Source organism: Zobellia uliginosa (assembly GCF_018860745.1).
Lineage (GTDB): Bacteria > Bacteroidota > Bacteroidia > Flavobacteriales > Flavobacteriaceae > Zobellia > Zobellia uliginosa_B.
Genome location: NZ_JAHKPY010000001.1, coordinates 1 through 115343 on the forward strand (window position 1 = coordinate 1; position 115343 = coordinate 115343).

General features: G+C 36.1%; 95 protein-coding genes, 3 tRNA genes and 1 pseudogene (1 of these 99 running past the window's edge). 52 read left to right on the forward strand and 47 right to left on the reverse strand.

Annotation, left to right across the window (positions count from 1 at the left end):
• The first annotated feature begins 641 nt into the window (after nucleotides 1-641).
• From thrS to rplT, 4 genes are all read left to right on the forward strand, one after another.
• Complete coding sequence (thrS, locus tag KO521_RS00005) at nucleotides 642-2582, forward strand: threonine--tRNA ligase (protein WP_215938002.1); 1941 nt, start codon at nucleotides 642-644, stop codon at nucleotides 2580-2582.
• Between the two features lie 36 nt (nucleotides 2583-2618).
• Nucleotides 2619-3167, forward strand: coding sequence for a translation initiation factor IF-3 (infC, locus tag KO521_RS00010; protein ID WP_317172083.1), 549 nt, complete (start codon nucleotides 2619-2621; stop codon nucleotides 3165-3167).
• Nucleotides 3168-3272: 105 nt separating this feature from the next.
• A complete protein-coding gene (gene rpmI / locus KO521_RS00015) occupies nucleotides 3273-3470 on the forward strand; it encodes a 50S ribosomal protein L35 (RefSeq protein ID WP_027064530.1) in 198 nt (65 codons plus the stop codon).
• Nucleotides 3471-3559: 89 nt separating this feature from the next.
• On the forward strand, nucleotides 3560-3904 hold the full coding sequence (rplT, locus tag KO521_RS00020) for a 50S ribosomal protein L20 (RefSeq protein WP_215937877.1): 345 nt from the start codon (nucleotides 3560-3562) through the stop codon (nucleotides 3902-3904).
• 53 nt (nucleotides 3905-3957) lie between these two features.
• Here the strand turns inward: rplT and KO521_RS00025 are convergent, their stop codons facing one another.
• Nucleotides 3958-4380, reverse strand: coding sequence for a secondary thiamine-phosphate synthase enzyme YjbQ (locus tag KO521_RS00025; RefSeq protein ID WP_215937878.1), 423 nt, complete (start codon nucleotides 4378-4380; stop codon nucleotides 3958-3960).
• 92 nt (nucleotides 4381-4472) lie between these two features.
• On the opposite strand from KO521_RS00025, the gene KO521_RS00030 reads away from it, so the two are divergent.
• A complete protein-coding gene (locus KO521_RS00030) occupies nucleotides 4473-5282 on the forward strand; it encodes an HAD family hydrolase (RefSeq protein WP_215937879.1) in 810 nt (269 codons plus the stop codon).
• On the opposite strand, the gene KO521_RS00035 is transcribed toward KO521_RS00030, so the two are convergent.
• A complete protein-coding gene (locus KO521_RS00035; protein WP_215937880.1) occupies nucleotides 5279-6259 on the reverse strand; it encodes a helix-turn-helix domain-containing protein in 981 nt (326 codons plus the stop codon). The genes KO521_RS00030 and KO521_RS00035 overlap by 4 nt on opposite strands.
• 124 nt (nucleotides 6260-6383) lie before the next feature.
• Here KO521_RS00035 and KO521_RS00040 point away from each other — a divergent pair, with 124 nt between their 5' ends.
• The 5 genes from KO521_RS00040 (at nucleotide 6384) to KO521_RS00060 (ending at nucleotide 14524) form a co-directional block, all read left to right on the forward strand.
• Nucleotides 6384-8798 carry a TonB-dependent receptor gene (locus tag KO521_RS00040; RefSeq protein ID WP_215937881.1) on the forward strand — a complete coding sequence of 805 codons (2415 nt, stop codon included), beginning with the start codon at nucleotides 6384-6386 and terminating at the stop codon, nucleotides 8796-8798.
• Between the two features lie 20 nt (nucleotides 8799-8818).
• Complete coding sequence (locus KO521_RS00045; RefSeq protein ID WP_215937882.1) at nucleotides 8819-10219, forward strand: hypothetical protein; 1401 nt, start codon at nucleotides 8819-8821, stop codon at nucleotides 10217-10219.
• 88 nt (nucleotides 10220-10307) lie between these two features.
• Nucleotides 10308-11819: an ankyrin repeat domain-containing protein gene (locus KO521_RS00050; RefSeq protein WP_215937883.1), complete on the forward strand. Its 1512-nt coding sequence runs from the start codon at nucleotides 10308-10310 to the stop codon at nucleotides 11817-11819.
• A 6-nt stretch (nucleotides 11820-11825) separates the two neighbouring features.
• On the forward strand, nucleotides 11826-12323 hold the full coding sequence (locus tag KO521_RS00055) for a DUF2271 domain-containing protein (protein WP_215937884.1): 498 nt from the start codon (nucleotides 11826-11828) through the stop codon (nucleotides 12321-12323).
• Nucleotides 12324-12328: 5 nt separating this feature from the next.
• On the forward strand, nucleotides 12329-14524 hold the full coding sequence (locus KO521_RS00060) for a PepSY domain-containing protein (RefSeq protein ID WP_215937885.1): 2196 nt from the start codon (nucleotides 12329-12331) through the stop codon (nucleotides 14522-14524).
• Nucleotides 14525-14542: 18 nt separating this feature from the next.
• On the opposite strand, the gene KO521_RS00065 is transcribed toward KO521_RS00060, so the two are convergent.
• The 6 genes from KO521_RS00065 to tgt form a co-directional block, all read right to left on the reverse strand.
• On the reverse strand, nucleotides 14543-15805 hold the full coding sequence (locus KO521_RS00065; RefSeq protein ID WP_436801481.1) for an asparagine synthetase B: 1263 nt from the start codon (nucleotides 15803-15805) through the stop codon (nucleotides 14543-14545).
• 112 nt (nucleotides 15806-15917) lie between these two features.
• On the reverse strand, nucleotides 15918-17465 hold the full coding sequence (dnaB, locus tag KO521_RS00070) for a replicative DNA helicase (RefSeq protein ID WP_215937887.1): 1548 nt from the start codon (nucleotides 17463-17465) through the stop codon (nucleotides 15918-15920).
• 156 nt (nucleotides 17466-17621) lie between these two features.
• Nucleotides 17622-18575: an acetyl-CoA carboxylase carboxyltransferase subunit alpha gene (locus KO521_RS00075; protein ID WP_215937888.1), complete on the reverse strand. Its 954-nt coding sequence runs from the start codon at nucleotides 18573-18575 to the stop codon at nucleotides 17622-17624.
• A 45-nt stretch (nucleotides 18576-18620) separates the two neighbouring features.
• The gene (locus tag KO521_RS00080) at nucleotides 18621-19514 is read right to left on the reverse strand and encodes a DMT family transporter (protein ID WP_215937889.1); all 894 of its coding nucleotides are present in this window, start codon (nucleotides 19512-19514) and stop codon (nucleotides 18621-18623) included.
• 25 nt (nucleotides 19515-19539) lie between these two features.
• Nucleotides 19540-20622, reverse strand: a complete 1083-nt coding sequence (locus tag KO521_RS00085; RefSeq protein WP_215937890.1) for an LptF/LptG family permease — start codon at nucleotides 20620-20622, stop codon at nucleotides 19540-19542.
• The gene (tgt, locus tag KO521_RS00090) at nucleotides 20622-21752 is read right to left on the reverse strand and encodes a tRNA guanosine(34) transglycosylase Tgt (RefSeq protein ID WP_215937891.1); all 1131 of its coding nucleotides are present in this window, start codon (nucleotides 21750-21752) and stop codon (nucleotides 20622-20624) included. Before tgt ends, KO521_RS00085 begins: the two co-directional genes overlap by 1 nt.
• Nucleotides 21753-22011: 259 nt before the next feature.
• Between tgt and KO521_RS00095 the strand changes: the two genes are divergently transcribed.
• The 3 genes from KO521_RS00095 to KO521_RS00105 all read left to right on the forward strand — a co-directional run bounded on the left by KO521_RS00095 (nucleotide 22012) and on the right by KO521_RS00105 (nucleotide 24545).
• A complete protein-coding gene (locus tag KO521_RS00095; protein WP_289846337.1) occupies nucleotides 22012-22887 on the forward strand; it encodes a transketolase in 876 nt (291 codons plus the stop codon).
• A 62-nt stretch (nucleotides 22888-22949) separates the two neighbouring features.
• The gene (locus KO521_RS00100; RefSeq protein ID WP_215937893.1) at nucleotides 22950-23903 is read left to right on the forward strand and encodes a transketolase family protein; all 954 of its coding nucleotides are present in this window, start codon (nucleotides 22950-22952) and stop codon (nucleotides 23901-23903) included.
• Between the two features lie 48 nt (nucleotides 23904-23951).
• On the forward strand, nucleotides 23952-24545 hold the full coding sequence (locus tag KO521_RS00105) for a porin family protein (protein ID WP_215937894.1): 594 nt from the start codon (nucleotides 23952-23954) through the stop codon (nucleotides 24543-24545).
• 76 nt (nucleotides 24546-24621) lie between these two features.
• Here KO521_RS00105 and KO521_RS00110 read toward each other — a convergent pair whose 3' ends face one another.
• Nucleotides 24622-25548, reverse strand: coding sequence for an FKBP-type peptidyl-prolyl cis-trans isomerase (locus KO521_RS00110; RefSeq protein WP_215937895.1), 927 nt, complete (start codon nucleotides 25546-25548; stop codon nucleotides 24622-24624).
• A 77-nt stretch (nucleotides 25549-25625) separates the two neighbouring features.
• Between KO521_RS00110 and KO521_RS00115 the strand changes: the two genes are divergently transcribed.
• Both KO521_RS00115 and KO521_RS00120 read left to right on the forward strand, forming a co-directional pair.
• Nucleotides 25626-26027: an RNA-binding S4 domain-containing protein gene (locus tag KO521_RS00115; protein WP_215937896.1), complete on the forward strand. Its 402-nt coding sequence runs from the start codon at nucleotides 25626-25628 to the stop codon at nucleotides 26025-26027.
• Nucleotides 26028-26079: 52 nt separating this feature from the next.
• Nucleotides 26080-26577, forward strand: coding sequence for a phosphoribosyltransferase family protein (locus KO521_RS00120; RefSeq protein WP_215937897.1), 498 nt, complete (start codon nucleotides 26080-26082; stop codon nucleotides 26575-26577).
• Here the strand turns inward: KO521_RS00120 and KO521_RS00125 are convergent.
• The gene (locus KO521_RS00125) at nucleotides 26569-27084 is read right to left on the reverse strand and encodes a shikimate kinase (RefSeq protein WP_215937898.1); all 516 of its coding nucleotides are present in this window, start codon (nucleotides 27082-27084) and stop codon (nucleotides 26569-26571) included. The two genes, KO521_RS00120 and KO521_RS00125, sit on opposite strands and share 9 nt — an antisense overlap.
• A 139-nt stretch (nucleotides 27085-27223) precedes the next feature.
• On the opposite strand from KO521_RS00125, the gene KO521_RS00130 reads away from it, so the two are divergent.
• Both KO521_RS00130 and KO521_RS00135 read left to right on the forward strand, forming a co-directional pair.
• Nucleotides 27224-27299, forward strand: a tRNA-Lys gene (locus KO521_RS00130).
• A gap of 94 nt (nucleotides 27300-27393) precedes the next feature.
• Nucleotides 27394-27466: transfer RNA gene (locus KO521_RS00135), tRNA-Lys, on the forward strand.
• A 369-nt stretch (nucleotides 27467-27835) separates the two neighbouring features.
• Here the strand turns inward: KO521_RS00135 and KO521_RS00140 are convergent.
• Both KO521_RS00140 and KO521_RS00145 read right to left on the reverse strand, forming a co-directional pair.
• Nucleotides 27836-29623 (reverse strand): ribonucleoside-diphosphate reductase subunit alpha, encoded by a 1788-nt coding sequence (locus tag KO521_RS00140; protein WP_215937899.1) that lies wholly within the window; start codon nucleotides 29621-29623, stop codon nucleotides 27836-27838.
• Nucleotides 29624-30898, reverse strand: a complete 1275-nt coding sequence (locus tag KO521_RS00145) for a ribonucleotide-diphosphate reductase subunit beta (protein WP_215937900.1) — start codon at nucleotides 30896-30898, stop codon at nucleotides 29624-29626.
• 644 nt (nucleotides 30899-31542) lie between these two features.
• Here KO521_RS00145 and KO521_RS00150 point away from each other — a divergent pair.
• On the forward strand, nucleotides 31543-32391 hold the full coding sequence (locus KO521_RS00150) for a universal stress protein (protein WP_215937901.1): 849 nt from the start codon (nucleotides 31543-31545) through the stop codon (nucleotides 32389-32391).
• Nucleotides 32392-32537: 146 nt separating this feature from the next.
• Nucleotides 32538-33791: a mechanosensitive ion channel domain-containing protein gene (locus KO521_RS00155; RefSeq protein ID WP_215937902.1), complete on the forward strand. Its 1254-nt coding sequence runs from the start codon at nucleotides 32538-32540 to the stop codon at nucleotides 33789-33791.
• Between the two features lie 581 nt (nucleotides 33792-34372).
• On the opposite strand, the gene KO521_RS00160 is transcribed toward KO521_RS00155, so the two are convergent.
• The 10 genes and pseudogenes from KO521_RS00160 to KO521_RS00205 all read right to left on the reverse strand — a co-directional run bounded on the left by KO521_RS00160 (nucleotide 34373) and on the right by KO521_RS00205 (nucleotide 47070).
• Entirely contained in the window at nucleotides 34373-38671 is a 4299-nt protein-coding gene (locus KO521_RS00160) for a PAS domain-containing sensor histidine kinase (protein WP_215937903.1), read from the reverse strand.
• A 442-nt stretch (nucleotides 38672-39113) separates the two neighbouring features.
• Nucleotides 39114-39679 (reverse strand): annotated as a pseudogene (locus KO521_RS00165) (SDR family NAD(P)-dependent oxidoreductase); the annotation flags it as partial.
• Nucleotides 39680-40441 (reverse strand): aspartate/glutamate racemase family protein, encoded by a 762-nt coding sequence (locus KO521_RS00170; RefSeq protein WP_252729800.1) that lies wholly within the window; start codon nucleotides 40439-40441, stop codon nucleotides 39680-39682.
• Between the two features lie 115 nt (nucleotides 40442-40556).
• Nucleotides 40557-41204, reverse strand: a complete 648-nt coding sequence (locus KO521_RS00175) for a DsbA family oxidoreductase (protein ID WP_215937904.1) — start codon at nucleotides 41202-41204, stop codon at nucleotides 40557-40559.
• 23 nt (nucleotides 41205-41227) lie between these two features.
• Nucleotides 41228-41536: an EthD family reductase gene (locus KO521_RS00180; RefSeq protein WP_215937905.1), complete on the reverse strand. Its 309-nt coding sequence runs from the start codon at nucleotides 41534-41536 to the stop codon at nucleotides 41228-41230.
• A gap of 452 nt (nucleotides 41537-41988) precedes the next feature.
• The gene (locus KO521_RS00185) at nucleotides 41989-42552 is read right to left on the reverse strand and encodes a carboxymuconolactone decarboxylase family protein (protein WP_215937906.1); all 564 of its coding nucleotides are present in this window, start codon (nucleotides 42550-42552) and stop codon (nucleotides 41989-41991) included.
• Between the two features lie 79 nt (nucleotides 42553-42631).
• On the reverse strand, nucleotides 42632-43195 hold the full coding sequence (locus KO521_RS00190; RefSeq protein WP_215937907.1) for a TetR/AcrR family transcriptional regulator: 564 nt from the start codon (nucleotides 43193-43195) through the stop codon (nucleotides 42632-42634).
• Nucleotides 43196-43353: 158 nt separating this feature from the next.
• Nucleotides 43354-44493 (reverse strand): response regulator, encoded by a 1140-nt coding sequence (locus KO521_RS00195; RefSeq protein ID WP_215937908.1) that lies wholly within the window; start codon nucleotides 44491-44493, stop codon nucleotides 43354-43356.
• Nucleotides 44494-44532: 39 nt separating this feature from the next.
• A complete protein-coding gene (locus KO521_RS00200) occupies nucleotides 44533-45771 on the reverse strand; it encodes a glycosyltransferase (protein ID WP_215937909.1) in 1239 nt (412 codons plus the stop codon).
• A gap of 54 nt (nucleotides 45772-45825) precedes the next feature.
• Nucleotides 45826-47070, reverse strand: coding sequence for an oligosaccharide flippase family protein (locus KO521_RS00205; RefSeq protein ID WP_215937910.1), 1245 nt, complete (start codon nucleotides 47068-47070; stop codon nucleotides 45826-45828).
• A 539-nt stretch (nucleotides 47071-47609) separates the two neighbouring features.
• On the opposite strand from KO521_RS00205, the gene KO521_RS00210 reads away from it, so the two are divergent.
• From KO521_RS00210 to KO521_RS00220, 3 genes are all read left to right on the forward strand, one after another.
• Nucleotides 47610-50696 carry a hypothetical protein gene (locus KO521_RS00210; RefSeq protein ID WP_215937911.1) on the forward strand — a complete coding sequence of 1029 codons (3087 nt, stop codon included), beginning with the start codon at nucleotides 47610-47612 and terminating at the stop codon, nucleotides 50694-50696.
• Nucleotides 50697-50764: 68 nt separating this feature from the next.
• On the forward strand, nucleotides 50765-51922 hold the full coding sequence (locus tag KO521_RS00215; RefSeq protein WP_215937912.1) for a hypothetical protein: 1158 nt from the start codon (nucleotides 50765-50767) through the stop codon (nucleotides 51920-51922).
• 2 nt (nucleotides 51923-51924) lie between these two features.
• The gene (locus KO521_RS00220) at nucleotides 51925-53442 is read left to right on the forward strand and encodes a cellulase family glycosylhydrolase (RefSeq protein ID WP_354668186.1); all 1518 of its coding nucleotides are present in this window, start codon (nucleotides 51925-51927) and stop codon (nucleotides 53440-53442) included.
• 38 nt (nucleotides 53443-53480) lie between these two features.
• Here the strand turns inward: KO521_RS00220 and KO521_RS00225 are convergent, their stop codons facing one another.
• The gene (locus tag KO521_RS00225; RefSeq protein ID WP_215937914.1) at nucleotides 53481-53783 is read right to left on the reverse strand and encodes an STAS domain-containing protein; all 303 of its coding nucleotides are present in this window, start codon (nucleotides 53781-53783) and stop codon (nucleotides 53481-53483) included.
• 220 nt (nucleotides 53784-54003) lie between these two features.
• Between KO521_RS00225 and KO521_RS00230 the strand changes: the two genes are divergently transcribed.
• On the forward strand, nucleotides 54004-56064 hold the full coding sequence (locus tag KO521_RS00230) for a tetratricopeptide repeat protein (RefSeq protein ID WP_215937915.1): 2061 nt from the start codon (nucleotides 54004-54006) through the stop codon (nucleotides 56062-56064).
• A gap of 448 nt (nucleotides 56065-56512) precedes the next feature.
• On the opposite strand, the gene KO521_RS00235 is transcribed toward KO521_RS00230, so the two are convergent.
• The 7 genes from KO521_RS00235 to KO521_RS00265 form a co-directional block, all read right to left on the reverse strand.
• Nucleotides 56513-57229: a LytR/AlgR family response regulator transcription factor gene (locus KO521_RS00235; RefSeq protein ID WP_215937916.1), complete on the reverse strand. Its 717-nt coding sequence runs from the start codon at nucleotides 57227-57229 to the stop codon at nucleotides 56513-56515.
• Between the two features lie 4 nt (nucleotides 57230-57233).
• Entirely contained in the window at nucleotides 57234-57551 is a 318-nt protein-coding gene (locus tag KO521_RS00240; RefSeq protein WP_215937917.1) for an Hpt domain-containing protein, read from the reverse strand.
• Nucleotides 57552-57555: 4 nt separating this feature from the next.
• Nucleotides 57556-58614, reverse strand: a complete 1059-nt coding sequence (locus KO521_RS00245) for a sensor histidine kinase (RefSeq protein ID WP_215937918.1) — start codon at nucleotides 58612-58614, stop codon at nucleotides 57556-57558.
• Nucleotides 58614-59747 carry an FIST signal transduction protein gene (locus KO521_RS00250; protein ID WP_215937919.1) on the reverse strand — a complete coding sequence of 378 codons (1134 nt, stop codon included), beginning with the start codon at nucleotides 59745-59747 and terminating at the stop codon, nucleotides 58614-58616. Before KO521_RS00250 ends, KO521_RS00245 begins: the two co-directional genes overlap by 1 nt.
• Nucleotides 59748-59749: 2 nt before the next feature.
• Complete coding sequence (locus KO521_RS00255; RefSeq protein ID WP_215937920.1) at nucleotides 59750-61738, reverse strand: PAS domain-containing sensor histidine kinase; 1989 nt, start codon at nucleotides 61736-61738, stop codon at nucleotides 59750-59752.
• On the reverse strand, nucleotides 61731-62273 hold the full coding sequence (locus tag KO521_RS00260; RefSeq protein ID WP_215937921.1) for a heme NO-binding domain-containing protein: 543 nt from the start codon (nucleotides 62271-62273) through the stop codon (nucleotides 61731-61733). Before KO521_RS00260 ends, KO521_RS00255 begins: the two co-directional genes overlap by 8 nt.
• 76 nt (nucleotides 62274-62349) lie before the next feature.
• Complete coding sequence (locus tag KO521_RS00265) at nucleotides 62350-62751, reverse strand: response regulator (RefSeq protein ID WP_215937922.1); 402 nt, start codon at nucleotides 62749-62751, stop codon at nucleotides 62350-62352.
• Nucleotides 62752-63125: 374 nt separating this feature from the next.
• Between KO521_RS00265 and KO521_RS00270 the strand changes: the two genes are divergently transcribed.
• The 5 genes from KO521_RS00270 to KO521_RS00290 all read left to right on the forward strand — a co-directional run bounded on the left by KO521_RS00270 (nucleotide 63126) and on the right by KO521_RS00290 (nucleotide 67050).
• Nucleotides 63126-63209 (forward strand) — tRNA-Leu (locus KO521_RS00270).
• A gap of 152 nt (nucleotides 63210-63361) precedes the next feature.
• A complete protein-coding gene (locus KO521_RS00275) occupies nucleotides 63362-64261 on the forward strand; it encodes a MerR family transcriptional regulator (protein ID WP_215937923.1) in 900 nt (299 codons plus the stop codon).
• Nucleotides 64262-64284: 23 nt separating this feature from the next.
• Nucleotides 64285-65742 carry a phytoene desaturase family protein gene (locus KO521_RS00280; protein ID WP_215937924.1) on the forward strand — a complete coding sequence of 486 codons (1458 nt, stop codon included), beginning with the start codon at nucleotides 64285-64287 and terminating at the stop codon, nucleotides 65740-65742.
• A gap of 11 nt (nucleotides 65743-65753) precedes the next feature.
• Nucleotides 65754-66593, forward strand: a complete 840-nt coding sequence (locus tag KO521_RS00285; RefSeq protein ID WP_215937925.1) for a phytoene/squalene synthase family protein — start codon at nucleotides 65754-65756, stop codon at nucleotides 66591-66593.
• Between the two features lies 1 nt (nucleotide 66594).
• Entirely contained in the window at nucleotides 66595-67050 is a 456-nt protein-coding gene (locus tag KO521_RS00290; RefSeq protein ID WP_215937926.1) for a sterol desaturase family protein, read from the forward strand.
• An 8-nt stretch (nucleotides 67051-67058) separates the two neighbouring features.
• Here the strand turns inward: KO521_RS00290 and KO521_RS00295 are convergent, their stop codons facing one another.
• The 7 genes from KO521_RS00295 to KO521_RS00325 all read right to left on the reverse strand — a co-directional run bounded on the left by KO521_RS00295 (nucleotide 67059) and on the right by KO521_RS00325 (nucleotide 77122).
• Nucleotides 67059-67619 (reverse strand): TlpA family protein disulfide reductase, encoded by a 561-nt coding sequence (locus KO521_RS00295; protein ID WP_215937927.1) that lies wholly within the window; start codon nucleotides 67617-67619, stop codon nucleotides 67059-67061.
• 2 nt (nucleotides 67620-67621) lie between these two features.
• Nucleotides 67622-68173 carry a TlpA family protein disulfide reductase gene (locus KO521_RS00300; RefSeq protein ID WP_215937928.1) on the reverse strand — a complete coding sequence of 184 codons (552 nt, stop codon included), beginning with the start codon at nucleotides 68171-68173 and terminating at the stop codon, nucleotides 67622-67624.
• A 76-nt stretch (nucleotides 68174-68249) separates the two neighbouring features.
• Nucleotides 68250-70523: an aconitate hydratase gene (locus KO521_RS00305; protein ID WP_215937929.1), complete on the reverse strand. Its 2274-nt coding sequence runs from the start codon at nucleotides 70521-70523 to the stop codon at nucleotides 68250-68252.
• Between the two features lie 158 nt (nucleotides 70524-70681).
• Nucleotides 70682-73456, reverse strand: coding sequence for a bifunctional aconitate hydratase 2/2-methylisocitrate dehydratase (locus tag KO521_RS00310; protein ID WP_215937930.1), 2775 nt, complete (start codon nucleotides 73454-73456; stop codon nucleotides 70682-70684).
• A 364-nt stretch (nucleotides 73457-73820) separates the two neighbouring features.
• A complete protein-coding gene (locus KO521_RS00315; RefSeq protein ID WP_215937931.1) occupies nucleotides 73821-74774 on the reverse strand; it encodes an AAA family ATPase in 954 nt (317 codons plus the stop codon).
• Nucleotides 74775-74778: 4 nt separating this feature from the next.
• Entirely contained in the window at nucleotides 74779-76248 is a 1470-nt protein-coding gene (locus KO521_RS00320) for a peptidylprolyl isomerase (protein WP_215937932.1), read from the reverse strand.
• A complete protein-coding gene (locus KO521_RS00325) occupies nucleotides 76232-77122 on the reverse strand; it encodes a peptidyl-prolyl cis-trans isomerase (protein WP_215937933.1) in 891 nt (296 codons plus the stop codon). The genes KO521_RS00320 and KO521_RS00325 overlap by 17 nt, the downstream gene beginning before the upstream one ends.
• 259 nt (nucleotides 77123-77381) lie before the next feature.
• On the opposite strand from KO521_RS00325, the gene KO521_RS00330 reads away from it, so the two are divergent.
• From KO521_RS00330 to KO521_RS00360, 7 genes are all read left to right on the forward strand, one after another.
• Nucleotides 77382-77633, forward strand: coding sequence for a hypothetical protein (locus tag KO521_RS00330; RefSeq protein WP_215937934.1), 252 nt, complete (start codon nucleotides 77382-77384; stop codon nucleotides 77631-77633).
• 37 nt (nucleotides 77634-77670) lie between these two features.
• A complete protein-coding gene (locus KO521_RS00335; RefSeq protein ID WP_215937935.1) occupies nucleotides 77671-78816 on the forward strand; it encodes a serine hydrolase in 1146 nt (381 codons plus the stop codon).
• Between the two features lie 185 nt (nucleotides 78817-79001).
• Nucleotides 79002-81374 (forward strand): DUF2339 domain-containing protein, encoded by a 2373-nt coding sequence (locus tag KO521_RS00340; protein ID WP_215937936.1) that lies wholly within the window; start codon nucleotides 79002-79004, stop codon nucleotides 81372-81374.
• Complete coding sequence (locus tag KO521_RS00345) at nucleotides 81358-82581, forward strand: DUF3999 family protein (protein ID WP_215937937.1); 1224 nt, start codon at nucleotides 81358-81360, stop codon at nucleotides 82579-82581. The genes KO521_RS00340 and KO521_RS00345 overlap by 17 nt, the downstream gene beginning before the upstream one ends.
• Before the next feature lie 102 nt (nucleotides 82582-82683).
• Nucleotides 82684-83415, forward strand: coding sequence for a 23S rRNA pseudouridine(2604) synthase RluF (gene rluF, locus KO521_RS00350; protein ID WP_215937938.1), 732 nt, complete (start codon nucleotides 82684-82686; stop codon nucleotides 83413-83415).
• Between the two features lie 204 nt (nucleotides 83416-83619).
• Nucleotides 83620-84951, forward strand: a complete 1332-nt coding sequence (locus tag KO521_RS00355; protein WP_252729801.1) for a carboxypeptidase-like regulatory domain-containing protein — start codon at nucleotides 83620-83622, stop codon at nucleotides 84949-84951.
• 88 nt (nucleotides 84952-85039) lie between these two features.
• Entirely contained in the window at nucleotides 85040-86092 is a 1053-nt protein-coding gene (locus KO521_RS00360) for a S66 peptidase family protein (RefSeq protein WP_215937940.1), read from the forward strand.
• Nucleotides 86093-86181: 89 nt separating this feature from the next.
• Here KO521_RS00360 and KO521_RS00365 read toward each other — a convergent pair whose 3' ends face one another.
• Nucleotides 86182-88392, reverse strand: a complete 2211-nt coding sequence (locus KO521_RS00365; protein WP_215937941.1) for a RecQ family ATP-dependent DNA helicase — start codon at nucleotides 88390-88392, stop codon at nucleotides 86182-86184.
• Nucleotides 88393-88648: 256 nt separating this feature from the next.
• On the opposite strand from KO521_RS00365, the gene KO521_RS00370 reads away from it, so the two are divergent.
• From KO521_RS00370 to lptB, 3 genes are all read left to right on the forward strand, one after another.
• Nucleotides 88649-89614 (forward strand): KpsF/GutQ family sugar-phosphate isomerase, encoded by a 966-nt coding sequence (locus tag KO521_RS00370; RefSeq protein WP_215937942.1) that lies wholly within the window; start codon nucleotides 88649-88651, stop codon nucleotides 89612-89614.
• Nucleotides 89614-90468 carry a twin-arginine translocase subunit TatC gene (gene tatC, locus KO521_RS00375; RefSeq protein WP_215937943.1) on the forward strand — a complete coding sequence of 285 codons (855 nt, stop codon included), beginning with the start codon at nucleotides 89614-89616 and terminating at the stop codon, nucleotides 90466-90468. Before KO521_RS00370 ends, tatC begins: the two co-directional genes overlap by 1 nt.
• A 91-nt stretch (nucleotides 90469-90559) precedes the next feature.
• Complete coding sequence (gene lptB / locus KO521_RS00380; RefSeq protein ID WP_215937944.1) at nucleotides 90560-91300, forward strand: LPS export ABC transporter ATP-binding protein; 741 nt, start codon at nucleotides 90560-90562, stop codon at nucleotides 91298-91300.
• Nucleotides 91301-91302: 2 nt separating this feature from the next.
• Here lptB and KO521_RS00385 read toward each other — a convergent pair whose 3' ends face one another.
• Nucleotides 91303-92046 (reverse strand): CDP-alcohol phosphatidyltransferase family protein, encoded by a 744-nt coding sequence (locus KO521_RS00385; RefSeq protein WP_215937945.1) that lies wholly within the window; start codon nucleotides 92044-92046, stop codon nucleotides 91303-91305.
• A gap of 102 nt (nucleotides 92047-92148) precedes the next feature.
• Between KO521_RS00385 and KO521_RS00390 the strand changes: the two genes are divergently transcribed.
• From KO521_RS00390 to KO521_RS00440, 11 genes are all read left to right on the forward strand, one after another.
• Nucleotides 92149-93327 carry an Lnb N-terminal periplasmic domain-containing protein gene (locus KO521_RS00390; protein WP_215937946.1) on the forward strand — a complete coding sequence of 393 codons (1179 nt, stop codon included), beginning with the start codon at nucleotides 92149-92151 and terminating at the stop codon, nucleotides 93325-93327.
• Nucleotides 93328-93331: 4 nt separating this feature from the next.
• Nucleotides 93332-95212, forward strand: a complete 1881-nt coding sequence (locus KO521_RS00395) for an ABC-F family ATP-binding cassette domain-containing protein (protein ID WP_215937947.1) — start codon at nucleotides 93332-93334, stop codon at nucleotides 95210-95212.
• A gap of 54 nt (nucleotides 95213-95266) precedes the next feature.
• Nucleotides 95267-95770: a hypothetical protein gene (locus KO521_RS00400; RefSeq protein ID WP_215937948.1), complete on the forward strand. Its 504-nt coding sequence runs from the start codon at nucleotides 95267-95269 to the stop codon at nucleotides 95768-95770.
• A gap of 27 nt (nucleotides 95771-95797) precedes the next feature.
• Complete coding sequence (locus tag KO521_RS00405) at nucleotides 95798-95956, forward strand: hypothetical protein (protein WP_215937949.1); 159 nt, start codon at nucleotides 95798-95800, stop codon at nucleotides 95954-95956.
• Nucleotides 95957-95999: 43 nt separating this feature from the next.
• On the forward strand, nucleotides 96000-96584 hold the full coding sequence (locus KO521_RS00410; RefSeq protein WP_215937950.1) for a cob(I)yrinic acid a,c-diamide adenosyltransferase: 585 nt from the start codon (nucleotides 96000-96002) through the stop codon (nucleotides 96582-96584).
• A gap of 172 nt (nucleotides 96585-96756) precedes the next feature.
• Nucleotides 96757-96981: a DUF2795 domain-containing protein gene (locus tag KO521_RS00415; protein ID WP_013994285.1), complete on the forward strand. Its 225-nt coding sequence runs from the start codon at nucleotides 96757-96759 to the stop codon at nucleotides 96979-96981.
• A 199-nt stretch (nucleotides 96982-97180) separates the two neighbouring features.
• Nucleotides 97181-100543: a preprotein translocase subunit SecA gene (secA, locus tag KO521_RS00420; RefSeq protein WP_215937951.1), complete on the forward strand. Its 3363-nt coding sequence runs from the start codon at nucleotides 97181-97183 to the stop codon at nucleotides 100541-100543.
• Between the two features lie 305 nt (nucleotides 100544-100848).
• Nucleotides 100849-102057, forward strand: coding sequence for a sensor histidine kinase (locus KO521_RS00425; protein WP_215937952.1), 1209 nt, complete (start codon nucleotides 100849-100851; stop codon nucleotides 102055-102057).
• 248 nt (nucleotides 102058-102305) lie between these two features.
• Complete coding sequence (locus KO521_RS00430; protein WP_215937953.1) at nucleotides 102306-103514, forward strand: sensor histidine kinase; 1209 nt, start codon at nucleotides 102306-102308, stop codon at nucleotides 103512-103514.
• 73 nt (nucleotides 103515-103587) lie between these two features.
• On the forward strand, nucleotides 103588-104979 hold the full coding sequence (locus KO521_RS00435; protein WP_215937954.1) for a Gfo/Idh/MocA family oxidoreductase: 1392 nt from the start codon (nucleotides 103588-103590) through the stop codon (nucleotides 104977-104979).
• 124 nt (nucleotides 104980-105103) lie between these two features.
• The gene (locus KO521_RS00440; protein WP_215937955.1) at nucleotides 105104-106318 is read left to right on the forward strand and encodes a sensor histidine kinase; all 1215 of its coding nucleotides are present in this window, start codon (nucleotides 105104-105106) and stop codon (nucleotides 106316-106318) included.
• A 150-nt stretch (nucleotides 106319-106468) separates the two neighbouring features.
• On the opposite strand, the gene KO521_RS00445 is transcribed toward KO521_RS00440, so the two are convergent.
• The 4 genes from KO521_RS00445 to KO521_RS00460 all read right to left on the reverse strand — a co-directional run bounded on the left by KO521_RS00445 (nucleotide 106469) and on the right by KO521_RS00460 (nucleotide 109034).
• The gene (locus KO521_RS00445; RefSeq protein WP_215937956.1) at nucleotides 106469-106723 is read right to left on the reverse strand and encodes a hypothetical protein; all 255 of its coding nucleotides are present in this window, start codon (nucleotides 106721-106723) and stop codon (nucleotides 106469-106471) included.
• Nucleotides 106724-107131: 408 nt separating this feature from the next.
• Complete coding sequence (locus KO521_RS00450; RefSeq protein WP_215937957.1) at nucleotides 107132-107371, reverse strand: hypothetical protein; 240 nt, start codon at nucleotides 107369-107371, stop codon at nucleotides 107132-107134.
• Between the two features lie 592 nt (nucleotides 107372-107963).
• Nucleotides 107964-108203, reverse strand: a complete 240-nt coding sequence (locus KO521_RS00455) for a hypothetical protein (RefSeq protein ID WP_215937957.1) — start codon at nucleotides 108201-108203, stop codon at nucleotides 107964-107966.
• 591 nt (nucleotides 108204-108794) lie between these two features.
• Entirely contained in the window at nucleotides 108795-109034 is a 240-nt protein-coding gene (locus tag KO521_RS00460) for a hypothetical protein (RefSeq protein ID WP_215937958.1), read from the reverse strand.
• 554 nt (nucleotides 109035-109588) lie between these two features.
• On the opposite strand from KO521_RS00460, the gene KO521_RS00465 reads away from it, so the two are divergent.
• Nucleotides 109589-110614 carry a malectin domain-containing carbohydrate-binding protein gene (locus KO521_RS00465; RefSeq protein WP_215937959.1) on the forward strand — a complete coding sequence of 342 codons (1026 nt, stop codon included), beginning with the start codon at nucleotides 109589-109591 and terminating at the stop codon, nucleotides 110612-110614.
• A 124-nt stretch (nucleotides 110615-110738) separates the two neighbouring features.
• A complete protein-coding gene (msrA, locus tag KO521_RS00470; protein ID WP_215937960.1) occupies nucleotides 110739-111416 on the forward strand; it encodes a peptide-methionine (S)-S-oxide reductase MsrA in 678 nt (225 codons plus the stop codon).
• Nucleotides 111417-111493: 77 nt separating this feature from the next.
• On the opposite strand, the gene KO521_RS00475 is transcribed toward msrA, so the two are convergent.
• From KO521_RS00475 to KO521_RS00485, 3 genes are read right to left on the reverse strand one after another with little or no spacing between them, the layout of a single operon-like run.
• On the reverse strand, nucleotides 111494-112912 hold the full coding sequence (locus tag KO521_RS00475; protein ID WP_215937961.1) for a hypothetical protein: 1419 nt from the start codon (nucleotides 112910-112912) through the stop codon (nucleotides 111494-111496).
• Nucleotides 112884-113468 (reverse strand): hypothetical protein, encoded by a 585-nt coding sequence (locus KO521_RS00480; RefSeq protein ID WP_215937962.1) that lies wholly within the window; start codon nucleotides 113466-113468, stop codon nucleotides 112884-112886. Before KO521_RS00480 ends, KO521_RS00475 begins: the two co-directional genes overlap by 29 nt.
• Nucleotides 113452-113994, reverse strand: a complete 543-nt coding sequence (locus tag KO521_RS00485; RefSeq protein WP_215937963.1) for an RNA polymerase sigma factor — start codon at nucleotides 113992-113994, stop codon at nucleotides 113452-113454. The genes KO521_RS00480 and KO521_RS00485 overlap by 17 nt, the downstream gene beginning before the upstream one ends.
• Nucleotides 113995-114101: 107 nt before the next feature.
• Between KO521_RS00485 and KO521_RS00490 the strand changes: the two genes are divergently transcribed.
• Nucleotides 114102-115007 (forward strand): aldose epimerase family protein, encoded by a 906-nt coding sequence (locus KO521_RS00490; RefSeq protein WP_215937964.1) that lies wholly within the window; start codon nucleotides 114102-114104, stop codon nucleotides 115005-115007.
• 58 nt (nucleotides 115008-115065) lie between these two features.
• Here KO521_RS00490 and KO521_RS00495 read toward each other — a convergent pair whose 3' ends face one another.
• Nucleotides 115066-115343, reverse strand: partial view of an organic hydroperoxide resistance protein gene (locus tag KO521_RS00495; protein WP_215937965.1) — the 3' portion only. The gene runs 148 nt beyond the window's last position; the window shows 278 of its 426 coding nt (coding positions 149-426); its start codon lies off the right edge, out of view — the gene reads right to left on this strand; it ends in the stop codon at nucleotides 115066-115068.

Sequence of the window (115343 nt, forward strand, 5' to 3'; positions counted from 1 at the left end):
AAGTTTCCCTTCCCGAACCTTATTTACGCTGTCTCCACAATATGTCAAATGAACTTCTATTATTCCTTCCCGGTCTCCCGGTAACGCCTATCGAACATCTTACTGTTTGCCTAAGCGGCTGCAAATATACAACTGTTTTTCTAACCGGCAACTTTCTTTCGAAAAAAAACCAAATCTTTTTTCCCGCCGTGAAAAACAATATCTTAAGGAACCTTTACTATTTCTTTACCCTGACCCAACAAACATATTCATGCCTGTTTTGCGGGCTGCAAATGTAAGACCCTTTTTCGTTCCAATCACAATTTTTTAAAGGAAAATTTGAAAAAATACTCAATCCCTTAGTTTTCAGTAAATTATATTCGAATTAAAAATAAAGGGGTTTAAAATTAGATTTTTTTATTCATTCTTACAAACTTCAATCTACTTTTTGCTCTTAATATTTTATTAATTTTTAATTAACCCTTACTTATCACCGTTGAATAACCAACTCTTATGGATTTAACTACCAAAAAAACTGTATCTACAGGTCTTGTACACAAACTTTATCATCGTACTTCATAAACTATAGATAAACTTAACCTTATATATTGTATGCCTAGTAACTCTATACTATCTTTGCACCCTTATAACAAAAAATGGGCTTGATGAAAATTACATTACCAGACGGAAGTATTAGGGAGTATCCCAAAGGAACTACCCCTATGGACATTGCAAAAAGCATAAGTGAAGGTTTTGCAAGAAACGTGATTTCTGCAAAATTTAACGATACAGTCATAGAAACCGTAACCCCCATTAATGAAGACGGAGCGCTTGTTCTTTACACTTGGCAAGACAAGGAAGGCAAAAAAGCATTTTGGCATTCATCTTCGCATATTGTTGCACAAGCACTTGAAGAACTTTACCCCGGCATAAAATTAACGATTGGACCTGCTATTGACAATGGCTTTTATTATGATGTTGATTTTGGCGAGCACACACTTTCTGAGAAAGATTTCCCTTTAATAGAAAAAAAGGCCTTAGAAATTGCGCGCGGCAAGCATGACTTTAAAATGCGACCTATCTCAAAAGCTGAAGCCCTATCTCTGTATAGGAGCCAAGGGAATGAATTTAAGGTAGAACTCATAGAGAATCTTGAAGACGGCACCATTACCTTTTGTGATCATGATACTTTTACCGATTTATGCCGTGGTGGCCACATCCCTAATACCGGCATTGTAAAAGCAGTTAAAATATTAAACGTTGCTGGTGCTTATTGGCGTGGTGACGAAAATAAACCTCAGTTAACACGTGTGTACGGTATTTCTTTTCCAAAACAGAAAGAGCTTACCGAATATCTTACTTTAATAGAAGAAGCTAAAAAACGTGATCATAGAAAACTTGGTAAAGAGCTAGAACTTTTCACATTTTCTCAGAAAGTTGGACAAGGATTGCCGTTGTGGCTCCCCAAAGGTGCTGCGCTAAGAGAAAGATTAGAAAATTTTTTAAAAAAAGCTCAAAAAAAAGCAGGCTATGAAATGGTGGTTACACCTCATATTGGCCAGAAAGAGCTTTATGTAACTTCTGGTCATTACGCTAAATACGGAGAAGATAGTTTTCAACCCATAAAAACCCCTAAAATGGATGAGGAGTTTTTATTAAAACCGATGAACTGTCCGCACCACTGTGAGGTTTTTAATTTTAAACCTCATTCTTACAAAGATCTACCAAAACGTTTTGCTGAATTTGGCACAGTTTATAGATACGAACAGAGTGGTGAACTACATGGTCTTACTAGAGTTCGTGGTTTTACTCAAGATGATGCTCACATTTTCTGTACGCCTGATCAGCTAGACGAAGAATTTAAAAATGTTATAGACCTATCTTTATATGTATTAGGTTCATTAGGGTTTGAAAACTTTACAGCACAAGTATCCGTAAGAGACCTTGATACTCCTGACAAATACATTGGTAGCGTAGAAAACTGGGAAAAAGCAGAAAACGCGATTATCAATGCTGCCAAAGAAAAAGGATTGGATTTCGTAATAGAAAAGGGCGAAGCTGCATTTTATGGTCCCAAACTAGATTTCATGGTAAAAGATGCCTTGGGAAGACAGTGGCAATTGGGTACCATTCAAGTAGATTACAACTTACCCGAACGTTTTGACCTTACTTACAAAGGCAGTGATAATGAGTTACATAGGCCAGTTATGATACATCGTGCTCCCTTTGGTAGTATGGAACGCTTCATTGCCCTCTTACTGGAACATACAGGAGGAAATTTCCCATTATGGCTCATCCCGGAACAAGCTATTGTATTGCCCGTTAGCGAGAAACATGAAAAATATGCGGAAAAAGTTTTAAAATCCTTAGAAAATGACGAAATTCGCGCCCTTGTTGATGATAGGAATGAGACAGTAGGCAAGAAAATACGTGAAGCTGAAATGAATAAAATTCCTTTTATGCTGATTGTTGGGGAAAACGAAGAAGCGTCAAACACTATTTCTGTTCGCAGACATGGCGGTGAAGATTTAGGCTCTATTTCCCTTGAACAGTTTTCAGACTTGGTAACTAAAGAAATAAATAGTACCTTAAAGTCGTTTTAAAAATTTAAGTTTAATTAAAAAGAATTAGTCATAGCAATACGAAAAAGATTTAGGCCCCAACCTAGGAGGGAAAATAAAAACCCTCACAAAATCAATGAAAAAATACTAGCACCTAAAGTAAGGTTGGTAGGTGACAACGTTGAAGTAGGTGTATACCCTATAAGGGTAGCTCTAGATAAATCGGAAGAAATGGGTTTGGACTTGGTAGAAATATCTCCAAACGCAGAACCTCCGGTATGTAAGATTATAGATTACAAGAAGTTTCTTTATGAACAAAAGAAGCGTGAAAAAATCATGAAGGCCAAGGCCACAAAGGTTATCGTAAAAGAGATCCGTTTTGGTCCTAACACGGACGATCATGATTATGATTTTAAGAAAAAACACGCGGAAAAGTTCCTGCAGGACGGTGCCAAATTAAAAGCATACGTTTTCTTTAAAGGACGTTCTATAGTTTATAAAGATAAAGGTGAAATTTTACTTTTAAAACTTGCCCAAGATTTGGAAGAGTTAGGTAAAGTAGAGCAATTGCCAAGATTAGAAGGTAAGCGAATGACCATGTTCATTGCCCCTAAAACCAAAAAATAAAAGCAGTTTAGTTTTATACTTAATTGTGATATAAAATACTGAAACCTGTTCGCTCTTAGCGGACAGGTTCAGCATAAATAAGTGAGATTCATATAAATAGGAAAAATGCCTAAACAAAAAACAAAATCTAGTGCCAAGAAGCGTTTTAAGCTTACCGGTACTGGTAAAATTAAAAGAAAGCACGCTTTTAAGAGTCACATCTTGACTAAAAAATCGAAAAAGCGTAAGCTTAAGTTAACGCATGATGGATTAGTTCATCAAGCAGATGTTAACAGTATTAAAGAACAATTACGTTTAAAGTAATATTCTTTACGGTAAAAAAGTATTAACCATGGAGTTAGGCTTAGAAAGTGTGTAAATTAAAGCACCGCCTACTACAAAAATTTAAAATTATGCCAAGATCAGTAAATGCAGTTGCTTCCAGAGCCAGAAGAAAAAAGGTGATGAAGCAAGCCAAAGGTTATTTTGGAAGACGTAAAAACGTTTGGACAGTAGCCAAAAATGCGGTAGAGAAAGCAATGTTATACGCTTACCGCGATAGAAGAAACAAAAAGAGAACTTTTCGTGCCTTGTGGATTACCCGTATTAATGCAGGTGCCCGTTTACACGGAATGTCTTATTCTCAGTTTATGGGGAAATTAAAAGCTAATGAAATTGAATTGAATAGAAAAGTTCTTGCAGATTTAGCGATGAATCATCCAGAAGCTTTTAAAGCAATCGTAGACCAGGTTAAATAAATTAAAAATACATCTCACTTAGAAAAAGCCCAGTACATTTGTACTGGGCTTTTTTATTTGCCAAAGGCTGTAACAACCAAGTTTCTTCCTGATGCATGATTTCTATGCTCACAAAGATAAATTCCTTGCCAAACTCCAAGATTCAATCTACCGTTAGTAACAGGAATTTGCACGGACGCTCCCATTAAAGATGCCTTAATATGCGCTGGCATATCATCCGATCCTTCATAGGTATGAGTATAATAGGGTGCATTTTCGGGAACCATTTTATTCATATGACTTTCAAAATCTACCCGCACAGTTGGATCTGCATTCTCATTTATAGTTAAACTAGCTGATGTGTGTTTTATAAAAACCTGACACATGCCCACCTTAATTCTTTTGAGCTCTGGAAATGAGCTTAAGATATCTTCTGTCACCAGATGAAAACCTCGCCTATATGCTTTTAGTTGTATTTCTTTTTGAAAAAATTTCATATGTGTTTTATATCAAATAAATGTAAAACTTTCTGAATACGAACCCTAATTAAATTATGAACAGATACCTTTGCAGCTTCTAAAATATACGCATGGATTTATCTAAAGTAAAAATGGTCGTCACGGATATGGACGGGACCTTATTGAACTCTAATCATGAAGTGAGCGCTCGCTTTTTTGAACTGTTCGAAAAAATGAAACAGCAAGGTATTATTTTCGTTGCTGCTAGCGGAAGACAGTATCATAGTATTGTAGATAAATTGTTGCCTATTAAAAATGATATTATTGTTATTGCTGAAAATGGTGGTTTTGCCGTACAAAATGAAACCGAACTATTAGCTACTCCCCTGCCTAACGATTCTAAAAATGTGGTTCTAGATGTTTTGGATTCTATTGAGAACATTCATCCTGTTCTCTGCGGAAAGCACAGTGCTTACATAAAAAGTGATTCAAAAGAGTTTGAAGCTAAACTTCGCGAGTATTATACGGACTACAAGGTTGTTGATGACTTAAAGGATTTTGATGGCGAAATACTTAAAATTGCTATATATCATTTTGAAAGCTCCGAGAAATACATTTATCCATCTGTAGCCCACTTAGAGAAAACCTTAAAGGTTAAAGTATCTGGTGAAAACTGGGTAGACATTTCTAGTCCCAATGCGCATAAGGGCTATGCGCTACAAAAAGTACAAGAACGCTTTAATGTAACTCCTTCTGAAACTATGGTATTTGGAGATTACAACAATGACCTTGAAATGCTGGCTTTAGCAGATTTTAGTTTTGCCATGGAAAATGCACATCCTAACGTAAAAAAAGTGGCTAATTATCTTACGGACAGTAACGATAATTATGGTGTGGAAAATATCTTACAATCAATGCTCACCTCAAAAGATACTATTTAAAACGAGCTGTCTAGCAACATGCTTGGCAAGTATCCCATTGATTTTTTAAATGCCACCGTAAAATGTTGAGGATTGGAATACCCAACTTCATACGATGCTTGAGCAATTGTAAAATTTTGCTCTAGAATTAGAGCTTTTGCCTTCTCCATACGTAGCTCGGTAATATATTTAAATATGGTAGTTTGATGCACTTTCTTAAAGCAACTTTTTAGTTTGGTTGTATTAAAACCTGCTACTTTGGATAGCTCTTTAATTGTAAGTTTTAATTTTAGGTTCTGTTTTATATACAATACTACTTTTTCAATAGCTTCGTAATCAACAGCTGGTAATTGTATCTTCTTTTCATCTACACACTTTTCTTTTCTTAAAAACGCTTCTATTACCAAGCAGCGCATTTGAGATTCAATATAATTCGTTTTAGCATTTCCTGTGAACGGACAGTTCAAAATTTCAAGAAGTAACACCCTTAACCTTTTAGGAATTGGTTGCCCCTTATCCCATAGACTTTTAGGATATTTCCCAGAAGAACTTAAAAAATTCTTGAAAGCATTGTATTCTGTTCCTAATAAATCTTCCAGGAACTCCTTAGTAAAAAATATTTCTACCGAAATATAGTTTAAGCCGTCAAACTTCTGTTTCCCGAAAATGCTGGGCCATTGAATAATATTGTAAAAACCAGAATTTATATTCACTTTGGCTTTCTTCTCTAGACTAGTAAATTCATAGTTTCCTTCCAACAAGAAATGTATACCGAAACAAGAACAAGAACTTTCATATTGCACGTCAGAAAAATTACCGAAACTCAAGTTCCGCAATAAGACTGTTGCCCCATCTACCCGAAGTTCATGTTTACTTCCGTTAACACTCTTTCCTATCTTAAAAACTTCAGTCTTAAGCGCATTTTCATGTTTTAATTCTATTGAATCAACATCATTGTTTACACAATACTCCTTGGATGGAAAAAGACCTATTCTCATTTATTCCTAATTCGTAACTAAAACTTCCTTTCGCGTTATTCCTATCTCAAAACCTAGATTAGTTTTGCAAATATATTTATTTAGACTAAATCTTAATAGAGATAATATTTTTTTTTGAAATTATATGAAGAACTTATTTACGGCTTTCTTTTTCTTAGCAATCTTATCCGTGCATGGACAAGAAACTTTGGGCTTTATATCTGGTGTAGTGAGTGATGTCTCTGGAAAGCCTTTGCCTTTTACTAGCGTTATATTGGAGGGACTAAAACTTGGTGTTCTAACAGATGACAATGGCGCGTACCGTATTGACAAGGTTCCTTTTGGCAAACATAAAATTGTTGCCTCTTTTATTGGCTATGGTACGCGCAAGAATGAAATTGAGGTAAATGAAACTACCGTAAACATCAAAATCAATTTTATCCTAGAAGAAAATGTAGAGAAACTAAACGAGGTTACGATAAATGGCAAGAGCAAAGAAACAGAACTTGAAACCAAAGGTTTTGCTGTAAATGCCATAAACACACAAGAAGCCAGCCTTAGAAGTATTCAAACCAACGATTTATTGAACACTACAGTTGGGGTTAAAATACGTCAAAATGGAGGTTTAGGATCTAATGTCCAATATAGTCTTAATGGTTTATCAGGTAGGTCCGTAAGTATATTTATAGATGGTATACCCATTTCTATTTATGGATCCTCTTTTAGCCTAAATAGCATTCCTCCATCCATGATTAAGAATATTGAAGTGTACAAAGGAGTGGTGCCAGGGCATTTATCTAGCGACGCTATAGGCGGAGCCATTAATATTGTACTACATAAAGGAGCCAAAAATAACTTGAATGCTTCCGTTTCATATGGTTCTTTTAACACCTTACAGACCAATTTAAACGGAGCATATAGATTTGACAAATCCGGATTTACCGTCAAAGCATCCGCTTTTCATAACTACTCGGATAACGACTATAAAATCTCAGGGAGAACCATTGTAGATATTGCTCCCAATGGAGTAGAAACCCCCATCGTTGCTAGAAGGTTTCATGATGCTTACCGTTCTACAGGAGGTATGGCGCAAATAGGATACACCAATGTTATCTGGGCCGATCAGTTCTTAATAGGGGTTACGGCTTCTGATGAATATAATGAAGTACAACATGGTACTTTCGTAACTAAACTTCCCTATAAAGGACGCTTTTTAGAATCTGACGCCATATTGGGAAATCTAACGTATCAAAAGAAAGATATTTTTGTTAAAGGTCTTGATCTTAATGTCACCGGTGTATATGGTAAGCGTAATCGCATCATAAATGACACTGTTCCCGAAGCTTATAGTTGGACGGGAGAAAGAAGAGTTGGTTTTGATGGTGAGTACCTTGATTACATATGGAGTTCCCAAAATGAAAATGGACCAACACTGGCCAAAATAGTCAGAAATGTATCTTCTGTCCGTTCAGGTCTATCATACGGCATTAATGACAACCATAAAGTCTTGCTGAACCATGTATATAGTGGTGTTGACCGAGAAGATAGTGATGCAATGATATCGCTACTAGAAAACACTTTTCAACAAACAAGTGATTTATATAAGCATATTACTTCTTTAAGTTATGAGGTTAATGCCTTTGAAGAAAAACTAAACCTAAATGCTTTTGGAAAATATTATCAACAAAAAGTTAAGAATACCCAACCTGAATTTAATGAAGACAATACCGAAGTCATAGATGAAGTTTATGATAGTAACGTAGATTATACCGGGTATGGCTTTGCTGCCTCGTACATCATTATTCCTACCATTACCTTATTAACATCTGCCGAAAAAGCCATTCGCTTACCAAGTGAAAACGAAGTTTTTGGAGATGCGGGAGACAATTTGCTCCCTAACTTAACCATTAAACCAGAAACAAGCAACAATTTAAATTTAGGTTTTAGACTTGGGAAGTTCAATATAAACAAGCATGGCCTTACACTCGCTGCCAACTTTTTTTTCCGAAATATTGAAAACAGAATTGGGTTGCCTGCCAATGCCGATGCACTAAGAGACAGTGATGAGTTTATTCAGTATACCAATTTAGAAAATACAGCCGAATCCAAAGGTATTGAAGCAGAATTCAATTATACCTACCATAACAACCTGGGGTTTAATGTCAATATAACCCATATGAGCTTGACCACGGTTAATTCAGGTATTAAAACCGACGTTCCTAACGTACCCCTATCGACCATGAACGCTGGTCTGCGGTATACCATTAAAGATTTAATCCAATCAAAATCAGTAATCAATCTTTTTTATAACGCTTACTACACAGATGAATTTGCATTCAAGTTTGCTGCAGGAACCAATACTACAGGAGAGGATGAATTTCTAATTCCACAACAGTTTGCTCACGACTTTGGCCTAAGCTATACTTTCCCAAAAAAGGATTTTGTATTGAGTCTTGATGTTAAAAATATTTTTGATCAAGACATCTATGACAATTTATCGGTTCAAAAACCAGGAAGAGGCTTTTATTTTAAACTCAATTATACAATCAATAATTTTTAAATATCTAAATAGAATCTATTATGAAACGACCCGTATTAAATTTGAAATCATATGCCATAGCCATATTTGCCGTTGGTTTTATGACTGCTTGTAGCAGCGATGACAATACAGTAGCACCGGAAACTGAACAAGAAGAGGTGCAAGAAGTTGAAAAGGAAGAAGAAGAGGTAGAATCAAGATGGATTACCATAGCTGGGGCCAAAATGGGAGACAACCCAGGAGATGGAAACGGTGGAACTCTCATATATTCCGTAACCAGTGAAGATGCTAAAGACCCTACGGTACAAATAGACCCTTTTAACAATGGTTTTGTAGCCCCGTCTAATAGAACGGCAAGATTACAAGCTTCAGAAGACGGTAACACTATTTTTAATATCAGTTATGCTGGTGACACTGGAGGTAATTATACAAAATACACAGTAAATGGAGGTAGTGATTTTGAGCTAACAGGTTCAGAAATCAGTATTGCTCCTTATGTGGGTACTGCTCCAAGATGGATAAAATTGTTTGACGGAGATAACACCGGTTCTGCAGTATACGTATCTACCGAGCATCAAGTTGATGATAACGGTACTCCTAATGAAGTTACCGATGACACCTACATACGCACAAGTCAAACTATAGGTGTAGTTACCTTAGATTTAGTTGATTCTAAAATAAACGCATTTGAAGAACATGAAATTGGGCTAAGTGATGAAGAAGAGGCAAAAGGTTATTATATCTCTAGAATAGATATGCCTACTTTAAATGAGGCTGGAGACAAATTATACATTGGTGCTCGAGTAAGTAAAATAGACCCAACTACACTTGAAAGTGATGAGACTGATTACGAAATTTTAGGATCCAAAACTATTGTATTAGATTACCCTTCTTTGTTAAACCCAACTGTAATTACATCAGGTGTTGGCCACGGTAATACTAATGGATACCGTAGTATCAATTCTTTTGAATATGGTGGAAGCGTTTACCAAGCCAACCAAAGTGACCCTGAAGGTTCTTATATCTTAAAAATTGGAGCAGACAACCTATATGATGATTCATATGACTTTAATTTAGATGATGCTCTAGGTGTAACCGGTGCATACGTTTTGGCATGGAGACCTGCAGCCAATGGAAAAGCAGTTTTGGCTTATCGTCATGATGGGTCTGCAGAAGGTATTTCCGGTAGAGGAGAAAGCTTTTTTGCATTAGTGGATTTGAACGCAAAAACCGCAACTCAAATAAACGATATTCCTTACGAAGTAGATTTTGAATTATTCCAGTACCAAGGTTATGCGGTTGACGGAACGGAAATCTATCTTACTCAAGCACCAGTTGGTCAAAATGGTAATATATATATTGTAGAGACCGAGACCGGTGCAGTAACAAAAGGTGCTGAATTGGTTAATGCTACAGGCAGCCATTTCATTGGCGCTTGGTAACCTATTAAAATTACTAGGTATAAAATACCATTATCGGGCTTAATGTCCGGTAATGGTTTTAACAAATTAGAACCTAAATTATACGAACATGAAGACAGCTATTTTTAGAAATTTCGTTTTAGTTCTCAGCTTCGCTCTGGTATCCATCAGTGCCATGGCCCAGCGAGGAGGCCCAAAAGACCCTAATACTTTATTAAATAGAAGTTTTTGGGAGAAAAAACCAAGTATTAGTACTATTGAAGCTACTATAAAAGAAGGTCACTCGGCCACGGTAGCTAACGGTGGTGGTTTTGATGCAACTACCTTTGCACTATTGGCAGACAGCCCTTTAGCCACAATAAAATATTTGGTTGAGCAGGGTAATGACGTAAACAAGAAAACACATGATTCTCGTACCTATATTTTCTGGGCTGCTTACAGTGGGAACGTAGAAGCAATGGAATACCTAATTGAGAAGGGTGCTAAACTAGACGTAGTGGATTCTCACGGTTACTACCCTAGTGCTTTTGCCTCTGCAAGCGGACAAACAGATTCGAAAATTTATGAATTGTTGATTGCCAATGGTGCCGATTTAAAAAATGAAAAAGACCATCATGGCGCTAACATAATTTTAGTGGCAGTGTCCAGTGCTAAAGACCTTAAATTTACAGATTATTTAATCTCTAAAGGTCTAGATATCAATACTACGGACAAAGATGGCAATGGCATCTTTTATTATGCAGCAAGAGGAGGAAACATTGATGTACTTAAAGCGCTAAAAGAACGTGGTGTTTCAACCGCTAAAAATACTGAAACCGGTGAAAATGCTATCCTTTCCGCCAGTAGAGTTGGCCGTGGAGGGGGTAATGGCTTAGCCGTTTTCAAATACTTGGAAGAGCTTGGTATTGAACCTAATGTTGTTTCTAAGGAAGGTACCACACCATTACATAATTTAGCATCATCTAAAGACATTAAAGTTTTGGACTACTTCATATCAAAAGATGTAGACCCTAATGCGGTAGATGCAGAAGGCCAAACGGCTCTAATAAAGGCTGCCGAAAGAAATGAGTTGGAGGTTATCACTTATTTTACTGAGAAAACCGATAACATCAACCATGCCGATAAAGCCGGACATACCGCTCTAACCGCTGCCATTCAAAACAACAGTGCAGATCTAGTAACATATTTAATCTCTAAAGGAGCTAGTGTCGGTGTTCTTGATAAAAAAGGAAACAACTTGGTTTCTTACCTTTTTAACGGTCGCGGAAAACCTCGTGATTTTGATGCTAAGGTTGCCGCATTAAAAGGTGAAGGTCTTGATTTTACACAACTACAAGGCGATAATAGCACGGTATGGCATTTAGCAGTTGCAAAAAACAATTTGGGTCTTCTCAAAAAGGTTAAGGCATTTGGTGCAGATATCAATGGCAAGGATAAAGATGGCAACACCCCGTTACATTATGCGGCCATGAAAACCGAAAATGCAGAAATCTTGAAGTTTTTGATTGCAAATGGAGCCGACGTAAAATCGACTACCGAATTTGGTGAAACTGCCCACGATTTAGCAAGCGAGAACGAATTGTTGGCCAAAAACAAGGTTAATCTTCAATTTTTAAACTAGTTCCCAATGAAAAATTCAATAATCAAGACCGTTGGTGCGCTTGGTTTAGCCTGTGCGCTCTTTATATTATCCTCTTTTGTAAAAGAGCCGGAAGTGAGTTATAAGTGTATGATTCAAATGACAAACTATACTGGCGAAAAAGCCTATGTAGTGGTTTCTTTGATAAATCCTGATGGAACGTACGAAAAAACACTTTATGTTCAAGGAGATGATAAAGAATGGTTCCCGGATTTAAAAAACTGGTGGGAGTTCAGTGACGGTACCAAGGAAAATGTAGATGCCATTTCAGGGGCTACCATTGGCAACGGAGAGCGGAATATTATATCTTTGGGCTTCAATGCCGCTCATATTGATGCGGGTTATAAAGTTCGTTTTGAGTCTGCGGTAGAGAATCAAGAATACTATGCCGTAGATGCAGAAATTCCATTGAACTCTGCTACGATTAAGGAAAAAGTAGACGGAAAAGGTTACATCCGTTATATAAGAATGGTACCTAACAGATAGCTTTTATGATTGTATCGGTATGGAGATATAGCCATTTACTATTTGCAATTATATCTTCTATTTTTCTTCTGATTGCTTCCATTACGGGTGTGATTCTTGCTGTAGAACCAATTTCGAATAAAATTGAACCCTACAGTGTATCAGGTGCCGATGAGCTTTCTTTGGCCGAAACCTTAGAAAATCTTAATGCGAAATACGAAGAAATATTGGCTATATCACGTGACCGAAATGGTTTCATAAGTGTCACTGCCATTGTAGACGGGAAGAACGAAGCATTTTATATTGACCCGTTTACAGGTGAAAAATTGGGGGCTTTACTTCAAAAGAAGCCCCTTTTTCAGTTTGCCACTAACCTTCATCGTTCCCTTTTTTTAAAATCTACAGGACGTTTTCTTATTGGCCTTGCTTCTTTTTTACTCGTCCTAATTATCATTTCTGGCATTGTACTTATAGCTAAAAGACAAGGTGGATTTAAACAGTTCTTTGCTCCAGTAGTCCGTGAAAATTTTTCACAATACAACCATGTGGTTTATGCGAGGTTTTCACTTATTCCCTTATTGGTATTAGCAATTACTGGAGTTTATCTTTCTTTACTACGGTTTGATGTGATTCCGGATACTCAGGTTGCTTTACAAGTGGATTTTGATTCCATTCAAGAAGAACCTTTTAAAGAATATACGGAATTTGACCTGTTCAAAACTACACCTCTATCCGAGCTACGCGAGTTGGAATACCCCTTTTCGGAATTTGTTGAAGATTATTATATTATTAGACTGAAGAATAAAGAAGTATACCTAAATCAGGTTACTGGCGATGTACTGGCGGAAGAAAAATACCCTACAGTACAGGTCATGTCTTCTTGGGCTACTGTATTACACACCGGAGAAGGGAGTATCTTATGGTCTATTGTACTTGGTTTGGGAAGTCTAGCCATTCCCTTTCTAACCGTAACGGGCTTTATCGTATATTTCAAAAGGCCTAAGACAAAAATTAAAAACACCTATAATAAGAACGAAGGTACCTATATAGTTTTAGTAGGAACTGAAAGAGGAACCACACTTCAATTTGCTCAAGAATTCCATAAACAACTATTATCCGCTGGAAAGAAAAGTCATTTGGCCCTGATGAATCAATATACCCATTTCAAAAAAATGGAGCATTTAATTGTTATAACCGCGACTTACGGGCAGGGAGAAGCTCCTGCATCCGCCGAAAAATTCGTGCAACTGGTTAAAAAACATCCGCAAAAACAAGCTTTTGATTTTTGTGTAGTAGGTTTTGGATCTACGGCCTACCCTAATTTCTGCCAGTTTGCCTATGAAGCATATGAGGTTTTAGGCAATTTAGAAAATAGCGCTGCACTACAGGATGTATTTACAGTGAACGACCAATCTTTTGAAGCTTTCAACAATTGGTCTGATGCATGGTCTAGAAAAGTAGGTTTGAATATTCTCCTAGAAAAGCCAAAATTAGCTGCCAACTCCTTACCTCCTTCCACATTTGAAGTCATCAATAAGGCAGAAATACCCGAAGATGACACGTTTCTTTTGAGCTTGAAAAACCTAAACGGTTCCATACCCATTTCTGGTGATTTACTATCGGTAATACCGGAAGAAGGAGCTCGTGAGCGATTATATTCAATAGGAAAGCTGAATGCAGAAACTCTATTGATTAGCATAAGAAGGCACGAACAAGGACTATGTTCTAACTATTTGCATCAACTTGGGCAGAATGAAAAACTGACTGCTACTGTAGTGGACAATAGAAATTTCCACTTTCCAAAAAATGCAAAAAAGACCATCTTTATAGCTACTGGAACTGGTATAGGACCCTTCCTTGGAATGATAGAAGAGAATAGCCATAAGAAAGAAATTCATATGTATTGGGGAGCGCGAACTACCAATTCATTCAATCTGTACAAAAATTATATAGACAAGGCCCTACAAGATGGAAAGCTTACGAATTTCAAAACTGCGTACTCACGTAATCAACCTGAAAAAATCTATGTACAACATCTAATAAAACAGGATAAAGAACTGTTTGTAGAGGTTCTAAAAAAGAAGGGTTGTATTATGATTTGTGGATCCATTGCCATGCAAAAAGAAGTACTACAGGAACTACAGCAACTCTGCAACGAACATCTTGGCAAAGACTTGAGCCACTATCAAAATCGTAAGCAAATTAAGATGGATTGTTATTAAAGCAACCACCTAGCATCTTTAGGTCTTCTGCTTCTTCTTTCTTGCTGCCGGAAATAAAACATTGTTCAGTATCAGTCGATACCCAGGAGAATTTGGATGTAACTCCAATTCCGTTTTTGGGTCCCCTACCCTGTGCTGGTAATCTTCTGGGTCGTGACCACCGTAGAACGTAAAAAAGCCTTTCCCTTTTACACCATGTATATAACGGGCTTCGCCATTCAGTTTATTTTCGCCCAAAACCATGACCGTTGGCTTCACTTCTTCTCTTGCGAATGCCGTGGTCTGCCCCATAAAGCCCTTGACCAAAGCCGTGTGGTTTTGACAAAGCATAGTAGGAACGGCATCCCATTTTGCAGAAAAATCCATTAGCGAAAAGTAATCGGACTCCTTAGGAACGTTACCCCTTTTACTGGTCATATCAATTGAAGAAAACTCATATTTTAATGGATTCCTTTCCAGAGTAAAATCCGTAAAGGCAAACGTTTTATTATAATCCAATCGACTTTGGTAGTTGGCGTCCGATGGGTCATTATCGAACATAGGTTCGCAAATATCAACGCCTTCGGCAGAAAGTGCGATATCAAAACTATCAGTAGCGGAACACATAGCGAACATAAACCCCCCCCCAATAACATACTTTCTTATTTTTTGGGCAACGGCACTTTTCTCTTCCGAAACTTTCGAAAACCCATGAGTATGAGCAAGCGCTTCAGCTTCCTTTTTTTGTGCGATATACCAGGGAGCAGCGCGATAGGCTCCATAAAATTTTCCGTATTGACCTGTGAAATCTTCGTGATGTAAGTGCAGCCAATCGTATAGCGCCAGTTTATCACCTAAAACCTCTTCGTCATAAACGGTTACATAAGGAATCTCAGCATAGGTCAAAACCATGGTTACGGCATCGTCCCAAGGTTGATTTCCTTTTGGGGAATATACCGCAATCTTAGGTGCCTTTTCTAGAATTACAGCGTCTTGATTTTTAGATGGACTACTGATTTCCGACAAAATATTTGCCGCTTGACTATCAGATAGAATTTCATAGGATACCCCTCTAATTTGACATTCTTTACGGATAACATCTCCATCGGGCAGTAAAAAAGAACCACCTCTATAGTTCAGAAGCCATTGTACCTTTTGTTGCTTGTTGAGTACCCAATAGGTAATTCCATAGGCTTTAAGGTGGTCTTTCTGACTCTCGGCATCCATGGGAACTAAAATAGAGGATGCGGAAAGTTGCAAAACACCTATTAAGATGAAAAGAACGGACAAAAGCGATTTCATCATATTTCTATCACATTATTTTTTCTAAAGATACTTGAAAAACTGCGCTTTTTATCTTCATTCAAAGTTAAAGCTAATAGAAAACTAACTGATTTTTGTAATTTTTCTTCTATTAAAACGGAACATCATCATCGCCAGGAGGCATGCTATCGTTCATAGAACTACCAAAAGCTTCGTTCGCATCTGGTAAATTAGGTGTAATAAAAGGATTGTCTTCGTTCTCGTTCATTTTAGATTGGAACTCAAAAGGAGAATCAAAATCATCAAGATTATCAAACTTACCAAGGTTTCCAATAAATTTCAAACGAATATTTTCCAGACCACCATTACGGTGTTTGGCAACGATAAACTCCGCCTGACCCTGTGTAGGGCTTCTTTCTTCATCATCCCATTCATCTATTTTGTAATACTCGGGACGGAAAATAAACGAAACAATATCCGCATCCTGCTCAATTGCACCAGATTCACGTAAATCCGAAAGTAAAGGTCTTTTACTTCCACCACGCGTTTCCACCGCACGTGATAGCTGAGATAGCGCAATTACGGGAATATTCAATTCTTTTGCCAATGCTTTAAGGTTACGCGAAATAGTAGAAATTTCCTGTTCACGGTTTCCTCCTTTACCGGTTCCACCAGCGGTCATTAACTGCAAGTAGTCAATAATAATTATCTTAATGTTATGCTGAGAAGCCAGACGTCTGGCCTTTGCACGTAAATCAAAAATGGATAACGACGGAGTATCATCAATAAACAAAGGCGCCTTTTCCAAAGCCTTCACTTTAACGTTTAGTTGTTCCCACTCGTGTTTTTCTAATTTCCCTGTTCTAAGCTTCTCGGAAGAAAGTCCGGTTTCCGAAGAAATAAGACGTGTAATTAGCTGTACAGAGGACATCTCACAAGAGAAGAACGCCACACCTTGACCACTATCTACTGCAATATTTCTTGCCATGGACAACGTCAATGCCGTTTTACCCATACCAGGACGCGCTGCCACAATAATCAAATCACTTGGTTGCCATCCCGAAGTTAATTTATCCAATTTATCAAAGCCGGTAGCGATACCGCTCATTCCTTCTTTATTGGAAATTTCTTCAATCTTTTTCTTGGCCTGGATAACCAAATCCATTGCGGTTTCGGCAGATCGTTTTAAGTTCCCCTGCGTAACATCATACAGTTTGGATTCCGCACTATCCAAAAGGTCAAAAACATCGGTACTTTCATCATAAGCCTCTTCAATAATCTCATTAGAGATTTTAATTAGGCTTCGCTGGATATATTTTTGAAGAATAATACGGGCATGGAACTCAATATGTGCCGAAGAAGCTACTTTTTGAGTCAGTTTTATTAGGTAAAAATCGCCGCCTATAGACTCTAATTGTCCATCTCTTTTTAATTGAGATGAAACCGTTAATAAATCTACAGGTTCCGAACTTTCGAACAGTTTAAATATGGCCTCATAGATGAAACGGTGGGCGTCCTTATAGAAAACATCGGGATGTAAGATATCTATCACCTCATCTACCCCTTTCTTATCAATCATCATTGCACCAAGAACAACCTCCTCTAAATCAACTGATTGTGGTGGAATTTTACCGCGCTCTAAATTGATTAGGGTTGATTTATCTATTTTTCTGGCCACGACCGGATTAATTTTTTCCATTTCACGAAATTATACAATAAACTAAAAGATAATGCGAAGTAAAGTTAACAGGTAATGAACATTACCTTGTTAATAAGTTACGATTTTATGTTGATAACAAAAAAAATCTGAGAAAAGTCTTTCTCAGATTTTTAACCAGCTTGTTAAAAGTGTCAGTTAACCGTTAAAAACTCCCATTTGAGCGTATTTATCCATTCGGCTATTCACCAATTCTTTTGGGGATAACTTTTCTAAAGCCTCAAATTGAGCGACTATTTTATTTTTTACCACATCAAAAGTCTTCTCTCGATTTGCGTGTGCGCCACCCGCAGGTTCACGTACGATTTCATCGATTAATTTTAATTTTTTCATATCGGTAGCGGTCAGCTTCAATGCTTCGGCAGCTACTTCTTTATACTCCCAACTTCTCCAAAGAATAGAAGAACAAGACTCGGGAGATATTACGGAGTACCAAGTATTTTCCAACATCAATACTCTATCACCTACACCTATTCCCAAAGCTCCCCCAGAGGCTCCTTCACCTATAATCACAACAATTATCGGCACTTTAAGGCGGGTCATTTCCAAAATATTACGAGCAATTGCCTCTCCTTGGCCACGTTCTTCTGCCTCAATACCGGCAGCACCACCGGGAGTGTCTATAAAACACACAACAGGAACATTAAATTTCTCTGCAGATTTCATTAAACGCAAAGCTTTACGGTACCCTTCTGGGTTGGCCATGCCAAAATTACGGTATTGCCTTGTCTTGGTATTGTATCCTTTTTGCTGTCCGATGAACATAAAACTCTGATCACCAATTTTACCAAGACCACCAATCATAGCCTTGTCATCTTTCACATTTCTATCTCCGTGAAGTTCTAGAAAAGTATCGCCACATATGGCATTGATATAATCTAATGTATAAGGTCTATTAGGATGTCTAGATAACTGTACCCGTTGCCAAGCAGTAAGATTTTTGTAGATGTCTTTTCTGGTATCGGCTAATTTCTTTTCGATCTGTTTACAGGTCTCCGATACATCTACATCGCTTTCCTCTCCAATAATCATACATTTATCCAGCTGGTCTTCAAGCTCTTTTATCGGGAGTTCAAAATCGAGATATTCCATTAGTGTAATAGGTTTAGTTTGATGGGCAAATATAGAACTTTAAGCTTATCTCTTGAAGGGTTTTTTTAACCTTCTCTTATTTTTCATTATTCCGTTGGCAAGAACCGTCATTAGGATGATGCCACCACCTACATAAAATAAGGGATTCATTTTCTCTGAATCGCCTAAGATAAAATACGCCAAAATTATGCCGTACACAGGCTCTAGATTGATTGTAAGCATTACTGTATAAGGACTGATATACTTTAATATTTTTACCGATGCAATAAAAGCATAGGCCGTACAGATAGATGCTAATATAAAAAGATAAAATATATCATCTGATGACAATTGAAAAAACTGTGCATTAAAGCTCCCCCGAAAAGCTAGAAAAATAGTCAATAGCACTACCCCGCTTAATAACTCATAAAACGAGATTACCGATGGCCTCTCTTTCTGAATAAGCTTACCGTTTATTAGTGAGAAAAGTGCTGAAAGAAACGCGGAAATAAGGGCCAAAACAATACCGTACAGATACTGGGTATCAACTTTAAAAATCAAATAAAGCCCCAACATAACTATAACTCCGAACAGAATTTCGTACCAAATCATTTTGCGTTTGTACCAAAAGGGCTCAATTATGGCGGTAAAAAAAGCGCCTGTAGACATTGTAGCTAAAGCTATCGAGACATTAGAAACCTTAATTGCCAAGAAGAAAGTAACCCAATGTAATGCAATTACCACCCCTGCTCCCATCAAAGCTAAAAGCATCTTACGGCTAACCTTAAGAGAATATCTTTTTGCGAACAGATAGAAAAATATAAGTACTGCAGCTATTAGCATTCGGTACCAAACCAAAGGCATAGCATCTAAGGTTATTAATTTTCCCAAAACCGCGGTAAAGCCCCAAATAAAAACTATAAAATGTAAGTGCAGGTAGTTTTTTAGCTGTGCCCCCATAAAAAACTTTTTAAATGCCGCTGCATTATCGTTTTGCCTTCTGTAACAAAACTACAGCAAGAATACTAAAAATCGTATTAGGAATAAGTACGGCCAGAAGAGGTGAAAAACCTGACTGTTCCGCAAGTGTTCCAAAAACTTTGTCAAAGAAAACAAAAACAAAGGCCACAATAATACCAAAAGCCAAGTTTATACCCATTCCTCCACGCCTTTTTACGGAAGAAACCGCAACGGCTATGATAGTTAAGATAAAAGCTGTTATAGGCAGTGCCCAACGTTTATACTTCACCAAAACATAAGCGTTAATATTTGATGCCCCCTTTAACCTTTGGTCTTTTATAAAACGGTTGAGTTCAAAAATATTCTTGGTTTCTGCCGCATAGGATACCGGGGTAAGATCGCCTATTTTAAAAGAGAAAAGCGTATCTAACCTACGTTTGGTTTCCACCATGGCGGTGTCATTGATTAACTTTCTTTTCTTGTATGTAGTTAGACGATACATACTGTCTTTCTCTATATATCTAATATTAGCGGCAGATATCTTAAAATCGAGTTCATTTTTCTCGTTAAATCTTTCAAAAGTAAAATTGTACCCTATTTGTCTAGCCGGATCAAAACTACTCACATATATAAAGTCGTTGGCATTTAATTGGGTAAAAATATTATTGGTAACCCTGTCCTGTTTTCCCTTTTTCAGATATTTATATTTAAACTCGTTAAAGCCTTTACTGGCATTGGGCACAATAAACATACCCATAACAAACATAAGTATTGCAATAATAGAGGCCCCTATAATATAAGGACGTAAAAATCTTGAATAAGAAACACCTGAACTTAAAATAGCTACAATTTCAGTATTACCGGCTAGTTTTGAAGTAAAGAAAATGATGGAAAGAAAAAGAAATATAGGAAACAGTAAACTGCCTATATAAATGGTAAAATTACCAAAATAGATAAGTATTTCATCCAATGGTGCTTCATTAGCCTGCATTTTGCCTATCTGCTCGGCCAAATGCGCCATGATGCCTATAGGAATGAACAGCAAAATCATCACCGAAAAGGTGACTAAATACCGCTTTAATATATATTTATCTAATATCGTTAGCACTACAATCGTTTATCCATTTGCTTCACCATACGGTTTTTCCATTCTGTGAAGTCCCCCGCTAAAATATGCTTTCGAGCTTCACGGGTCAACCAAAGGTAAAATCCTAAGTTATGAATAGTGGCAATTTGCTTTCCTAAATACTCCTTGGCAACGAATAAATGACGTAAGTAGGCCTTTGAATATTCCAAGTCCACAAAAGTAATTCCCATATCATCTATGGGAGAAAAATCATCTTCCCATTTCTTATTCTTTATATTGATGGTACCATGGGCCGTAAACAACATTCCATTTCTAGCGTTTCGTGTAGGCATTACACAATCAAACATATCAATACCCAAAGCAATATTCTCAAGAATATTAATTGGCGTACCAACCCCCATTAAATACCTAGGCTTATCTTCTGGTAAAATCTCGCAAACTACCTCGGTCATTGCATACATTTCCTCAGCAGGCTCACCAACGGAAAGACCACCAATGGCATTGCCTTCCGCTCCTACACCTGCAATATATTCTGCTGAACGTTTTCTCAAGTCCGTATATGTAGAACCTTGAACTATAGGGAAAAACGTTTGAGAATAATCATATTCAAAAGGGGTTTTCTCCAAATGTGCAATACAACGTTCCAACCATCTGTGGGTCATATGCATTGATCTTTCGGCATATCTATAATCACAAGGGTAAGGTGTACATTCATCAAAGGCCATAATAATATCGGCCCCAATGACACGCTGAATTTCCATTACATTTTCAGGTGTAAAAAGATGCATTGAACCGTCTATATGCGATTTAAATTTTACACCTTCTTCTTTAATTTTTCTATTTCCGGAAAGTGAATATACTTGGTAACCTCCACTATCTGTAAGGATATTTCTATCCCATCCCATAAATTTATGGAGTCCGCCTGCTTTCTTTAGAATTTCGGTTTTAGGCCTAAGAAAAAGATGATATGTATTCCCTAGAATAATATCCGGGTTTATATCCTCTTTCAATTCTCGCTGGTGTACACTTTTCACGGATCCAACCGTGCCAACAGGCATGAATATAGGGGTTTCTATTGCTCCGTGATCGGTAACCATGGTTCCTGCACGCGCTTTACTTTGGGGGTCTGTATGATGTAAGGTAAATTTCAAAATAATATTTATGGGCGCAAAGATAAACAACTGCTTAGCATAATAGCCTTAACGAAAAAATAAAGTTTGCACGAGTTTGAACCTCCAATGTAAAAATACTTTCCCAGGTCCGTTTCACTTCTAGGTTTGCTAATATTAAGCACAATCAAACCGCTATTGCTCAAAACGTTGCCATCTGTTGCTTTTATCACTCTTTTTTTGATTTGATGGCAAAAATAAACAAGGTGCGATTTGTATTCCCAAAAGATTGCGGTTACATTTGAAAACTACTAAAAATGAACATTTACAAATGGCAAAATTAGACGATTTACAAGATATCGTAGTACAGACCCGAAGGGACATTCTACGTATGGTACATAAAGTAAATTCAGGTCACCCAGGGGGTTCTTTGGGCTGTACTGAGTTTTTGGTCGCACTTTACAATGAAGTAATGGACCTTAAAGAAGGTTTTGATATGGACGGTAAGGATGAAGACCTTTTCTTCCTATCAAACGGTCATATATCTCCTGTATTTTACAGCGTTTTAGCTAGAAAAGGATATTTTCCTGTTGAGGAACTAAACACATTCCGTTTATTGGACTCACGTTTACAAGGTCACCCTACTACACATGAAGGCCTTCCCGGTGTTCGTGTAGCATCCGGTTCTTTAGGGCAAGGTATGTCCGTAGCGATCGGTGCGGCATTAGCCAAGAAATTGAACGGCGATGACAAATTGGTTTATAGTCTTCATGGCGATGGCGAATTACAAGAAGGTCAGAACTGGGAAGCTATTATGTATGCCGCCGGAAATAAAGTTGACAATCTGATCTCTACCATAGATAGGAACGGACAACAGATTGACGGCCCTACCGAAGAAGTGCTTCCTTTAGGAAACCTAAAAGAAAAGTTCGAAGTTTTTGGATGGGATGTTCTTGAAGTTGCGGAAGGAAACAATCTTGAAGCCGTTATAAACGGACTTAAAGAAGCAAAGAGCAGAACCGGAAAAGGAAAACCGGTCTGTATCATCCTTGATACAATGATGGGTAACGGTGTAGATTTTATGATGCACACGCACGCATGGCACGGTAAAGCGCCAAGCGATGAGCAGTTGGAAAACGCACTAGGACAGAATCCTGAAACCTTAGGAGACTATTAAAATTCCGTAACTATCTTAAATTTTAGATTTCCGCTTGACGGAAACGACAAAAACGAAATACAATGACAAAATATATAGATCAAGGAAAAAACGATACTAGAAGTGGCTACGGAGAGGCCATGACCGAGCTAGGAAGAACCAACCCTAATGTTGTAGCTCTTTGTGCGGATTTGGTAGGATCACTAAAAATTCAGCCTTTTATTGATGAGAACCCAGAGCGTTTCTTTCAAATAGGTATTGCAGAGGCTAACATGATGGGTATAGCTGCAGGTCTTACCATTGGTGGTAAAATACCCTTTGCAAGTACATTTGCTAACTTTGCCACAGGTAGGGTTTACGATCAGATCCGCCAGTCCATTGCTTACTCTAACAAGAACGTAAAAATATGTGCTTCGCATGCCGGTGTTACTTTAGGTGAAGATGGTGCAACCCACCAGATTCTAGAAGATATAGGAATGATGAAAATGCTTCCGGGCATGACTGTCATCAACCCTTGTGATTTTAACCAAACAAAAGCTGCTACTTTAGCAATAGCTGAATATGATGGCCCTGTTTACTTACGTTTTGGAAGACCAAAAGTAGCCAACTTTACCCCAGTTGACCAAAAGTTCGAAATTGGTAAAGCTGTTATGCTTAGCGAGGGTACGGATGTTACTATTGTTGCTACCGGCCATTTGGTTTGGGAAGCTTTAATTGCCGCCGAAAGATTAGAGGAGCAAGGCATTTCTGCAGAGGTGATTAATTTTCACACTATCAAACCATTTGATGAAGAAGCATTGTTAAAGTCAGTTAAAAAAACGGGCTGTGTTGTTTCTGCTGAAGAGCATAATTTCTTAGGTGGACTTGGTGAGAGTGTTGCCAGAACCCTTACAGTTCATAACCCCACGCCGCAAGAGTTTGTTGCAACACAAGATACTTTTGGTGAAAGTGGTACTCCAGACCAACTTATGGAGAAATACGGACTAAACAATAAAGCTATTGAGAAGGCCGTTTTAAAGGTATTGAAAAGGAAATAACAATGGTATCGTTTTTGATACTGTTGTGGTATTAAAAAACGAGAACATATGAAAAAAACACTCCTAACGGCAGTTTTTGCTTTAGTAAGCATTACTGCATTCGCACAGAAAGATTTGGTAAAAATTGGTGTTAAAGCCGGTTTGAACTACAGCGCCAATGGTGATTATTTTGAATCCATAGGTGATGCTGCCAGTGATCCTGACCGAAATGTGGGTTACCACATTGGTCTTTTTAGTAAAATAGGCTTAAACCGTCTCTATCTTAGACCTGAATTGGTATACACCAAAACAAAGTCCGATTATAACGGAGATAAATTTGATATTAGCAAGCTAGATTTACCCTTATTGGTAGGCATTAAAGTTATTGGTCCATTACGTGTTTTTGCAGGACCTTCGTTCCAATATATTCTTGATACCGAATTTGATGGTATTTCTATAGACGATATTGAAAACGACTTTAGTGTAGGTGCCAATATAGGCGCGGGAGTTGAATTAGGAAAACTAGGTATTGATATTAGGTACGAACGAGGCTTTAATAGTAACGAAGCTACTTTTATTAATACTAATATTACCAACCTGGGACCTAGCCGTGTAGACGCTCGCCCAGATCAATTGATCGTTAGTTTATCTCTGACCTTATAAGGAAAGTTTTATTATAAAAAGAAAGCCCGAAACCATATGGTTTCGGGCTTTCTTTTTTTAAGTATGTCAAAAGGATTTAACTGTCACTATCCAAGTAGTCTACCACACCATCACCATCTGTATCAGGATAGGTTATAACACCATTCTCATCGATTTCAATTTCATCCCTTGTCAAAATTCCATCATTATCATCATCGGAATCTCTATGGTTGTACAAAAAACTATTATTAGATACGTCTCCATCAGTATTGTCATTATTTAGATTACCATCTTCATTCACATCCTCAAGAATTGATGGAATACCGTCATTATCATAATCTGTATCTTTAACAAAAACACCTAATTCTAAAGTGAAAACAAGAGGAGAATATGCAGGAATACCTCCTTGTAAATTGTTAAAATACCCCAGACCGGAAGGCATAACCACCATTCCAACACCAGGATCTGTTATAGAATAGGTTCCATTATCTTCCACCACGACTTCTCCTCCTGCTTGTAATTGAGAAAAACCCTGTGCATATCCTCTTATTGTGTTGGGGAGGTACTGCCAGATATAATTATCTGTACCATCAAATCTATCCCCATTTAGTAAAGTACCCTCATACTTAACAAAAGTGGAATCTGCATAGGTTGGAGACCCACCAGCCCCTTCTTTAGCTATCAGATAATAATAGGTATGAGAAACATCTTCGTCCCCATCACCTGTATTTCCAGTGACTTTCACTGTTTCTGATGTCACTTGTTCGCTTAAAGGAACTATCTCCGTGTTACCTTCTGGTATCACCTTTAACTCAATCTTATAATCAAAATCTTCGGCCGGGCTCTCAAACTCCGTATAATTGTAATAATGTGTTTTAAGATATTCCTGAATCTTAGCTTCATCATCAACTAATACCTCACTTAATGGTAGTGGCGGTTCAACGTTGGCACCTCCATCATCGTTATTACAAGAGTACAGTACAACTACCAATGCCAATAAGGCAACTATTCGATTCATTATCATCTATTCAATTTTACAGGCGGCAAGATACAATTTTCCCTTATTTTTGTGGAGAGCCTTAACAAAGATTTTTAATAGTTATGCGAATTGATAAGTACTTGTGGAGTACCCGCTATTTTAAGACCCGAAACATTGCTTCTACTGCCTGCAAGAAAGGGCAAGTAAAAATTAATGACCAAGTGGTTAAACCTTCACGAGAAGTGTACCCAATGGATAAAATCATTGTTCGGAAGGATCAGATAAATCTTCAGCTTACGGTTTTGGACATTCCTAAAAGTAGAGTGGGCGCTAAATTGGTGCCTATTTATAGAACCGATACCACACCAAAAGAGGCCTTTGAACATAATGAGCTTTTAAAACAGGCCAAAGAGCACTACCGAAAGAAAGGTACCGGAAGACCTACAAAGAAAGATAGAAGAGATATTGAGGACTATTTAGATGATCCGGACATGGCACCGGACGATTTGAAAAGCATAGAATAAAAAGAACAGATTAATACTTGGTTGTCTATCTTTGAATTGAAAATACCCTTTTATGGAAAACAAAATACTTACGCATCAACAAATTCAATATAAGATAGAACGTATTGCCTACCAGATATACGAGGCGAACGTGGAAGAAAAAGAAATTATTATTGCCGGTATAGACGGAGGGGGACTTAATTTTGCCAAAAAACTACAACGGGTTTTAAAAAGGGTAACTAATGCAGAAGTTACGCTGTGCAAAGTGATAATGGACAAAGAAAACCCTTTGCAAAGTGGGGTAAAGACTTCTATTCCTGAATCTGAATACATTAACAAATCCATAGTCCTTGTAGATGATGTACTAAATTCTGGCACAACATTGATCTATGGTGTACATCATTTCCTTAAAACTCCGCTAAAACAACTTAAGACCGCCGTTCTAGTGAATAGAAACCATAAAAAATATCCTGTAAAAGCAGATTACAAGGGTATATCCTTATCTACTTCTTTACAAGAGCATGTACATGTGCAATTCAAAGCAAAGAATGATATGGTCTTTCTAGACTAAATAAGATTCTATTTCATCAACAATTTCCTGTGGACTCTTAGTGTCGCAACTAATAACTTTACTTGCCTGATTATAATAGTAGCTCCGCTCAAAAAGATGCTTGCCAATAAATTCAGGTAATTCTTCTTCCGTAATGTTTCTAACCAATGGTCGCTCATCTTTCTCTTTTAAAAGACGTTTTGTTAACTCTGGTATGGAAACCTTTAAATAAAAAGCATTATTGGTGTTTTCAAGTATAGTCTGCATATTATTTCCATAACATGGAGTGCCACCTCCTGTAGATAGAATAAAATCATTTCTCTGCTCAAGCACCTCGTTTAAATATTGAAATTCTTTCTTTCTGAAATAGACTTCGCCCTTATTTTCAAAAATTTCGGAGACAGACATATTTTCAGCCTGTTCTATATAATCATCAAGATCTATGAATTCTAGACTTTTTTTGTGGGCTAATAATTTGCCGATTGTGCTCTTACCACTACCCATATACCCCAACAATACTATTTTCACAATTTTATTTTGGTGTAAAAGTGGCTTATTTTCAGGGGATTTCAAAAAAAAAGAAATTTATCTTAAAAAGGTCTTGGAAAATAAAGTAATCGACTTATATTTGCACCCGCATTGAGGGAAACAATCCTGATATGTTTTTGACCTGGTAGCTCAGTTGGTAGAGCATCTCCCTTTTAAGGAGAGGGTCCTGGGTTCGAGCCCCAGCCAGGTCACCAAATAAATAATAGCCTCTTCAACATAAAAGAGGCTTTTTTATTTAATTATGTGAGCTGATTTTTTTTGAATTGAACACGTATATTTTGACATTATGACCTGGTAGCTCAGTTGGTAGAGCATCTCCCTTTTAAGGAGAGGGTCCTGGGTTCGAGCCCCAGCCAGGTCACTTTAAAAACTTCACGATTTATAAAAAAAGCTCTGAAACGGAATCATCGTTTCAGGGCTTTTTTTTACTGGATTCGGTATTTTTTTGCGAGTTCTTTAAATAGAAATATAATTCTCCTACCTTAATTTGAACCTTCAGTTTCAAAACTCCTTACCACTAAGCACATAAAAAAGCCGCTCTGTGCTTTGCTCGTGTATACTCGCCACTCATTATAGCAGTAAGTGATTAAGGTCTTTACTCCTCTCCTATCCACCTTCATAGAAAGATATATTATATAGACTGACCATAAAAAAACACCCCTGTTCTATATGATATAGAGCAGGGGTATTTCTAAATAAATATAAGCCTAAGATAATTACTGCTGCACGCTTACGCTTCGCAACTAGCACAATCTTTTTTCTGCTTAAATTTTTGTGCTGCATTCATACTATGCTGGTAGTAAAGCGATTTTAACCCAAGCTTCCAAGCGGTAACATGAATCTTATTGATTTCTTTTACCGGCATATCCGGATGCACTATGATGTTTACAGATTGACCTTGATCAATATGGTTTTGACGGTTTGCTGCTTGATAAATAATATCCATTTGGTCTATCTCAGAATACGTCTGAAAAACATCCTTTTCAAGTTCCGTTAAGAACTCCAAATGCTGTACTGATCCATCACGCTCACGAATGCTGTGCCAGACCTCTGTAGTGTTCTTTCCTTTTTCTTCCAGCAATTCTAGTAAAAAAGGATTTTTTATGGTTGTTTTTACCTTGGCAATATCCTTTACATAGATATTAGACCAAATTGGCTCAATACCCTGCGATACCTGCCCTAAAATAAAAGCAGAAGATGTTGTCGGAGCCACGGCATTCAAAGTAGCATTACGTCTACCATATCCTTTTAGAACAGCTGGTTCGCCAAACTTAGCTGCCAATTCCTCTGAAGCTTTGTATGATTTCTCTTTTATTCCTTTAAATATCTCACTATTTAGGTTAAAAGCTTCCTGACTATTAAAAGGCAATCTTTTTGATTGTAATAACGAATGCCATCCTAAAACCCCTAAACCAAGAGCCCTGTTGTCTTTTGCAAAATTATAAGCGCGCTCCATAAAAAGGAAAGTCTGCCTGTCTTCACGAGAATCGGAATCGCGATACCTTTCTAATTTTTCAATAAACTCGGTAATTACAGCATCTAAGAAATAGACCATTGTTTCAACAGCATCGGTATCTTTCCATTTATCATAGTGCAAAACATTTACTGATGATAATACACATACAAAAGACCAATCATCATTTGATGGTAACATTATCTCTGTACAAAGGTTACTTGCATATATAGGTAAATCTTTCTCCTTATATACGTTTGATGCGCCATTATTGGCATTGTCCGTAAAGAATATGTATGGATAACCCATCTCTCCCCTACGCTGTAATACTTTAGCCCAAATAGAGCGCTTATCCGTATCACCATCAATCATTTCCTGCATCCACTTATCGGTAACTGTTACCCCATGGGTAAGTTCCTGAATAGCATTTCCTTCCGTACCAATCTCTAAGAACTCCATAATGTCTGGATGCTCAATAGGCAAGTATGGCGAAAAACGACCACGACGAACCGAACCTTGACTTACAACATCAACCATAGATTCAAAAAGCTGCATAATATGTACTGCCCCTGAAGCTTGACCATTATTTTTTACCTCAGCACCACGGTGTCTTATTTTCCCAAAATAGCCAGAAGTACCTCCGCCCATTTTAGACATCATACCAACTTCTGATTGGGTATATAAGATATTACCCATATCATCATCTATATGAGATCCGAAACAACTGATCGGCAATCCTCTTTCTTTTCCAAAATTTGACCATACGGGAGATGCCAATGAAAAATACCCTTCTGACATGTACCCGAAAAATTTATCGGAAAAACCAGGCATATCCAATAACTGCTCAGCTCTATCCGCGATTTCACGAATACGTTGTTCCGCAGTTACGCCTTTGGTCAAATATCCTGAATTCAGAAAATTAAGGCTGTGGTCGGTAAGCCACTTAAAACCGCCATTGTTTTTTTTATTAGTGTTTTTAAGAGCTTCCTTTCTTGCGTTTACAAGTTGGTCTTGCCCTGAAATTGTTTCTTTAATTTGTGTGGTGGTAGTGTTTAATTCGTTCATTTAAAAAAGGTCGTCACTGGTTATACTTTGGGTTCGTTTACTATAATTGATAGAGCGTTTTACAAAGAAATCGCCATGTTTGGTTCCTATAATTTCATCATCAAACCATTCTGTTTCTGTCAATAGGTTGTTATCAACATCAAATATTTTCTCTATTCCTATACTACTCAGAGAATTATTGAATCGGTTTTTAATAAATTCGTTTATAACTGATTTTGGCAAGAAATCCAATTCACCTTGCTCAAAAATCCAATCTACTATTTCACTTTCCGCAAGAAATGCTTCATGACACATATCTTGTATCATTGTATGGTATTCTTCATCAAACCAATCCGGATTTTCATCCTTAATGATCTTGATGACATCAATACCAAAATCTCCATGAATTTGTTCTTCCTTAGAGGTAGCTTCAACTACATTAGATATACCCTTAAACATATTCTTATGCTTGTTGAAAGCCATGATAATCAAAAACTGAGAGAAAAGGGAAACGTGCTCTATAAATAAAGAGAACAACAAAATTGATTCCGCGTATTCCTTATTATCTACACTTTTTGCATTCTTAAGCGCTGTTTCAAGATATTGCACACGCTTCATTATTACAGGCTTTTTCTTTAAACTCTTGAATTCGGTATTAAGTCCTAAAATTTCAAGTAAGTGTGAGTAAGCATCGGCATGGCGTACTTCACTTTCGGCAAAAGTGGCCCCTACCGAACCTATTTCCGGTTTAGGCATTTTATGATAGATATCTCCCCAAAAACTTTTTACGGCTACTTCAATCTGAGAAATAGCCAACATTGCATTTTTTATAGCACTTCTTTCTGATTCTTCAAGTCCGGTTTTGAAATCTTGAATATCACTTGTGAAATTAAATTCCGTGTGAATCCAATAGGAATGACGAATAGCCGGCACGTATTCGTATAATTGAGGATATTCGTATGGTTTTAAATTTATACGTTTTTCAAAAATATTGGATTTTCTTTTTTGAGCTTGCTCGTTCCGATACAAGATGTACCCTTTTGCGACATCAAAAAAACCACCTTCCATAAGTCGGTTTTCAACAAAATCTTGTACTTCCTCAACGGTAGGCACATAATTCGCATCCAGCTCACTTCTTTCCAGTAACGAGGCATGGACGTTGTTAGCAACACGTTCTGCATCCTGCTGACCTCCATGGGAAGCCGCCGTCATGGCTTTCATAATAGCTTCGGTTATTTTATACAACTGAAACGGTTTCTTAGTAAAATCTCTTTTTATAACATGTGTTATCTGCATAGGAAATGGATCTTATAACTCTTCTAATGAAGAAGTATAAAGGTCTGATTTAACTGCCTTAATTTCTCTTAAAACAAACTAATGTTTTCAGACATTTATTAACAACGTGTAAATAAACTGTAAAAACAATTGTTCCTTAGGAAGTTGTCCACAACAAAAAATCATATCTAAAAAAAATTGTAATTGGTATTGGTCAAAAACTCATCAACTGAGGAAATTCTCCTCATAGCAAATCACAAAATTTAGATAAAACACAATACAAAATATTAAAAATCAGGTGTTTATGTTAAATAACATATTGAAGGTTTCAAAAGGTATACTTTTTGTCCTAACCTAAACAACCTAAATCATTTTATAAATCTATTCGGAAATCATACAGAGATAGGCATACGCAATTTAATGTAACGTCATCAACAATCGGTATAGGAGCAAAAATCGGACTTGAAAAAAGAACCGAAAAACTTACAATACTGAAAAGCTAAAACCAAAGCAAATCCAGTTTTGAAATTTTATTGGATTCTAACCTTACAATCTAATTATGTATTTGAAATGAGAAAATAACGAAGAGAGAAAATAATGCCACAATTTCATCAGAAGAGAAGCAAGATCAATTTGCATGTATGAATTAACTAAAAATAAGTATTATGGGGAAAAAACTTTTATTGCCGACCGATTTTTCAAGAAATTCATTAATTGCAATTCAATATGCCATAAAACTCTATGCCAACAAAGATTGTGATTTCTACATTTTAAACACCTACGCCAAAGAAGTAAGTGGTTTGGATAGCCTTAATCTTCTAGACCCGGATGATGCTTTCAATAAACTATCCGAGAAACGTTCGCACGAAGGTCTTGGAAAAATATTAGCCTTAATAACTCTTGAAAACAAAAATCCCAAGCATAGATTTCATGTGCTCTCCCGTTCTACACTCTTCGCAGATACCGTAAAGGACGTTATTGAACGCTTACAAATAGATATGTTGGTAATGGGTGCCAAGGGAATAACCAATAATAGATTGAAAAATTATGGAAAAACAGCCATATCCGCGATTGAAAACGTTAGAAAATGTCCTGTTCTAATTGTTCCAAAAAATGCAATTATGTCTCACTCAAAGGAAATTGTATTAACCACCGATTTCAAAACCGATTTTAATTGCTTTGATATAAAGCATCTGGCAAAAATAGCAAAGCTTAGTAACGCTAGTATTCAGATAGTAAGCTTAGAAGCTCCCAAAACCATGGATAAAGAGCAAACAAACAATAAAGACCTACTTACCAATTACCTTAATGATATTGACCACGATTTTAAGATTATACATAATGTAAACCTGCATACCGCTTTAAGTTGTTTTATTGAAAAAGGCCGTAGTAATATGGTAAGTTACATTAATCAAAAGCGCACATTTTGGCAAAAAATAGGATTTGGAAAATCCACATTGAGAAGATTGGGATATTTTGATGACATTCCTGTACTGGCCTTAAATGACAAGTAGATGTTTTAAATTAAAATACCTATCAAATCAAATTGGTTTTTAATGCGGATACGACCTTAAAAAAAATATCCAATTAATTCATTTATAAGTCTTCTTTGTTACCGTTATAATTTAATTTTGCAACCGTTATCTTTAGAAGAAGATTCATGGAACAGGGATTGCACAGGTTATTATACGATTACTTACTAAAAACAGGAATGAGCGGGAATCTAGCATCATACCTAAACCTACTAATAGTCTTAATCGTTGCTTTAATTCTTGCATGGTTCCTAGATTTAATTATTTGGAAAGTGCTACGATCGGTATCACTAAAATTGGCGCGACAATCAAAAACAAATTTTGACAATTTTCTTGTTGTCAATAGAGTGCCAAGATATCTGGCTCATATCATTCCATTATCCATTCTGTTTAAGTTTGTTCCTTTTGCCTTTTTTCACTTTGATTATGGTGCTACTTTAGCCCTCAAGGCGCTTCAAATTGTGTTTGTAATATTGACACTTTTTATTGTCAAAAGTATTTTTAAAAGTACCAACGATTATCTAAAGACTACACCTAAATTTAGGGATAAACCAATGGATAGTTATATCCAGGTCTTTATGATATTTGCTTGGGTAGTAGGCATTTTTACAATATTCGCCATAGTTACCGATGTATTGATCTGGAAGTTCTTTACGGCACTGGGAGCTGGTTCTGCCGTTATTCTCCTCATTTTCAAGGACTCTATTTTAGGGCTTGTGGCAAGCATTCAAGTCAGTATTAACGACATGGTGCGTATTGGCGATTGGATTACTTTTGAAAAGTACGGTGCAGATGGTTACGTGGTTGAAATTACCCTAGCTACCGTAAAAGTTCAGAATTTTGATAAGACCATTACCACCATTCCTACCTATTCTCTTATCTCTGATTCCTTTAAAAACTGGAGAGGAATGGAGGTTTCAGCAGGCCGGCGTATAAAAAGAGCATTAATTGTAAGGCAAAAAAGCATTCGTTTTCTGACCCAAAAGGATATACAATCTTTTGAAAAGATTCAACTTATACAACCCTATCTAACGTCAAGAATCGAACAGATTAACTCGTATAACGAATCCAACAATATAAATAAGGAGCTTCCTATAAATGGAAGAAACCTGACCAACATTGGTGTGTTTCGTAAATATGTGAACGACTATCTACAAAACCATTCTGCCGTAAATAAAGATATGACGCTAATGGTTCGTCAATTGGCGCCAACTTCACAAGGCATTCCTTTGGAAATTTATGCTTTTAGCTCGGACAAACGCTGGGAAAACTATGAATACATAATGGCGGACATTTTTGACCACTTATTAGCTGCTTTGCCTTATTTTGATTTAGAAGTGTTTGAGCTTCCTGTTTCTATAAATGCACCATTAGATAAATAGAGCATCAAATCAAAGATAGGGCTGTATACATGTTATTTATCACTAATTCCATGTAACATTGTAAAAGATTTAATGTATTAACCCCCTCTTGCCTATACTTTCCTATAATCTGTGGACGCATAATTTTAAAAATCGATACAGTTTTGATATTACTTCTTTAGATTACACATATGCAGTATGAGTTATTCAACGTATTATTTAAAAAACTAAAATCGAAGAAGTTTTGAGTTGGGTAGCGAGCTGGGGATCTTTGGGTGAAGTCAAAAAAAACTTGGGCACTGGTTTAATACTAAATCAACTAATGTTATAAGTTATAAAAATTTTGACAACTAAATAGTAGGTATTATCCCACCAAACTTATGATAGCAATTTCTTATTATATAGGTTATTCATGGCGTTAATTTAGCTTAACAAACTTTAATAAAGAGTGGAATTAATTTTTTGAGTAGCGCTATAAATAATTAAGATTCCTGTAAAGCATCCGTTTGAACACTAATTAAGAAGTACTAAGCACTTATTACCTAATGGTAATAGAAAACACAGTTAAACCGAAGATTTTACTGAGTGCAAAAAGAAAAGCCTTAATCAAAATGTATTGTAAAAGTTGTTCCTACATTCACCTTACTAGATGCAGAGATAACACCGTTCATAGCTTCAATTTGAGTTTTTGTCAAAAATAGACCCACACCCTTTGCATCAGGGTGCCTGTGAAAAACTTTATTTAATCCAAACAGCTTATGGCCGTGTTGCTCTAAATCTATACCTAGGCCATTATCCTGGAACTTGAGTACAATTTTTCCGTTTTCAAGCTCTGAGGTAATTCGTATTTCCGGTATGCGGTCTTCCGATTTATATTTAATTGCATTTCCTACCAAATTGAGGAAAATACTTTCCATATAAACTCTCTTATAACCAATAGTAGAAACCTTTGAGAAATCGCTTTTGATTATCGCGCCAGAATTCAATATTGCTCCACTCAAAATTTCCTTGGTATGCTCCAATATCGCACCTAAATCAATCTCTTCTAGGTCTTCGCCTGAATCACCAATCTTAGTTTTTAATGCATCCACTAACGTGTTGAGCGTTAAAGTAAGGTGTTGGATAACTGTTTTAAACTTGCTGAATATTGCCTTACGATCCCCTTCAGTTTCTGACTGATCATATATTTCCAGCAATGAGTTAAGGTTGGCTACGGGTGCCCTTAAATTGTGAGACGTAATATGAGTAAAATCTGCAAGTTGCTTATTTTGGCTGGAAAGTTTTTGCGCAACGAGCTCTAAATTCTCTTTTGCCTCATTAATTTTTTGTTCGGCCAATTTTCTTTTGGTAATGTCACGTATGGCTGCAGAAACCAACAACCCTTCTTCTGTATGAAGCGGACTTAGACTTATTTGAATGGGTATTTCTTCTCCATTTTTCTTTAATGCGTATAAATCCTTACCAATTCCCATTTCTTTATTAATTGGGGTATGGAAAAAACTACTGTGGTGCGTGGGATGTTCAGGATAAAAACTTGTGGGAATTAAGATTTCCACTGGTTTATCAATCAATTCTTCGGGAGTATATCCAAATAATTTTTCGGATTGTTTATTTATTAGCTGTATAGTTCCCCTATCATTTACGATGACCATAGCGTCTGGAGCAGACTCTAAAAGTCCTCTAAACTTCTTTTCTGCCATTTTAATGTCGGTCACATCTTGGCTAGTACCTACCATTTCAACAATCTCACCCTTTTCGTTGGTATGAACTTCTCCTAAAACGTGAATTGTTTTTAGCTTACCCGAAGTAGTTATAATTCTATGAGTAAAACTATTAAGCTTTTTGTCTTTTATTGCTTTATCAAAATATTGAGTAACAATTTCTTTATCTTCTGGATGAACAAAACCAAAATACGTATCAAAATTAAGATTGGTTATGGTCTCGTCAAGTTCAAAAACGGTATAAAGATTTTGTGACCACTTTACGGTATCGGCCATGGTGTTCCATTGCCAATGGCCCATCATTGAAATTTGCTCCGCAAAATTTAACTGCTCATTTTTTTTCAGTAGTTCACTTTCCGCATTTTTTATTTCAGAAATATCTTTGGAGATTGCTATAAATCCTTCATTGGCATTGTCTCCATTTTTAATAGTGGTAATTGTGGAGAGTACGGAAACCGGCGAACCATCTTTTTTGTAATACGTCCATTCACGAGTGTCGTTTAACTCCTTTTTAAAAAGGTTTTCATAATGATCATATGTAGCTGGATCTTCGCCATTTAGTACTGCAATATCTTTTCTAAATTCTTTAATTTCATCCTCGTGAATATATTTTCTAGGTTTTTCAATCCCAACCATTTCTGCCGCTGAATACCCCAATAACAACTCTGCACCATGATTGAAACGATTAATGACACCATTCTTATCTGTTGTTATAATTAAAATAGATTCTGAGTTGAATATAGCTTGCAATTCAGAATGGGCTTTTTGTAAATGACGTTCTGCCATTGTAATTTCGGTCACATCTTGGCAGGTACCGGTTATTTCTATTACCTCACCTTTTTCGTTAGTAAAAACTTCTCCTAAGAGCTGAATTGTTTTTACTCTACCTGAAGTTGTAATAATACGATGCGTAAAACTTTCCCATTTTTTATCCTTTACTGCTTTCTCAAAATGTTGAGCAGTAATCTCTTTATCTTCTGGATGAACAAAATCTAAATATATGTCTAACTGTAGGTCGGTGATTTTTTCGTCAAGCTCTAGAATTTTATATAGATTTTTTGAAGATTTTCCTTTATCGGCAACAGGGTCCCATTGCCAATTGGCCATCTTTGAAATCCGTTCCGCATAATTTAAAAGCTGATTTTTTTTCAGAAGTTCACTTTCCGCATTTTTAATTTCAGAAATATCTTTGGAGATTGCTATATAACCTTCATTACTATTGTCTATATTTTTAATAGCCGATGTTGTAGCAAGTACCGGAACAATAACGCCATCTTTCCGGCGATACATCCATTCTCGGGTATCATTTAAATCGTGCTCTAAACTATCTACATAATAATTAAATGTAGCAGGGTCTTTACCATTTTGCCTTGCAATATCATTTTTAAATTTGGAGTGTTCTTCTTTAAGAAGATAGAGTTCAGGTTTTTCTTTCCCTACTACTTCAGCCGCGGAGTAACCTAATATAGCCTCCGCTCCTTCATTGAATCGATTAATGACACCATTTTTATCTGTTGTTATGATTGAAATAGAATTTGAATTGAATATAGCTGTCAATTCAGAATGGGCTTTTTGCAAATTACGTTCCGCCATTTTACTTTCGGTCACATCTTGGCACGTACCAACCATTTCAACAATCTCATCTTTTTCGTTGGTATGGACCTCTCCTAAAAGTTGAATTATTTTTACCTTACCTGAAGTGGTAATAATACGATGTGTAAAACTTTCCCATTTTTTATCCTTTTCTACTTTCTCAAAATGTTGATTGACAATCTCTATATCCTCTGGATGAACAAACCTAAAATACGAATCAAACTTAAGTTCCGTTATGGATTCATCAAGCTCTAAAATTTTATAAAAATTTTGCGACCACTGTACTTTATCCGCGATCGTATCCCATTTCCAATTGGACAACATTGAAATCTGTTCGGCAAAATTTAATCTATCATTTTTTTCCAGAAGTTCTTCCTCTGCATTTTTAATTTCCGAAATATCGGACAATACAGCGATAAAGCCCGTATGCTCACCGTTTTCATCTTTAATAGATGAGACCGTTGTTTGACATGGAAACGTTGACCCGTCTTTTCTGCGATGTGTCCATTCCCGGGTATCATCCATATCTTTTTTTGAAAGATCTATATATTTTGAGATATCTTCAAAATGGTTCAAGCTAGATGACCTTTCCCCATACAATTGCTTTAATTCATTTTTAAACCTTACTAGTTCATATTCTGCAACAAATAACAAAGGATTGTTGATTCCAACAGTTTCTGCAGACGTATAGCCTAATAAAACCTCTGCACCTCTATTAAAATTATTAATAATACCATCTCTGCCAGTAGTGATGATTGCAATGGCTTTTGAATTGAATATAGCTTGAAGTTCTGAGTGGGCCTTGTTTAATTGTTGTTCCGCTAGTTTTGTGTTATTGATATCTTGAACTATCCCAAAAAGCCTAGTTCGTTTTCCTTCCAAGTATTCTACTCTCCCTACTACCCTAGTCCAACAAATATTACGCTTGGCAGTTACGATTTCTAATTCCAAATTAAAATGAGTGCCGTCCTCCCTAGCTTTTTCAATTGCATTTTCTAATTTCTCTCTACTTTCTCCTTCTTTAAAAAAGTTGACACCACTATCTAAAGTCGGGACAAAATCTTCTGAAACCTCGTGTATTTCGCGAGTTATTTTACTCCAATAAACCTCACCTGTTAATAGATTTATTTCCCAGGTTCCAATTCTGGCAATTTCATTTGTTTTTTCTAGTATCTCGTCAATTCTTGCCTGCTCTAGCTCTTTTTCCTTTCTACGGGTAACATCTCCGGTATGCATTAAAATACCGCCAATTTTGTCCTCTGATATGAACCAAGGCCTAACATCCCAATAAATCCATTGTACTGAACCATCTGTGCGCTCAAAAGGCGTTTCTTCACAAATATCCGTTGCGCCATTTAAACACCTATTGTGCATATCTTTCCAATCATCACCTATTTCGGGAAAGATTTCATAGTGGGAACGACCTATTATTTCTATTCCTTCTAAGCCGTAATCCTTCACCCATGATGGAGACGCGGCAACATAACACATGTTATTATCCACCATAGCCATTGCAGTAGAGGCCTGTTCAATAAACATTTTCTGGTACTCCTCCTGTGACTTTGATTTGTTCTTAGATGCCCCCAATTATTAGAATTTTGTAGGAATTTTATTTAAGATAATGATAATAATTAATGTAGGGTAGGATTTTTAATGGATAATTGTAATTTACTAAAGAAAAACCCTACAATTACAAAACGGAGTATCGTTAAAATATTACCAAATTCAACATTTTAATTTGTATCTGAGCCACCCTATTTATCAAGTTTTTATACCGTGTAGCACAGAATTAAATAAAAGAGGAACTAATAGTATAAACTAATCAAAATCATAAGTAGACTATACTAGTGCATTGTTCAAGAATATACCCAAAGTCTGTTTTTGTGTTATAGCCTATTTATTAAGGTATCTTTACTAAAGATTATATAAACAAAACTCTACTGCATTCCATAGTTATGAATGCAGGAGAGCGTTTTATTTACTTCGTTTATTCAATACAAAATGAGATTGCCAAGATAATCTTTATGTCCTATGGATTGGTAGACCATATAGATGCATTTGCTAACATGGCTCTTCTAGATAATTTTAAATCTGCAGTAATCAATTCTGCAAAATTTTCTGGTTGCAGAACTTTATCCGGGTTACCGTCTGTAATACCTAAATCCAAAGTCATATCTGTGGCAATGGTACTTGGTGTTAACGTAGATATTCTAGTATTGTCTTTACGAACCTCTTTAGTCAATGCTTGAGACATGCCAATAACTGTAAACTTAGATGCTGAATAAGCCGAAGTATTTGCATTACCACTTAACCCAGCTGTAGACGAGATATTGATGATATCTTCGTCATTATTCGCTATTAAGTACGGTAAAACTAACTTGGTTGCGTAATACACTCCCAATACGTTAACCTCAATCATCCGAGTCCATTCTAAGACTTCCATTTCATTGAAAGATGCAAAATTACCAATACCGGCGTTGTTCATTAAAATATCTACTCCGCCTAAATCAATGATACTTTAATACCTTTCAGCACTGCTTTATAATCGCTTTCATCAAAAGCAGCATGCGTAGCTTTGACTCCTAATTTCCCCAATTAACCAATAAGGGTCTCTTCCATTTTTCTGGACTCCCGTATTAAAGCACTGGCCAAAACTGTCGTAGCATCAATAATTAAACTGTCTTCTATCTTTTCATATTGAATAGCAAGCGGAATTTCAGTGCAACCTAAAATTACGGCTTGTGCGCCTTTTCTGGACAAATACGTGGCCGCCATACTCAGGTTTTCTTTAGCTTTTTCATTTACTGGATTAGAAAACGCCTTAATTCCATAACTTGTGTCATAAATAGAAGGATGAACAAATAGATCCTGAATATCTTCGGATGGCTGAATTACTTCAATATTATATTTTGCCAATACCTCTGGATATACTTTTGCTAAAATTGTACCTGTCGTACCCAAAACACCCACCTTCGTAATCTCTGGATGCTTGGTAGATATATGTAAACCTACTTCTTCGATCAAGTTTACCAGAACACAAGATTCTGGAATACTTTTCTCTATTAAGCTTAAAATAGGTCTTGCGTGCGCTGTATTACAAGGGATACCGATAATACTGGAACCACTTGCGATGAGGGAGGCTATAATTTCCGATATGGCAATACCTGGATTGACGTCCGTTTCCCCCAATAGATACTTGGTACGATCTATAATCTTATGAGGAACCGATAACATAGAAACCGGCAAATGTTCTTGGTCCGATTTTGCTTCGGTAAGGTCGTAGACTTTTTTAATTAAATCTATACCTGCGTAGCTACCCACTCCCCCTACTATGCCTATTGTCTTATTTGTCATCATAATGCTATACAAAATAAACAGACCCCATTTTATTAGACTAAAATAAGGTCTGCAAAGATACGTTTTATGCTCTTTGAATTTGTGAGCTAAACTGAATTATAATTAGTAATCCATATTAGGCTTCTTGTAGCATTTCCGTTAATACTTGCTTAAAAACATCTACGGGTTGCGCCCCTGTTAATGCACTCTTCTTGTCAAAAACAAAAGTAGGCACAGAAGACACTCCAAGTCCTTGCCAGTATTGCTCTTTAGAAGTTACTTCATATCTAAAGCTGTCATTGTCCAGCCTTGCCATTCCTTTCTCTACATCCAACCCAACATCTTTCAACGCTTCAGCTAAGACATTCCTATCGGAAACATCTTTTCTTTCGCTGAAAAAAGCCGTCATTAAACGCATTTTCAATTCAGTTTGTTTTCCTTTTTCATGTGCAAACTCCAATAACACATGAGCGTCTCGCGTATTGGCCATTCGCATACCTTCAAAATAATCGAATGTAAAGCCCAATTCTTCACCGGCATCTATCATACGTTGCTGAGAATCTTTTTGCTGCTCTAGGGTTGAACCATATTTGTTTGCAATGTGCTCTACCAAATCCTCACCCTCTACAGGCATATGAGGATTCAATTCAAAAGGTTGCCACTCTACTTCAATTTTATCCTCAACACCAAGTTCGGTAATCGCTCTTTGTAAGCGCTTGTATCCAATAGTACACCAAGGGCAAACTACATCTGAAACAATATCTAATTTTATTTTTTCTGCCATAACATCAATTTTAATTTAGAAAACTAAACTAATTCACTAATCTGGATTATCCCATCAACATTGGAATAATTTGGTACATCTGCCGCGAACTTCTCTGCATGAGGACCAAAAGATTTTTGAAACTCTTCAAGTGAATCAAAATATAGATTCGCAATAGTAACAAAAGGAGCAAGCTCACCAGGTACCCTACCTCCCAGTCCTTTTTCTACTTCCACCTTTTTCAGGGCACTCCCCACCAAAGATTGAACCATTGGTATATGGGTATTGGAGTAGTATTCATGATTGAACTCTACAGTTTCACTATTTGTATACAGTACGGATACTTTAATCATAATTCTATTTTTATTTTATTTGTGTTCTCTTACTATTTCTATCGCAATGGATTCAGTTTAGCTACGGAAAAAGCATTCCATTTTAAAACTTTTTACTGTTAACCGATGCACGTATTCGTCCGTGCTATCTTTTGGCTCACCAATTTGAGCCGAAAGTTCAAAAAACACCAAAATACCATTTACTTCTCTATAGTCTTCAAATTATATAGAACCATACAAAAAATCTTTTGCAGGTTTAGGATTATTGCTTATTGTAATACTAAGGCTTCAAGAAGCCCACTGTCTTTACCAATATACAGCAATAGTGGAAAGAATAGCCGTTAAAATTTTTAATAGATTTTTCATGAAAAGCTGGTTGAAACTGGTTCTGTTGCTAACGATTAGAAAGAAATAAACCCTCCACCTAAGTGGAAGGTTTATGCACTACCATCAAACTTCGTAAGCTAACAACATTAGGCAGTTTGTCCTTCTTTTTTCCAAGCGAATTTTTGAAAAGCATCATCTACTGGAGTTTCAGCAATATGGTTTACATAATTGCTGATTACTTTTTGAGAAAGACCCAATATAATCTCCAATAATTGTCTTTCTTCATAACCGGCTGCGTAAAATGCTTGAATGTCCTCTTCTTTGATATACCCTCTGTCACGAACAATTTTCAATGTAGTTTCATGCAATACTTGAAGTTTTTCAAAAGGTAATTTTGTGCCATTTCTCAAGGCTTCCGTAATAGCATCATCAACTTTCATCATTTTGGCTATGGCAGTGTGGGCTGGAACACAATAATGACATTTATGCTCTACGTTAATAGTTTGCCACACCACTGTAAGTTCATCGTTATCAAAAGATGAATTAACAAAAAGTTCGTGAATGGACTGATATGCATTCAATAGACCTGGTGCCCCAGCCAATACCCCGTGTAAATTAGGTATATTACCGTATGCCTTGATCGATTTTTCCAATAATGGCTTACTTTCTTCCGGTGCTGTTTCTAAAGTGTGAATCTTTAATGTGCTCATAATTCTTATATATCAATTAATTATTATTTATATCCTTATTTATTACTAAGCAAACGCTTAGTTTTTGTGTAAAAAATTTTTATATGTTCAAAAATGAAATTTCAATAGTGTCATTGAGTTTCCTTTGGTCGTAAACTTTTGATGAAACTGACAATCCTAATAAACAGTTCATTAAATAATTTGCTTTCCGTTGTACTTCCCCCTCCTTACTTCCCTCTTCCTGTAAAAGATTAGCTATAAATAATTGCCTAATGGTACTAGCAAAATCCACTAATTTTTCCATAATAATAGGGTCTGAAACATCTTTCATTTCGTTCACCGTATTGGTTACCAAACACCCTTTATTTTTACTGCCCTCCTTCGCAAATTCCAAAAAGTCATAGAAGTATTGCTTAATTCCCTCCTTACCGTTTTTAGATGCTTTAAGTTTGTTCGTAATACAGGAGATTTGTTTTTTATAGGCACTAATACTTTCAAGAAAAACACCCTGTTTATTACCAAAACTAGAGTAAATAGAAAATTGATTAATTCCCATTTCTTTCTCCAACATACGAACTGTAGTGGCTTCATAGCCATTTCGCCAGAACAAAGCCGTTGCTTTTTCTATTACCTCTTGTTCGTTATATTGCTTTTTTCTAGCCATTGTTACTAATCTGCGATACAAAACTAAGCACTTGCTTTGAAATAAAGAACTAATTAAGAATATTTTAGCTTTTGGAAATAAAAAAACAGCTCAAAAGTTAATTCATAGCCCCATGAATTAAACTTTTGAGCTGCACATATAATTAAGGAATACTGATTTTATCTATACGAAACGGCAATCTTGGCCAGTTGGCCTACAATTTTAACCGAATCTTTCATAGATAGCTTAGAACCATCTGCATGAATCCATCTTTTAAGTGGCTGTTCACAAATAATACGCTTGGCTTCTTCTTTGCCATAATGCTTTCTCATTCGCATAAAAATCTCCACATCAAAAAGCCATTTGGTAATGAACTTTTTATTGAACATGGTAGAAGCTATTTCACGGTCCATTATTTTGGCACCACACTGCGTATCCTTAAACGGCATACCTAAAATGGTCTGTATGATCATATTAATGGTCATACTTATGATTTTACGAGCGGATTCTTTAGTGATGTTCGCTCCCATTCTACTGATTCTGGAACCGCTCACAATCTTAAACTGAGAACTCTCTATAGTTTTAACTAAATCGTCAAAATCTCTAAAGTCAGTGGAAAGGTCAGCATCCAAATAGCCTAAATAATCTAATTGATCGTCTTTTATCATATGCAAGATACCCTGCCGAACAGCTTCTGCTTTACCTCCATTCTTTTCACAATCGTACACACTTATATTAGACTCGTTTCCTTTGCGCAATTCATGTAGCACCTCTAAAGTTTTATCGGTACTTCCATCGTTTACAAAACATAAATGGTATCCTAAATTTGCATGGGCAAAAGCTTTAAATTCCGGACCGGACAAACGTTCCTCTTCATTATAACATGGTATAACTACTCCTACACAATGCTTCTGCAGCATTTGAGCGTCTTCATTTGCTCCTGTTTTCACTTGAATTTCTGGCGCTCCGATAATACGTTTTATACGCGCCGCCATTTCATCAAGACTTACCGGCTTTTTCATGTAATCATTTATACCTAAGTCAAAACCATCCACAATTATTTTCTCATCCGTATTACCGGACATTACTAAAATGGGAGTATCGGATTTCTTTTCCGAACGAATATGTTCTACAACATTAAGCCCGGACATACCCGGCATATTAATATCTACAAGAACTAAATCTGGTGCAAAATTATCAAATATCTCTACACCTTGCTCCCCAGAGGAAGCTGTTTTAACATCATAACCCAACTCTAAAAGTCTTTTCTCTACGGAAAGCAAAATTAATTGCTGGTCATCAATGGCTAATATTTTCATGGTTGTATTTTTAAGAAGATTTGGGATTCTAATCTTTTATTATGCTTTTACTTTTTCGTGCGTTAGTCCAATGGCGTTGACATCTATAATCTGTCCTTTAGATTTTTGAACCTGAATGGCTTTAAAATAATCCAAATACATTTGGGTAATAGTACTCATTGGCAGGGAACAAGCTGCCGCATAATTAGTTTTTGCCAGCTCCGTTCTGTAGGCATCATCCGTAAGTATTTTTTCTATAGCATCGGCAAGGGACTCTTTGTTCTCAGGTAAAAAGAATTCACCTCTATAGCCTTCTTCCTGAACCAAAACACTTAAGTCTCCTAAGTCCGGTAGTGCAACTGCTTTTCCATAGCTTCCCGCTTGGTGCAATACTCCTGAACTACCTGTAGTAGATGTATACGGAAAAACTACAACCGCACTCTCTCCAAAAATAACAGGAACGTCTTCTTCGGCCACATAACCGGTAAAACGTATTTGTGGTACATGGCTATATACTTCTTCCATTTTCTTTAGATAACCTGGTGTATTAGGGCTATCCGTACCGGCAATAACAATTTCTATATCTTCATTGCTTCTATTACGGATGACCTCTACGGCCTCTATAAGAACCTCTACTTTTTTGTACGTGCCAAACTTACCGAAAGCCATAACCTGTTTTGGTCCTTCAGGAAGGCCAAAGTCCGGCTCTGGAGGCGTTTCAAAAGAACCATGGGGAATTAAAGCAACATTTTTAGCTTTATATTTGCCCTCAAGAATAGTTACATATTTACTGATCGTTACTGCCAATATATCCGATGCCAGAACAAACTTCGTTAAAGTCGTTCCTATGAATCCGTATATACTCTGAAGCAATTTATTTTTTGTGAATCCGGCACTATCCAAATCTACTTGCTCCAAAATATTATGCAATAATGATATGGTAGGAATACCTTTAAACTTTGTTATGTAAGGCAACATCAAACCTAAAGCTGCCGGTATTTTTTTATCCCCGAATTTTAAAAACTGTAAATTATAAAGTACAGCATCGGGCTTATGGGTTTTAATAGCCTTATTAACCGTTAGTATGTTTGAATAGCTATTGAAATCCCAACACTCCGATACAGTAATCTTACAACCCTCGCCTTCAAAAGAAAGGTCTTTTGGCGCTTCCGTTATATCGGTCATCAAAATTATTTCTGTGACTTCTTCTTGCAGTCTAAAGTGCTTTACAAGATAATATCCATACTCTGTTAAGGTGACTTTACTTGGTGGATATGCGGTTACAATGGCTAATTTCATATTATTGGTTTAAGGTTTGGGGCTATTTATCTTGTGTTTTTAGTTAGATATAGATTACCATTTTCGGAATAATTCCTTTTTAGCGAAATATGCCAGTTGAACTACAAGTAGTATGGACATGGCAATCAATTGCATATAGACTACACTTTCTAGATTTTTATGATAAAGCATTACTAACACTATTTGCGAAAGGCCTAATACTCCCGAAAGAATAACAGGTACATAATGGTCTAAGGACAAAAAATAGTAGGCAAAAATATTTGATATGGCAAACAATGAGGTTGCCAGTGCGTACTGCCATAATAAGCTAGACATAGCCACATAGGAATCACCGAACATTAAAGTGATAATAAGTTCTGGAAAAAGATAGCACGCCGCAACTATTCCCGCCGAAAGCAGGCCTATATAGGATACATATTTAAACAATATGGGCGCCGTTGGCTCTCCGTCTTTTTGCTTCTGCACAACAACGGGAAGCAATAACATTACGAACATCCAAGCTACAAAATACACTACTCTACCTATTAATGCCAAAGAGGCATATAGTCCTGCTTCCATTGGCTCAAAATAGTGCTTGACCAGTAGTACATCACTATTATTTATGATAATTTGAGTTAACTCATAACAGGCGGTCAGCCATATAAATTGAGAAACTCGTTTTGCATTTTCAGGTTGTAATTTTCTAGATTCCCTAAATGAGATAGATTTACTATCCGAAGGAAAAAGTCCAAATAGAAAAGATAAGAATATACCCAAAGCCACTAATGTGCCAGGCTCTAAGTCTAAAAGGAAAAGCAAAGCCATGGTTAGTAATAACCGGCTCCACATCTCCGTTTGATAGGTAATGGATAATTTTCCAAACTCTTGCTTGCCTTGGTATGCTCCCCTATTAACACTCATGAAAAAGTAAATAGGTATACCTACGCCAAAAACAACGAACATCCAATGGCTTTCCGTATTGAATAATGATTGCAGCTGTTTTGAAAAAACCAGAATCAGTAATCCAATTATTAAACCAACAATACTTGCTTGACGGTAACTGATGTTCTTAAAAACATCCCATTCGCTACCTGAAAAAATTACCGCGAATTTTGCCGTAGCTAATTGAAACGTCATTCCCATAAAGGACAAGACCAATAATAAGGTAACTAAAAGTGCCGCTTCAGAAAAAGCAGCCGGACCTAAAAGTCTACCCAACAAAAGATTATATAGGTAATTTCCGCCATTTACCAAAAGTACGCTTCCCATGAACAATTGTTCCTGAGATACTTTTTTGAACATTAATTTGATGGCTGTCATTATTTATACTATTTATATAATTCCTACATTTTTGGGCAATTTCTATATTTTTCTATATCTCGTAAAATATCTATAGCATTCTGTTTATCAAAACATCACATTTATAACAAGTAAAATTTAGAACTCATTACGTAAACGCCAATTGCATTAATTATTGTAGGATTTAACTTATAATCGATAAAATGTATCATTTCATGGAATTATTTTACCTTTCATCGATATTACTAGCTTTTAATACTTAATTATATTTCCGTTTTGTGATATGTTATATACTGATAAATAGAATCTACCTTCTGTATTAACTCTTTTTTAATCTGCTGTAATGCAAGTAATTATTATTCAATAACTGATAAAGTCAGTTACTGTAAATATCATTTATACTTGTAAAATTACCGTCAACTACCGTCTTTTTTACGGTCAAAAAGTCCACTAGCGTTTATCTATAGACCAATGGCTCAAAGCCTTAGATAGGCAATACCATCGATGAAATACAATATATATACCTTTATAATGTTATATTTTCTGACAAATAACCACCAATGCAACGCACCAATGTTTTATTGATTTTGGCACTGGTCATAGGTATCGCATTTCATGGGTCTAGTATCTTCTTTACTCTTGAGACTACCTATGATGCCCTGATTCATTTGTTTTTTGCGGACCATTATGCCAATAGTTGGTTTGAACCATGGGACTATCGTTGGTATACGGGTTTTACGGTGCAGGCCTATCCGCCACTGGTGCACCAGTCCATTGGTATTCTTTCTCATATTGGCGGACTCAAATTTGGCATGTTCACCGTAGCCATGATAGGTATTGTCCTGTTTATTACGGGTGCATACAGGTTTGGATTATTAATGACAGGAGACAGAAAAATTGCCGGGTATACGGCAATACTGGCTGTATTCTCTTCCACATTTGTAGAAACCCTTCATATCTTTGGTCAATTACCCAGTATCATTGGTTTATCGGTTCTATTGCATTCATTGCCTGAAATATATCTTTGGGTCAAAACAGGTAAAACTAGATATATTGTCACAAGCCTTTCCTTGATAGCCGTTACCGTAACTTCTCACCATGTAACTCCTATTTTTGGTATGGTATTCTTTATTTTTCCATTATTGGGAATGGCCGTTATGGACTCTGCCAGGGATCAGGTCAATAGTTTTAAGGAAGTTCGTTTTGGTGTATTTTATAAGCAATTCAAAAAGTGCTTCTGGCGCATAGTCATATTCGGGTTTTCATCATTATTTCTCATTGTAACCTGCATCCTTCCCTACTGGATAAATTCAAAGAAAAACCCTATTACCCAAGTACCTATTCCACATGGTTCACGAGATAATTTTCTAGAAGTAACCTCATCTGGATTAGTGTTTTTTGTTATCCCTTGGGGGATTTTGACTTTTGTACTCCCTTTTCTTTTCTATCGCTATTACAGCAGACGATACATCTTTTTTGGTTTATCGTTTTCTATGTTAACTCTTTTAGGAACTGGTGGTACCACACCTCTTCCGCTAATATTATTGGGCGAAACCGCATTTAATATTTTAACCTTAGACCGCTTTACCCTTTGGGCAACTATTATGGCGCTTCCCCTATTTGGAGAATTCGCTTACCGTATGGTAGAGGGGGATCTTAAAGACCGTATTCAGGAAAATTGGGGCCGCGTTTATCATCGTATTCTGGGTGGTGTTATTGTAGGAGGCATTCTGTTCATGGTTATTTTTACCATGAGTCTGGGCTATTTTAGACCTTCACAACCACAGAAAATTAAGATGCAACCCATCATTAACTTTCTAAGTCAGGATTCTCATGACCATTGGCGCTATTTACCTTTAGGTTTCGGTGATCAAATGGCATGGCTGTCCGCTCAGACAAAAGCTATGACCGTAGATGGTAATTATCATTCTGCTCGCCGGTTACCAGAGCTTACTACAAGAGCCATAGAACGACTAGAAAATTCAAAATTTAGAGGTGTTGAAGGTATCGGTTCTTTACAGCAATTCTTAACCGTACCCGAGAAATACAACCTTAAATATATATTTTCCAACGACAAATTCTATGATCCCATTCTCTATTTCTGCGGATGGCAACGATTACAGCAACTGGAGAACGGCATTATGGTCTGGGAGAAATTAAATGTGCCTCCTTTTCCCACAATAATGCCCAAAGAAGATGTGCATGTAGCCTTAAAAGTGATGTGGGGCATCATACCTATTCTTACGGTTGTAATTGCCTTTATCATTAATATTCAGTGGATATGGGTCAGGGCTTTAAAGGCTAGAGATTTACCACAGGGCGAGTTTATGAAATATGCGATTGAATTTAAAAACTTCCCAAAAAAACTAATTATAATAAATCATATTTGGGCGGTTATCATATTAATCGTACTGGGGTTTGGAATTCATTTTTTCTATATTAAAAACGTAGACCAGATTGCACCTACCAATGTTGTGGAGGCCTATTACGATGCTATTGACTTCAAAGAATTTAACAAGGCGCATTCCTTTTTGAATCCTGATAGCGGCAAAACCATTGCCCAATATATGTTGGAGGTTTCGGTAACGGATGGCATTCTTAGTTCCTATGCCAAACTAGATTCCTTAGGTATTGAATTTTTACAGGAAAATGATACCAGTGCGCGGGTGAAAGCTGCTACTAGATGGATTACGCCTTTAGAAAGTATCAACAAAGATTTTTACCACAGTCTTATTAAAAAGGAAGGCAAATGGTATATTGAACCTTCTTCATTGGACAATGATTTGCCACCGGACCAACTGTTCACTTCGAACAATACCACTTTTTTTAATCATGGTAGGCGAAAAATAACGACTCAACAGACCCACCACGAAGATGTTTTAAAGCAGCCTGTTCTAGAAGTACTTAAAGCCAAACTGGTACAATACCAAGGTAGCTACAGTATTATTGGGGAGCTCCAAAATGTAGACCACGTACCTGCGGATGTGGTCATTAAGGGCACACTTTATAACGATGAGAACAGGCAACTGGCCACCTATAATGCAAAAGATGTTGCCAAGCACAAATTGATGCCCAAAGAAACTACGACTTTTAGAATTGATTTTGAAGGTATTGCATGGTCTTCCACTAAAGACACTCTACCCCCTACTTTTGATCCGGACCAGTTTACACCTATGACGTTTGAAGAGCAACCTACAAAATTTAACCTACAGTGCGCGGGTAATGTTGCCAATACAGATTTATATAAACAGGTAAGTCTTCAAGAGCTTGTTTTTGAGGATGACCGAATAAGTGGTACACTCTTTAATTCAGGAATTCAAGAAGTAACCATACCTCAACTTTTGATATCCTATTATGATGAAAACAAAGACCTTTTATGGGTTGAACATGAATTTCTCACGGATGGGGTTCGCATTCAAAGAAAACGGTATTTTGAATATGAAACTGCCTGCCTTACCGAAATTACGCTTATCAATAGCAGTTTAAAAAATTGTTTTGTGAACGGAAGTCCAAATTCGGAGATTAGTAAAAAGCTTTTCCCCGAAAGAGATATTTCTCATGCCGAAGACCAACTACAGCCTTATTCCGGACATGGCTTTGAATATTTAAAATTTGAGTTGAACAGTTACATTGGCAATCCAAAATGAGAATGCGTATCATACATATCTGCATTATTTGTTCCTTGCTTTTCTTTGGGTGTTCTAAAGAACCCGAAGTGAAAAAAGTTTCGCAGGCCAGTTATGAGTTGCTCACGAATAAAGAAAATTTCACCGCTGGGGAAGCCTTCTCTTTAGAATTCAAGGCTTCTGAGGAATCCAATCCCGTTTTAGTATTTAGAAACGCCGTAGGTACTACTATTGTTGAAGCTTCCGATAAGGCAGAAAAGCTTCAATTCAATATTCCAAAAAACTATTATGAAAAAGCGGGTATTTGCTACTGGTCATTGGTTTCCCGTTCCGAGGAGAAAATGAACGGTACTATCAACATCAATGTAAATAACAAAAAAGGTACATTTCTTGAGTCCTATTTGGGGCCTAGAAGCCTTACTGCCGGCCCAGAAGATTATGCCATGTTCGTAATGGTCGCAACAGATTTTTATGACAATCCATTGAACGATAGTACATCTATTTATAGTAAAGTGCAATTTCAGGATAGCCAAATGGAAAAAGAGCTACGTACTAAAAATCTTATCGCATGGTCTAGAGTTAGAGCTCCTGAAAAATCAGGTAGAATGTTAATTTCATCGGCATGTAATGAGACCAATTCAAAAGAATTTACAACTATCATTTATCCTGCAAACCCCGTAGACTTCAATATTTCATATGAAAGAAACCACGAATTTGCAGATGGCAACCAGGTCATAACTTTTAGAACTGATATTATTAGGGATACTTACGGAAATATAGCCAGCGAAGGTACTTTGGTGTCGTTTATAATTACTGATGATAAGGGAGCTAGGCTAAAGGCTCAGGGCACTACGTTGAACGGTAAGGCCGAAGCGCGCTTACTACATCCTGAATACGAAGCTTTTTGGTCTATTGAGGCATTTGTAACGGGCGCGGCAAGAAGTAAACCTATAACCGTTGCGTTTAAAGCGTCTGTAACCGAATACGAGGTTCTTATTTCCGAGGACTCAAGAACCATTTCGGTTGGTCCGCTCAAAAGTTTCATGGACCAGTTGGTTCCGGACGGCATGCCTATTGCACTGACCATAAGAGATGGAGACCACAGAATATTGGATGTTCTAAGAACTTCTTCTATGAGGGGCAAAGGAGAATTTAAATTATCTCGGGATTTCTTTCCGCCCGGATCCTATAACTTACAGATTAAGACAGCAGGTATAACCCAAACAAAATCAGTCGTGCTAAAATGAAAATGAACAGAACCTTATATCGTGTTTTTCTACTGATTACGTTTCTGGCCATAAACGGTCTTATTCTATTTGGTATTAGCAGCGCCCTATCCTATCTGAACACAGGTGCAGACCGTACTTCTATGCTTCACTTGCATGAAGAAATCTCTGCCAGCTATTTACCAAAAATTGAATGGGAGATTGCTATGAACGAGGGTCGTCCCATGGAAGACCAGACTTTAGGGGAAATAGAACGTGACTACCTTAGTGCATGGCAAGTACGCAATGCTGCTTACGCCAATAATGTACCATATGGAATAGCCGACTATTATACGGATAGTATGCGTACAGAACTTTTTAAGATAACAGACCTAAACCTAAAAAATAAAGTAACCCTACAAACCACAACATTAGAACATCACCCTAAATTAGATTTCTATAGTACAGATGGTAAACTCGTGATTTTTACGGATAAAAATGTTTCTGCCTACGAAGCGGTGTATAGAGATGATAAGCTGATTACCAAGCGTAACCTAAAATCAGATTATAAAGTTATGTTGCTATTAGAAGATGGTTTCTGGAGGATTCGCCAATTAGTTGAAACGTTCTTGCCCGAGGAGACCATTGGGGAACGAACAAAGGTTCAAGATTTTGACAACTTTCATTTTAAAGGCATAAACTACTACCCACAAGATACACCTTGGGATATGTTCGGGAAACAATTTAACGATTCGATTATTGCACATGATTTTGAACTTATGGCCAGAATGGGGGTCAACAGTTTACGGATTTTTATTCCATACGAATCTTTTGGCAAAGAATATGTGGACTCCGAAAAGTTGGAAAAAGTTAAATTGACCCTTGATATCGCCGAGAAAAACGGACTTCAAGTGATGCCAACTTTATTTGATTTTTACGGTAATTATAGCGTTCATGATTGGACGATGACCAACCGCCATGTTGAGCAAGTTGTAGAAGCCCTTAAAGACCATAAGGCCATCGTTGCCTGGGATGTAAAGAATGAGCCAGATTTAGATTTTGAATCTCGAGGCAAAGAACTGGTGCTTTCTTGGTTGGAACAAACGGTAGAACGCATCCGTAAAATAGACCCTAATAACCCAATTACTATAGGATGGTCAAGTCCCGAAGCAGCAATCAATCTGAAAGATCAATTAAATCTAGTCTCTTTTCATTACTACCGGGGAGCAGCTGAATTTGAAAGTGCTTTCCGTAATTTAAAAAATGAGGTGACAGACAAGCCATTATTGCTACAAGAGTATGGTTACTCTTCTTATGACGGTATTTGGAACGCCTATACCGGTTCGGAAAAGAAAGAAAAAGAATATATGGAAACCATGCAAAAAGTTGTGGAGAAAGAAAAGTTGTCCCATATGATTTGGACACTCTATGATTTTAGAAACATACCAACTTCTGTAGTTGGGCGCCTACCTTGGAGAAAAGTTCGTCAGCGTCATTTTGGTCTTCTTGATTCTAAAGGGAAGAAAAAACCGGTGTACGATATTTTCTTTAACGAAAAATAATAATCCATAAAATTTACAACCAAACAAGAGACAAAAGCCTAGGCTTGATTGACTCCCAATATATGCGTTGAATTTATTTCCTGTAGAATAGACAGAACATCTGCATTCTTTTTTCCAAGGATGGTTAGTTGTCTATTATTTTTGATAGCGTTTTCATATAATTCTTTAAGAGCACTTGCTCCATTTACATCAATACTGGTGATGCGTTCCAAATTTATGACGATTCGTCTATCCGAACCAAAATATCTACCAATATGACGGCTAAGAATGGTGGCACTATTACTATTCAATGTTCCATAAATGCAAAATATTCCACGGGACTCTGCGATTTGTAAAGGCATAATTAAAAAAAATTTAAGTTTATTTTTAGTCTATAGCAAAATATGAAATGACGTACAGAAGGTACGAAAATAAATGCACTGTAGATAGACAGTAAATAACTGTAGGTGAGTTGTTTTTATTGTTTTAAAGCATAAATAATATCCCCGAAACATTTTACAGTAAGATACCAATAAATTAAGTATACAGCCGTTATACTCTTGTGGTAAAAAACTTACTTTAATGTTAAAACTCAATACGTTCTGTTTATTCTTGTTCCTTTCTTTCTACGGAATGGCACAAAGTCCACTTCAACCAGGTTTCACCTTATTGGAAAATGGGGATTTTGAACAAGCAGAGGCTTTTTTTGAAGGTTACCTTGCAGATGACCCGAAGAATAAAACTGCACTAATATGTTACGGTCGCGCTGTAGGCTTGAGCGGCGAACCGGAAAAAGCCACAGGAATGTTTTCTGAACTTTTAAAAGAATACCCTGGCGATTTTGAAATACAGATAAATTACAACGAATCTTTTCTTTGGGACAAAAAATTTCAGCAAGCAGAGCCACTATACGCTCAGCTTGTGAAAGAGTACCCAGAAAATTTTGGAGCTGTTCTAGGATATGCCAATACCTTAAGTAATTTAAAGAAATACGAAAAGGCATTGGAATGGGTAGAAAGAGCTTTAATTATACAACCCGGAAATATAAGTGCAAAGACCTCTAGAAAATACATGCGCCTTGGGTATGCCAACGCCTATGTAAACCAACAGAATTACAAAAAAGGAGAAACATTACTGAAAGAGATATTTGTAGATTTCCCAGAAGATAGAGATGCTTTGTTAAACCTTGCCAACCTCTATTTGATTACAAAGGAAACAGAAAAAGCAAAATCAACATACAAACGTCTTTCAACCTCCAAAAAAGATTCGATTACCGCACTTAACGGTATTGCTCTTGCCGAACATATTGGGGAGAATGACAAACAAGCTCTGGTAATTGCGACAACAGCAAAAGAAAAAGCAATTGAGCTTGGCGATGAAACTATTAAAGAGCAGACTTATGACCGTTACGTTCAAGCTTTAATTTGGAATAGGAAGTACAAAAAAGCTAAAGAAGAGATAGCAGTGTTAGAAACTCATTATAATAACAGAAATTGGATATATGCTCTTAAAGCAATGTTCGGACTCTACACGGGCTCTCCTAAAAAGAGTGTGGAAAATTATAATGCCATTCTCAAAAATGATAGCACTTCTTTTGATGGTAATCTAGGAAAAGCCAATGCACTTTTCGCGGCTGACCGAATTATACCGGCTTATAATGCCGCTTTTGGTACTTTAAAGGTCTTCAAGGACCAAAAGGATGCCCTAGGTTTTATTGATAAGCTAAACATCTCCTTTACACCCACTATAGAGGAACACCTTGCCTATACTTTTGATAATGGAAAAAACGTAGCTTTTTCAACCAATACAATTGCTACGGTACCCTTATCTACAAAGTTGAGCACTAATCTTTCGTACAATTACAGAACTACCGAAAATACTATTACGAACAATAAGGCAAGCTCTCATGTTCTTTCAGCAGGTTTCGATTACAAACTATTCCCTAAAACTACGTTCAAGGCTGTTTTAGGTTTAAATAAATCTAGTTTTGGTTCTGAATCTTATTCTCAGCCCGTTATAGATACAAAGCTATTGTTACAACCGTTTAAATTGCAAAATCTTGAATTGGGTTATAAGCGAGAGATTCAAAGTTTTAATGCTGACCTGATTGAACGTGAAATTGTAATGAACCATTTTGGTCTGAACTATAACCTAGGCACCAATTTTAATTTAGGATGGTACACACAAGCTATTCACACCACACAGAGTGATAATAATACCCGAAATCTATTGTTTACATCGCTATACTACAATGTAATGCGCAAACCTGCTCTTAAGGTTGGGGTAAACTACCAATATCTTTCTTTTGCAGAGCAAGTACCTACCATTTACTTTAGTCCTGAAAAATATCAGGCCGTTGAACTATTTGCTGACTTAAGAGGTGATATATCAGTAAAGACAAAATATATGATGAGTGCGGCAACCGGTTTACAACAAGTAGAGAAAGACCCAAACACTGTAATATTTAGAGCAGAAACGGGCATTACCCATGAATTCTCTAAACGTTTTAGTGGCAATCTATATGGCAAGTACAGTAACATTGCCTCTGCGACCGCAGCTGGTTTTGAATTTACAGAAATTGGTCTTAAATTAAAATGGCTAATGACCAAGAAGCCTCTGTTCTATAAGAAAATCGCTAAATAATTCCTCCCCCTACTTCTAGCCGTAGAACAAAAAAAGACAACCTTTCACTTAAGAAAGATTGTCTTGATACAAATTGTATTCTCACGAACCCAAATTAAAATGAGAATATTTTCTAGGAAAACTTGTTCCTAATACTGTTTTATATCTTACCTAGTAGGTAAGTACTTACGATGGATAAAGTGTTGTTTTTAGAATAAAAAAAATCTACTTATTCTAATAGTTCCAGATACTCATTACGGCTAGTACTATGCCGATGATTACTGAAACAAGCACCCCTATCAAACGTATAGCGGCTCCTTTGGTATTTAAGATGTATAGAAGATTTGCTTTCATGAGTAGATGGCTTTAATATTCATTACAAATTTACATCTGATAATCAAAAATAGGAAAGCACTTACGGTGAATTACTTTAACCTATAGATGAACGGTAAAAAATTGTAGAAGTACTTTAAACCAAATTTAAACGCCTCATGAGTTCTGGTCGATTTGATCGACTAATGGGAATTACCATCTTTTTAATTAATACACTATTATCCTCTATATCAATGATTTTAGTAAAGTTGATAACGTAGGACCTGTGAATTTGAAGAAATATTTTTTCTGGTAATTTATCCTTTATTTTCTTAAGTGTGGTATGTACGCGGTAATCTTTATTTTCGGTTGAAATATCAATATAATCTCCTTTTGCCTTAACCACCAATATTTCATCAAAATGAAGCTTTATCAATCGCTTATCTATGTTGATATAAAGATCTTGGACAGCATCTGTATTAGAAATAGACCTTGTATTAGGTGCAGCTGTAGGTTCCTTGTCAAGAGCTTTTTTTATTTTTTGTACGGATTTTTCAAATCTATCTGCAGTTAAAGGTTTAACCATATAGTCTACAATAGCCTCATACTCATAAGCTGCGATTGCAAATTCAGTATCAGATGTTGTCAAAACAACCTTTGGACAATTTTTTAAAGTCTGTACAAAATCAACACCGCTAAAACCGGGCATATGAATATCTAAAAAAACGACATCTACGTCTTGCTGATTCAAAAATTTAATAGCGTCTATAGCATTATCATATTCACCAACCACATCTAACTCAGGAATTCCAGAGCAATGTTTTGCTACTATGGCCCGTGCCGTTGCCTCGTCATCTACAATAATACAAGTCATGCTACTATAAGGTTTTAAGAAAAGCTTCTATATTAATTAAAGTGTGTCTAAAATCTTGGTCCATATCTGTCTTACCGTCGCGTAGTTGTTCCTCAAAAGTAACTGCGTATCGGTATGCTTCTTCCATGCTTAAAATATTGAACTTATGTTTTAATTTATGCACAACATCCGCAGCTTCCAGATTGTCTTTACCATCTATGTGTTCTTTGTAACTGGCAAACTCCACAGGAAATTCATCCTTCAAGATAGAAATAAATTTTTGTTCGAACTCTATATCGTCTCCAGATAATTCTTTAATATATCTAAGGTTAGGCTGTTCCATAACACTATTTTTTTAACGTAAACGAAAAATCTGCTCCCATATTCTCCTCGGACTTTAATTCTATAGAACCACCGTATAATTTGATAATTTTTTTAGCCAACGCCAATCCTACACCTGCAGCGCTATCATTATTCTCTAATTTTTTAAACATTTCAAAAATCGATTCTTGATGTTTAAGTGGAATTCCTTTTCCGTTGTCCACTACAGAAAACTTCCAAAACTCTTTATCTTCTTCATATTTTATAGTGATAATACCTTTTTCTAAATGTTCAGTTGCGGTAATTGCGTTGGTTGTTAAGTATGCGAAAACCTGTTCAATCAGATGTTTTTCAATATGGATTACCGGAAAATGAGCATCATAATTTAAACTCACATTGTCAGGTAAAGGCAAATAACCCTCTATTTCCTTTAGTAGGATATTGATATCAACATTCATTTTAGATTCCATCTTAGAACCAATTGTAGCGTGCTCTAGAATTCCATTTATCAGGTTGTCCATTTTAACCAAATTTTCCGAGGCTAAGTTCAAATTTTCCTTGCCCTCCTCTGATATATTGTTTTCACAGTCCTCCTTAATCCAGCTTAATAAAGCGTTTATATTACGAATAGGAGACTTTAAATCATGCGATACCATTTGCACGTAATTATTAAGTGACTCATTTTGAGATTCTAAATCTTCAAAAAGTAAGTTTTTTTCTTCTGTGATTTTGGCTACCTGGGCAGCCAAATGACTAATATGTTTTGCGAGTTTTTCTACATCAAATTCCTTACTTTCCTCTTCCTGTAATTGGTCTTCTGTTACTAGATTTGTACTCAAACTATCCATTGCCAGTTCTAGGGACACTAAAATTTTCTTTTGTCTTTGTGCCTCTTTGGTCAACTCTCTATTTGCCTTAAACAATTCTTCTGAGCTAATTGTAGTAGCCCTTTGGATCATACTTAGCTTTTCATCATAATTCCTGTAAGACATCTCTACGGCATCCAAGAACTTCTGCATCTCAGTATCTTCCCTGAGATGGGCAGGTAGGTTTTTCTTTAGCTGTCGTTTTAAAAGGGAGTGCATTATTCGCTAAATAAGGTTAAGGTCATAGTTTGGTTATGTAATTTACAGGCATCCTGACCAGCAAATGGAGCCATTTCTCCGTAGGAATAAAAGCCAGTGATCGCTGTTCTATTTCCAATTACCGATATTACTTCTTCTACTTCTTCTTCCGTTCTCTGATCCATTACTAATTTTCTTCCAACACAGCTGACCAAAATAGCCAGTTCTGGCTTATTTTGTCTGCCTTTCATAGCATACTGTGCCGCCATACTTGCACCATCAACTATATCATCTACCGTAGACATCATTAATTGCACACGTGCGCCTTCAGGAACATCTCCTGCCAAAGTCATGGTATTGGCATCATCGTCTATGGTAAGAATTGTTCGTACCAGAGGCTCTGCTTTTTCATTTATACGAACACTTAATGGGTAAAGCAAAGCAGATGTTGGCAACTCCTTTGCTTTTTCTCCCAAATATTTTTTATATAAATCCAAAGCAGGTTGATCATCCAATTCAAAAAGTATGTTTTTTTCTGATTTTGTTATAATGCGTTCTGGTCCAAAGGGTGTCCAACCTCCATAATTGGCACTTGTTATTTCCAAAGATTTACCATAAAAGCCAATGGCTATTATCTCTCCCTCCTTTGGGCTCTCATTGTAGGACGCAAGGGTTCTTTCAAAACGATCATCATCACCGCATAAACCGCCGGATAATCCAATATTATTTATCCTAACGTCTTCAAAACCTTCTATTAAAGCACTACCGTTTATAGAACTTCCTTCAGATACCAAGAAAATATGTTTTAAGCCTTCCTTGGAAAATTCATTGAGTAGCTTTTGTCCTAATTGATGCTCATCACTAGCTTCAGAAACATTCTTTCTCTTTACCTCAAAATTACATTTCTCAAACTCGATAGCAGTTAAAGAAACTGAACCTTGACGTACCGAATCTTCTATAATTTCACCTGCAGTACTACCAAAAACAATATGCCCATCTGGAAAAAGCGCTTTTACTTCTTTTAAAAGTGCTTGGTCTTCCAAAGCATATCTATTACCAAAAACTAAAACTAAAGGGTTATTTAACTTATGCTCGTTACCATTTAATATACGAAACGGTTGCTTTGCCTCTTTTACTGCCTGTGTAATTTTCATTTTTAGCTATTAAGGTTAGTTGGTTCTTTCTTGATGGTAAAGTGAAATTCAGTACCCATATCTTTTTCACTCTCCACCCACACTTCGCCTTCATAGCGATCTATAATTTTTTTAACTATTGATAGTCCTATACCCGTAGACCTTTCGTTTGCTCCTATGGATTGAAAGATCTCGAATATTTTCTTGTGATATTCCTTAGGTATCCCCACTCCATTATCTTTTATAGAAAACTGCCAATGTGATCTGTTTTCTACAAATAATACTTCTACAAGACCTACTTCCTTCTCAATATGTACCACGGCATTAGAAAGTATATTTTGAAACAATTGATGCATTTTAGTGCGGTCTGCCGAAATAGTCGGTAATTTTTCCGGCACTACAAGATTTACATGTTCAGGTATGAATATACTTTCTTTTATACTTTCCACAACTTCATTTAAATCAACACTAGAGTTATCTAGAGCTGAGTTATTAGCTGTTGAGTATTCTAGAATTCCTTGAATTAATTTATCCATTGAAGCCACTTTTTCCTGCATCAATGTTAAATTCTCCTGACCTGCTTCATCCAGAACATCTTTGTAATCATCTTGAATCCAAGTAGCTAGAGCACTTATACTTCGTAAAGGAGACTTTAAATCATGCGAAACAATGTGCGCATATTCCTGGAGCCCCTTGTTACTCTGTTCTAATTCTTTTACCAATAGTTCTTTTTGTTCCTCAAGTAGTTTTTGTTCAGTTACATCCAAATGAATTCCAACTGAACCTATTAGTTTTTTATCATTGTCATAACGTGGTGCACCACTCACCAACCAATTTTTTTTGAGTCCCTCTTTATTTATTACTTCCAGTTCATATGAATTTGATTCTCCTTCTATTCGTTTCTCGTTTTCTTCATCTAGGACACTTTTATTTTGAACACTAAGTATATCACTTCCTTTTTTTCCTAAAAGTTCTTCTTCTTTAAAACCACTCATTGCGCAAAAACTCTGGTTTACAAGTTGAATAACATCATTAGTATCTACCTCTACAAGACCAAGATTCATATTGGCTATAATACTGGCGTACTTTTCTCGCTCATAATTTAATCTCTCCTCTGCTTCGCGCTCTCTTGTAATATCTTCTACCATTGCCAAGGTGTACTTTAGATTTCCCTTAGCATCTCTAACCGCACTTACCGAGGTCTTGCCAACTAAGCAGCCCCCTTCTTTTTTATAGTATCGCTTTACAACTACTGCAGTGTCTATTTTGCCTTCAGCCATTTGCTTCCCAATTTCTTGAGATGGGGTTCCTTCAATATCCTTGGAAAAATCCGAGATTTGCATGGTTTTGAATTCTGCTTCTGTATACCCAAGAAGTTCCGTAAATGTGCTGTTGGATTTAATAATCTTACTACCTACGCTTAATACTATTCCCAAAGGAGAGCTTTCAACAATAATATCAAGCTGTTTTCTCTGTTGGTCCAACAATTCCTTAATCTCCATTTCTTGGGTAATATCTCTAATAATACCCTGAGCTCCAATAGGTTCTTGTTTTGTATTGTAAATTAAACTGCTATTGATTTCTATCCACTTTTCATCTCCGTTCTTAACTGTAATCTTTGAGCGGTAGTTCTTAAGTGTGCCTATTTCTAGAAGATATTTAAACGATTCCGCAGTATATTGGAGATAATCCTCCTGTACAAGATTAGTTAGGTTAACCTTTTCTTTAGTGTTATCATAACCTAAAAATTCCTTGGCCGAAGCATTCATCTTTATAACCGTGGCCTGAAGATCCATTACTACGTACGGATCTATGATATTAACAAAAACGCCATCTAGCTCGGAAACCTTTTCACTCAATAAGTTTTCGAGGGTACTATTGGATTCCTTTAATCGTCTAGTGGTTTCGTAAAGCTCCGTAGATTTTTGTTCAAGGATTTTTTCAGCTTGTTGTCTGGCTTTCTTCTGCCGTTCTAATGCTCTTTTGAGAAGTTCAACTTCTTTATTATCCATTTTGAACAATATCAAATTTCACTTCGGTACCGTCATCTTTCAATAATTCATAACTGATTGTGGCCGTACCCCCAAAGTGTTCAAATGCTTTTTCTATAAGACCATGTGCCAAACGGTATAGACCTCTTGAGGAAGAATAGACCATGACAATATTCGTGTCCGTTTTATCCAGTATTTTAAATGTAGGTAGTTCTGCGTCTGGATATAGCTTTTTTACATGTACATGAATATGGTCTTCTATACAGTAAAGAAGCCCTAAAGGAGTATTGTAATTTTTAATGACCTCTGGATGGGAGTTGGCTAAACCTGCAAAAAGATACAGACCAAACGCATAAATAAGATCACCGACCGGAATTTTAGTTTCTTCACTTAATCCGGTAATAAGTGTTACCATCTCATTGAACTCATACGTTCCTACGGAAGTATAAATACCTTCAGATGGTAATTGACCATTTTCTATAATATTATCTAGAGTCTCAAGGCCAAATTTTTGTTCGACCATCTCTAGAAACTCTGTAAAAACAATACCCTTCATACTTTATGATTTATTAACTAAAAGTAGGAAAAGTTGTATTGTTTATATAATTTTTGTTGTGAAATGCACTATTCTGTTAGCCTTTAACCAATTGGTTGATGTCCCAGTACTCTAGAACTTTATGAAGTTTAGATTGATAATCTTCATATTTTAATGGTTTGATGACGTAGCCAGCTACACCCTTTTTGTAACATTCTAATAAATCTGCTCTATTTTCAGATGTTGTAAGAATAATTGTAGGAAGATATTTTAAAACTTCATCTTCTCTAAGAATACTCAAGAATTCTATACCATTCATTCGTGGCATATTAAGGTCCAGCAAAATAATATCCGGCAACCTATTACCCGATCGTAAAATTTCTAAGGCATCTTCACCATTCTTGGTTTCAATAATATTATGCTTGAGTTCTAATTTTTTAACGGTCCTCTGTAATTTCATTACCTCAATAGCATCATCTTCAATTAACAAAATATCCATAGCCTAATAATTTAAGTGAATCACAAATCTCTATAATTACAAATGTAATATTGACTGTATGTAGACCAATAACGCTTAACTGTAGACGAATGGAAAATTATACCAGATAAACGAAATCCGTTTTTTCTGGTTCTTCTCAATATTTACAGCTGTTAACATCTAATTATGGTCTACTTCGTAAACCACATTTTTGTTATCAATATAATAAGCAACTACACTTCAACGAGTTAACCCCGTTTCTTATTGTAATTTTAAAACTTCTTTGAATACAATATATATTTTACAGATATTTGCATCCTGTTTTAAACAAAAATGGCGTTGCAAACTTTAGTTTCTTCTAATTATACCATTATTAAAACAATAAAAAACCTCCTGCGCACGTGGCGGAATTGGTAGACGCGCCAGCTTGAGGGGCTGGTGGCCATTAGGCCGTGGAAGTTCGAGTCTTCTCGTGCGCACATTAAACCATCAACATTCTGTTGATGGTTTTTTTTATATCCGTATCTTGTATCTGGGATTTATACTATTACTTTTTTTTGCGAAAGAGCACACTTCCACTCCCAAACCAAGAATAAAATTGTTAAATTTGTTTAATGTTTATAACAAAAAGATGAACAACACTAAAAAAACGTTCAGCATCCGTGATTTAGAGAACCTTTCAGGTATCAAAGCACATACCATAAGAATTTGGGAAAAAAGATACAATCTGCTTTCACCGGAGAGAACAGATACCAATATAAGAAGGTACAGTTTGGAGAGCCTCCAAAAGCTACTGAACATTACTCTTCTATACAGTAATGGTCATAAAATTTCTAAAATCGCTAATCTCAAGGAGAATAAAATTCCTGAGATTGTTAATGAACTTATATCTAAAAACAACAATAATCAGATAACTAATACCTTTAAGCTGTCCATGATTAATTTTGATCAGCAGCTTTTTACACAAACATTTAAAAATCTACTTCTAGAAAAATCGTTCGCAGAGATTTTCAAAGAAGTTTTCATACCGCTATTAAATGAACTTGGTCTACTTTGGCAGACAGATACCATTTGTCCAGCACATGAACATTTTATTTCCAACTTGGTAAAACAGAAAATCTTGATCAGCACTCAAGAATTACCCGTTTTTCCTAACCATGATCAAAAAAAGACCACATTTGTAGCTTATCTACCTGAAAACGAAATTCATGAAATAGGTCTACTTTACTTAAATTATGAGGTCGTTTTGAGAGGATATAAATCTATTTACCTAGGACAAACCGTTCCTTTGGAAAGTTTGGAAGAAGTAATGAAAACGTTTGAAAATACCACCTTTCTATCCTATTTCACGGTATCACCGTCTAAAGACAAGATTATTGACTATATCAAACAATTCAATGTGCTTTCAGCAAGCTACTCTAATACCAAACTTTGGCTATTAGGCCCTCAAACCAAACATTTGGAAAATGAAAAATTACCTAACACAATAGAAATTTTTAATTCAATCGAAAAAATTGTTGAACGACTTTAAACTACACATTTACTATAACCAAAATGCATAAAAAAATTGCCATAATAGGTTCAGGTTTTTCTTCACTATCCGCTTCATGCTATCTTGCGCAGGCAGGTCATGAGGTAACTATATATGAAAAGAATAAAACGGTTGGTGGCAGAGCAAGACAACTTGTTAGAGATGGTTTTACTTTTGATATGGGTCCTAGTTGGTATTGGATGCCAGACATCTTTGAAAAGTTTTTTAATGATTTTGGTAAGAAAACTTCAGATTATTATCAACTGGATAAGTTAAGCCCTGCTTATAAAATTTTCTTCTCGGATGACACAATCACTATTGGTGATTGTATGGATGATATATGTGATGAATTTGACCGCATTGAACCTGGAAGCGCTAGACATTTAAGAAACTTCATTAGCAAGGCACAAAAGAATTATGATATTGCTATTAATAAAGTAGTATTGCGCCCTGGCCTATCGCCACTAGAACTTGTTACTCCGGAGACTGCACTACGAGTAGATCAATTTTTCAAAACTATAAGCAGTGAGGTCCGTAAAAAATTTCGGAATAAAAAATTAGTATCCACTTTAGAATTTCCCGTACTTTTCTTGGGGGCAAAACCTAGTAAAACCCCTTCGTTCTATAGTTTTATGAATTATGCAGATTTTGGTCTAGGTACGTGGCATCCAAAAGGTGGAATGTATGAAATTGTAAAGGCTATGAAAAATCTGGCCGAAGAATTGGGGGTAAAAATACAAACTGAATCCCCCGCGATAAAAATTAATGTTGAAAACAGAAAAACCATTGGCATACAGGCTAATGGAGAGGATATTTTAGCAGATGTGGTCCTAAGTGGAGCGGATTACCATCATTCGGAGTCTTTGTTAGAACCTAAGTACCGCCAATACTCAGAAGCCTATTGGAATAAAAAGACTTTTGCTCCTTCATCTCTTTTATTTTACATAGGCATTGATAAGAAGTTGGAGAATGTAGAACATCATAATCTATTTTTTGACACCGATTTTGAAAGACACGCAAATGAAATCTATGACCGACCAAGTTGGCCAGAAGATCCTTTATTCTACGCAAATTTTCCATCTGTTACCGATCATAGTATGGCTCCTAAAAATTCTGAAACCGGATTTTTTCTCATTCCAATTGCAACGAATTTGACGGACACACCAGAATTACGAAATCAATACTTTGATATTGTGATGGATAGATTTGAAAAACGCACCGGTCAGAACATAAAAAATAATATTATATTTAAGGAGTCTTTCTGTGTAAATGACTTTGTGGAGCAATACAACTCGTATAAAGGAAATGCTTATGGTATGGCAAACACACTACGTCAAACCGCATTTTTACGACCAGGTCTTAAAAGCAGTAAAGTAAAAAACTTATATTTCACCGGCCAGTTGACCGTACCAGGTCCTGGGGTTCCTCCGGCTCTAATTTCGGGAAAGCTTGTCTCCCAATTAATAGATAAGAACATCTAAAAGCCAACACTATGAAAGCCTTATTTGATAAAGTATCTTACCAATGTAGCCAGATTGTAACAGAGTCTTATAGTACTTCGTTTACACTGGCCACCAAAATGTTGGCAACTTCCATTAGATCAGATATTTATAATATTTATGGTTTTGTACGCTTTGCTGATGAAATTGTGGACACTTTTGACCAATATGACAAAGAGAAACTTTTCAATCAGTTTGAAACAAGTCTGAAAGACGCCCTGGAGCAGCGAATAAGTTTAAACCCTATTCTCAATTCCTTTCAGCATACCTATCATAAATATGAAATACCGTATGAGTTAGTTGCTTCGTTTATGAAAAGTATGCGAATGGACCTTTATAAGACCGTTTACAGTACTGATGAAGAGTACAAAGAATATATTTATGGATCTGCGGATGTAGTGGGGCTAATGTGTCTAAAAGTATTTGTGAAGGGGGATATAGAGAAATATAACAGCCTTAAGGAAACTGCAATGGCTTTAGGTTCGGCCTTTCAAAAAGTGAATTTTTTACGTGACCTTAAAAGCGACTTTGAAGATTTAAATAGAAGTTATTTTCCAAATACGGATTTGGCCATGTTGGACGAAGCATCCAAAACCAGAATCGTAAATGAGATAAAAGCCGATTTTCAACTAGCTTACACCGGAATTCTTCAACTTCCAAATGAAGCCAAATTTGGGGTCTATACCGCATATAAGTACTATTACAAATTATTGAAAAAACTGCAACGCACGCCATCTTTGGAAATTAGAAAAGTTCGTATACGCGTTCCTAACTACGAGAAGTTTGGTGTCCTTGCCAAATCATATGTAAATTATAAATTGAATTTAGTCTAGAATGAAAACAATTATTTGGTTAGCCTTATTTTTTGGCACATTTTCCTTTATGGAATTTATGGCCTGGTTTACCCATAAATATATTATGCATGGTTTTCTGTGGAGCTTACACCAAGACCATCATAAAAAAGACCACGATTCCTGGTTCGAAAGGAATGATGCTTTTTTTATATTTTATGCTATTGTAAGCATGGCTCTTTTTTACTCTGGAGCACAAACTTCGTTTTGGTATGGTTGGCCTCTTGGTTTCGGAATCTTAGCTTATGGTATAGCTTACTTTCTAGTACACGATATTTTTATACATCAACGGTTTAAGCTTTTCCGTAACGCAGATCATTGGTACGCCAAAGGTGTTCGCAGAGCTCACAAAATACACCACAAACATATAGGTAAAGGAGATGGGGAGTGTTTTGGTATGCTAGTTGTTCCCTTTAAATACTTCAAGAACAAAAAGTAGTGGTACTCCTACTCCGCCAAAAGCTGATTTAAAAGGTTTCTAATTTTAGCACTGTTCCAATTCATTACACCATTTTCAGCCAAAATAATCTTACCGTGCTTGTTTAGAATGTAAGTTGTGGGAATTGTTGATGAACTAAAAACTACTGGAATTTCCTTTTTAGACAAATAGAAAGGTAAATTATATGGTCTTTGTGATGCGAAATTAACCACCCTATCAGGTTTTTCTTCGGTGACCAATAAAAAGCTGACTTTATCACCATAATCATCATACAACATTTGAATATCCGGTAATTCCTCCAAACAAGGTTTACACCAAGTAGCCCATAAATTCAAAAAAACAACTTTCCCTTTTTCATTTGACAAGGCATGGGAATAGCCACTTAAATCATAAACTATCCAATCATATGTGCTTGCCGGTATCGTTTTATCCGCTTTTAATTTTGTTGAACCGTAGGAAAGAATACGGCCAGCATAACCCCTTAGTTTAGGCCCAACAGGGGTGAACATAATAATACTGCCCAAAAATAGCAATACACCTATAGTCAAATGTTTAAAAGAAACCTTCAAAGCTAATTAATCAATTTGTTTAAAAGCTCTATGACCGTGCTACTATTCCAGTCATGTGTCTCTTTGGAATCTACTAAAATAAATCCCTTTTTATCGATAATATAAGTACCTTGAATTTCAGGTATTTTAAAAGGGGAATCTGCCCCTACAATTCTATATGTAACAGGAAACGTATATTTATTCTTCCTCATGAACTCCTCAACCGGTTCACGTTCTTCATTAGTTACAATGTAAAAATCTACAGCATCTGCATACGTATCATACAACTCCTGAATTCCGCTTAACTCTGCTGCGCTAGGTGTATTCCATGATGCCCAAAAGTGAATGAACAAGACTTTGCCTTTAGATTGTTCAAGGTTGAAATATTCCCAATTTTCATCTTTAAGTTTCCAATCATATCCATCTATAACTTCTCTGTCTTCTACATTGATAATTTCGGGCGCAGAAGCAAAAAACCTCATAAGCCATACCTTGCCCCAATACCCAACAGGCGTAACAAAAAATGATAGAACAAAGGCAATAATAAGAAGCGTAAAGAATGTTTTTCTTTTCATAGAATACTCTCGATATGACTAAAACTAAAAACTCCCGCTATGTAACGGGAGCTTTTATTATTTACTGTACTATTAATTAGGCCGCATTCTCTTTTTTAATAACGTTCAATGCAGAACCTTCTCTGTACCAATCTATTTGCGGTTGGTTGTACGTGTGGTTTAACATAATTACATCTTTACTACCATCTGCATGCACTAACTCTAAAGTTAGTTGTTTATCCGGAGCAAACTCAGCAATATCCAAAAAGTTAAAAGTATCATCTTCCTGTACAAGATCGTAATCTGCTTCATTAGCAAAGGTCAATCCTAACATACCTTGTTTTTTAAGGTTTGTTTCATGAATACGTGCAAAAGATTTTACGATTACAGCCGCTACACCTAAATGTCTAGGCTCCATAGCTGCATGCTCTCGGGAAGACCCTTCACCATAGTTATGATCACCAACAACAACTGATCTTACACCTGCCGCCTTGTATGCACGCGCAGTGTCCGGAACACCTCCAAATTCACCTGTTAGTTGATTTTTAACCAAGTTAGTTTTCTTACCGAACGCATTTACCGCACCAATTAAACAGTTATTGGAAATATTATCTAAATGACCACGGAAACGCAACCAAGGACCTGCCATAGAAATGTGATCTGTAGTACATTTTCCGAAAGCCTTGATCAACAATTTAGCTCCCATGAGACTTTCATCCTTAATTGGGGTAAAAGGCTCTAATAATTGCAATCTTTCTGAATCTGGAGCAACTTTGACTTCTACTCCAGAACCATCTGCATCCGGTGCCAAGAAACCAGCATCTTCAACTGCAAATCCTTTTGGTGGTAGCTCCCACCCTGTTGGTTCATCAAATTTAACTTCTTCTCCGTTTTCGTTTATTAAAGTGTCGGTCATTGGGTTAAAATCCAATCGTCCCGAAATTGCGATGGCTGCCGTAATTTCCGGAGAAGCTACGAAAGCATGTGTATTAGGATTACCATCCGCGCGTTTTGCAAAGTTCCTGTTAAACGAGTGAACGATACTATTTTTTGGTGCATTCTTAGGATCACTATACCTAGCCCATTGCCCAATACAAGGACCACAAGCATTCGTAAATATCTTAGCATCCAATTTTTCAAAAACTTCTAAAATACCATCTCTATCCGCCGTGTATCTCACTTGCTCAGAACCGGGGTTTATACCTAATTCAGATTTCATTTTAATGCCTTTATCCAAAGCTTGTTGAGCAATAGAAGACGCTCTGGATAAATCTTCATAAGAGGAATTCGTACATGAACCGATTAATCCCCATTCTACTTGGAGAGGCCATTCGTTTTCAGTAGCTTTTTTGGTCATATCCGTTCCCACTCCCGTAGATAAATCCGGCGTAAAAGGACCATTCAACAACGGTGTTAATTCTGTTAGGTTAATTTCAATAACTTCATCAAAATATTGTTCTGGATTTGCATACACTTCCGCATCGGCAGTTAAATATTCTTTAACCTTATTTGCAGCGTCAGCAACATCTGCTCTATCCGTGGCACGTAAATAACGCTCCATAGACTCATCATAACCAAAAGTAGAGGTTGTTGCCCCTATTTCAGCTCCCATGTTACAAATGGTACCCTTACCGGTACAAGAAAGGTTTTTTGCTCCTTCTCCAAAATATTCTACAATAGCACCCGTACCTCCTTTTACAGTAAGTATTTCTGCTACTTTTAAGATAACGTCTTTTGGTGCTGTCCAACCAGAAATATTTCCGGTTAACTTAACACCAATTAATTTCGGGAATTTCAATTCCCAAGCCATACCCGCCATTACATCAACGGCATCTGCACCACCAACACCAATTGCTACCATACCCAAACCACCTGCGTTTACGGTATGTGAATCCGTACCAATCATCATTCCTCCAGGAAATGCATAATTTTCCAAAACTACCTGATGAATAATACCCGCTCCCGGTTTCCAGAAACCGATTCCGTATTTATTTGATACCGATTCTAAAAAATCAAATACTTCGGCACTGGTATTATTTGCCGATTTTAAATCGGCAGTAGCACCATTCTTAGCCTGAATAAGGTGATCACAGTGTACTGTAGTTGGTACAGCCACATTAGGCTTACCTGCTTGCATGAACTGCAAAAGAGCCATCTGCGCCGTAGCATCTTGACAGGCAATACGGTCCGGAGCAAAATCTACATAATCTTTTCCCCTTGTAAATGCTTTACTAGGATTACCGTCCCACAAATGGGAATATAAAATCTTCTCTGAAAGGGTAAGCGGTTTGCCAACTATTTCTCGCGCTTTGTCAACACGGTCGGCCATTTTAGCGTATACCCCTTTGATCATATCAATATCGAATGCCATAAAGTATATTATTTTTTGTTAATCTTTTTGATAGTTAAAGATACAAAATGTACACTGATTTTAAGAGTATATCAAATTAAGAATGATTATAAAAAGTGGAAATAAAAAAGCCTGAGTACAAATACTCAGGCGTTATATTAATTTGAATTAGCGATCAATTATCTCACCAATTGCTTGGTAGAAGGTTTAAACTTCGTTAAAACAATACCATCAACAGCTGCTTCATATTCCGCCATTGTAGGCGTTCTTCCTAAAATCGTAGATAATACCACAACCGGAGTAGATGATAATAATGACTCTCCTTTTTTCTCACCCGTATCTTTTACAACGCGACCTTGGAATAAACGAGTAGATGTTGCCATTACCGTATCTCCTGGTTCTGCCTTTTCTTGGTTACCCATACATAGGTTACAACCTGGGCGCTCTAGGTAAAGCATGTTTTCGTACTTGGTACGTGCCAATCCTTTAGGTGCGCTATCGTCAAATTCGAATCCTGAGTACTTTACTAATACATCCCAGTCTCCTTCTGCTTTTAACTCATCTACAATGTTGTATGTTGGAGGTGCAACTACTAAAGGTGCTTTGAATTCTACCTTTCCGTTTTGGGCCTCAACGTTTTTCAACATTTGAGCTAATATTTTCATGTCACCTTTGTGAACCATACATGATCCCACAAAACCTAAATCTACTTTTTTGGTTCCACCATAGTAAGATAATGGACGAATATTATCATGCGTATAACGCTTAGAAACATCTTCATTATTTACATCTGGATCAGCAATCATTGGTTCAGCAATTTCATCTAAATCAATAACTACTTCTGCATGATACTTAGCATCTGCATCTGGTCTTAAAGATGGCTTAATACCTGTTTTAAGTTCCGTAATTCTAGTTTCTGCTTTATCAACAAGTCCTTGAAGTACACCTTTTGCATTGTCCATACCCTTTTCGATCATGATTTGGATACGACCTTTTGCAATCTCTAATGACTCTATTAAAGTATCGTCTTCAGAAATACAGATAGATGCTTTCGCTTTCATTTCTGCTGTCCAATCCGTAAACGTAAATGCTTCATCAGAAGTTAACGTACCAATATGAACCTCTATTACACGACCTTGGAATACGTTTTCGCCTCCAAACTGTTGTAACATTTGCTGTTGTGTAGCATGTACCACATCACGGAAATCCATGTAAGATTTCATTTGTCCTTTAAAGGTCACTTTAACCGATTCCGGAATTGGCATAGAAGCCTCACCTGTAGCCAATGCTAAAGCAACTGTACCTGAATCAGCACCAAAAGCAACACCTTTAGACATACGTGTGTGCGAATCTCCACCAATAATAATATCCCAATCTCCAACTGTAATATCATTCAATACTTTATGAATAACATCTGTCATTGGAAAATACTTTCCTTTTGGATCACGACCGGTAATTAAACCGAAATCGTTCATAAAGCTCATTAATCTTGGAATGTTAGCTTTAGATTTATCATCCCAAACTGAAGCTGTATGACAACCCGATTGGTAAGCGCCATCAACAATTGGAGAAATAACCGTTGCAGCCATCATCTCTAATTCTTGTGAGGTCATTAAACCAGTAGTATCTTGAGAACCTACAATGTTTACTTCCGCACGAACGTAAGAACCGGCATGTAAAGTTGCACCTGAGGTACCCACTGCATTTTTATTGAATATTTTCTCTACTGCTGTTAAGCCCTGACCTTCAATAGATACTTCTTTCGAAGTTGCATACACTTGAGGAGCTTGAATTCCTAATGTCTTAGCTGCAAATGTCTGTAGTTTTTTACCAAAAACAACAGCATAAGAACCACCCGCTTTCATAAACTCCATTTTCTGTGGAGTAAATGCTGCAGAAATATCTTTTAATTCAACTTTACCGTGATAAAGTTTTTTCTCTTTTGTATTAATAGTAAGCACCGTACCTGTATCAACAGAATACATTTGCTTTAGAATTGGCTCGCCATCTTCATCAACTATAGTATTACCCGCTTCATCTTTTTGCTTCACCCAGTTTTTAAGGTCTAAACCAATACCACCGGTTACACCTACTGTAGTTAAGAAAATTGGAGCGATACCATTTGTACCGGCAATTACCGGGGCAATGTTAATAAATGGTACATACGGACTAGAAGAAATACCTGTCCATAATGCCACGTTGTTTACACCGGACATTCTAGAAGAACCAACACCCATTGTTCCTTTTTCTGCAATCAGCATTACACGCTTATCAGGATGTTGCTCCTTTAAAGCCAATAATTCATTTTGCATTTCTTTGTTATGCTCAAACATACATTGACCATGTAATTCACGGTCAGATCTTGAGTGTGCATCACCACCTGGCGATAATAAATCCGTAGAGATATCACCAACACCGGCTATGTATGTTACAACTTCTATTTCTTCTTCTATTTCTGGAAGCTTGGTGAAGAACTCAGCCTTTGCGTAACTTTCTATAATATCTTTTGCAATGGCATTCCCATTTTTTAGAGCTTCTTCTAAACGTGAAGTATCCGCCTCATAAAGGAATACCTGAGTTTTCAAGACCTCAGCTGCCTGTTTTGCCAAAGCTTCATCAGAACCTAAAGCGATATCTAACAATACCTTCACAGAAGGGCCGCCTTTCATATGAGATAATTGTTCAAAAGCAAAAGTTGGAGTAATCTCTTTTACAACTGACTCACCAAGAACAATCTCTTTTAAAAATTTAGCTTTCACGCCCGCAGCGCTGGTAGTACCAGGTAAGACGTTATAGATGAAAAAGTTAAGAGAATCTTCTCTGTACTCATTATCCACATCTTTAATTTGCTCAATAATTTTGCTAAGTAATTCAGCACCATCAATTGGCTTTGGATGAAGACCTTGACTTTTACGCTCTTCGATCTCCTTAAGGTAATCTTTGTAAATGCTCATTTAAAAAATGGTTTGAGTGTTAATTAGCTATGACAGAATAGTTCTAATTTTTCTGCAAAGAAATTTATACTATGTTCCACAGCTAAAATTAAAGGTTAAAAACAGCTTTGACCTCACCTTATTAAAATGATGTATCAAATGGGAAAACATCCTTTTGACCTCTACCATATTAAATGCCATTACCGATTTCGTTTGAGTTGTTTCAATCCCGTAAAACTAAGAAAATATAGGGCGGTAATAAAACTTTTACCTTAGGATTCACACCTTTTTTAAAAATTGATCAGCAGATTACTTTCTTCTTACACTAACCAAGGTAAGAAAGGTAGAAAATTTAAGTATTTATGGTAGATATGTTAATTCTTTGCTATAGCAATTTACCTATAATAGCTTCTTCCGATATACCTTCGGCTTCTGCTTTATAATTTTTAATAAGTCTATGTCTTAAAATACCTGTTGCGACTGCTTGAATATCTTCGGCGTCCGGAGAAAACTTTCCTCGTATAGCGGCATGAGCTTTTGCTGCCAAAACAAGATTTTGAGAAGCCCTAGGCCCCGCACCCCAATCAATATATTGCCTAACATAATCAGAGGCAGTTTCTAGATTAGGTCTTGTAGAATTTACCAACTTTACCGCATATTCTACCACATTATCAGGAACCGGTATACGGCGCACAAGCTGTTGGACATTCAATATCTCTTGGGCATTGAACAAAGCTTTTATATTCACGGTTTGGTCTGATGTCGTATTTTTAACGACTTGCATTTCTTCGGCTACAGACGGATATTTTAATTCAATAGCGAACATAAAACGGTCTAACTGTGCTTCGGGAAGTGGGTATGTACCTTCTTGCTCAATAGGGTTTTGTGTAGCTAAAACAAAGAATGGAAGTTTTAATTTGTGCTGTTGTCCCGCAATGGTCACAGAACGTTCCTGCATCGCTTCCAACAAAGCCGCTTGCGTCTTTGGCGGAGTACGGTTAATCTCATCGGCCAAAATGATATTCGCGAAAATTGGCCCCTTAATGAACTTGAAATTCCTATTTTGATCCAGAACCTCACTACCAAGAATATCACTTGGCATTAAATCTGGAGTAAATTGAATACGTTTAAAATCCAAACCTAAAGTTTGAGCTATGGTATTCACCATTAAAGTTTTTGCTAAACCTGGAACACCTATCAATAAAGAATGTCCGCCCGTATAAATACTTAAAAGAATTTGGTCTATTACCGCATCTTGGCCAACGATGACCTTGGCAATTTCTTTTTTAAGCGCCTTGTGTTTTTCTACGAGATTATTTATTGCCTGAACGTCTGACATGCATTTATTCTTTTACCCAATTATTGGCAAATTCGCAGTCCCTGTTATCTTCATTTACACTAATATAGGTGTCTTCTATATGCTCGTCCATCCATTTTTTGATAGCCTTATACTGTTTTTCAGTTTTGGCCAACTGTTGGATTTTGATATAATCTTTGGAAAAATCCGCTTCGTGCTCATCATAGCGATTCGTAACTTTCAAGATTTTATATTTTGGCCCTCCTCCTCTTGGGTCTTCTTCCAACAACGGATAAGATATTTCATCATCCTTTAAGCTGCGTACTTGGTTGTACAAGGCAGGATCCATTTTTGTTAGCTCAAAACGAGAATCAAAATTAGTAGGGTTTCTTAGAAGACCACCATCAAATTTAGTTTCTTTTTCATCGGAAAAGTTACGAGCAGCATCAGCAAAAGAATATTTACCTTCCATTATATGCTTACGGATGGTATCCAATTCCTTTTTCACCTCATCTAGTGCTGTTTGAGAAATTTTTGGCTGAATCAAAATATGGCGTAAATCTAATTCTTGACCTCTTATTTTTTCAATGAATATTATGTGATAACCAAATTGTGTTTCAAAAGGCTCGGAAACTTCACCTTCTGCTAAACTAAAAGCCACATCTTTAAACGTTTTATCAAAACCGGTGTCTTTAGTTATGCTATAAAAACCACCTTTGGATTTTGAACCTGGGTCTTGGGAATACAAAATAGCCTTTACGCTAAAACTTGCATCATTGTCCTCAACATCAGATTTTATTTTATTCAATTTATCCAAAACTTCCTGAACCTCTTTTTCTGTTGGTTTTGGAGATTTTACGATTTGAGCAATTTCCATTTCCGCACCAAAAACCGGGCGCTCATCTTCTGGTATCTTATTAAAAAATTGACGAACTTCTTCTGGTGTTATTTCTATTTTCTCAACAATACTAGACTGCATCTTTTCAGAAAGCATTCTTAGTTTGTTGATTTTATTGATGTCCTCACGAAGACTGGCTTCATCTTCTTTCTTGTAGAATTTTAACAACTTTTCCATTGAACCGGTCTGCTGCACGAAAGATTGTATTTGACGATCTGTAGTTGCCGCAATCTCATCGTCTGACACCAAAAGACTATCCTGTACGGCCTGATGCGCATATAAGCGGTCTTCCATCAACTTACCTAGAAGTCCGCAACGTGTAACATCTGCCGTAGAAACTCCTTGACTTTTTAAATCGATCAATGTTTTCTCTATGTCAGATTCTAGAATTACGTAATCCCCGACCACTGCAGAAATACCATCTAGCTTAATCTTCTTAAAATTTGATGCGGGTTTAACTGAATCTGCAGATACGCTAGCCTCTGCCTCCATTACAGAATCTATAGCTTCTTCCTGCCCGGCAGTATCTTTAATCTCTGTTTCAGTTTCTTGAGCAAATGTACTTCCTGTAATCAATAAGCACCCTATAAAGGCTATGCACTTATTCACCTTGCTCATAAACTTCAAATTGTTTTTCTTTAATAGCCTCATCTATAATTTCTGTTTCCAATTTTCGTAAATAATCGAGTTTTCTTCTACTTAGTAGCACCTGTTTAATGGTAGGTTCAATAAAAGATAGTGGAGCGACGTCATTAATATCAAGTACATCGGTAACCTTTGCCAAATATACCCCGTTTGCATCCTCCAACTCAAAAAATTGTGATTTTTTTAGGTGTTTATCGGCATTTTCATAGGTTAAAGGAGGTATTTCCTGTATAATCCTAGTAGCGCTCACCCATATAGAATCGTTAAAGTTTAATTTCTTGAATTGCACCCCTATAGAGTCTAAATAAGCTACATCATTTTTCTTAAAACGTTTTAACCTACTTATGACCGCATCCTGATTTAAAAATTGTTTGGGCAATTCTACGAACCTTAACTTTACAATTTTCTCCTTCAGCTTAAAATTCTCTTTTTCTCTTTCATAAAAGCCATTTAGTTGAGAACTACTAATTACAGTATCTCCTCCTTGTTGTACCAAGGCTTCCTTATATGCTCTGGTGTAAAGATCAATACGGTAATCATCTACCAAAGCATCATATTCCGTTAACTTATCTTCGGGAAGGTTAATTTTTGCCTTGTCCAATAACAATTGCTTAGAAGCCCAATTGTTAATATAATTGGTAACGAATGAAGCACTATCCTCCTTAGAAATACCTTTGGCCAATAGTTTTGCTACATCATCACGATATAAGTAGTTTTCGCCTACTCGAGCTAAATGCCCAGGTTCTTTTTTAGAAAAAAAAGAACTACAGCTAGCAAAAAGAGTTACAATGCCCATAAAGGCCCAATAACGAACCAAATAGCGCAATGATATTGTTTTTAATTCCATGGGGCAAAAATAACAAATCTACTATGGTGAGCAATAGACTCTTTGTTCTTAACTGACTTTTTAATCGCCCCTGTAATCCGTTACCTACACTTTGTTCGCTCTTCCATAAAATTACTTTCCTTTAAGCCTTCTTTTAATTGAAACGATACTACTTTTGCTCTGTAGTTATTCTAATTACGTCGAAAACTTAATTTTAATTATAGCTAAAAACCTAAATTCGAACCGCTTAAGGGAACTTAAAGCAAAGAACACTTATTTTATGAGTAGAAAGATCAAATTGATATGGGACTTTAGAGGGCCAGCGGCACAAAAAACTGCGGAACACCATGTCATTCACCTCAAGGAATTTATCGCGATAGAAAAAACAAATCTTAACATTACCGGTTGCCAAGATTTCAATGACCTGTACAGTATAGCTTTTATGGTGGTTGATGAAGTTGAGATGATTGCGGTAAGAGATGCTCTAAAACCACATCGTGGGGAGGTTTATTCCGAACCCGCTGAAAGCTGAACGTATTACTCTTTTTATTAAAGCCATAATGAATCAAATGTTTAAAAAAGTTATCCTTATAGTTTCAAGTTTACTGGTTACTGTTTCTTGCACGCCTCAAAAAAAGCAAGAAAAAACCAGTGACCCATTAGAAGCTATTTTGAATTCCGACTCCCCAAAAATCAAACGGGTGATGGATAACGTAAACGAACATGAAATTCAGATACGTTATACTCAAATAAATAGAAAAGATGGACAAGTTCATTTTACCGATTTTGATTTTCAGGTAGATTCCAATAACTACTTTTATCCTGCTAGTACTGTGAAATTCCCAACAACAGTTGTAGCTCTTACACGTTTAAATGAAGCGGACTCCCTTAACCTCAACACTCGTTTTTATGTTGAAGGTGACTCAGTTGAAACAACTTTTTCCGAGGCTATTTCACAAATATTTGCGGTAAGCGACAACGACGCCAACAATAGGTTAATAGAATTTTTAGGACAGGATACCATAAACTCCGTTTTAAAAAGAGCAGGTGTTTCTCCTGTTCGTATATGGCAAAGATTGGGCCGGGATGATGATAATGCAATCACAAAACCCTTAATCATTTATGAAAACGATAGTACTGTACGTATGCTATCAAAAAACATTAGCACATACCCAGAACCGTTACAGCTTAACCACATTAAAAAAGGAAAAGGGTTTTATGAAGAAGAAGCGCTAATAACTGAAGCTTTCGATTTCAGCTTAAAAAACTACTATCCGATAGAAACTCAAGATGCCCTCTTAAAGCGAATAATATTTCCTGAGGCGTTCTCTGAAACTGAACGTTTTAATATGAGCGAAGAACAACGCACATTTCTGCTGAATGCAATGCGAACGGTTCCACGAAATGCCGGTTACGACCAAAATGAATATTATGATAGCTATTGTAAATTCTTTATTTACGGAGACACCAAAGAAAACATACCTGATACCATTGAGATTTATAACAAAGTAGGTTTTGCTTACGGCACCTTAACTGATTGCGCCTATATAAAAGACACCGAAAAAAATATTGAATTTATTGTAACAGCTACTTTGCTGACTAATAAAAATGGTGTCTTTAATGACAACACCTACGAATATGATGAACTAGGCATACCTTTTCTAGCCGAGTTGGGCAGGCAACTATACGATTACGAATTAGAGCGTAAACAATAGTCGCTATTTTTTTTTGAATCGGTATGGCTTCAAACTCTTTTTCTTCAACTATAATCAGAGCCGTTTACTAATACCATTCCTATATTTAAGTAAGGTTTCTATCAATAAATTACTTCATTTCTCGTTGTATAAGCTAGTTCTATAGCTATACACATATCTATCGAGCCAAAAAAAGTAATTTTTATATGTCTGACCACAAAGACCGGATTGACCAACTGAATCAAAAACTTGAGATTCTTTTAAGCAAGCAGGAAGGATTTGCCAAAGAATTAATGGCCCTTTACCAAGAAATCGAAGACGTAAAAAAACTTCGGCCCGATCAACTTATTGTTGAAGAAACCATACCCGAACCAATTGTTGAAGCCCCAGAAGCACCTGAATTTGTGCAGCCCATTGAACCGGAACGAAATACTGTTCATGACGCAGTAAATGCTAGTGCTAAGCCTCCTATCTCCAATCCCATAGCTCCCCCAAAGAATAAAAAACCGAAGGGGAAGTCCAATCTTGAAAAATTCATTGGTGAGAACCTTATCAACAAAATTGGTATTGCCATAACTGTTATTGGGGTAGCAATAGGAGCAAAATATTCCATTGAAAATGATTTAATTAGTCCGCTTACCCGCATCATCTTGGGCTACCTCTCCGGTTTAGGTTTATTGGGATTTGGAATGAAATTAAAAGCCAAATACGAAAACTACAGTGCCGTTTTGGTAAGTGGAGCACTTGCCATTCTTTACTTTATCACTTTTGCCGCATATAGTTTTTATGGTCTTTTTCCACAGTTGATGGCTTTTGCACTAATGCTGATTTTTACGGTTTTTGGGGTGGTGGCCGCATTAAACTATAACAAACAGGTAATTGCGCATTTTGGTCTGGTAGGTGCATACGCAGTACCATTTCTATTAAGCAACGATTCTGGAAACATCGCTACTTTGTTTACCTATATGGCCATTATTAATATAGGTATACTGGTCATTTCTTTCAAAAAATATTGGAAACCCTTATTCTATTCCGCATTTACATTCACGTATTTAATATATAGTTCATGGTTGGTTTTCTCCTACGAAAACACGGAACATTTCACTTTAGCTTTTATCTACTTATCCGTATTCTTTGGTATTTTTTATACTGCCTTCTTAGCTTATAAGCTGATAAAGAAAGAACAGTTCTTAAAAAGTGACATTGTGTTACTACTTTTAAATTCTTTTATTTTCTTCGGTTTGGGTTATGGCCTTTTATCGAATCATGAAACCGGAAAGGAGTTATTGGGTGCATTTACACTCGGAAATGCTGCTATTCATTTTGCTGTTAGCATTATCTTATTTAAGAAAAAATTAGCCGATAAGAATTTATACCATTTAGTAGCGGGTTTAGTACTCGTATTTATAACTATTGCCATACCCGTACAGTTAGATGGTAATTGGGTAACCTTACTGTGGACATTCCTGGCCGCATTACTCTTTTACATAGGTCGTACTAAAGGTGTTTCTTTTTACGAATACCTTTCCTACCCGTTAATGATACTAGCCCTCATTAGTCTAACGCATGACTGGGGCATAGGTTATGAAAATTACTATTCAACAACAGAACTAAGACCTATCTTAAATAGCTATTTTTTAACTTCCGTTTTATTCTTGGGTGCTTTTGGCTTCATTAACTGGATAAACCAAAAACATAGTTTTTCTATAAAAGAAAAACCGACTTCAAAAATACCGGTCATTATGTCTTTTGTTATTCCTATTATTCTATTGTTCGTTTCCTACATGTCCTTTTTCCTAGAAATAGAGCAGTATTGGAATAATCTTTTTAAAGCATCGGAGGTAAACATAAATCCACAAGATGCGTATAGTTATGGTGAACGCAATTATGACCTTCAGGATTTTGGATATGTTTGGCTATTCAATTTCACCTTTTTCTTTGTAACCCTATTGGCTTTTTTTAATATTAAAAAATTAAAGAATCGCGTTTTAGGTATTAGCACTTTAATGATGGGAGTAATTGCAAGTTTCTTTTTTCTCTCAGGAGGCCTATATATTTTAAGTGAACTTCGTGAAAGTTATATAGACCGTGCTCTTTCTGAATACTATAATATTGGCATGATGAATATTATAATTCGCTATGTTTCATTCACTTTTTTTGCACTGTTGTGGATTACCCTTATAAAACTTTCTAAACGTGCATTTATGAATATGAACGTTAAGATTCCTATTGAAATCATATCTCATATTTCTATATTATGGATTCTTAGCAGTGAACTGCTAAATTGGATGGATTTAGCAGGTTCTGACCAATCTTATAAATTAGGTCTAAGTATACTTTGGGGTGTTTACGCTCTGTTTCTTATTGCATGGGGAATCTATAAAAAGCGCAAATACCTTCGTATTGGAGCTATTTCATTGTTTGGCGTTACGCTTGCAAAGCTATTTTTATATGATATAGCCTCACTCAACACGATTTCAAAAACTATTGTTTTTGTCTCTCTGGGCGTACTACTGCTCATAATCTCATTTCTTTACAATAAATACAAAAATGTTATTTCAGATGAAACTGAAAAATAAACTTCTTATTCCCTTCGGCTGGTTATTTTGTGCTACCACTTTTGGACAACTCTCCAGTTACGAATACAAACAAGAATTGAAAGGTGTTTCAAATGAATGGCATACGGTAACCCTACCATACCAAGTATTTAGTAACACAAATGATAACCTTTCCGATATTAGGGTTTATGGGGTTACAGAAAATGATACCCTGGAAGCTCCTTATATTTTAAAATTAGCTTCCGAAAAAAACAGTAAAAAAGAGACTGCCTTTAGACTTTTGAATACAGCTTCTGACAAGGAAGGCTTTTACTTTACTTATGAAATTCCCACTTCGGAACCGATAAACAGAATAAATCTTCAATTCACCCAAAGCAATTATAATTGGCACGTAGTTTTAGAAGGGAGTCAGACTCAAAATAAATGGTTCAAAATACTGGACGATTACCGTATTCTTTCCATAAAGAATAAGCAAACCAACTATACCTTTAGTACCTTGAATTTTCCTTTATCTAAATACAAGTACTATCGTTTACGTGTTAAAAGTGAAGTAAGACCAGAACTAAAACGAGCCACTATTAGCTTGGACGAATCTATAAACGCATCTTACAACACCTACCCTACTACCTTTATGAACATATCTCAAAAAGGCAAAAAAACAGTTGTAGATATAGATTTAAACCAAAGATTACCTGTAAGCTATCTAAAACTAAATATACTGGATAAGGTTGATTATTATAGGCCTATGACGCTTCAATATATTTCGGACAGTATTACCACTGAAAAAGGAACTAAATACGTCTTTAATACGCTTTACAGCGGTACTTTATCTTCTTTGGATACTACAGGAGTAAAGTTCAAAAGTACTCTGGCTCAAAAATTGAGGGTTACAGTTCAAAATAATGACAACCAAGCTTTGCAAATAGAATCGGCCACAGCAAAGGGTTATGCTCATGAGCTGCTTGTCCGTTTTGATAATATGGCCAATTATTATTTAGCATATGGCAATAAAAATGCACAACGCCCCAAATATGATATTCAACAAATAACTTCTGCAATTCCAAAAAATGCATCTGTGGTTAATCTGGGAGAGATCGTAGAAATTGCAAAAATCCAAAAACCTTCAAAACAACCTCTTTTTAAGAACAAGGCTTGGCTTTGGTTGGTTATGGGAGTTATCATTGTGGTTTTAGGCTGGTTTACATTACGTATGATGGCCAAAAGATAAATTTTATATGCTGTTGATTGAACATATGCGTTTGCCTAAAATATTTCTTTTTAGTATTCCATTCTAGAATCCTGTAAATTTGCATTCTCAAAATATATAAGCGTGCAGGAACCCAAACAAACCCGGATAAATAAATATTTAAGTGAAGTTGGCTATTGTTCACGCCGTGCAGCTGACAAATTAATTGACCAAGGTCGTGTTACTATTAACGGGAAGGTTCCTGAAATGGGCACCAAAATCAGCGAAGGTGATGAAGTACATGTAGATGGCAAGCTTATTTCAGAGCCAAATGAAAAACCAGTGTATCTAGCTTTTAACAAGCCTGTTGGTATTGTATGTACAACGGATACCAGAGTTGAAAAAGACAACATTATTGATTTCATTAATTACCCCAAACGTATTTTCCCCATTGGCAGACTGGACAAGCCCAGCGAAGGACTAATCTTCCTTACCAATGATGGTGATATAGTAAATAAAATTCTACGCGCTCGTAACCATCATGAGAAGGAATATTTGGTTACGGTTGATCGTGCCATTACTCAAGACTTTATAGAACGGATGCAAAACGGCGTTCCTATTCTGGATACGGTAACCCGTAAATGTAAAGTAGAGCAAATTGGCAAATACGAATTCAAGATTATTTTGACACAAGGTCTAAACCGGCAAATTAGACGCATGTGCGAACATTTGGATTACAATGTAAAGCGTCTTAAACGTATTCGTATCATGAATGTAAAGCTTGATATTCCCGCTGGTAAATGGCGGGACATTACGAAAGCTGAGCTAGAAGAAATAAATAGGCTTGTTTCATCTTCATCCAAAACGCATTCATAAAATATAATTTCTTTCGATTAAAATTATTTTTCTGATTTTTAACATGGCAGCCACTGTATTTACAATACGTAAATATTCTATTCTTCAATGATTTATACCTTTAGTTAAATTATATAATATTAATTCGTTTTTAAGACTGTATTTAGCTAAAAATCACTAACTTAGAGAGAACACGAAAAAAACATGCCCTTAAAATATAACGTCATGATACAAAATCGAAAAAAGCATATTAAAAAATTTATGTTTACGGCATTCTTTATAACGTTCTTGGGCCTATTAACCGGTATACAGGACGCTTCTGCTTTCTACCAAGATGATGCAGATCAAGAAATAGAATATAACCTTTACAAGGGTGAAGTTCTAGATTCTAAAACTAAAAAACCTTTAGTTTTTGCATCACTGGCAATAGAAGAATCCAATATCAGCACAATTACTAATGCGGAAGGTGAATTCTCTTTAAAGATTCCTAAAGCTATTTCTGATGCTAATGTCATTGTATCATTTTTAGGATATAGTACCAGAACCATCTCTTTAACAGAGCTTAGCAAGGACAGGAATAAAATATTGATGACCATCTCCATAACCGAACTTCCTGGTGTAAACATTGAAGTACCACAAGATGCTGAAGCTCTTGTTCGCGATGTTCTCAAGAAGAAAGGAGAGAATTATTTTGATGACCCTACCCTAATGACCGCCTTTTACAGAGAAACAATAAAAAAGCGTAGAAAAAATGTATCTCTGTCCGAAGCTGTTGTAAACATTTACAAAACCCCGTATACTTCTCTTAAAAAAGATGGAGTTAAATTATATAAAGCTAGAAAAAGTACCGACTATGATAAGTTAGATACGGTAGCTTTAAAACTGCAAGGAGGTCCTTTTAATGCTCTTTTTGTAGACATCATGAAGTATCCTGAATACATTTTCTCTCCGGAAACATTGGACTATTATGTTTTTAAATTTGACCATTCTACCCGCGTGAACGATAAATTAGTCTACGTTATTAATTTTGAGCAAAATTCTCAGGTCATTGATCCTTTGTACAAAGGCAAATTGTATATAGATGCAGAAAACAAAATTCTTACCAGTGCCATTTATAGCCTTAATATTACGGACAAAGTTTTGGCTGCAAGACTGTTTGTTAGAAGGAAACCAAGAAATGCACAAGTATGGCCAACAGACGTTGCCTATAGAGTAGATTACCGCGAAAAGAACGGTAAATGGTACTATTCATATAGCAATGTACTCTTGGAGTTTAAAGTCAATTGGGACAAGCGGCTTTTTAATTCTATCTATAGCATGACTTGCGAAATGGCTGTTACCGACTGGAAGAAGAATATGGCAGCTGAATTTCCTAAAGCGAAAGATAGAATAAAGACCTCTATTATTCTAAGTGATGAAGCAATAGGCTTTGCGGACCCAGATTTTTGGGGACAATACAATATTATTGAGCCGGAGAAATCTATTGAATCTGCTATTAAAAAAATTCAGCGTCAACTTAGAAGAGCAAATTCCGATGGAGGAACTTCTATTCCTTAAAGGGAAATCCAAATAATTATTTTTAAAATCGGCCAAATGGCCGATTTTTTTATGATTCTATTTAAATTCATATCATTAAACTAAACGTATGACCAATAGAAGACAATTTATAGGCACAGCATTAACGGGCACAGCGGCAACCTTGTTGCCAAATCTTGGCATAGCAAACAGTAACCTTAACTTAGAGAACACCTTGATTAAACCTAAACGGTTGAAAAAGGGAGACACTATTGGGCTAATCGCTCCTGGTTACGCCATTAAGTCCTCCATTTTGGAAGAAGCTAAAAAGACGCTAAGGTCAATGGGTTTCAAACCTTATCATACCAATAGAATTATAGGTAACTACGGCTACTTAAGTAATACCGATGAAGAACGGGCCAAAGACCTAAATGAAATGTTTGCTGACCCAAAAATTGATGGAATCATTTGTGCACGTGGTGGTTACGGGTGCACCCGAATCATGCAAATGATAGATTATGAAAACATTAAAGCAAACCCAAAGACTTTTATTGGCTTTAGTGATATTACTGCACTTTTAAACGGTATATATCAAGAAACAGGGCTCGTTACCTTTCATGGTCCAGTTGGTAGCACTATGAATGACCCTTACAGCATAAGTCAACTAGAAAAGGTAGTTATGTTTCCAAAACATAACTTAGAAATACAAAATATAGATATTATACTGCCCGAATTATCTACCAATCCAGAATTTGAAAGATATTCCATTACTGAAGGAACTGCAGAAGGAAAAATAGTTGGAGGTAGCCTTACCCTCATTAACGCATTAATGGGCACACCACATGAAATAGACTTTACAGATACCATAGTGTGTATAGAAGATGTGGAAGAAGCTCCATACCGCATAGACCGTATGCTCACCCAATTAATTGAAGGAAAAACTTTTAAAAACGCCGCAGGTATTGTTTTTGGTGTTTGTGCTGGCTGCAATACTTCTACAAACCCTATTTCTTTTTCTTTAAAAGAAGTAATCTTAGACCGTATTAAACCTTTAGGAATTCCCGCCGTTTACGGTATGAGTTTTGGACATGTAGAAAACAACTTTACATTTCCTATTGGAATTTATGCCCAAATGAATACTAAAGATATGAGCTTAAAGCTTCTGGAAAATGCTGTGCTATAGAAAATTATATACTAAAAAATTAAGCAGAATAAAAACACTTAAAAATGTTTCCTATTCTGCTTATCAATATTAAAGTCTTGGATGTATTATCAATTCGCTACCTCACTAATAAATTTCAATCGGTATAAGCGAAGTTCTTCGTCTTCGTAATCCCCATCAAATTCCTTCATAGCGTCCTCCAGATCATCTGTTTCGGCTTCTAAGAAATAATCATGAATTTCTTCTTGTTGGTCTTCATCAAGCACCTCATCAATCCAATAATCCAGATTTAGCTTTGTTCCGCTAAAAACAATCTGTTCCATTTCCTTAATGAGCTGTGGAATCTCAATTCCCTTTGCTGATGCAATATCGCTTAAAGGAAGTTTACGGTCAACATTTTGTATGATATAAAGCTTAAGAGCAGAATTGGCCCCTGTACTTTTAACCACTAAATCATCTGGTCTAATAATTTCATTTTCCTCAACATAACTAGAGATGAAAGAAATAAAAGGTTTCCCGTATTTCTTCGCCTTTCCCTCTCCTACTCCATAAATAGTAGTAAGTTCCTCTAGAGAAACAGGATATTTCATTGCCATATCCTCCAAAGAAGGATCTTGAAAAACAACAAACGGAGGCACTCCAAGTTTATTGGCTTGACTCTTACGTAGATCTTTTAGTTGTTTTAACAACTTTTCATCAGACACACCGCCTTTTGAAGCGCTAACAATGGCATCATTGCCCTCTTTAGTATAAGTATGATCAATAGTCATCATAAAAGATTCCGGAGCTTCTAGATATTTTTTACCTTGTTCGGTTACTCGTAGAATTCCATATTGCTCTATTTCTTTTTTGAGAAGACCTGCAACCAATGTCTGGCGTATTAATGCCATCCAGTACTCTTTATCCTTATCCGAACCTATTCCAAATTCGGCTTTTTCATCTGTTTTATGCGATGTAATCAACGCATTTACTTTACCTAATAGCGTTCGTACAATTTCTTTTGACTTAAACTTTTCATGAGTAGCCATTACTACCTTAATAAGTTTTATCACGTTGTCTTTGGCCTCTTCCTTTTCTTTCGGGTTTCTGGTATTATCATCCATATCTGCCCCATTTCCATTTACCTCATCAAATTCTTCTCCAAAATAATGGAGCATAAATTTTCTACGAGACATGGAAGTTTCCGCATAAGCAACAACCTCCTGTAACAGTGCATTTCCTATTTCCTGCTCGGCAACAGGTTTGTTAGACATGAATTTTTCCAGTTTCTCTATATCCTTGTATGCATAAAATGCCAAACAATGCCCTTCGCCATCATCTCTACCAGCCCTACCCGTTTCTTGATAGTAACTCTCAATACTCTTGGGTATATCATGATGAATTACAAAACGTACATCTGGTTTATCTATTCCCATTCCAAAAGCAATAGTCGCAACTACCACATCTACATCTTCCATCAAGAACATATCTTGATATTTTGAACGGGTTTTTGCGTCAAAACCTGCGTGATAAGGTACTGCACTAACACCATTTACCTGGAGCACCTGTGCCAATTCTTCCACACGCTTTCTGCTCAAACAATATATAATTCCGGATTTTCCACTGTTTTTCTTTACAAAACGAATAATGTCAGAATCTACATTAGCCGTTTTTGGGCGCACCTCATAAAAAAGGTTTGGCCTATTAAAGGAAGCTTTAAAAGTAGTGGCATCTGTTATGCCCAAATTTTTTATAATGTCTTCCTGAACTTTTGGAGTAGCAGTTGCAGTGAGTGCTATAATGGGAATATTCTCATCTAACCTATTAACGATATTTCTCAAATTCCTATATTCAGGCCTAAAATCATGACCCCATTCAGAGATACAATGAGCCTCATCTACGGCTACAAAGGATAGCTTTACAGATTGAAGGAATTCAATATATTCTTCTTTCGTCAACGATTCCGGTGCAACATACAGAAGTTTAGTAACACCATCCGTAATATCCTGCTTTACCTGTCTTATCTCTGTTTTGGTCAAAGAAGAGTTAAGGACATGGGCAATACCATAATCAGCAGATATACCTCTAATGGCATCTACCTGATTCTTCATTAACGCTATTAAAGGCGAAACCACAATGGCCGTACCTTCTGTCATTAAAGCTGGAAGTTGAAAACAAAGTGACTTGCCACCACCCGTAGGCATAATAGCAAATGTATTGTTTCCTTGTAAAAGGCTTGTTACAACTCCTTCTTGTAAACCTTTGAACTCGGAAAAACCGAAATGTTTTTTTAGCGAAGCATGCAAATCAGTTTTTTTCAAAACATTCTTATCTTTTGCCATATTTCGTAAAAAACTTTAGATAGCTGTATCTCAATTGTTGGAATATCATACTTTTTGTTACGGGGGACTCTAATTTAGTCAAAATATATTTAAGTGTATTAAATTAGCTATACGTCAAGATTATGTAATTTTGTAAACTTAAATATAAAACAAAGTTTTATAAACTATTCTGGTTTTAGGATAGTTTTATTTAAAAAGCCCGTATTTATCGATTACGAGCATATAAAAACAATAGAATTTTAACCCTTCTTATAGTTTGAAAGATAGCAAAGCTATTCTTGCGGTAGCCAAGAAAACGATAGAATCAGAAAGTGCTTCCATAGGTAATTTAAGCACTTTGTTAAACGAGGATTTTTCAGATGCGGTAAATTGTATTCTTGAAGCTAAAGGCAGAGTCATCGTTTCCGGAATAGGTAAAAGCGCCATAATTGCTTCTAAAATCGTAGCAACACTCAACTCTACTGGAACCCCCGCAATTTTTATGCATGCCGGCGATGCCATCCATGGAGACCTTGGAACCATTCAAGAAAACGATGTAGTTATATGTATTTCTAAAAGTGGGAGCACTCCGGAAATAAAAATGTTGATCCCACTTATAAAAAGAGGAACCAATAAATTAATTGCCATGACCGGAAATACGGAATCTTACTTAGCTAAAGAAGCCCATTTTGTCTTGAACACTTTTGTAGAGAAGGAAGCTTGCCCTAACAACTTGGCTCCTACCACAAGTACTACGGCACAATTGGTTATGGGTGATGCCCTAGCCATATGCTTATTAAAATTGAAAGGCTTCGGCAGTAAGGATTTTGCCAAATATCATCCTGGCGGATCTTTAGGGAAACGCTTGTACTTGAGAGTTTCCGATATTGTTGGAGCCAACCAAAAACCTCAGGTTCATGTTGATGCAGAGGTAAAAAAGGTAATCGTTGAAATTTCAGAAAAGATGTTGGGCGTAACGGCAGTTACGGAAGGCAATGAAATAGTTGGTATTGTAACAGACGGCGATATTAGGCGTATGCTTAACAAATATGACAACATAAGCGGCCTTACCGCAAAAGATATTATGAGTAAAAACCCCAAGACTATTTCTGTAGATGTTCTGGCTATTGAAGCTCTAGAATTAATGCAAGAAAAAGGTATCTCACAATTATTAGGTGTAGACGGCAAAAAATACATGGGTGTTGTACATTTGCACAACTTGATCAACGAAGGTATATTATAATGGCAAACCAAAATACGAAGTCTCCCGACGAAATGTCGTTTTTAGACCATTTAGAAGAACTGAGATGGCATTTAATACGATCGGTCTTAGCTGTTATTATTTTAGCTACAGTGGCATTTGTAATGAGTGGTTTTATTTTTGATACTGTGATTTTCGGGCCATCTAAAATGGATTTCCCAACGTACCGGTTGTTTTGTGATATTGCCACCCGTTTGGATTTTACCTCTGCCTTTTGTGCTGAAAAACTTCCGTTTACCATACAGAGCCGAACTATGGGCGGACAGTTTTCTGCCGATATCTGGACCGCCATTTGGGTTGGTTTTATTGTAGGCTTTCCCTACGTATTATATGAACTTTGGAAATTTATTAGCCCAGGGCTTCACCCTAACGAAAGAAGACACTCTAAAGGATTCATTTTTATCGCTTCTTTTCTTTTTTTCATGGGTGTCCTTTTTGGATACTATGTAGTAGCTCCATTATCCATAAACTTTCTAGGAACCTATCAAGTAAGTGAAATCGTTCTTAATGAATTTGACCTGGACTCATATATTAGCACCGTTAGAACAGCTGTAATTGCCTGTGGAGTTCTTTTTGAACTCCCCATAATCATTTACTTTTTAACCAAAGTGGGTGTTGTTACACCCGAAATACTTAAAAAATATAGAAAGATTGCCTTGGTTGTGGTTTTGATTTTATCTGCGGTAATCACACCTCCAGATGTAACCAGCCAGATTATTGTTGCAGTACCAGTGATATTTCTATACCAAATAAGTATTTACATATCAAAAATAGTACTTAAAAAAGAAGCTAAACGAGAAAGAAAAGCAAAAGAAAAAGGGTTAAAGAAAACGTAAACGCACGGCTATTCCAAAAGTTTCCCGTTTCTTTAATTTTCGGTAACCATAAATTAATGATTACCAAAACCTATAATACGAAATCTCTAAGATGAAGTTAAGAGCTGAAAATATAATGAAATCCTACCGCGGCAGAAAAGTGGTAAAAGGTATTTCTTTAGAAGTAAACCAGGGGGAAATCATTGGATTATTAGGACCTAATGGCGCAGGCAAGACCACTTCCTTTTATATGATCGTTGGTCTAATAAAGCCTAACGGCGGAAAGATTTACTTAGACGGAACGGATATTACCAACTACCCCATGTACAAAAGAGCACAGAACGGTATTGGGTATCTTGCGCAAGAAGCTTCGGTTTTTAGAAAATTAAGTATAGAAAAGAATATTCTTAGTGTACTACAGCTTACCAAACTCAGCAAGAAAGAACAGCTCATGAAAATGGAGTCTCTTATTGAAGAGTTTAGCTTGGGCCACATAAGAAAAAGTAGAGGTGATTTACTTTCCGGTGGAGAGCGTAGACGTACGGAAATTGCTCGTGCACTTGCAACCGACCCTAAGTTTATTCTACTGGATGAACCTTTTGCAGGTGTGGATCCTGTTGCGGTGGAAGACATACAACGTATAGTTGCTCAACTGAAAGATAAAAATATCGGTATTCTAATTACCGATCACAACGTACAAGAAACTTTGGCCATTACCGAAAGGTCATATCTTATGTTCGAAGGCGGTATATTAAAATCAGGTATTCCCGAAGATTTGGCAGCAGATGAAATGGTTCGTAAAGTATATCTAGGACAGAATTTTGAGCTTCGTAAAAAGAAACTTGACTTCTAAATTTAACTTTTAGAAGTTCCTAGATTAGATACTAAAGAGGCTACCACATAAAATACGATGATAAAAGGCACGGCCAAAAACTTCAGTGTCAATAAAAGTACCGCACTTACGACAAGAAAAATATAGCGCAGCGCATTGTCCTTAAAATTCCAAGTTTTGAATTTTAATGCGAACAGCTCAATATTTGCATTTAGCAGATAAGTACTTACTACGGTCATAAAAATCAGAAACCATTCGTTTAAAATAATACCATTTAAAGCATCATTATTCTGATACAATAATATTAATGGCAGGGAAAGAATTAAAAGTGCATTTGCGGGAGTTGGTAAACCTACAAAAGAAGAAACCTGGTTTTCATCAATATTAAACTTCGCCAATCTATATGCCGAACCAAGGGTTATTAGAAAACCAAGAAAAGGAAGTAAACCAGATATACCCTCAAAAGTAAAAATAGGACCATCGCTAGCATTCCAACCACCATTCGTAGACATTCCTAATAATTGAAACATTACTATTCCCGGAACTAGACCACTAGTAATCATGTCCGCCAAAGAATCTAATTGCACTCCAAGCTCACTTTGAACGCGTAGCATTCTTGCCGCCAATCCATCAAAAAAATCAAAGAAAATCCCTAAACAAACGAACAATGCTGCCATTTCCAATTGGCTAGAGACTGCAAAAACCGTGGCAATACATCCGCAGAAAACATTTAATAGCGTAATTAGGTTAGGAATATACTTTTTCATGAAATCATTTGCTTTTGCGTAAAAATAACACAATTTAACATCAATCAGGTCAGACCATTATTTATTCGGATATTTGCGCAACAAAATTCAGTAAAACCAGAAATGCAATTGAAAAAATTACTCTTCCTATTACTTTTCAGCTTTTCAGTTATGGGCTTTGCCCAAGCTCCTGAATTGACCCCGTTATCAAAAATAAGTATTATTACCTGTGGCCCTGGTAGCGAATTATACTCCACCTTTGGACATAGTGCCATTCATATTGAAGATTCAAATTTAGGTATAAATGCCATATACAATTACGGTACTTTTGACTTCACTACACCAAATTTCTACATGAAATTTGCTCGAGGAAAGTTAGATTATACCCTTGCCAGACAAAGTTTTCCGTATTTTCTAAAGGAATACGATTATGAAAACAGATGGGTTGAAAGTCAAACATTACAGTTAACACTTCCCGAACGTCAAGATCTTTTTAATTTTCTAGAGACCAATTACCTACCAGAAAACAGAGATTATAAATATGATTTTTTCTATAATAACTGTGCCACTAAGATATGGGATATACTTAAAGAGGTATATGGAGACAAGCTTGTTTTTGATGAAAATTATCTAAAAGAACTGCACACTCATCGCCAACTGATTAGGCAAAAAGTAAGGATAAATTCTTGGTCGGGCTTTGGTATTGATTTAGCCCTGGGCTCTATAATAGACGATTCTGCTAGCCCTAAAGAGCATATGTTTTTGCCGGAATATGTTATGCAACAATTAAGTGTTGCCCAAATAAACCGCAAACCATTGGTATCCGAAGCCAAACTACTCTTGGAAGCTAAACCAAATGATAATGCTTCTGGTTTTATGGCTTCTCCGGAGCTCTGGTTAATTCTCATTCTAATTGTAATACTTGTTCTAACTTATTTTGATTTTAAAAATAATACACGAAGAAGGTGGTTAGACTTTATTCTTTTTTTTAGCACAGGATTAATAGGCTTGCTAATTATTTTTCTATGGTTCTTTACAGATCATAGTGCAACCGCCGGTAACTTAAATATACTTTGGGCGTTTCCGCCAAATTTAATTATTGCTTTTGTAGTTGCGCAAAAAAAGGGTCCTAACTGGATTGCCAAATATGCTATTTTTCTTGGTGTTTTGATCCTTGTTTCCGCCATTCTTTGGATGTTCGGGGTTCAACTTTTCTCGCCTTTAATACTAGCTATTTGGGCAGCCTTAATTGCACGATATTTATTTTTATTCTGGTCGTACCATAAGCCAAAAATCGCATAATTGCATGAACTTACTTACTGTTGAGAATATTTCAAAATCATATGGAGAGCGTGTACTGTTCAAAGACCTTTCTTTTGGCATCAATAAAGGCCAAAAAATTGCTCTGATAGCCAAAAACGGTACAGGAAAAACTTCCATTCTTAATATTATGTCCGGTTTGGACAGTCCAGATTCCGGTCAGGTCAATTACCGTAAAGGCATTCGTGTTTCTTTTTTGGACCAAGAGCCAGATTTTGACCCTGATTTAACGGTAGAACAAACTATTTTTGCTTCGGACAACGAAATACTCCAAGTGATAAACGCCTATGAAAAAGCATTGCATAATACGGAAGATGCAGATGCATATCAAACAGCTTTTGAAGCAATGGACCGGTTTGATGCATGGGATTTTGAAACACTCTACAAGCAAATACTTTATAAATTAAAACTAGATGATCTAAGTGCTAAGGTGGGTTTACTTTCCGGTGGACAGAAAAAACGCTTATCACTGGCCAATGCTATCATTAACAAGCCAGATCTATTGGTTCTTGATGAACCTACCAACCACTTAGATCTTGAGATGATCGAATGGTTAGAAGAATATTTTGCCAAAGAGAACATAAGTCTCTTTATGGTAACGCATGACAGATACTTTTTGGAAAGAGTTTGTAATGAGATTATAGAACTAGAGAACGGCCAGCTATATCCTTACAAGGGCAATTATTCTTACTATCTAGATAAAAGAGAGGCCCGTATTGAACAAGAATCCGTAGAGCAGCATAAATCCGAGCGTCTTTTCAAAAAAGAATTAGAATGGATGCGCAAGCAACCCAAAGCGCGTACCACTAAATCAAAATCACGAATAGACGATTTTAGTATTATAAAAGAAAAAGCCAGCCAACGTAGAAATGATCATGAGGTTCAGCTAGAAATAAATATGGAACGCGTGGGCAGCAAAATTTTGGAACTGCACAAACTTGTAAAATCATATCCTGGAAAACCTATTTTAGATAAGTTTGATTATACGTTCACAAAAGGAGAACGTATTGGGATTATTGGAAAAAACGGTACGGGAAAATCTACATTTTTAAATATTGTAACCGGCTCGGACCAGCCAGATTCTGGAAAGGTGGTTGTGGGCGACACTATTAAATTTGGTTATTATACCCAAAAAGGAATCAATATTAAAGAAGGTCAAAAGGTAATTGATGTAATCCGTGAGTTTGGAGATTTCATTCCCCTTATGAAAGGGCGACAAATTTCCGCACAACAGTTACTGGAGCGTTTTCTTTTTGACCGAAAAAAACAATATGATTTTGTTGATAAACTAAGTGGAGGAGAAAGAAAACGTTTGTATTTATGTACTATTCTCATTCAGAATCCTAATTTTTTAATCCTAGATGAACCTACCAACGATTTGGATATCGTTACGTTGAACGTTCTAGAAAGTTTTCTCCTAGACTTCCCCGGATGTTTAATCGTGGTCTCTCACGACCGGTATTTCATGGATAAAATTGTGGATCACCTTTTTATATTTAGAGGAAATGCCGTTATAGAGGATTTTCCTGGGAACTATTCTGATTTTAGAACCTACGAAGACAGTAAAGTAATAGAAAGTAGAGAGGAGAAAGCCAATGCAAAGGAAGCAACTACCACGAAGACAGAGCAGAAACAAAGTAACTCTAAAACCAAACTTACTTATCTGGAGCAGAAAGAGTACAATAATTTGGAGAAGGATATTAAGAAATTAGAAACGAAAAAAATTACTGTTCAGAACAAATTTGCAGATAGTTCCCTTAGCGGTGAGGACATAGATAAACTTTCTATAGAATTAAAAGAAATAAATGAAGCTATTGATGCTAAAACCGAACGTTGGTTTGAACTTTCCGCTTTATTGGAAGAATAAATAAATATAAAGTTCCTCTGCAACTTATTTGGATAAAACAACAACCTGTTACCAGTGCTACATTTATTTAAATATCTAAAATTCTTATTAACGGCAACCAATCAACATGGAGTACACTCCCCTTTTATATATGGTTATGTTACGAAGGGTCTTTACAGTAAAAATCAGTATAGCAGCTCAAAAAACTTGGATGTTCTTTTAAAAAGTATCGCTTACTTCAATGTAGAGAAAGTTCAGCTTTCTAGCTCAGAAGCAGTTATTAAAACAAGAATACATAAAGAATTTCCAAATATTGAATTCGTATCCCAAGGAGCAGATGTATTTTATATTTTAGAAAAGGACATTGTTAAAATTCAAATGGTTTTAACTGACGCCAAGAATTTTAACAACAACACATTGCTTTTAATAGATGGTATTTATAAGTCCAATGAAAACAGAGCAGTTTGGGAAGCACTAAAACAGGATGAAAAAATCACAGTTACTGTAGACCTATTTTTTTGCGGAGCTGTTTTTTTTAGAAAGGAACAAGCAAAGGAGCATTTTAGAATTCGGATATAAACGCTAATTTTAGATTAAATTGCAATTATGCAGAAATATACTATTTATATAATTCTAGGAGTTTTAGCTGTCGTATATATCTTAACATCCATGAATAACCGTAGACAAGCAAAAGATCGCAAAAGTCGTAAATTCATGGACAATTACGACCGGAAGAAAATAAACAAAAAGGATAAAGAAGAATAGAAGCGATAATCACAGCTACTGGACACCTTCTAAACCGCTTACTATGAAAATATACACCAAAACAGGTGATAAAGGAACTACCGCCCTTATTGGAGGTACACGGGTTAAAAAACATCATGTTAGAATAGAATGCTATGGCACGGTAGATGAACTCAACTCGTGGATAGGCCTTGTTAGAGATCAAGATATAGATAATAGATCCAAAAAAATCTTAACTAAAATTCAAGAAAAACTATTTGTAGTAGGAGCAATTCTAGCAACTGATCCTGAAAAAGCAATCCTTAAAAATGGTAAAAAACGTTTGAATATTGCGGAAATTAAAACCGTAGACATTGAATTACTTGAGAAGGAAATTGATGCTATGGATAAGGATCTACCCCAAATGACACATTTTATTCTACCTGGCGGACATACCACAGTGTCATACTGTCATATAACAAGAACCGTTTGCCGGAGGGCAGAGCGCATGAGTACACTTCTTTATGAAAACGAACCTTTCAACGATAACGTTCTGTTATTTTTAAATAGGCTCTCCGACTATTTATTTGTATTGGCACGGAAATTGTCGGAAAACTTACAAGCAGAAGAAATAAAATGGATTCCAGAAGCTACAGAAAAAGACAACTAGGAAGTAAATATTTAATATTTGCTTTAGTTTAATTTGGAATTTCTCTAATAATTTGTTTAATTATTCGTTATCAAACTATTAATACAAAAATAATAGTAATAAAAAAGCCTGATTTCCTTGGCTATATGGTTATAAAAATTATTTTTGCAAAAAATTAAATCGAACAACTGAAATGTATTGGACATTAGAATTAGCATCATATTTAAGTGATGCACCCTGGCCCGCAACAAAAGACGAATTGATAGATTATTCAATACGTACCGGTGCGCCCCTTGAAGTGGTCGAGAACCTTCAGTCTATGGAAGAAGAAGGCGGTGAGATTTACGAATCCATCGAAGAAATCTGGCCAGACTACCCAACAGAAGAAGATTATCTCTGGAACGAGGACGAATATTAGAAATATTACGTTAATTGAAACAAAAAAGTCTCTATCGAGGCTTTTTTTTTATGTAATTTTGACAGGCATTTAGGTAAAATGTACATATACTTCAAACTGGAATACCTTTTGCAAAGAAGTACGCTTTATGTACATTGTGAATATAGTGCCCTACCGCAACCAATTTCTTAAATGCGGTCTAAATACTAAATAGCTAAAAATGAGTTTTTTAAATTCGATATTAAAAGTATTCGTAGGTGATAAATCTGAGAAAGACGTTAAAGAACTACAACCACTTGTAGAACAAGTACGATCTTTTGAAAAGCAATTGGAAGGATTAAGTCATGATGAACTTCGTGATAAGACTAAGACCTTTAAGCTTAAAATAGCGGAAGACATCAGCGAATTCACTAAAAAAATAAGTGAATTAGAAGAAGAAGTGAAAACGTCTACGGATATTGATAAGAACGAAGATATTTACGCTGAAATAGATAAACTTAAGGAAGAGTCATATAAAGTAAGCGAGAAGACACTTAGTGAGATTTTACCAGTAGCCTTTGCCGTAGTAAAAGAAACGGCAAAAAGATTTGCTCAAAATCCAACTCTACAAGTTACTGCTTCAGAATATGACCGTGAATTATCGGGGTCAAAAGATTATGTAAACCTAGATGGCGATTATGCTATTTGGAAAAACTCATGGAATGCCGCCGGTAAAGAGGTTACATGGGATATGATTCATTATGACGTGCAGTTAATAGGTGGTATTGCACTACACCAAGGTAAAATTGCAGAAATGCAAACCGGTGAAGGTAAAACCTTAGTAGCAACATTACCTTTATACCTTAACGCGCTTGCGGGTCATGGAGCACACTTGGTTACTGTAAATGATTATTTGGCAAAGAGAGATAGCGCTTGGATGGCTCCAATTTTTGAGTTTCATGGTCTTTCGGTAGATTGTATTGACCATCATCGGCCTAACTCAGAAGGAAGAAGAGCTGCTTATAATGCAGATATTACTTATGGTACCAATAACGAATTTGGTTTTGACTACCTAAGAGATAATATGGCACATACGCCAAAAGACTTAGTACAGCGCCCACACCACTATGCTATTGTAGATGAGGTAGATTCGGTTTTGGTTGATGATGCCCGTACACCTTTGATCATATCAGGTCCAGTACCAGAAGGAGACCGTCACGAATTTAATGAGCTTAAACCTAAAGTTGCTGATATTGTAACTCAACAAAGACATCACCTAACAGGGGTTTTGGCAGAAGCCAAGAAGCTTATCCAAGAAGGAAATTCCAAAGATGGTGGTTTTCTATTGTTGAGGGTACACAGAGGGCTACCGAAAAATAAGGCACTTATTAAGTTCTTAAGTGAAGAAGGAGTAAAACAATTGCTTCAAAAAACGGAGAACTATTATATGCAAGACAACAATAGGGAAATGCCTGTTGTAGATGAAGATCTTTTATTTGTTATTGATGAAAAGAATAATCAGATAGAACTTACGGAAAAAGGGGTGAACTATATCTCTGGTGAGCAAAATAGAGACTTCTTTGTAATGCCCGATATTGGTGGTGAAATCGCGAAAATAGAAAACCAAAATCTTGATATTGAAAAAGAAGCCGAGCTTAAAGAAGAGCTTTTTAAGGAATTTGGTGTAAAGAGTGAACGTATCCATACCATGAGCCAACTTTTAAAGGCTTACACACTTTTTGAAAAAGATGTGGAATATGTAGTAATGGATAACAAGGTCATGATAGTTGATGAGCAGACCGGTCGTATAATGGACGGTCGTCGCTATTCAGATGGTCTTCACCAAGCTATTGAAGCAAAGGAAAACGTAAAAATTGAGGCACTTACTCAAACTTTTGCAACTGTTACTTTGCAGAACTATTTTAGAATGTACAACAAGCTTTCAGGTATGACTGGTACGGCCGTTACCGAAGCTGGTGAGTTCTGGGAAATATATGAGTTGGATGTTATGGAAATACCAACCAACAGACCTATTGCCCGTGATGATAGACATGACCTGATTTACAAGACCAAGCGTGAAAAATATAATGCCATTATTGATGAAGTCACTAAACTTTCTCAAGCAGGCAGACCGGTATTGATAGGTACTACTTCGGTTGAGATATCTGAATTATTATCGCGTATGTTAGCCATAAGAAAAGTTAACCATAACGTTCTAAACGCAAAACTCCATAAGAAAGAAGCAGATGTAGTTGCAGAGGCCGGTAATCCTGGTGTTGTAACCATAGCAACCAACATGGCCGGTCGTGGTACGGATATCAAGTTAAGTAACGAGGTAAAAAAATCTGGTGGTCTAGCCATTATTGGTACGGAAAGACATGATTCCAGACGTGTAGATAGGCAGTTGAGAGGTCGTTCCGGTCGTCAAGGAGACCCAGGGAGTTCCCAGTTCTATGTATCCCTAGAAGATAATTTAATGCGTTTGTTCGGTTCCGACCGTGTTGCCAAGATGATGGATAAAATGGGCTTGGAAGATGGTGAAGTTATTCAGCATTCCATGATGACTAAATCTATTGAACGTGCTCAGAAAAAAGTTGAGGAAAATAACTTTGGAGTTCGTAAGCGTTTGTTGGAGTATGATGATGTAATGAACGCACAACGTGAGGTTGTGTACAAAAGAAGACGTCATGCCATACAAGGAGAGCGACTAAAAGTTGATATTGCCAATATGGTGTATGACACTTGTGAAGTTATTTCTGACACGAACAAAGCGGCTAGCGATTTCAAGAATTTTGAGTTTGAACTTATCAAATATTTTTCCATTACATCTCCTATTTCAGAAGGTGATTTTGGTAAAATGAGTGTTCAAGAAATCGCCAACAAAGTCTATACTACCGCATATAAGCACTATCAAGAAAAAATGGAGCGTAATGCCGCTACGGCCTTTCCTGTTATAAAAAAGGTTTATGAAGATAGCGCCAATAAATTTGAGCGTATTGTTGTGCCGTTTACGGATGGTATCAAAACACTTAATGTTGTTACGAATCTAGAAAGTGCTTACGAGAGTAATGGTAAGGAGCTGGTAACGGATTTTGAAAAGAATATTACCTTGGCCATTATAGATGATTCTTGGAAAACTCATTTGCGCAAAATGGATGAGCTGAAACAATCTGTTCAGTTGGCCGTTCATGAGCAAAAAGATCCACTACTGATTTATAAGTTCGAAGCTTTTGAACTTTTTAAGGAAATGATAGATAAGGTAAACAAAGAAGTTGTATCCTTTTTGTTTAAAGGAGAATTACCTAGTGAGAACCCAAACCAGATTCAGGAAGCTAGAAACGTAAGCAGACCTAAGGAGAATCTTAAAACAAGTAAAGAAGAAATACCTAATAGTGATGAGCTGGCCGCCCAAAACAGGGCTGCAGGGCAAACGCAGGGTCAACGCCCACAGGTTACAGAAACTATAGTCCGCGAAAGACCTAAAATAGGCCGTAACGATAGGGTTACCATTAAAAATGTAATGTCGGGCGAAAGCAAAACAGTCAAATACAAACAGGCTGAACCGTTAATAGAAAATGGAGAATGGGTACTGACCCAAGACTAAAAAATTAGTATTTTATAAAGTAAAAAACGGCAACTTAGAGATAAGTTGCCGTTTTTTTTGTCCGATTGACGAGTAAAACGCTACTTAAAAACAATTGTATCTACTATTGTAGGGCTATGAATAAATTTCCCCAATGGTTAAGTTACAGTAAACTAAGTAACTACAATCATAATTTGTTCAGAATTTAACTTCCTGAAACACTATCGCCCTGAAAATAAAAAGTGCAAAGTGTTTCTGCTGAAGTGTCGCATATTACAAGCGGGTTCATCACTTCTTTTTTTTAAATGAATACCCAAAAAGTATACATGCGAAAGCCAAAGATACGCCTGAACAGGATTAAAGATAAGACCAAATTACTACTAAAGTTCAACTACATATCAGCTGTTCTTAGTCTAATTATAGGTCTAATATGTTCGTTTGCATTACAAATGCACGGCACTATACCATATGTTTTCTATTTTTATTTTGTTCTAAACGTTTTGAATATAGCCGCCTTTAGTAGGCATTACAACCTTACTACTATGGCAATTGGCACATCTGTACTTTCTTTCTTAAGTACAATTGTAATTACTCTTTTTAGTGGAGGTATCAATAGCCCTTTTATCTTTATCCTTGGTCTCATTGTACTAGCTGGTTATATCTCTACCAAAGTTTTTGGCAGGGTTTATTTGTATCTTATCATTATCACTATAGTCTTAATATATTTAATTGACTATGCTAATTTTGATTTTATTATAAACGAAGTTCCTGAAAACTCTAGAGATGTATTCAGCTTGATAAGCATTTTGTTCTCAGTTTATCTATTAGGTGGTGTTTTGGGAAAAAACCTATTGAGAACCCACCATAACCTATACAAATCAAAAGCTCGGATTGAAAAAAGTGTAGATGAAAAAGAAAACCTTTTAAGAGAAGTACATCACAGAGTTAAAAACAATCTACAAACGGTCTCTAGCCTTCTTAATTTACAGGTTAGAAATACACCCAACCAACAAATTAAAGAATTGGTGAAAAGTAGTCAAAATAGGGTAACCGCTATGGCTATGATTCATGAAATGCTATATGTTCGTGACAATCTCTCTAAAATTGAATTTGCATCTTACGTAAAGGAATTAACACAATATCTTTTAAGAACGGTTGAACGTAAGGATAGAAAAATTAATGTTGAAATAAACGTTCCCGATACTTTATTGAGTATTGATACGGCCATTCCACTAGGTTTATTGATTAACGAAACCGTTACCAACTCTATTAAATATGGATTTAGAGATGCTGAAGTGGGCAAAATAACGATTGAGTTAGAAAAAAGGTATCAAAATAAATATATTCTAAAAATCAGCGATGATGGAGCCGGTTTTCCATTAGACTACGATTTTAAGAACTCTAACACCCTGGGATTAAGACTTATTCATAATCTTGCCAGACAATTACAAGGTACTATAGAACGTCTTCCTTCTTCTGCCGGCACTACCTATAAACTAGTATTTAAAGATATTACAAGTCAGTTTAAGGGGTAAGTATTATATTAGCGAACGCTATTTTTATCTGCAATAATTTTTTCTCAACTTAATTTATTTTTTTCTGTCATAAAATGACAGAAAATTCGGAATAAAATTGTAGTTTTCTAGCAGAAGCCCCAGCTTTACCAATTTAAAGAGTATTCTATTATTAGAATAAAGCCATGCCAATAAAGGCCTGATTTGTCTATTCTAATAGTGGTTTGTTGCTTTCTACTATAGCTTCAATATATTTAGTAATGCCTTATATGAATATAATTCAAAGTAGATTGGACAACCAAAGTAGGTTGCTGATCAACTTTGCCTACTCTTCATCTGCTCTTGCGTTTTTAATAGGTTTACTATTAATTTATGTATTGGGCGTTGTAGGTTATATTCCCGCAACGTTCCTTCTATACGCCATTTTGAACCTTGCCAATACATTTTTATATAAAAAATATAACAAACTACTCATCACCTCTCTTATTAGTTCTGCGCTATCTCTAATTGGTGTGGTTGTAGTAACCATCTTCAGTGGTGGCATTAATAGTCCGTTTATATTTGTTTTTAGTATCATAGTTTTAGGTGGCTATATGACAGCCCATATTTTTGGAAAAATATACTTAACAGTTGTATTGCTCTCTATTCTTGGAATCTATGCTTTAAGTGAATTCGCATCCATCACAAATGAAATACCTGAAAGTTCAAGAGATCTTTACGCATTAATATGCATCGTTTTTTGCTCCTATTTATTGCTTGGGGTTTTTGGAAAACACCTCTTGAGAACTCATGAAAGACTGCAGGATTCAAAATCAGAAATAGAAGCGGGAATAGCCGAAAAAGAAGTCCTTCTTAGGACAGTTCATCATAGGGTAAAAAATAATTTACAAACCGTATCAAGTCTTCTTAGCTTACAGTCAAAAAACACCGATAATAATAAAATTAAAGAGCTCGCCATAAGCAGTCAACTTAGAATCAACTCTATGGCAATGATACATGAAATGCTCTACATGCAGAATAACATATCTAAAATCGCCTTTAAGCCTTATTTACAAGAGCTTACCGATTTTTTAATTAAATCTGCAAACAGTAAAAATCTTGATATAACGGTTCATATAGATATGCCAGAGGTTAATCTTGGCTTAGACACGACAATTCCTTTGGGCCTGCTTATTAATGAGGCTGTTACAAATTCGTTAAAATATGGATTTCCCGAAAATACGCAAGGTAGAATAGATATTGTTCTAAAAGAGGATATTAAGGATTCTCACACCTATTTTCTAGACATAACTGATAATGGAATTGGTTTTCCTAACGAAATAAACCATAAAACCACTAAATCATTAGGCCTTAAACTCATGCACAATTTAGGCCGTCAACTAAGAGGTTCTGTTACCCGGATCAAGTCGGATATTGGAACCGGATATCACATTATTTTTAAAGATAAGGACCGACATTTACCCGGTATCAATGGGTAAATTTCAAGAAGATCAACGTTCCTATTCGTTACGTAAAAATCAATATCTTTAAAGAAACCTAGATTTTCAAAAAATGAAAAATTCTCGTCGAAAGTTTCTCTCATCTATTAGTATGTTAGCTGCCAGTTCAGCCATTCCCCTTCATGCTTTTGATTTTGGTTCATCAAAAAAATTGAAAATAGCCCTTGTTGGAACGGGAATAAGAGGTATTACTTTTTGGGGTAAAAGGTTAATTACGGAATATTCCAATATCATAGAATTTGTTGGGCTTTCCGATATAAACTCTAGTAGACTGGCATACGCCAAAAAGTATATTGGTGTTGAATGTCCTGTTTTTATCGACTTTAAAAAAATGGTGACAGATGTTCAGCCGGACCTTATAATTGTTACTACAAAGGATTCTACCCATCATAAATTTATAATACAAGGTTTAAATATGGGGTGCGATGTGTTGACCGAAAAACCCCTTACGGTAGACGAAACAAAATGCCAGGCTATTTTAGATGCCGAGAAAAAATCGGATAAAAGCTTAATAGTAGGTTTCAATTACAGATGGAGCCCATACGCCACAAAAGTGAAAGAGCTTTTAATGGAAAAAACTATTGGAGATTTAGTTTCGGTAGACTTTAGCTGGTATCTCAATACCTATCATGGCGCTTCATATTTTAGAAGATGGCATGGTGAAATGAAAAGCAGTGGCTCACTTTGGGTGCACAAATCCACACATCATTTTGATCTATTGAACTGGTGGATAGACTCTGAACCAAGTGAAGTATTTGCCTACGGCGATTTAGAATTCTATGGAAAAAACGGTCCGTTTAGAGGGGACAACTGCCGCACATGTAAACATAGTGATAGTTGCGATTTTTATTGGGATATTACCAAGGATGAATTTATGAAAGAACTTTATGTAAATCATGAACATGAAGATGGTTATATTCGCGATAACTGTCTATTTAGAAAAGATATAGATATATATGATAAAATGTCTGCTCAAGTAAAATATGCGAACAATACTACCCTAAATTACTCCCTTACCACCTACTCTCCTTTTGAAGGTTGGCGTGTAGCTTTTAACGGAACCAAAGGACGTATTGAAGCCTCACAGGATATTCCGTATAACATGAGTAAAACTATATCAGAAGCTGAAAAGCATTCCAATGAAATGGATCAGACCAGTAAAAATGAATTATCTTCTGAGTCCATAATAGTTCACAAACTATGGAAAGAGTATGAAACTATTGAAGTTCCTATGGAAAAAAAAGGTCATGGAGGCGGTGACAAACGCTTACAGGATAAAATTTTTAAAACTTCGGACATGGAAGATCCTTTTGGCAGAACGGCAGGTATAAGAGATGGGGCCATGTCAATCCTCATTGGTATTGGGGCAAGACGCAGTATTGAACAGAAAAAATTAATCAAAATTTCAGAGCTTACAAATTTACAACCACAAGTAAAACGATAGGTAATGTTAAATACATTGATTTAGCAATAGTATTTGCCCTACTTATTTGATTGTGCCATAAAACATATTAGATTTACTTAATTACGCAGGTCATTCCGTAAAGAGAAAAACAAATTACCTTTTCATGCAGCAGAGTACCCCATTAGAAAAAAAACTTAAAAGCAAGGTTAGGCTGGTTTTAAAAGTCAATTACTATTCTTCTCTCCTTTCTTTAGTTTTTGGTGGTATTTGCTTTTTTCTACTTGACATTAAAGAGGTTATCCCTTATGCCTTTCTTGCTTTTGGCATCTTGAATTTGATTAACATTCTTTTGTTCAAATACCACAACAACCTTACACTTACCTATAATATTGTTTCTATGATGACCTTGGCCGGTGCCAGTCTCGTTACTCTCTACAGTGGAGGAATCAATAGTCCGTTCATTTTTGTTCTGGCCCTCATTGTTGTTGCGGGATATGTTACCACAAAGGCCTATGGTTCTATTTATCTTAACTTGAACATATTAATAATTGTACTTATTTATTCTCAGAGCGTTGCTGATTTTAATTTTGTGGAAAATGTTGTCCCAGAGACTTCGCAAAATTTATTCGCCCTCCTCAGTGTCTTATTCTCTGTTTACCTTTTAGGTGGTGTTTTTGGAAAAAACTTGCTTCATGCACATCATAATCTCTATAAAACCAAGAACGAACTTGAAGAGAAAATACGCGAAAAGGAAACTTTAATAAAAGAAGTTCACCACAGGGTTAAAAATAACTTGCAAACCGTATCTAGCCTTTTGAGCTTACAATCTAGAAGTATTGAGGACAAAGATGTAAAAAGCCTTTTGAAAAGTAGTCAAAACCGGGTTATTACTATGGCTATCGTTCATGAAATGCTTTATATGCGCGAAGACCTCTCTAAAATCGAATATAGATCTTACGTACAAGAACTTGCGGAATATTTAGTACGCTCTATAAAAGGTACTAGCAGTAATATTACTTTGAATATAGACATTCCAAATGTAAAATTGAATATAGATACCGCTATACCACTGGGCCTTTTAATAAATGAAACGGTAACCAACTCCCTAAAATATGGTATAGTAAATGAAAATAAGGGAGAAATACGTATCAAACTCCGAAAGACCGATGATGATGAGTTTGTTCTTAGCGTAGGAGATGATGGCAAAGGTTTTCCCGAAGAGGTAACGCATAAAAACTCAAAATCTCTTGGTCTAAAGTTAATACATAACCTATCCAGACAATTGCACGGCTCTATAATGAGAGATTTCAGCGAGGAAGGTACACACTACATCATTAGATTTAAAGAAATAAGAGATCAAATTACTAGTGTAGCTTAGTACATTTATCTCAGTTAGACAATTACTTTTTAACATGAGACTTTAGGGAGCGTAAAACTCCTTTCGTCTTTGGAAACAATACCATATGGCTTACAACCAAAGCCAGAGCGGTTAAAAAAACAAATAACATCATAGTAATTATTTTCAAGGTTATACTAAACGGGGCTTATCTAATTGAGTAACAAAATTTAGAGCTTTCTTCACTCTATATTCTTTTAAATTATACAATCGCACTAAGCTGTTGCTGGAACTAATTTCATCTTTCTGAGCAATCTCAACATTACTAAAGCTAAAAGCCAGAACAGAATCCATTTTAAAATGGTGATTTTTAACATTGACTATTGTGTTGGATGGAACAATTGTTCCGAAGTTTAGAACAAATAGCAAAATCAAAATAGGTTTCATAATTATAATTTGGGCATTATAAAGATAAACATAAAACATAAAAACCTTAACATAAATCGCTGATATGCAGCAATTTTAGACGTCTAAATCTTATTACGATAAAAGTTGAATTATTATCGACAAGTGAAATTTTTTAAAAAAATAGTATATAGTAGATACCAATAGGTAACCGATAAATGGTATAAAACCATATGAGATAGTGTAAGCTGTTAGTATGGCCTATAAATTAGAGTGGATGGCTTTAATGTAGATTTTTATCACCTAGAGTATTATAAAAACCATTTCATTATGAAATACGCCGTCTTCGTAAAAATAGTATTAGCGGTATAAAGGATGTATTAGAATAAATTTTACAAATAGAAAATTAACTTGGTAGTCGAAAAAGAAGAATAGAACAGGAAGTAAAGATTAAGCCATTTTAGCCTTGTTTCTTTTTGTAGTAAAAGAAAGCGCCTTAGTTACTCTAGCATTATCTCTCTTATATAAACGAGCAACCTCTACTGTGTTTTCAAAGCTAACTTCCTCAGTTGAAGTTTCGGTAACGATAGTCATTTCAATAGTATCGACTTTTACCGTTTCAGTAGCAGTTTGAGCTTGAGCAGTTACTCCGATAAAAAGAACAAATATTAAAGTTGCGATAGTTTTCATGACTTGACGTTTTATATAATTAAAACGCCGCAGACCCCATTCTACCGAGGTTCCATTCGCTGAAAAACCCCTTATTTTCGGTTATCCGCACAACTTCGGTTCAACTGTAAAAAACCATCGGTGAACGTAAATAACCCAAAAAACACTTTACCGAACCATTATGCTTTTTATCCGGAAAAAGTGATTTTAATTTCATAGAAATAAAAAGAAAACCCTTAGAGCAATATTAATGTTATTTTGATTTTTTTCAATTTTATTAGATTTTAATCCCTCAATAAATATTGAACTTTTGAAAATTAATAAGTGAAGCAAAATGAATTAAGCCGTATATCTATTCTACACATTACAAGAACCTATTACCCTTTTTTAATAACCACAGTAATTTAGATGACCTCTTTATAAAGTCTAAGCATAGAAATCATAGGCTTGCATAAAACAATTTGTTCTCCAACTAAATGAACTATGTGCACCGAAGTTGCACAACAAATAGTTTGTTTATGACGTAGAAAGATGTAAAGTGATATATAAATTACTATATATACTAAATAAGTGTATAGATATATGTGACGCTCGGATAGTTTATAAAAATTGATTAAGCCATTTTAGCCTTGTTTCTTTTTGTAGTAAAAGAAAGCGCCTTAGTTACTCTAGCATTATCTCTCTTATATAAACGAGCAACCTCTACTGTGTTTTCAAAGCTAACTTCCTCAGTTGAAGTTTCGGTAACGATAGTCATTTCAATAGTATCGACTTTTACCGTTTCAGTAGCAGTTTGAGCTTGAGCAGTTACTCCGATAAAAAGAACAAAAATTAAAGTTGCGATAGTTTTCATGACTTGACGTTTTATATAATTAAAACGCCGCAGACCCCATTCTACCGAGGTTCCATTCGCTGAAAAACCCCTTATTTTCGGTTATCCGCACAACTTCGGTTCAACTGTAAAAAACCATCGGTGAACGTAAATAACCCAAAAAACACTTTACCGAACCATTGTGCTTTTTATCCGGAAAAAGTGATTTTAAATTCATGGAAACAGAAAGAAAACCCTTAGAGCAATATTAATGTTATTTTGATTTTTTTCAATTTCATAAGGTTTTGACCCCTTTTAAGTATTAAACTGTTGAAAAATTTACAAGTGAAGAAAAATAAATCAATACGTCAATCTATGCAAAGCATTACCAGAAACTATTATTTATATCATAACCGTCGTAATACATATAATCTCTTAACAGAGTCTAAGTATAGAAGTCATAAGCTTTCATAATGCAATAGATTCTTTACTTAAATGAACTATGTTCTCTGTGGTCTTACCTGGAACAGTTTTAATTATGAAATAGAAAGATGTAAAGTGATATATAAATTACTATATACACTAAATAAGTGTATAGATATATGTGACGCTCGGATAGTTTATAAAAATTGATTAGGCCATTTTAGCCTTGTTTCTTTTTGTAGTAAAAGAAAGCGCCTTAGTTACTCTAGCATTATCTCTCTTATATAAACGAGCAACCTCTACTGTGTTTTCAAAGCTAACTTCCTCAGTTGAAGTTTCGGTAACGATAGCCATTTCAATAGTATCGACTTTTACCGTTTCAGTAGCAGTTTGAGCTTGAGCAGTTACTCCGATAAAAAGAACAAAAATTAAAGTTGCGATAGTTTTCATGACTTGACGTTTTATATAATTAAAACGCCGCAGACCCCATTCTACCGAGGTTCCATTCGCTGAAAAACCCCTTATTTTCGGTTATCCGCACAACTTCGGTTCAACTGTAAAAAACCATCGGTGAACGTAAATAACCCAAAAAACACTTTACCGAACCATTGTGCTTTTTATCCGGAAATCTAGTTCCTTTCTAGTTCAAAAATCTTCTCTTTACTACTATGCATTAAATAAAAATTACTGTTTATGCTTAGTTCTATACATCCATCCGTTTCTTTTCTTTGAACTGTGAGCTTTTTAATCAACTCTTTCAAAACCTACCTTTTAACTTATTCCAGATATAGCAAACCCCGGTCTACTTATCATGTATACCTTACAATTAATAATGATAACCCAATTCACTTGTAGTATTCTACTTGCAATGGTACTCGATGAACGAACGATCCAGAGTGGACTTTTGACGAATATTAGTTAATATTATTGGAACGATAAGTCAAAATGAATAATTTGCAGGTTCTTTTGAAAAAGAAAATAGATTAATTTAAAATCACTGAATTATGAGACGTAATTTAATTACAAGATTTTTTCTGTTCTCAATGTTATTTGTATCATTTATTATGGTACCCGTTGCCTGTAGCAGCGATGATGGGGGAACTGATGACAAAGAACAAACACCCGATCCGGATCCGGAACCGGAGCCAGAGCCAGCACCTGAACCAGACCCAACAAACGAAAATACTATTATAGATGCTACTGCAGCTTCTCACGCCAACGGAATTAGCACCTCTACCATAACCGTTCAATTAGCAGATGCAGATGGCAATAAGCTTAAAGCCAGCGGTGGTGTAATAGTTTTATCAGCTACGGGATCGACCACAATTTCTGAAATTACCGATAATGCAGATGGAACTTACACAGCTACTGTAAGTGGTGACGTAGAGGAAACAATTACTGTATCGGGAACATTGGATGGTACGGACATTACAAGTACTGTAGACATTACATTTAACCCGGATGAATCTAATCCGGCACAAGAAGCATCACAGTCAACAGAAGCAGCTGGTCCTACTTTATTAAGGATTAATTGTGGAGGAGATGAAATAACTTTCGGAGATGTTACTTTTCTTGCTGATCAATATTTTGACGGTCCTACCGAAGCTTATAACAACCCTAATGTGGACGTATCAGAAATAACGAATACGGATATGCCGGAGCTCTATATTACAGAGAGAATAACTGATAACACAGATGTTAAAGGCCCATTCTCTTATAAAATTCCGGTTTCCGATGGCACTTACACAGTTAAACTTTACTTTGCAGAAGTTTACTGGGGGGTTCAGAACCCAGAAGGACTAGGAGAGGAAGACGGTACCGGCCGTAGAGTCTTTAATATTTCTATGGAAGATGAAGCTATTTTTACAGGATATGATCTTTATAAGGAACATGGTGCTTTATCCGCCGGAAGCCGTATGTACGATGTTGAAGTTACAGATGGTGAGTTAACTATTACTCTTGAAGCGACAGTTAACAAGCCTAAAATATCAGCTATTGAAGTTTTTGGAACTGGAACAATAGGTTCGTAAAAGAACATTTTAGATAACTTACTAATAGGTCTATAGAGCTTAAGCTTTATAGACCTATTTTTTTGAACCTTTATCAGTAAGGTTACGTATATAATTTATACTAATACAGAAAAACTACATTCATATGTTCAAATTCATACTTATTATAACTCTATTTATAGGAGCTTCTTGCCAATCTCATGTTGAAAAGAAAAAACCTATTCAAGAATCTTTAGCAAAAAAAGAAATTGTAAAGTTAACCGCTCAAGACCTTGAAAATTTTGAAACGGCATATTTTGCAAGTGGTTGTTTTTGGTGTGTAGAAGCTATATTTGAAAGTGTAAAAGGAGTTAAGGAAGTAGTGTCCGGCTATTCTGGTGGTTCTGAAAAGAACCCGACCTATGAACAAGTTGGAGGTGGTTTAACCTCCCACGCAGAGGCTGTCAAAGTTTATTACGACCCAAAAACTATTTCATATACCGCATTAGTCCAAGTTTTTTTTGGTTCTCATGACCCTACGACTTTAAATAGACAAGGACCAGACCGAGGTGCACAGTACAGATCAGTTGCTTTTTATAAAAACGAGAAAGAGAAACAGATTATTGAAGGTTATATTAAAGCCTTAAAAGACCAAAACGTATACAATGGTGCTCCCATAACCACAGAGGTAACACAGTTTACTAAATTCTATGAAGCAGAAGATTACCATCAAGACTACGAACGTAAACATCCTAAAAACTCATATATTACAAATGTATCTGTTCCTAGGCTAAATCGATTTAAAGAGAATTTTAAAGAATATTTAAAGGAAGATACGCATTGATCAGTTGATTCTCTTTGAAATATACGCAGCCCCATTAGGGCTGTTTTTTTTTACAAGACTATAGATAAACAATTACGCTACTGTAGCATCACTTCACTGTATTGTGCATTTATGTTAATCGTCTTTTCTGTATCCTTCTGTCCTATTTTTCCTTTATAGACCATATTATTATGATTCGCCGTTTTACTTAGCTTTAAATAAGAAGGAACCGCAAATTCAGACGCAGTCCCGTTCATGTAAATACTCCCTTCCTTCTTTGGTAAATCACAAACAAACTCGGCATTTTGTAATGAAACATCCAAGGTATCAAAATCATCGGCTATACGTTGTATCAACAACGGTCCAAAACTATTTGTTATGACAGCAGACTTAATAAGATTGTTTATACATACCTCCGATGATCTTACGCTTAAACGCAGATTTAAAACCTCTACTAAGCTCACATCCTCGGAATAATCTGCTTTCAGTTGACCAACATTCCATTTTTGCACACTTATAGGCGAATATGAAACCGCTACATTGGTTTCATCTCCATCTATAGTTGCGGCATATAATTTTGCATGAGAAAGTGTGGCATTCATATTGATGGTGTGTTCTGCCAGTTTAACCTCGCCATGACGCACATTCATTTTTATTTTAGTTGATTTTGGCATTCTTATTTTAATGGTCTTTTTCACTTTAAACTTCCTATTTTCGCTTCCTTTATTATAATAAAAGGTATTTGAACGGTGTTCATTATTGCGATTCATTCTTGCTTCTATCCTTTCTTCCATAACTTCAGCCTTCCTTTCCGCTTGATCGGCTTTTCGCTCTAACCTATCTTCCATTCGTTCATTCCGAGCTTCCATTCTTTCCTCAAATTCTCTTTCGTGTCTCTCGCGCATTTCCTCACGTTTCACTTCCATCTTTTGCTGCCATTCTTGCATTTCTCGCTCATAAGGTTCTCCAAAATTTTTCTGAAAATCCTCTTGCCATTTTCTCAGATAGGATTCCCCTTCTCTCTCAAATGCCTCATGATCAAAGTTTGGGTTTGGTGCTTTTGGTGGCATAGGGGGTTCTGGCGGCATTGGTATTTCCATTAATTCCGAAAAATAAAAATCAAAATTAAAGGCATCAACCTCTGGTATATCAGGCATTTCAATCTGTAAATCACCAATATGCACGAATGATTTAGACCATTCCTCATCGTTATTACTAACAATACTAACTTTTTTACTGTTTCCTAAAATAGAAAAACCTTCCTTTTTAAAATAGGCTTCCACTTCTCTATCCGTTGCACCTTCTAATGCTATAGTGGTTTCTATTTCAACTTGATTCTTATTCCATGTATCAAACTCAATATCAGTGTAACTTGTATTAATATCTAGTATGGCATTATCCTCTACCTTAAAACTTTCCGTACTTCTCCTTTCTTTTTTTTGCCCATTGGCGCCTATGCTGATGAGGCATAGAACAACCATTAGGGACTTAAACACTAGCCTCTTTAACTGTTTCATTTTTTGATGATTTTAATTGATTTAACTTTACTTTTAACTTTTGTAACATCTCCAGACGTAATTGCAAGTTTTTTACCATTGCGGTTATAGTCTGGTCATTAGGCCCTATTTCATTCAATTCTTTATTTAGTCTACCATATTCATGGTTCAGTTCATTTAATTCTCCCATAAAACTGTCTATAAGAGCTTTGGTCTTATTTGAAACTTCAAGCCCAGAAATTTCTAGATTTATACTCGCCATATAATAACTTTCAATCTTCTTTAAATTTGGCGAAAGATCTCCAAGAGATATTTTTTCTATTGAATTATCTATTTTCTTCTTTTCAACTACTGTTTCTTCCGAAACTACCGTATTTCCTTTCCACACGAAGAAAGCACCTAGCCCTATGATCAGCGCTACCGAAGCGGCAATTTTATGATAAGGCAATGTTTTCTTTTTTTGCTGTGGCAATGTCGCTTCCAATTTTTTAAGAAATCGTTCTTCATGGCCCAGTCTTAATTCTGGCCTATTCTGTTCATCATCGCTTTCTAAAAGCTTTCTAATATCTCTTGCCATTATTCTTTTCTTTCAACACTTGTTTTAAATAGCCTTTGCCCCTTAGTAATCGTGTCCTACAGGCAGTTTCCGTTAGACTCAATATTTGTGATATTTCCGCATGATCATACCCTTCCAATAAATACATCATCACTACATATTTATATTTTTCGGGTAACTCTTGCATTGCATCTTTAATTTCCTTTACTGAAATACCATCATCTACAGACCAGTTTTCATCCGCAACTACAGGTAAATGACGTTCTTCAAAAGCAACGGTCTCATGTTTTCTGGACTTTAAAAAATCAATACATTTATTGATTACAATTCTTTTTAGCCAAGCTCCAAAAGTTACGTTGCCCTCATATTGTTCTATTCTTTGGAAAGCCTTTAAAAATGACTCTTGAAGTATATCTTCCGCATCATCAGAATTTTTTACGTACCGCATGGCTACACAGAACATACCGTCACAGTATTGCCGGTACAGTTGTATCTGTCCCTTTCTGTTATTATTTTTACATTGTTCTACTACGTCAATCTGAAACATTCTTTGGTTTCGTTGTCAGTTTTAGGTCTGTTCTATTATAAGGACGAAAGAAATACGCTCGTGTTGCAAAAAACCCATAATTTTGTAAAGATTTTAATTAGAGACATTTGAAACAAGTTACAATACAAACCGAAAACATTATCCTAATCGTCTTGGATTATGGTGCTGTCATTCAAAAATTATTAGTTAAAGGTACAGATGGAAATTACACAAATGTGGTAGTTGGCCTTAACTATCCTAGCGCTTACGAAAACGATAAAAAGTGTTTAGGTGCTTGTGTGGGGAGGTATGCCGGAAGGATTTCGCAAGGTGGTTTTACTTTAGATCGCGAAAAATATCCCTTACATAACATAAACGGCGTTCACTTACACGGGGGAAAGAAAGGCTTTTCTCAAAAAACATGGAAATTTGAAGAAGTTGATAATGGTCCTGAGCCATTTATAAAACTCTCTTATCTTAGTAAGCATTTGGAGGAAGGATACCCTGGAAACCTAAAAGTTACCGTGACCTATAAAATTGAAGACAATGCTCTAGTTATTGAACATAAGGCCGAAACTGACCGTACAACAGTTTTAAACCTTACGAATCACTCCTACTTTAAATTAGATTATGGAGAGGATATTGCTGATTATCTTTTACAAATGAATTGTACGCATTATACGGAAAGTAATAGCGATCAATTACCTACCGGCAATTTTGCTTCGGTAAAAGGAACACCTTATAATTTTTTGGAAGAAAGACCAATAGGAAATACACCACTAGATATACCTTTCGCTATTCATCCCAAAACCAATCTGGCCGCTAGAATGAGTTCTAAAAAGTCTGGGATTACAATGACAGTGCAAACCAATCAACCCGCACTTGTTGTTTATACGCCGCCTGAATTTCCGGGAATCTGTTTTGAAACTCAAAATTTTCCTGATGCCCCTAATCAACCTAACTTTCCTAGTTCCGTATTGAGGCCTGGTGAAAAATATCAGAATTTAACCAAATATCATTTTTCGGTAAAATAAAATTAAAAAGCCCCAAAAAGCGTTGGCCTTTTGGGGCTTAACAAATAAAATGTTTCCTTTAAGCTTCTACCATTAGATTTAGCTCAACCGTTATGTTATCCCTAGTTGCTTTGCTATAAGGGCATATTTCATGCGCTGCATTAATCAGGTCCTCTCCTTTTTCCTTATCTACTGTAGGCAATAGACAGTCTAAAGTAGCATCTATAAAAAATCCATCTTCATCTTTATTAAAACCAATAATTGCGGTTACGCTAAAATCTCCCAAATCATCAACACCATGTTCTTTTGCAACGGCTTCAAGAGCTCCTGCAAAACAAGTTGAATATGCAGCGGCAA

Excerpts from the sequence above, each read along its gene's own strand:
- KO521_RS00325 (WP_215937933.1), bottom strand. The coding sequence starts at position 77,122 with ATGGAATTAAAAACAATATCATTGCGCTATTTGGTTCGTTATTGGGCC.
- KO521_RS00225 (WP_215937914.1), bottom strand. The coding sequence starts at position 53,783 with ATGCCTTTACAAATCGCAGAGTCCCGTGGAATATTTTGCATTTATGGA.
- KO521_RS00475 (WP_215937961.1), bottom strand. The coding sequence starts at position 112,912 with ATGAAACAGTTAAAGAGGCTAGTGTTTAAGTCCCTAATGGTTGTTCTA.
- KO521_RS00465 (WP_215937959.1), top strand. The coding sequence starts at position 109,589 with ATGAGACGTAATTTAATTACAAGATTTTTTCTGTTCTCAATGTTATTT.
- KO521_RS00300 (WP_215937928.1), bottom strand. The coding sequence starts at position 68,173 with ATGAAAAGAAAAACATTCTTTACGCTTCTTATTATTGCCTTTGTTCTA.
- KO521_RS00355 (WP_252729801.1), top strand. The coding sequence starts at position 83,620 with ATGATACAAAATCGAAAAAAGCATATTAAAAAATTTATGTTTACGGCA.
- KO521_RS00050 (WP_215937883.1), top strand. The coding sequence starts at position 10,308 with ATGAAGACAGCTATTTTTAGAAATTTCGTTTTAGTTCTCAGCTTCGCT.
- KO521_RS00425 (WP_215937952.1), top strand. The coding sequence starts at position 100,849 with ATGCGAAAGCCAAAGATACGCCTGAACAGGATTAAAGATAAGACCAAA.
- tatC (WP_215937943.1), top strand. The coding sequence starts at position 89,614 with ATGGCAAACCAAAATACGAAGTCTCCCGACGAAATGTCGTTTTTAGAC.
- KO521_RS00280 (WP_215937924.1), top strand. The coding sequence starts at position 64,285 with ATGCATAAAAAAATTGCCATAATAGGTTCAGGTTTTTCTTCACTATCC.
- KO521_RS00285 (WP_215937925.1), top strand. The coding sequence starts at position 65,754 with ATGAAAGCCTTATTTGATAAAGTATCTTACCAATGTAGCCAGATTGTA.
- KO521_RS00245 (WP_215937918.1), bottom strand. The coding sequence starts at position 58,614 with ATGCACTCCCTTTTAAAACGACAGCTAAAGAAAAACCTACCTGCCCAT.
- KO521_RS00480 (WP_215937962.1), bottom strand. The coding sequence starts at position 113,468 with ATGGCAAGAGATATTAGAAAGCTTTTAGAAAGCGATGATGAACAGAAT.
- KO521_RS00445 (WP_215937956.1), bottom strand. The coding sequence starts at position 106,723 with ATGAAACCTATTTTGATTTTGCTATTTGTTCTAAACTTCGGAACAATT.
- KO521_RS00250 (WP_215937919.1), bottom strand. The coding sequence starts at position 59,747 with ATGAAAATTACACAGGCAGTAAAAGAGGCAAAGCAACCGTTTCGTATA.
- KO521_RS00065 (WP_436801481.1), bottom strand. The coding sequence starts at position 15,805 with ATGAAATCGCTTTTGTCCGTTCTTTTCATCTTAATAGGTGTTTTGCAA.
- msrA (WP_215937960.1), top strand. The coding sequence starts at position 110,739 with ATGTTCAAATTCATACTTATTATAACTCTATTTATAGGAGCTTCTTGC.
- KO521_RS00235 (WP_215937916.1), bottom strand. The coding sequence starts at position 57,229 with ATGACTTGTATTATTGTAGATGACGAGGCAACGGCACGGGCCATAGTA.
- KO521_RS00115 (WP_215937896.1), top strand. The coding sequence starts at position 25,626 with ATGCGAATTGATAAGTACTTGTGGAGTACCCGCTATTTTAAGACCCGA.
- KO521_RS00185 (WP_215937906.1), bottom strand. The coding sequence starts at position 42,552 with ATGAGCACATTAAAGATTCACACTTTAGAAACAGCACCGGAAGAAAGT.
- KO521_RS00110 (WP_215937895.1), bottom strand. The coding sequence starts at position 25,548 with ATGATAATGAATCGAATAGTTGCCTTATTGGCATTGGTAGTTGTACTG.
- KO521_RS00210 (WP_215937911.1), top strand. The coding sequence starts at position 47,610 with ATGCAACGCACCAATGTTTTATTGATTTTGGCACTGGTCATAGGTATC.
- KO521_RS00230 (WP_215937915.1), top strand. The coding sequence starts at position 54,004 with ATGTTAAAACTCAATACGTTCTGTTTATTCTTGTTCCTTTCTTTCTAC.
- KO521_RS00330 (WP_215937934.1), top strand. The coding sequence starts at position 77,382 with ATGAGTAGAAAGATCAAATTGATATGGGACTTTAGAGGGCCAGCGGCA.
- KO521_RS00255 (WP_215937920.1), bottom strand. The coding sequence starts at position 61,738 with ATGGATAATAAAGAAGTTGAACTTCTCAAAAGAGCATTAGAACGGCAG.
- KO521_RS00100 (WP_215937893.1), top strand. The coding sequence starts at position 22,950 with ATGACAAAATATATAGATCAAGGAAAAAACGATACTAGAAGTGGCTAC.
- KO521_RS00435 (WP_215937954.1), top strand. The coding sequence starts at position 103,588 with ATGAAAAATTCTCGTCGAAAGTTTCTCTCATCTATTAGTATGTTAGCT.
- KO521_RS00045 (WP_215937882.1), top strand. The coding sequence starts at position 8,819 with ATGAAACGACCCGTATTAAATTTGAAATCATATGCCATAGCCATATTT.
- KO521_RS00145 (WP_215937900.1), bottom strand. The coding sequence starts at position 30,898 with ATGCAGATAACACATGTTATAAAAAGAGATTTTACTAAGAAACCGTTT.
- KO521_RS00320 (WP_215937932.1), bottom strand. The coding sequence starts at position 76,248 with ATGAGCAAGGTGAATAAGTGCATAGCCTTTATAGGGTGCTTATTGATT.
- secA (WP_215937951.1), top strand. The coding sequence starts at position 97,181 with ATGAGTTTTTTAAATTCGATATTAAAAGTATTCGTAGGTGATAAATCT.
- KO521_RS00265 (WP_215937922.1), bottom strand. The coding sequence starts at position 62,751 with ATGGATATTTTGTTAATTGAAGATGATGCTATTGAGGTAATGAAATTA.
- KO521_RS00385 (WP_215937945.1), bottom strand. The coding sequence starts at position 92,046 with ATGAAAAAGTATATTCCTAACCTAATTACGCTATTAAATGTTTTCTGC.
- KO521_RS00170 (WP_252729800.1), bottom strand. The coding sequence starts at position 40,441 with ATGATGACAAATAAGACAATAGGCATAGTAGGGGGAGTGGGTAGCTAC.
- KO521_RS00345 (WP_215937937.1), top strand. The coding sequence starts at position 81,358 with ATGAAACTGAAAAATAAACTTCTTATTCCCTTCGGCTGGTTATTTTGT.
- KO521_RS00140 (WP_215937899.1), bottom strand. The coding sequence starts at position 29,623 with ATGAACGAATTAAACACTACCACCACACAAATTAAAGAAACAATTTCA.
- lptB (WP_215937944.1), top strand. The coding sequence starts at position 90,560 with ATGAAGTTAAGAGCTGAAAATATAATGAAATCCTACCGCGGCAGAAAA.
- KO521_RS00360 (WP_215937940.1), top strand. The coding sequence starts at position 85,040 with ATGACCAATAGAAGACAATTTATAGGCACAGCATTAACGGGCACAGCG.
- KO521_RS00415 (WP_013994285.1), top strand. The coding sequence starts at position 96,757 with ATGTATTGGACATTAGAATTAGCATCATATTTAAGTGATGCACCCTGG.
- KO521_RS00190 (WP_215937907.1), bottom strand. The coding sequence starts at position 43,195 with ATGGCTAGAAAAAAGCAATATAACGAACAAGAGGTAATAGAAAAAGCA.
- KO521_RS00440 (WP_215937955.1), top strand. The coding sequence starts at position 105,104 with ATGCAGCAGAGTACCCCATTAGAAAAAAAACTTAAAAGCAAGGTTAGG.
- KO521_RS00340 (WP_215937936.1), top strand. The coding sequence starts at position 79,002 with ATGTCTGACCACAAAGACCGGATTGACCAACTGAATCAAAAACTTGAG.
- rpmI (WP_027064530.1), top strand. The coding sequence starts at position 3,273 with ATGCCTAAACAAAAAACAAAATCTAGTGCCAAGAAGCGTTTTAAGCTT.
- KO521_RS00240 (WP_215937917.1), bottom strand. The coding sequence starts at position 57,551 with ATGGAACAGCCTAACCTTAGATATATTAAAGAATTATCTGGAGACGAT.
- KO521_RS00120 (WP_215937897.1), top strand. The coding sequence starts at position 26,080 with ATGGAAAACAAAATACTTACGCATCAACAAATTCAATATAAGATAGAA.
- KO521_RS00455 (WP_215937957.1), bottom strand. The coding sequence starts at position 108,203 with ATGAAAACTATCGCAACTTTAATTTTTGTTCTTTTTATCGGAGTAACT.
- KO521_RS00485 (WP_215937963.1), bottom strand. The coding sequence starts at position 113,994 with ATGTTTCAGATTGACGTAGTAGAACAATGTAAAAATAATAACAGAAAG.
- KO521_RS00035 (WP_215937880.1), bottom strand. The coding sequence starts at position 6,259 with ATGAGAATAGGTCTTTTTCCATCCAAGGAGTATTGTGTAAACAATGAT.
- KO521_RS00365 (WP_215937941.1), bottom strand. The coding sequence starts at position 88,392 with ATGGCAAAAGATAAGAATGTTTTGAAAAAAACTGATTTGCATGCTTCG.
- KO521_RS00260 (WP_215937921.1), bottom strand. The coding sequence starts at position 62,273 with ATGAAGGGTATTGTTTTTACAGAGTTTCTAGAGATGGTCGAACAAAAA.
- KO521_RS00180 (WP_215937905.1), bottom strand. The coding sequence starts at position 41,536 with ATGATTAAAGTATCCGTACTGTATACAAATAGTGAAACTGTAGAGTTC.
- KO521_RS00220 (WP_354668186.1), top strand. The coding sequence starts at position 51,925 with ATGAACAGAACCTTATATCGTGTTTTTCTACTGATTACGTTTCTGGCC.
- KO521_RS00450 (WP_215937957.1), bottom strand. The coding sequence starts at position 107,371 with ATGAAAACTATCGCAACTTTAATATTTGTTCTTTTTATCGGAGTAACT.
- KO521_RS00395 (WP_215937947.1), top strand. The coding sequence starts at position 93,332 with ATGAACTTACTTACTGTTGAGAATATTTCAAAATCATATGGAGAGCGT.
- KO521_RS00155 (WP_215937902.1), top strand. The coding sequence starts at position 32,538 with ATGGAACAGGGATTGCACAGGTTATTATACGATTACTTACTAAAAACA.
- KO521_RS00040 (WP_215937881.1), top strand. The coding sequence starts at position 6,384 with ATGAAGAACTTATTTACGGCTTTCTTTTTCTTAGCAATCTTATCCGTG.
- KO521_RS00200 (WP_215937909.1), bottom strand. The coding sequence starts at position 45,771 with ATGAAATTAGCCATTGTAACCGCATATCCACCAAGTAAAGTCACCTTA.
- KO521_RS00410 (WP_215937950.1), top strand. The coding sequence starts at position 96,000 with ATGAAAATATACACCAAAACAGGTGATAAAGGAACTACCGCCCTTATT.
- dnaB (WP_215937887.1), bottom strand. The coding sequence starts at position 17,465 with ATGGAAAAAATTAATCCGGTCGTGGCCAGAAAAATAGATAAATCAACC.
- KO521_RS00030 (WP_215937879.1), top strand. The coding sequence starts at position 4,473 with ATGGATTTATCTAAAGTAAAAATGGTCGTCACGGATATGGACGGGACC.
- KO521_RS00055 (WP_215937884.1), top strand. The coding sequence starts at position 11,826 with ATGAAAAATTCAATAATCAAGACCGTTGGTGCGCTTGGTTTAGCCTGT.
- KO521_RS00460 (WP_215937958.1), bottom strand. The coding sequence starts at position 109,034 with ATGAAAACTATCGCAACTTTAATTTTTGTTCTTTTTATCGGAGTAACT.
- KO521_RS00390 (WP_215937946.1), top strand. The coding sequence starts at position 92,149 with ATGCAATTGAAAAAATTACTCTTCCTATTACTTTTCAGCTTTTCAGTT.
- KO521_RS00310 (WP_215937930.1), bottom strand. The coding sequence starts at position 73,456 with ATGAGCATTTACAAAGATTACCTTAAGGAGATCGAAGAGCGTAAAAGT.
- KO521_RS00205 (WP_215937910.1), bottom strand. The coding sequence starts at position 47,070 with ATGACAGCCATCAAATTAATGTTCAAAAAAGTATCTCAGGAACAATTG.
- KO521_RS00290 (WP_215937926.1), top strand. The coding sequence starts at position 66,595 with ATGAAAACAATTATTTGGTTAGCCTTATTTTTTGGCACATTTTCCTTT.
- KO521_RS00080 (WP_215937889.1), bottom strand. The coding sequence starts at position 19,514 with ATGGGGGCACAGCTAAAAAACTACCTGCACTTACATTTTATAGTTTTT.
- KO521_RS00305 (WP_215937929.1), bottom strand. The coding sequence starts at position 70,523 with ATGGCATTCGATATTGATATGATCAAAGGGGTATACGCTAAAATGGCC.
- KO521_RS00195 (WP_215937908.1), bottom strand. The coding sequence starts at position 44,493 with ATGAAAATATTAGCCATTGATGACCAGCAATTAATTTTGCTTTCCGTA.
- KO521_RS00405 (WP_215937949.1), top strand. The coding sequence starts at position 95,798 with ATGCAGAAATATACTATTTATATAATTCTAGGAGTTTTAGCTGTCGTA.
- KO521_RS00105 (WP_215937894.1), top strand. The coding sequence starts at position 23,952 with ATGAAAAAAACACTCCTAACGGCAGTTTTTGCTTTAGTAAGCATTACT.
- KO521_RS00275 (WP_215937923.1), top strand. The coding sequence starts at position 63,362 with ATGAACAACACTAAAAAAACGTTCAGCATCCGTGATTTAGAGAACCTT.
- KO521_RS00025 (WP_215937878.1), bottom strand. The coding sequence starts at position 4,380 with ATGAAATTTTTTCAAAAAGAAATACAACTAAAAGCATATAGGCGAGGT.
- KO521_RS00175 (WP_215937904.1), bottom strand. The coding sequence starts at position 41,204 with ATGGCAGAAAAAATAAAATTAGATATTGTTTCAGATGTAGTTTGCCCT.
- KO521_RS00315 (WP_215937931.1), bottom strand. The coding sequence starts at position 74,774 with ATGTCAGACGTTCAGGCAATAAATAATCTCGTAGAAAAACACAAGGCG.
- KO521_RS00060 (WP_215937885.1), top strand. The coding sequence starts at position 12,329 with ATGATTGTATCGGTATGGAGATATAGCCATTTACTATTTGCAATTATA.
- rplT (WP_215937877.1), top strand. The coding sequence starts at position 3,560 with ATGCCAAGATCAGTAAATGCAGTTGCTTCCAGAGCCAGAAGAAAAAAG.
- KO521_RS00335 (WP_215937935.1), top strand. The coding sequence starts at position 77,671 with ATGTTTAAAAAAGTTATCCTTATAGTTTCAAGTTTACTGGTTACTGTT.
- KO521_RS00430 (WP_215937953.1), top strand. The coding sequence starts at position 102,306 with ATGAATATAATTCAAAGTAGATTGGACAACCAAAGTAGGTTGCTGATC.
- KO521_RS00075 (WP_215937888.1), bottom strand. The coding sequence starts at position 18,575 with ATGGAATATCTCGATTTTGAACTCCCGATAAAAGAGCTTGAAGACCAG.
- KO521_RS00150 (WP_215937901.1), top strand. The coding sequence starts at position 31,543 with ATGGGGAAAAAACTTTTATTGCCGACCGATTTTTCAAGAAATTCATTA.